This is a genomic window from Streptomyces sp. NPDC052012, assembly GCF_040689265.1.
In the GTDB taxonomy this organism is placed as follows: Bacteria; Actinomycetota; Actinomycetes; order Streptomycetales; family Streptomycetaceae; genus Streptomyces.
Map to the genome: position 1 here is coordinate 169223 of NZ_JBFAXA010000004.1, position 113636 is coordinate 282858.

Here is a 113636-nt window from a genome sequence, read left to right on the forward strand (position 1 = left end):
GGAGGCTTTCGCTCGATCGGGACTGCGCTATTGCGGACTTCCAACCGCAGGAGCCGTCGTCCGTCCGGTTGCACACTTGTCATTGGCCCACGGTCCGATCACCACGCCGCACGTGCAAGACGTTGCATCCGCTTGCATCCACAGCCGCGTGCAATTTCTTGCAACCCTGTCCAGCTCAGCCGTTTCCGCAGTCCCATGACCCTCGTGGCCGGAGGACGCCGGTCACGTATCGGATCGTGAAGGGGCCTGCGGAATGACTGCGGTGGGCATTGTCGCCAACCCTGCCTCCGGCCGGGACATTCGTCGGCTTGTATCCGGCGCATCGGTTTTCCCGGTAGCTGAGAAGGCCAACTTGGTGCAGCGCATGCTCACGGCGCTGGGCGCGGTCGGCGTCGAGACGGTGCTCGTGTCCGTCGATCTCGGAGGGATCTCGGCGGCCGTGTTGAGGGCCGTGCGGAACCGGTCGGCGAAGAAGACGCCTTGGCCGCACGTCCAGTTCGTCGATGACGACGCCATCACCGAAAGCGCCCAGGACACGGCCAACGCGGTCCGCCGCATGGTCGAGGCCGGGGCGAAGGTCATCATCTGTCTCGGTGGCGACGGAACCGCACGCGTTGCCACGGCGGCGTTGCTCGCCGGCCCCGGGAACGACGTGCCGTTGTTGTCACTGTCCACCGGTACCAACAACGCGTTCCCGCAGCTGCGTGAGGCCACAGTCGCAGGCCTGGCGGCCGGGCTGGTGGCCACCGGCGCCGTCGACCACGGCATCGCCACCACCCGGGCTCACGTACTCGAGGTACGCACCGGGGAGCGGACCGAGCTTGGGCTGGTCGACGTCGCGGTGTCCACGGCGCCGTATGTCGGCTCCCGCGCACTTTGGCACCCCGACGCCCTCACCGAGCTGTACTGCTCCTTCGCCGAGCCGGACGCAACAGGCCTGTCGTCCATCGCGGGCCTGCTCTGCCCCAGCCCGCGCGACAAGCCCGAGGGCGTCGCGGTGCGTCTGTGCCCGGCGGAGCAGGCACCCACCGTGGTTAACGCGCCGATCGCCCCGGGCTTGGTACTTCCCGTCGGGGTGGCCGACTGGCGGCCATTGCGCACCGGCGAGCAGGTCGAGATCAGCACCGCCCGCGGGGTGGTGGCCTTCGACGGCGAGCGCGAACTGGAACTGGCAGGCACGACGGGCGCCACGGTTCGGCTCCGGGAGGACGGGCCGCTCTGCGTCGACGTCACCGCCGTGATGAGCCAGGCGGCACGAGCCGGCCTGTTCCGCAGCGATCGCACCGCGGTCTGAGGACGACCAGACCGACAAAGAACCTTGAAGAAAGGACCGTCAACGATGACACCCACTCAACCGGCCCAGGCCACGTCGGGGCTCGACGAGAAGGCACTGCTGGAGGCGTATCGCACGATGCGCACCATCCGGGAGTTCGAGGAGCGGCTGCACACCGAGTTCGCCACCGGCGAGATACCGGGATTCGTGCACCTGTACGCAGGTGAGGAGGCCTCGGCCACCGGAGTGTGTGCCCACCTTGACGAGCGCGACACCATTGCCAGTACGCACCGCGGCCACGGCCACTGCATCGCCAAGGGCGTGGACGTCAAGGAGATGATGGCCGAGATCTACGGCCGCGTCACCGGGTGCTGCCGCGGCAAGGGCGGCTCGATGCACATCGCCGACCTGTCGAAGGGCATGCTCGGCGCCAACGGCATCGTCGGTGGCGGGCCGCCCCTGATCTGCGGCACCGCTCTGGCCGCCAAGCAGCAGGGGACCGGTGGCGTCGGGGTGGCCTTCTTCGGCGATGGGGCCAGCAACCAAGGGACCACCTTGGAAGCGCTCAACCTCGCGTCGGTGTGGAACCTGCCCGCGGTCTTCGTTGCGGAGAACAACGGTTACGCCGAGGCCACAGCGGCCAACTGGTCGGTGGCCTGCGACAACATCGCCGACCGCGCCGCCGGCTTCGGCATGCCGGGCGTGATCGTGGACGGCTTCGACTTCTTCGCGGTGTACGAGGCCGCGGGCGAGGCGATCGAGCGGGCTCGCGAAGGCGGAGGCCCCACCCTGATCGAGGTCAAGTTCACCCGCTACTACGGCCACTTCGAGGGTGATCAGCAGACCTACCGCGCCGGTGAGGTGGCAAGGGCTCGCGAGGAACTGGATTGCCTCAAGCGGTTCCGTGAGCGGGTCACCACGTCCGGCCAGCTCGACGCGGCCGCGCTGGACGGGATCGACGGGGAGGTGGCGGGCCTCATCGAGGCCTCGGTGGCGGAGGCGCAGCAGGCCCCTACGCCGACCGCGGAGGACCTCAACACCGACGTCTACGTCACCTACTGACCTCGAACACTTCCAGGAGCACGGTCATGGCACGCACGATCAGTTATCGCGAGGCAATCAACGAGGCGCTCAGGCAGGAGATGGAGCGCGACCCGTCCGTCATCGTCATGGGTGAGGACAACGCGGGCGGCGCGGGCAGTCCCGGTGAGGAGGACGCATGGGGTGGTGTCCTCGGCGTGACCAAGGGGCTTTACCACCGATTCCCGGGAAGAGTGCTGGACACGCCGATCTCGGAATCGGCGTTCGTCGGTGCCGCGGTCGGCGCCGCGACACGTGGCCTGCGCCCGGTGGCCGAGCTGATGTTCATCGACTTCATGGGCGTCTGTTTCGACCAGATCTTCAACCAGGCCGCCAAGTTCCGCTACATGTTCGGCGGCAAGGCGGTGACGCCGGTGGTGGTGCGCACCATGTACGGAGCCGGCCTCAACGCCGCCGCACAGCATTCCCAGTGCCTGTACCCGCTCTTCACCCACATCCCGGGCCTCAAGGTCGTCCTGCCCTCCAGCCCGTATGAGGCGAAGGGCCTGCTCATCCAGGCCATCCGCGACAACGACCCGGTCATCTTCTGCGAGCACAAGGCGCTCTACGACATGACCGGTGAGGTCCCCGAGGACAGCTACACCATCCCGTTCGGCGAGGCCAACGTGGTCCGCGACGGCGACGACGTCACCATCGTCGCCCTCGGTCGCATGGTCTCGGTGGCCGAAGAGGCGGCGGCCGAGCTGGCGCGGCAGGGCGTCCAGGCGGAGGTCATCGACCCGCGCACCACCAGTCCCCTGGACAGCGACACGATCCTGGAAAGCGTCGAGAACACCGGCCGGCTCGTCGTGGTCGACGAATCCACCCCCCGCTGCAGCATGGCCACCGACATCTCGGCCCTGGTAACGCAGGAGGCGTTCGGCGCGCTGCGGGCGCCGATCGAAATGGTCACCGCCCCGCACACGCCGGTGCCCTTCGCGCAGACCCTGGAGCAGCTCTACATCCCGGACGCGCAGAAGGTGGCCAACGCCGTCAAGAAGACCATGGACTGGAAGAAGTGACTGACCCTGTGAGCACCGAAGACGCCATCACGAAGGTCACCATGCCCAAGTGGGGCCTGTCGATGAAGAGCGGCAAGATCACCAGCTGGTTCGTGGCCGAGGGCGACGAGGTGGCCGAGGGCGACGAACTGGCTGACATCGACACCGACAAGATCGCCGGGGCACTCGAGTCGTCGGCGCCGGGTGTCATGCGGCGGATCATCGCCGAGCTGAACGAGGACGTCCCCGTCGGTGGCACGATCGCGCTGATCGCTCCGGCCGACGTGCCGGAAGAACTGATCGACGAGGCCGCCCGCGCTGCACGCGAGGACCTGGACTCCGGCGCGGTCGACGAGGTCGCCGGACCTGCCCTCGGGACCGTGCAGGTGGACGGTCGTACGATCTCCTACGCGACCCTCGGCACCGCAGAGGAGACCGTGCTGCTCGTACACGGCTACGGCGGCGACAAGAACTCCTGGCTCTTCGTTCAGGAACCCCTGTCGGCCCGCGCCACCGTTCACGCGATCGACCTGCCCGGCCACGGCGACTCCACCAAGGATGTCGGCGACGGTTCCCTCGACACCCTCGCCGGCGCGCTGCTCGGCTTCCTCGAACAGCAGGGCGTCCAACACGTCCACCTGGTCGGGCACTCACTCGGAGGCGCCGTTGTCACCGCTGCCGCCGCCCGCGAACCCGGCAAGATCGCGTCGCTGACCCTCGTCGCACCTGCCGGCTATGGTGACGCCATCAACGCCGACTACCTGCGCGGATTCGCCTCCGCCTCGTCACGGCGGGAGCTCAAGCCGCACCTGATCCACCTGTTCGCCAACCCTGAACAAGTCACTCGCCAGCTCGCCGACGACCTGATGAAGTTCAAGCGGCTCGACGGCGTACAGCAAGCGCTCGACAGCCTGCTCGGCACGCTTCTCGATGGCGACCGCCCGGGAATCGACGCCGCCGGCCTGCTCCAGAAATTTGCGGGCCCGGTAAGAGTGGTGTGGGGCCGCGCGGACCAGGTACTGCCGGCCGCCAACGCAGCTGCACTGGAAGGCCGAGCCCAGGTCACCTATGTCGACAATGCAGGGCACATGGTCCACATGGAACAGCCCTCTGCCGTGGTCGACGCCGTGACCGGGGCCCTGGACGGCTGAGGACACGAGTCATCGTCTGCCGGAGGACAGAGAACAGGACCTCCGGCAGACCACTGAACCACTCTCGGTCATCCGCAAAAGGGAGCCCAAACGTGACCCACCGCCAAGCGACCACGACCTGGACCGGCGATCTGTCCTCCGGGTCTGGCGAGACAACCCTGGACAGCTCGAAGTTGACCACCTTCGAAGTCTCATGGCCGACTCGGGCCGAGGATCGGGCCGGCCAGACCAGCCCCGAGGAACTGATCGCGGCGGCACATTCGTCGTGCTACTGCATGCAGTTGTCCGCGCTGCTCGGCGACGCGGGTACGCCGCCGGAAACAATTCGCACCACCGCTCGGGTGTCCTTCGGCCCGAGGACGGGCGGAGGATTCGAGATCAGCGGCATCCTCCTTACGGTACGCGCGAGGGTGCCGGGCGCACGTTCTGGTGACTTCCGCAAGATTGCTGATGTGGCCAAGGCGTCATGCCCTGTTTCGGCCGCGTTCACTGGCGCCGTCATCACGCTCGACGCAGCCCTCGAGTAAGCGGGGCTTGGCTCACATCGGGGGACTCGGCCAGCTCGAATGGGGCCGCGCGCGATCACTTCTCACGCGCAGGCCTGGTGCAGTGCGAACCGGTCGCGCCAGCGGGACCGTGCTGACCCGAATGAGAGCTGTGGACGATGGGCTACCAACTGTGCCCGCGCGCCCTGAGCCGGCTCCATCTGCAACCCCACTGAGACAGCAATGAATTCTCGGAAAAGAGAAGAGAACAATGAGCATTGAAGGCAAGGTTGCTGTGGTGACCGGCGCCGGCCGGGGTATCGGCCGCGCGATCGCGTTGCGCCTCGCAGCGGACGGGGCGGACATCGCCGTCAACGACGTCCGCGCCGAAAGCGCCCAGGCTGTGGCAGAGGAGATCAAAGCACTCGGGCACAGAGCCGTCGCACTGCCAGCCGACGTCGGCGACCAGGACGCCGCCGTCCAGCTGGTCAAGAACACGGTCGATGCGCTGGGGCGACTGGACGTGATGGTGTCCAACGCGGGCATCGCACAGGTCAAGCCGCTCGCAGAGGTAACGCCCGACGAGCTCTGGGCATTGTTCCGGGTCAACGTCTTCGGCGTCATCTACTGCCTGCAGGCCGCCGCGGCCCACATGCGTGCCCAAGGCGAGGGCGGGAAGATCATCAACGCGGCATCGATCGCGGGACACTCCGGGTTCGACCTCCTCGGCGCGTATTCCGCCACCAAGTTCAGCGTGGTCGGCCTGACTCAGGCCGCTGCGAAGGAACTCGCCCCGCACGGCATCACCGTCAACTCGTACTGCCCTGGCATCGTCGGCACGGACATGTGGGATCTGATCGACGAGAGGCTCGGCGGCCACTTGAACCTGGACAAGGGGCAGGCGCTCCAGCAATACGCCGCCAGGATCCCGCTCGGCCGAGTGCAGACACCCGAGGACGTTGCCGCATTCGTGTCCTACCTGGCTGGCCCTGACTCCGATTACATGACCGGACAGTCCGTCCTGATCGATGGGGGGCTCCTGATGCGCTGAAACGCGCATCCCGTTCCCCTCAGCCGCTGTCGCCACGACCCTGGCCTGCGGTTGCGCACTCCCGAGCCGTGAACTCCGACGCATCATCGAGCGAATGCATGGGCTGCCGCCTCGGCGACTGCAGACACTCGTAAGTCTCACAAGCAGGACATTGCTTCACCCGCCCTTGCCGCCGCGTAGGCGCGTGCGGTCGGCACTCGGTCGCCGCACTTCGCCGTGCACGAGCGGCGGGCACCGCGCGAGCGCAGGAACCAGCGCGAACCGTTCTCGGAAGGGCGCGTGGGCGCAGTCACCGGGCCGGCAGGCCATCACCGTCCGCCGGTTCAGGCATTGAAGGCGCTCCGCACCTTTGTCCCGAACTAGATGACATCGCCCAACGGCAGAGGAGCTGGCCGACGTCGCCGTCCCGGCTTTCGCTGACTTTGCCGCGGTGGACTTCGACGAAATCGTGCTCACCGGAGATGAGCCCATCAGTCCGTGCCAGGACATGCGCAGAGCCGCGCTCGGCGCCATCCGGCCGGGCTCCCACCTCTACCCGCAGGGGTCCCGCATTCAGTTCGATCGGGCCACACCTCAGCAGCTCTGCCTGACGAGCGGACACTCGGTGCTCGAAGCGTCACTGGAGACCGCCAACGGGTGGAAGGCTCAGGACCCGGCACGCACGGAGAGGATCCGCGAAGCCGGAATCCACTCCCTCATCGTCGTTCCCCTACAGGCACGAGGCGTCGTGCTTGGCGTCGTGAGTTTCTATCGCTCCGAACTTCCCGGCCCCTTCGAAGAGGACGACGTTTCACTTGCGGAAGAACTCGCAAGCCGAGCCGCGGTATGTATCGACAACGCCCGTCGCTACACCCGCGAACACTCAACCGCCCTGGCGTTGCAACGCAGTCTGCTCCCGCACGCCCTCCCCGAACAGAACGCAGTCGAGGTGGCCTGCCGGTACCTAGCCGCCCAGTCGGCCGTAGGCGGAGACTGGTTCGACGTCATCCCGTTGTCGGGAGCGCGAGTCGCCCTGGTCGTCGGTGACGTGGTCGGCCACGGCCTCCAGGCATCGGCCACCATGGGGCGGCTGCGTACAGCTGTCCGTAACTTCTCCGAGCTGGCTTCCCGTGGAGGACGTTCTGGCTCGGCTGGATGATCTGGTGGTCCGCCTCGACCTGGACCCGGAGACCGAGGCGGCTGACATCGCGGAGATCGTCGGCGCGAGCTGCCTGTATGTGGTCTACGACCCCACGTCGCGGAATTGCACCCTCTCACGCGCGGGCCACCCACCCCCGGCGGTCGTCTTCCCTGACGGTACTGTTGACTACCTGGCCGCGGTTCATGAACGCAGCGGTGAGCGGCGAACAGTTGATCATGCAGCGCCACGCGCGACGTCAGAGAGCTGTGCCATCGCGCGCGCCGTGATGTCCTCGACCGTTCCTGTGGCGTGGACCGTCAGGAGGATGTCCGAGTAGTGGGTCATGAGAGGCGCCGTCTGCCTTAGGTATACGTTCTGGCGGTGCCGGATGACGTCCTCGGTGTCGTCCGGCCGGCCGCGTTTCAGCAGCCGTGCCACCACGACCTCCTCAGGCGCCGTGAACTCCAGCATTGCGTCCAGAGTGGTGTCGACGGCTGCCAGCATGGTGGTGAGTTCTCGGGCCTGGGGCACGGTGCGGGGGAAGCCGTCGAGCAGGAATCCGTTCCGGGCATCCGGGCGCGCGAGCCGTTCCCGGACCATGCCACTGGTGACGTGGTCGGGCACGAGTTCGCCGGTGTTGAGGTACCGCTGGGCGTCCATCCCGAGCGGCGTGCGGCGCGTCACGTGGTCTCGGAACAGGTCGCCCGTGGATATGTGAGGAACGCCGAGCCTTTCGCAGAGTATGGCCGCCTGGGTGCCCTTGCCTGCTCCCGGAGGACCGATGAGGACGAGTCGCATCAGTGGCTGTGTTCCCTTCAGTCGAATCAAGCCGTCGTACGGAGGTCGTCGTACGGAAGGTCTCGTATGGAAGCCGCCGTGCGGCCGCCGTGTGCGTTCCGGTGTCCTGAACGTTGTCAGGCGGCCCGTTGCGGACAGGGGCATTCCTCGTTCAGCACCAGTACGGGTCCGTGCGCCGGGTTCGTCCGTCGTGTCAGCAGGTCGCCCAGCAGGTCGACGAGCATCGCCTGATAGTCGGCCGGGGTCAGCGACAGGCTCGGCACGACGGTGTGGACATCGACCCGGGGCGCCAGTTCGGCGGCGAGCCATTCGGTCAGTCCGGTGAGGCCGGACAGGGCCGCGTCCTGTGGCCCGCCGAGTCCTGCCTCGGGCACGACCACGTGGACCACCGAACCGCCGTGCGCGGCCATCCAGCGCCAGTAGGCGCGCTGCGCGCTGGCCAGCGGCAGCACGAGTGCCCTGTCGAGCACGCCGCGCAGCGCCAAGGGGTCCAGTTCTATCAGCGGCCCTCGGTGGGGACGGGCCCCGATCACACTCACCACGTGGTCGAGTCGGCCGAAACGGTCGATGACCGCGTCGACCGCCCGGCCGGGCTCTGCCAGGTCGTACCGACCCCACGGCACAGAGAGATCCGGGAGCTCCGGGGGTTCCGCGAGACGGGCGAGCTCGCCCTCGGGGGCCGCCAGCGCCACTCTGGCACCGTGCGACCGCAGACTCCGCGCCATCGCCGCTGCGAGTTGTCCCTCCCCGGTGAGGAGCACGACCCGGCCCGGCAGCAGGCTTTCGCGTCCCATCCCGGTGTCCCCTTTCCCTGGCTTACTTTTCTGATTCGGTCACCCGGTCTGGCGGGATCCGGCGCCGAATCCGGCGTTGATCTGTTCCATCACGGAGGCGTCGGCGAGTGTGGTGACGTCTCCGACCTCCCGGTTCTCGGCGACGTCGCGCAGCAGCCGCCGCATGATCTTTCCGGAACGGGTCTTGGGCAGCTCGGCGACGACCAGTATCTGGCGGGGCTTGGCGATGGGGCCGATCTCCTGGGCCACGTGTTCGCGCAGTACCGTGACGACGCCGTCCGGGTCCGGTCCGGCCTCGGCGCGCAGGATGACGAAGGCGACGATCGCCTGGCCGGTCGTCGCGTCCGACGCGCCGACCACGGCGGCCTCGGCCACTGTCGGGTGCGAGACGAGGGCCGACTCTACCTCGGCGGTGGAGATCCGGTGCCCGGAGACGTTCATGACGTCGTCGACCCGGCCCAGGAGCCAGATGTCGCCGTCGTCGTCGTAGCGGGCGCCGTCGCCCGCGAAGTAGTAGCCGCGGTCCGCGAAACGGGCCCAGTACGTCTCCCGGTATTGTTCCTTGTCGCCCCAGACCCCGCGCAACATCGACGGCCACGGCTGGTCGAGCACCAGGAAGCCGCTTGCGCCCTTGCCGACCTCCTCGCCCCGATCGTCGACCACCTTGACGGAGATTCCGGGCAGCGGCCTTTGGGCGGAGCCGGGTTTGCCGGGCGATCCGTCGGGCAGCGGGGCGATCATGATTGCGCCGGTCTCGGTCTGCCACCAAGTGTCGATGACGGGCACCCGATTGCCCCCGATGTGTTCCCGGTACCAGCGCCAGGCTTCCGGATTGATCGGTTCGCCGACGCTGCCGAGCACCCGGACCGAGGACAGGTCGTAGCGTGCGGGGATGTGCTCACCCCACTTCATGAAGGTGCGGATGAGCGTGGGGGCGGTGTAGTAGACGGAGACGCCGTACCTTTCGATGATCTCGAAGTGCCTGCCTTCGTGGGGGGTGTTGGGCGTGCCCTCGTACATCACCGACGTGGTGCGGTTGGCGAGCGGCCCGTAGACGATGTACGTGTGTCCGGTGATCCAGCCGATGTCGGCCGTGCACCAGTAGACGTCCGTGTCGGGGTCGAGGCCGAAGACCGTGCGGTGGGTGTACGCGGCCTGGGTGAGGTAGCCGCCGGAGGTGTGCAGGATGCCCTTGGGCCTGCCCGTCGTGCCCGAGGTGTAGAGGATGAACAGCGGGTGCTCGGCGTCGAAGAACTCGGGGGTGTGCTCGGCGCTCTGCCGGTGCACCAGCTCGTGCCACCACAGGTCGCGGCCCTCGGTCCACGGCACGTCGGTGCCGGTGCGGCGGACCACCAGGACGTGCTCGACACCCGGGGTGTGCGCGGTCGCCTCGTCGGTGTGCGCCTTCATCGGCTCGGCCCTGCCGCGCCGGTACTGTCCGTCCGAGGTGATCAGCAGCCTGGCCCCCGCGTCCTCGATCCGCGACTGCAGGGCGGCCGGGGAGAAGCCCCCGAACACCACACTGTGTGGCAGCCCGAGCCGGGCGCAGGCCAGCATGGCGAACACGGCCTCGGGGATCATCGGCAGCTGGATGGCGACCCGGTCGCCGGCTCTCAGGCCCAGGGAGAGCAGGGCGTTGGCCGTCTTGCAGACCTCGCGCCTGAGGTCGGCGTAGGTGATGGTGCGGGTGTCGCCGGGTTCGCCCTCCCAGTGGAAGGCGACCTGGTCGCCGTGGCCTGCCTCGACGTGCCGGTCGACGCAGTTGAAGGCCACGTTCAGCCGTCCGCCGGTGAACCAGCGGGCGAACGGTGCGTCCGACCAGTCCAGTACCTGGCTCCACTTGGTCTCCCAGTGCAGCCTCTGGGCCTGTTCCTCCCAGAACGCCTCGCGGTCGGGCTGAGCGTCGTGGTCAGAGCGCGGGGGCATTCGGGATCCTCCCTGTGGGCGTGGGTGTGGGTGTGGGTGTGGGTGACTCAGCCGAACCTGGGGCTGTCACCGGGTGGACACGGTGCCCATGAAGGGTTGGCGCGAGGTTGGCGGGCGGGAGTTCGACGAGGCGCAGGGCGAGACGGGGGGTGAGCGGTGCGGTGGTCCTGCGGCGTACGGCGCCCTGACAGATGCCCCAGCCGTAGACGAGGTCGTCCAGACGTCCGGCGCGTCAGCACCGAACTGCCCCCGGGCATTCGCGCCCGCCTCGACGCGCGCCGTTTCGACGTCGACGTCGCCAACGTCGTGGGCAACGCACTGCGGCACGGCGACGCGCGTGACCGTACGCCTGCGCGGCGAGGCACGCGACGGCGGCGTACCCGTGCTGATCACTGAGGTCCTCGACAGCGGGCCCGGCTTCGACCCCGAGGTGCTGCCGCACATCCGGGGAACCTGCTGGGCAAAGGCGCTGTCTTCACCGTCGAGATACCCCTTCACGGGGAGGGGACAGACGGATGAGACGTGCCCGGCTGTGCCGATGAGCCGGTGCGGCCGTCGGTCAGGCGGCTGCCGCCCCGGCGCTCGGCGGCTGCGGCATCTCGGAGACCGACGTCGTCGAGGCAGGCGGGCCCGCCACCGTCGAGGCGTTCCTGGTACGCGGCGAGGACGTGCTGCTCGAGAAGACGATCGGCGCGCTGCTCAACGGCCCGACGACGGCGCACAGGTCCGCGGGCCGCACCACCTCACTGCCCCCGATCGCCGCGGCGCGAAGGCGACGGCCCACCGCACGGCTGACGGCTCGCCACCCCGCGGGTCCCGGTGGCATTGCGAGGCCTCGACAAGACCGCACTGCGCCAGTTGGTCTGCACGGTCGCCTACAGCGCCGACCCCGACGGTCGGGTCACGATCCGCATGACCCGGCAGGACGGCGCATCGGCCTCGGCGACATGCGGCCTCGACCCGAGCTCCGACGCCCCGCCCGGAGGGTTCCAAACGTCTTCCCTTCGAACCGGGGACATCATGGTGTCATGGGCGTAATCTGAGCCGACTTCAACGGCGGTACGTGGTTGAAAAGGGAGCGGCGATGGTGGACGCGAGTGCACTGAACCGGGCGGGCCTCGTGCTTCCCGTCGTCGCGGCGCGGTGGGCGCTGTGGATGTTCGTTCTCGCCAACGTGGTCGTCGTCGAGACCCTGTTCCTCGCCGACGGCACCGGCAAGAACGGAACGCTCACCGTGGCCAAGTTCTTCGGACTGCACGCTGCCCTGCTGCTGTTGTTCCAGCTGCTGCTGGTGGCCCGGGTGCCGTGGCTGGACCGTCGTATCGGCATGGACCGGCTGACCGTGTGGCACCGCTGGGTCGGCTTCACCCTGCTGTGGACCGTCCTGACCCACGCCGTGCTGGTCGTGCTCGGCTATGCGAGGCTCGACGACGCGTCGATGACGAAGACGTTCCTCGCGCTGGCCGGGGTGACCGCCTCACTGCTGGGCGTGCTGGCCGCCGCGGCCCTGGTGGTGGTCGCCGTCGTGTCCACCCGGTTCCTGCGCAGGCGGCTGCGGTACGAGACCTGGCACGGCCTCCATCTGCTGGTGTACCTGGCACTGGGGCTGGCGTTCGTCCACCAACTGCTGGAGACGACGACGTTCAAGTCGTCGGGGTTCGCGGAACTCTACTGGTGGACGCTGTGGCTGCTCGCCTTCGGCGGGCTCGTCGTCGGGCGGATCGTGATGCCGGTGTGGCGCAACGCCTACCACCGCTTCCAAGTCGCGGCCGTCGTACCGGAGTCGGACGACGTGGTGTCGGTCCACGTCACCGGCCGCCACCTCGACCGGCTCCCCGCCCGGGCGGGCCAGTTCTTCATCTGGCGGTTCCCCGGCCACCACCACTGGTGGCTCGCGAACCCGTTCTCGCTGTCGGCGGCACCGGGCGGCCAGTCGTTGCGCCTGACCGCCAAGGCGGTGGGGGACACCAGCGCTGGTCTGCGGCACGTGCCGGTCGGGACGCGCGTGTTCATGGAGGGCCCCTACGGCGCCTTCACCTCACTGCATCGCACGCGGCCCGGCGCACTCCTGATCGCCGGCGGGGTGGGGATCACACCCGTCCGCGCCCTGCTGGAAGAGGAATCGGCCGGCGACGTCGTCGTGCTCTACCGGGTGCGCACCGAGAACGACGCCGTGCTGGTGGACGAGGTACGGGAATTGGTCGCGGCCCGCGGCGGGCGGCTGCACCTGCTCACCGGCCGGACGGGGGAGGGGGCCCAGCCGTTCGAGCCGGACGGCCTCCGCGCCCTCGTACCCGACATCACCGAACGAGACGTGTACGTCTGCGGCCCGCCCGCCATGACCTCGGCCGTGCTCAAGAGCCTGCGCGTCCTCAACGTCCCCGGCCGGCAGGTGCACGCCGAGAAGTTCAGCCTGGCCTGAGCGGGTCGGAGGCACGCATCGCCGCACGGGCGCCGGACTCACTCCCGCGGTATGCGCAGGGCGTTCGTCCAGAGGCGGTTGACGGTCTCGACCAGCTGGTCGAAGGGCACCGATTCGCCCAGAGCGAAGGTTGCGTAGGCCAGGCGGCTGACCATCGCGCTCAGGGCCCGCGCGGTGATGTCCGGGTCGAGCTCCGGGTCGGCGAGCCCGGACTGCTGGAGGCGGGTGATGGCCGCGGCGCTGCGGTCGATGAACACGCGCGACCGCTCCAGCCGAAGCCGCAGGAACCGCGGGTCGACAGCGGCGGCCTGCTCCATGGCGGCCATCAGGGCGGCATTGCGGCGATAGGACTCCAGGTAGGCGCGGTTGGCGTCCTCCACCCCACGCCACAGGTCCTTGCGGTCGCCGTCACCGTCGCTGTCGCCGCCGTCGCTGACGCCCGCGTGCAGCATCTCGTCCTGCAGTCGCGCGAGGACGGCGGCGAAGACTTCCTCCTTGGACGCGAAGTGCGTGTAGAAGCTGCCGGTCGCCACTCCGGCTTCGGCCGCGATGTCGACGATGCGGGCGTCCAGATACCCGTCCCGCTCGAAGATCCGCCGCGCCGCGGCGACCAGGGCGTCACGGGTGCGTGTGCCGCGCCGGGTGCGCGCCCCGGTCGGCCGGGGGCGGGCGGGCTGTGGGGTTCCAGGGTCGGCAGAGGGCATGCACATATCCTAGGGCACCATTGAATCCGAATCCGGATTCAAGTACGTTCCGACCATGGACAACACGACCACCGGCGCTGCCACCGCCTGGAACCTGCTCGTCCGCCGCGACGACCTGACCAACGCCGAGCTGACCGACGTCCCCGTCCCGCAGGTGCGGGACGGGGAGGCGCTGCTGCGCGTCGACCGGGTCGGCCTGACCGCCAACAACGTCACCTACGCCGCGCTCGGCGACTCGTTCCGCTACTGGGAGTTCTTCCCCGCGCCCCGCGCCGGCTGGGGCATCGTCCCGCTCTGGGGCTTCGCCGACGTCGTCGAGTCCAAGGTCGACGGCATCGAGACCGGCAGCCGCTACTACGGCTACTACCCGTCCGCGAGCCACCTCCTGGTCCGCCCCGACCGGGTGGACGCACGCGGCTTCCGCGAGGCCAGTGCGCACCGGGTGCCGCTGCCCCGCCCCTACAACGCCTACGCCCTCACCACCGGCGACCTCGCCTACCAGGCCGACCGCGAGGACCTGCACGTCCTGTACCGCCCGCTGTTCTGGACCTCGTTCATGCTCGCCGACTGGCTCGTCGACAACGCCTGGCTGGGTGCGAAGACCGTCGTGCTGTCGTCCGCGTCGAGCAAGACCGCCTACGGCGCCGCCCACCTGCTCAAGGGGCAGGGATGCGAGGTGGTCGGCATGACCTCCGCGCGCAACCTGGCCTTCACCGAGGGCCTCGGCTGCTACGACCGGGTGATGACCTACGACGACGTCTCCCGGCTCCCGCACACCGGGACGCTGTACGCCGACTTCGCGGGCGACGAGCAACTGTCCGCCCGGCTGGCCGCCCACCTCGGTGACTGTCTGGTGCACCAGGTGGTCGTGGGCATCACCAACCAGGAACCCGCGCCCGCCGGCACCCTGGCGGAGACCGGGCCGGACATGTTCTTCGCGCCCGACCAGATGCGCAAGCGCATCGGCGACTGGGGGAGGGAAGGGCTGGACCGGCGTTTCGCCGCGGCGTGGAAGGAGTTCCTGCCCGTGGCCGAGGGATGGGTCGACATCGTGCACAGCCAGGGGCCGCAGAGCCTCGAACGGGTCTGGCGCGAGGTCCAGTCGGGCCGGACCTCACCGCGCACCGGCCACATCATCACCCCGTGACCACGTCCCCGCGATCCCGCGGGACCCGCCAAGAAAGGTGCCTCATGCCGGTCATCCACCTCGTACGGCACGGTCAGGCGTCGTTCGGTTCGGCGACGTACGACGTGCTCTCGGAAGCCGGACGGGAGCAGGCGGCCGTCGCCGGAACCGAGCTGGCGCGCCGCGGGCCGCGCGACCCGCTCGTCGTCTGCGGCACCCTGGACCGCCAGTACGACACGGCCGAGCTGCTGATGAAGGCGGCCGGACTCGGCGGCACCCCCGCGCGGGACCCGCGCTGGAACGAGTACGACCACATCGCCCTCCTGGACCGCTACGGCCCGCCGGAGTCCGGGACCCTCGCGGATGGCCGCGGCGTGCAGCGGGCGCTGGACCGGGCGCTCGAGGCGTGGATGGACGACCCGGAGGACGACGGCTGGACCGTCTTCTCCGAGGGGGCTTCGGCGGCCCTGCGGGAACTCGTCGCCTCCCTCGGTCCCGGCCGTGACGCGATCGTGGTCACGTCCGGCGGGGTGCTGGCCGCGCTGTGCGGAAGGCTTCTCGGCACGTCGGTGGCGGGCACGGTCGGCCTCAACCGGGTCGCGGTCAACGCCGCGATCACCACGCTCGTGGCGGGCGCCTCCGGCATCAGCCTGCTGACCTTCAACGACCACGCCCACTTCACCGGGGAGCACCGGGAGCTGCTCACCTACCGCTGACCGGCGGCAGCCACCCGTGGGGGTGTGACGGACATCACCGCCCACGACATACCTACCGGTCGGTACCCTCACCGTGGACCGTGAACGACAGGAGCCCCGATGTCTGCGACCAACCGCCAGATCCGACTGGCAGCCCGCCCCGTCGGCGAAGTGAGACCCGAGGACTGGGAGCACCGTTCCGTACCCGTCGAGGAGCCGGGCCCGGGCCGGTTCGCGGGCCGGACGCGTGTCATCTCCCTGGACCCCGCCATGCGTGGCTGGCTGGACGACCGCCCCTCCTACCTGCCGCCGGTCGGCATCGGTGAGGTGATGCGTGCCGGATCGGTCGTCGAGGTCACCGCCTCCAACCACCCCGACTACCAGCCGGGCGACCACGTGGTCGGCACCTTCGGCGTCCAGGAGTACGTGGTCTCCGACGGCAAGGGCGCGATGAAGGTCGACACCTCCCTCGCCCCGCCCTCCACCTACCTCGGCGCGCTGGGCATGCCCGGTATGACCGCCTACTTCGGCCTCCTCGACGTCGGCGCGCTCAAGGACGGCGAGACCGTCGTGGTGTCGGGCGCGGCCGGTGCGGTCGGCACCATGGTGGGGCAGATAGCCAAGGCCAAGGGCTGCCGGGTCGTCGGCATCGCCGGAGGACCGGAGAAGTGCGCCCTGCTCACCGGTGAGCTGGGCTTCGACGCGGCGATCGACTACCGCGCCGAGGACGTGAAGAAGGCGCTGCGCCGCGAGGCCCCCGACGGCATCGACGTCTACTTCGACAACGTCGGAGGGGACATCCTCGACGCCGCCCTGACCCGGCTGGCGATGCACGCACGCGTGGTGGTCTGCGGCGCGATCAGCCAGTACAACAACGCCACCCCGGTCAAGGGCCCTTCCAACTACCTCACGCTGCTGGTGCGCCGGGCCCGCATGGAGGGCTTCGTCGTCTTCGACTACGCCAAGCAGTACGCCCAGGCCGCGCAGGAGATCTCCGCCTGGATCCGGGACGGACGCATCAAGGTCAAGGAGCACGTGGTGCGAGGAACCGTGGACGACTTCCCCGACACGCTGCAGATGCTCTTCCGCGGCGAGAACGTCGGCAAGCTCGTGCTGGAACTGGCATGACCGCCCCCGGAGCCCTCGACGCAGGGCGCACGGACGGCGGCGCGCTCGCGGGCCGGGTGGCGATCGTCACCGGCGGTGCGAGCGGACTGGGCCGGGCCATGGCCGTCGCGCTGGCGGAGGCCGGGGCGCGCGTGGTCGTCGCGGACCTCGACGCGCGGGCCGGCCGCGAGGTGGCCGACCTGGTCGGCGGCGCCTTCCGCGCCTGTGACGTCTCCGACCTGGAGGCCAACCGGGCACTGGTGGCCTTCGCGCAGGAGACCTACGGCGGCGTCGACATCGCGCTGCTCAACGCGGGCGTGGCGACCGGCTGCGGCGTCGGGGACGACTTCGACCCGGCGCGCTACCGCCGGGCGATGGGCGCCAACCTGGACGGTGTCGTCTACGGCACCCACGCGGTACTGCCGGCGTTGCGGGCCCGCGGCGGAGGGTCGATCGTGGCGACCGCGTCCCTCGCGGGACTCGCCGCGGTTCCGCTCGACCCTCTGTACGCGGCCAACAAGCACGCGGTCGTGGGACTTGCCCGCTCGCTGGGCCCGGCCCTCGCACCGGACAACGTGCGCTTCAACGCGGTCTGCCCGGGATTCGCCGAGTCCCGGATCATCGACCCGCTGCGCGACATGCTCTCCGAGCAGGGCCTGCCCGTCATCCCGGCCGAGACCGTGGCCGACACCGTGCTGCGGATCCTCACCGGAGACGGAGCGGGGGAGTGCTGGTTCATCCAGCCGCATCGCGAACCGGAACCGTTCCGCTTCCGCAGCGTCCCCGGCCCGGGGCAGCCTGCCGGCGTCTGAGACGGCTCTCGTCGAATGCCGTCCGGTGCGGACCACATGGTCGTCACCCTCCGCGGCGCTACCTGACGAACGTGCCCGGGGGAGGGGTCCGGCCTGTGATCAGATACCGGTCGATGGCATCCCGCGCGGCGCCGGGATAAAAGTGCGACTGGGCGAGGTCGCGCGGTGGCTCCGGGTGTCCCTCCCACCGGCGCCTCGCGGGGTCCGCCGATCGGATGACACGGGCGTCAGCCGACCGGACCTCCGGGACCGGCCGGTCCGCCGAGGGGGTGAGGCAGGCCCGGGGAGCAGGATGGATGTGCCCGGACTGCCCCTTCAGGGGGGCGCCGACCGCCACCAGGAGAGCCGCCATGACCCCGCACAACCGCGCCCCGCACGACCACGTCGCCGCCGCGCAGGCACACGTCGCCGACGGCACAGCCGCGCTGGAACACGCCGAGCGCCGTGGGTTCGCGGAGATCGCGGGACTGCTGGGGGCCGTGCGATGAGGCATCCCACGGTCCCGGGCCGTACGGCGAGGGGACGGGCCACGCGCGGCGCCGTCATGGGGCTCGCCTGCGCCGCCCTGCTCGCCGGCTGCGGCCCCGCCTCCGAGGCACCGGACGGGACGGCGGCGCGGGGGAGCACCCCGTCCGCGTCGGCGCCCGCGCGTACCGCCCCGGAGCCGAGCGGCCGGACCCCCGAAGGCACGCTGCTGGTCGCCGACTTCGGCGCCGACACCGTCACGTTCGTCGACCCGGCCAGGGGCCCGTTCGACTCGGTGAGGGTCGGCGAGGCGCCCTACGGTCTCGTCGTCGGCGAGGACGGCCGCGCCTGGGTCGCCACCGCCGAGGGCGTCGCCGTCGTCGACACGGACCGCCGCGAGCGTCTGGACCTGATCCCGTACGCGACCGGGAACCTCGGCCCCGTCACCGGCGGCGAGTACCGCGGCGGCGGCATGGGCATCGCCCTCGCTCCCGACGGACGGCATGTCTACGTAGGCGTCAACGTGCCGGCCGGCGACGGAACCCTGGAGACCATCGACACCAGGACCCTGAAGGTCACCGACACGACCGCGGTGGGCCGGCGCCCGTTCGACGTGGACGTCTCACGGGACGGCCGTGAGATCTACGCGACCGGCCACGACTCGTTCGACGTCACCGTCGTCGACGCGCGCACGCACGCGTCCCGCCGCATCGAGGTCGCCCCGTACGGCACCGAGGGCGGGCTCGGCTCCTGGCTGAAGCCCCACTATGCGGCCGTACGCCCCTCGGACGGCCGGCTGCTGCTCCCCTTCGAGGGCGAGCGGCTCGTCGTGCTCGACCCGGAGAGCGGACGCTCGGCCGTCGAGCGCATGACGGCCGACACCCATCAGCACGGCGTCACCGTCACCCCAGGCGGCACCCTGCTGGCGGTCGGCACGGGGCCGATCGACCCCTCCCGGGACCAGGGCCCGTCGCTGACCGTCCGCACGAAGGACGGCACGGAGAAGGTGATCCCGCTGGAGTCACCGCACGAGGACGTCGCCGTCTCCGCTGACGAGGACACCGCCTACGTCACCGGCGGCTTCACCCGGGACGGCTACTGGAACGGCATCAGCGTCGTCGACCTCGGCACCGGTGACACCCGCCGGCTCGTCGCCGGAGAACGGCCGCTGGGCATCGCCGTGCTCTGAGCCGGGTGGACGACGCAGGGCCGCTCCGGCGGGCGCTCAGCTCACAAGGAGGCGTCGCGGTGCGTCGCGACCCCGTCGAGGACGGTGAGCAGCACCGGGACGTCCGGCAGTTCGGTGGCCGGGGTGGTGAGCGGGTCGGCCGCGAGGACCGTCAGATCGGCCCGGTGACCGACGGCGATCCGGCCGGCGTCGCGCTCCTCGCTCGCGGCGTACGCGGCGTTGACGGTCATGCCCTGCAGCGCCTCCGGAGCCGTCAGCGCCTGCTCGGGGCCGTGCGGGTCCTGCGTGAGGTCGCGGGTCGGCCGGCGGTGGCGGGCACCGGCCATGACGCCCAGCGGCGGGTACGGGGCGATCGGCCAGTCGGAGCCGAGGACCACGACGGCACCGGAGTCGTGCAGATCGCGGCACCGCCAGGCGCGCGAGGCACGCGGCTCGCCCAGGCGGCGCGACCAGTTGTCGGTGTGGTCGGCCCGGGTGAAGTCGCAGCAGTGGGTGGGCTGCATGGACGCCACGACACCGAGTTGGGCGAACCGGCGCACGGTGTCGTCGGGCACCGTCTCGATGTGCTCGACCCGGTGGCGCACCCCGCGTCCGCCGTCGGCCTGGGCCTTCTCGACGGCGTCGAGGACATGGCGTACGGCGGCGTCGCCGATCGCGTGGGTGGCCGTCGGCACACCGGCCCGGTGCAGCACGCCGACGATACGGGTGTACTCCTCGGGGTCCGGCCAGAAGGCGTGCCGGGACTCCCCGTGGCAGTCCGGGTGCTCCAGCCACGCGGTTCCGTTGTCGACGGTGCCGTCCATGAAGATCTTGACACCGGCGGTCCGCCAGAACCGCCCGCCCTCGCCCTGCTGGTCGATGAGCGCGCGGACGCCGTCCGCGTCGGTGCCCGGCTGGCACCAGGGGGCCACCCGCAGCCGCAGCGGGAGCCGCCCGGCCGCGTCCAGTTCGGAGAAGAGCGCGAGGCTGTCGCCGTTGGCGTCCATGACGTGGCCGCCGGTGAGACCGGTGGCGGCCATGGCCTCCAGCACGGCGGCGAGCCGTTCGCGGCGCTCATCGCGGGTGGGCTGCGGGGCCACGCGCTCCACCAGCTCGCAGGCGGCGTCCTCCAGGAGCAGACCGGTGGGCTTGCCCCCGGCGTCGCACACCACCTCGGCGGTGGCCTGGGCGAAGGAGCGCGGCCCGGCCACACCGGCGAGGTCCAGAGCGCGCCGGCTGGCCAGCGCCGAGTGCGCGTCGAAGAGCCACAGAAACGCGGGCACGCCGTCGAGCACGGTGTCGAAGGGCGCCGTGCCGACGGGGTGGTCGCCGAAGACGTTGGGGTCCAGCCCCCAGCCGCGCAGCCATGCGCCGGGGGCGAGGTCACGCACAGCGTCGGCCAGGGCGGCGCGCACCTGCTCCAGGTCGGTGCACTCCGACAGGTCCAGGCCGTGGGTCAGATCGGCGCCGCCGACCGGATGGATGTGTCCGTCGACCAGTCCCGGCGTGACGACGGCGCCGTTGAGGTCGATCACCGTGGTCGCCGTGCCGGCGAGTGCGCGGATCTCCCGGTCGTCGCCCAGGGCGGTGATCCGCCCGCCGGCCGCGGCCAGCGCGGTGTGCGGCAGGAACGCACCGGAGGCCGGGTCGAGCAGACGGGCCGAGAGCAGGATGAGGGAGGTGCGCACGTAAGGCTCCTTGGATGCGGTCGATCTGGTCGATGCGGGCGGCGGTCACGGCCGGCGGTCAGTGCGGTCCGGGCCTTGGGCGTACGGCGTGGGCATGCAGCTCCCGGGGACCTGCGCACGAAACAACGATTTCCGCACCCCATACCCCTGACTGTGTGCGAATTCAGTTGCACGAAACGCTTGACGCCATGAAATCAATGCTATTGAGTGTGCGACCAATGAGCAAGCAGATGGGTCGCACAGCTACCGGAGAGGCCCCCATGGCGTCCACGATTCCCGAACCGCAGCCCGGCACCCGCCCCACCCCTCGGCCCCCGTCGGAAGGGGCGGGCCGCGTCGAGGCCCACGGCATCGACCACATCACCGACGCGGAACGCCACGGCCACCCACGGCAGTTGTTCGCGGTCTGGGCGGCCTGCGGCGTCAACTACCTGAGCCTCGTGGTCGGCGGCGCCCTCGTCCTGATGGGGCTGGCTCTGTGGCAGGCCCTCGCGGTGATCGTGATCGGCAACCTCTTCTGGCTGCTCACCGGGCTGCTGTCCGTCTCCGGGCCCGCCGCGGGTGCACCGAGCGAAGTGATCACACGGGCCATGTACGGAGTCCGCGGCAACCGGGTCAACAACGCGGTCGTCGGCTGGCTGATCTCCGTCTGCTACTTCGCCCTCAACCTGGCCGCCGCCGCGGCCTCGGCCTTCGCCCTCGTCGAGAAAGCCGGCATCACGGCCGGCACCGCCGTCAAGGTCGTCGTCGTCATGGTGATCGCCGTCCTCACCCTGGCCATAGGCGTCTACGGCCACGCCATGATCATGAAGCTGTACCTCCCGATCACCCTGACGCTCACCGCCGCGTTCGCCGTCGTCGCCGTGTGCGTGCTCGGCCACGCCGACTTCGCCTACGCTCCCGCCGAGCGGCTCACCGGCCTCGACCTGTGGGCGGTCCTGCTGGCGGGGGTCACCCTCATCGGCTCCGGGCCGCTGTCGTACACCACCAGCGCGGACTTCTCCCGCTACCTGCCCCGCACGACGTCCGCGAAGGCCGTCATCGGCTGGACCGCGCTCGGCGGATTCGTGCCCGGCGTCCTCGTCTGCTCCCTCGGCGCCCTCGCCGCGACCGCAGTCGACATGACGGACCCGCAGACCGGGCTCGCCACCATCCTGCCCGGTTGGTTCGAACCGCTCTTCCTGCTCGCCCTGGTCCTCGGCACGATCGCCATCAACGCGCTCACCGCCTACAGCGCGGGCCTCGCCCTCCAGGCCGTCGGCATCCGCATCCGCCGCTCCCTCAGCGTGATAGCCGACGGCACCGCGGCCGTCGCCCTCACCCTCTACGGGCTGCTCGTCTCCGACTTCCTCGACACCGTCAGCAACGTCCTCCAGCTCACCGTCGTCCTCCTCGGTCCCGCCATGAGCATCTACGCGACGGACATCCTGCTGCGCCGCAACCGCTACGACGGGCCTGCCCTGATGGACGAGAGTCCCGGCGGCCCCTTCTGGTACAGCGCGGGCGTCAACCCGGCCGGTGCCCTGGCGCTCGCGGGAGGCGTCACCGCAGCCGCCCTGTGCGTCAACACCCTCTACACCGGGCCGATCGCCCACGCCCTCGCCGGCATCGACCTCGCCCTCCCCGTCGGTCTGGTCGTCGCCGCGGCGCTCTACGCGCTGCTGACACGACTCGGGCCGGGGCAGCCGGTCTGAGCGCCGAGGGTGGTGAGGCGGTGCGCGGCAGCGGATCCGTGTCAGTGATCGTCCCAGTGGCCGGCGTGCGCGGCGTGCCGGTGGCCGTCGTGGATATAGTCGACATGGTCGCCGTGGGGTACCGCGACGTGACCGCAGCCGGCCTGGTGCTGGTGGTCGTGCCCCTCGTGCGTGACGTGTCCGCCGGGCTCGCACTCGTCGGTGTGGCCGTCGTGCTCGCGGTGCAAGTGTCCGTCGTGCACGAAGTCCACGTGCTCGGCGTGGGGCACGGCGACGTGGCCGCAGCCGGAGCCGTGCGTGTGCGGGTGATCGGTGTGGGTGGTGTGGGCGACGCTCACCATCGCGCCTCCTTTCCTCGTCCCCCGCGCACACCAGTGTCCTCCCGGACTCTCGCGCCCGCACTCCGCCCCGCGTGCCGCCTGCGCCGTCTCGTGCACGACCAGGAGGGCAGGGGCGTCCGCTCCACCCGTGACGAGCGCGAGACCGCGGTGCCGCGGCCCGGCGGATCGATCGTGGGTCCCTCGACAGGGCGGCGCCGGCTCTCGCCGCCCTCCACGACCGCCAGGACCAGCGCGATGACGACGAGCAGCGCACCGAGGGTCACCAGGATCAGCCGCACCCGCTCCCAGCGAGTGGGCGGCCGGGGAGCCGCTCGCTCCTGGGAGCAGTCCCGCAGCGCACGGCACCACGGGCACTCGTCGTCGCCGTCCAGCCTCCTGCCGGTCAGCCGGGCGAGAACCATCAGGACCGGGACACCGTCCCACACCGCCATACCGGACCCAACGACTCCGCCTCCGGCACGCAACGCATATATGCATCTTCGTTATGCGCCCGTACCCACCCTCGCGCTCCTGTGCGCGCCCCTCCCGGTCGTCACGCCGTCGGGACCCTGGTCAGACGAACGTCCGCAGCCGGACCGTGGTGCCCTTCGCCCCGGTCCGCACCTGGACCGTGTCGCAGAGCATCCCGACACCCCACAGGCCGAAACCGGATTCCGCCGCGGACTCCGGCGGGTTCCAGCTGATGTACTCCTCCGGCTGCCAGTTGCCGGCGTCCGTGATCTCGCAGATCAGGCCGTTGTCCGGCCAGGTGCTCAGCGTCACCGGGGCCTCGCCGTGCCGGATGGCGTTGGTGGCCACCTCGGTGACCGCCACGAGCAGGTTGTGCAACGCGTCGGTCGTCACCCCGCAGCGCCGGGCCTGGTCGGCCACGAACGCGCGGACGGCGTGCAGGTCGGTGGGGAGGATCTGCATGGTCGCGGCGGACTGCGGGGAGGCGGACAGGGGCCGCCGGTCGAGTTCGGCGACGAAGTCCTCGGGCTCCCGGTACGCGGGGTTGTCCACCAGGGACGCCCCCTCCAGAAGCCTCGGGTGGGTCTGGCGCACGAGCTCGATCGTCTCCGGCGACAGCTTCTCGGTGTCGTAGCAGCACAGGCTGCGGAACGGCACGTCGGCGAAGCTCTTGTTGAAGACCGAGTCGTAGCGCACCCACTCGAGCGCGTCCGGGTACCGCCCCCATTCGTCCGAGGCCACCACCCATGCCGGAGTGGTGCCCAGCGTCCGGGCGACGGCGGTCAGCGCGGCCATGGCCCGCACCGGATTGGTGTAGAGGTCGGCGGGATCGAGGAACTGCACGGCGTGCGCGTCCGGGCCGAGCGCGTCGCGCAGCAGCCCGGCCTCGCGCTCCGGCGTCACCACGAACGTCGGCGAACCGGCCTCGATCCCGGTCCGCAGATGGGGCAGGGCACCCGCCGCCAACTCGCCCTCGCCCCGGTAGAGGTAGGCCTGGTGGTGGACCGTCGGCCGCTCGTCTCCCGCGGTGTTCGCCATGCGGCCGCCGAGCCCTTCGTCGACTGTCATGCCGTCCCCTCCGTTCCGCGGACGAGCCCGGGCAGGCGTTCCCAGCCCAGGGTCTCGATGACGTTGGCCACCTCGGGCGACAGCCGGTCCATAACGAGCCTGCGACCCGTTCCGAAGCCCGAGAGCAGGCTCAGCGCACCGAGGTCGATGAACCTCAGCCCCGCCAGGTCGAGCCTGATCTCGGCGGTGTCGGCCGGCAGGGCCCGCAGCGCCTCGGAGATGTCGCCGTGCCGCGCCGCGTCCAGTTCCCCCTCCAGACGCAGTCCGGGGGGATCGTCGGTCCGGGTGATGCGCAGTATGCGATCGTCGCGTGGTGCCATGACATCCATGTCGCCTGCCCAGTCCTGGGATGACCGATCCTTGGGGAGCCGCGCCCGACCGTAGGGGAGACGGAAGCCTTCCGGGAAGCTCCCGGCCAGAACGGGCGCGTCCCGTGCGTGCTTCCCGGGCGGGCGGCGACTCCCTCACACTCTGTCGCCGGGCGGTATAGCGGCGGTAGACCGGGTCAGACCGGAGGCGGCCCGGGGGCTTCGGGGCCGATCCGCAGGCTCAGGAACGCCGGAAAGTACGCACTCCACGCGTGCCCGCGCCAACTCACGTACCGCGTGGGGTCGTTCTCCAGGGAAGCGGCGAGTTCCAGACGCCGGTGCGCCTCGGCGTTCAAGCCGCGCATGAAGAAGACCCGGGCGATCTCGTGCAGCGCGAAGCCCTGCAGGCTCCTCGCCCCGATCCTCTCGGCGATGCGGTGGCTCTCCTCGAAGCAGTCGACGGCGTCGTCGACCCGGTCCAGACCCCGGTACACACGTCCGAGGTTCCCCAGGCCGATCACCAGCGCCTGCTGGTCGCCGGCCTCGCGCGCCAGGTCGAGGTGCGAGGTCTGCAGGGACATGGCCTCCTCGTACAGTTCCAGGTCCGCCAGCGCGTCCGCGAGGTAGTACAGGGAGCGCCGCTCGCCCGTACGGTCACCGATCTCGCGCCAGATGGTGAGCGCCGCCTCCATGCACTGCCGCACCCCTTCGAACCGGCGGTGGAGCCAGTACACGGCGGCGAGATTGTGCAGCGTCCAGGCCTCGCTCGTGCGGTCGCGCAGGCTCCGCGCGGTCCGGACGGCCAGCTCCCCCAGCGTCCACAACTCCCGGGCGCGTGCCTGCGGATACAGGTACCACTGCAGCAGCCCCGCCAGGCGCACGCCGAGACGCGCCAGGGCGTCGGACGTCGTCGCGGCGCGGGTGACCGTGGCGATGAGGTTGGCGCGTTCGGTGTCGAGCCAGGCCACCGCGTGCCCGCGGTCCTTGATGGGCACCGCCGGGAGAGCGGGCGTGGGGCCGGTGCCGGTGGGCGCCCGCTCCTGCGCCCGGCGGGCGAAGTACGGCGGGACCTCCAGATGTGCCACAGCCTGTCCGGTGGTGGCGAGGTAGAAGCGCAGGACGCGCTCCAGGGCGCGTTCGCGGGCGGCCTCGGGCTCCTCGGCGCGCACCTCGCGGGCGAACAGACGCAGAAGGTCGTGCATCTGGTAGCGGCCCGGGGCGGGACTGTTCAGCATGTGTGCGTCCACCAGGCGCTCGAAGGCGTCCTCGGCGCGGGCGGTGGACACCCCGAGCAGCGCGGCGGCGGCCGGGAGGCCGAGGCTCGGGCCCGGCACCACGCCCAGCAGCCGGAAGGCGTGCGCGGCGGCCTGGTCCGTGGGATGGTCGCTGCCGGCGATGGCCTGGTAGCTCGCATCGAAGCCCGCCCGCACCGACACGTCCCCCACCTGGATCTCGTCGAGGCGGCTCTGGGCGTCGGTGAGGCGCTCGACCAGGGCGCTCAACGGCCAGCTGGGGCGGGCGGCGAGCCTGGCCCCGACGATCCTCAGCGCCAGCGGCAGACCGCCGCACATCTTGATGATCGTGTCCGCCGCGTCGGTCTCCGCGGCGACCCGTTCGCGCCCGACGATCCGCTCGAGCAGGGCCATGGCCTGGTCGTGGAACAGCACGCCGAGGTGGAGGTGGGTGGCGCCCTCCAGCGTGGTGAGCATCTCGCGGCTGGTGACCAGCACGGCGCAGCCGGCCCCGGCCGGGAGCAGCGGCCGTACCTGGTCCGCGCCGGCCGCGTTGTCGAGCACCATGAGGATGCGGCGGTCGGCGACCAGGGAGCGGAACGCGGCGGCGGCCTCCTCGATGTTGCTCGGCACGGCCACGTTCGGCACACCCAGGGTGCTGAGGAACCGGCCCAGTACCTCCCCCGGCTCCAGCGGAGTCAGCCCCGCCGTGGCGCCGTGCAGATCGACGTAGAACTGCCCGTCCGGGAAACGGCCGGCGAGCCGGTGCGCCACGTGGATGGCGAGCGCGGACTTGCCCACGCCGCCGGTCCCGTCGATCGCGGCGATCGCCGCCTGTCCCTCGCCGGTCCGGCCGAGCACCTCCTCCAGGACGGAGCACTCGCTCGTGCGGCCGATGAAAGCGGTGCCGGTGTGCGGGAGTTGTCTCGGCACACGGCCGCCCGACGCGCTCGCCGCCCGGCCTGAGGCGCCGCCGCCCGCCTGCGCCGGTCCGGCGGCGGAATCGGACGCGGAGCCGGGAGCGCCGGAGGGAGAGCCGGCGGTACCGGAGACGGGACCCGGGGTGCCGAGGGAAGAGCCAGGAGTGCCGGACGAGGGCTCAGGAGTGCCGGAGACGGAGCCCGGGACGAGGAGCAACGCCGGGTCGGCGTTGAGGATCTGCTGGTGCAGCCGCTGGACCGGAGGGCCCGGCTCGATGCCCAGCTCCTCGGCCAGACGGTGGCGCAGGTCCCGGTAGGTGGCCAGAGCGTCCGCCTGCCGTCCCGACCGGTACAGCGCCACCATCAACTGCCCCTGCAGACCCTCCCGGAGCGGATGCTCGCCCGCCAGGGCCTCGAGCTCGTCGAGAACCGCCTCGTGCCGGCCGAGCCGTAACCGGGCCTCGACGAACAGTTCCCGGGCCTGGGTCCAACTCGCCGTCAGACGCAGGGCCTCCGCCTCCACGGCGGGCGACGGAGGCACGTCGGCGAACGGGGCGTCACGCCACAGGGCGAGCGCCTCACCCAGCCGGGCGGCCGCGGCCCCGGGCGCGTCCCGGTCGAGCTCGCGCCCGCCCTGCCGGACGAGGTCGACGAAACGGTGCGCGTCGACCTCGCCCGGAGCCACGACGAGGCGGTACCCATGGGCCCGGTATCCGTGCACATGGGTGACCAGCAGATCGCCCGACTCGTCGCCCAGCACGCGCCGCACACGCGAGACATAGCCCTGCAGCAGCTTGTGCACGCTCTGCGGGGGGCGGGTGCCCCAGAGTTCCCCGACCAGCCGGTCCGTGGAGACCACCTGGCCCGCGTCACACAGCAGCACGGCCAGCAGCATCCGCCACTTGGCGGGGGCGATGGGGACCTCGGCGCCGTCCCGCCAGAGGCCAAGTGGCCCGAGCACTCGGTACTTCATGTCCCGTTCCGTAAGCGATCACCCTCACCCGGCCTCCGTGGCGGATTCAGGATTCTCGGGGCCGACGCACCGCGAGGGCAAGGCCGTGGACGCATCCGCGTGGGCGGTCAAGGGCGGCGCACGGCGCGCGGCGCATGCGTCGCCGTCCCGACCAGCGTGAGGAAGGCCCGCCAGGGTGTGGGACGGAACCCGAGTTCCGCGCCCGCGGGGTCCTTGCTGTCGCGCACCCGTACGGTGTGCGGAGTGTGTGCCACCTCGACGCAGTTGCCGCCGTTGCCCATGCTGTGGCTGCTCCTGCGCCAGGACGGATCAGTCGGCTGCACGGCCCAGCTCCTCCTTCAGGTCGCGGATCAGGACCTGTGAGTCGTCCAGGGAGAGCGCCTTGGACTGGATCAGGTTGAAGGCCAGCTTGTGCTGCTGGACCTGTCCGGCGTCGATGGTCGTCTGCCCGCCGATGAACGTTTCTCCATAGAGCACGTCCGGCCCCTCCCGGAACCCCATGATGCGGAACGGGGTCATCCCGCCGGGGTGTTCGCGGACATGGAAGGGGATCACCTGCAGATGGATCCTGGGCAGGGCCGCGAGGTCCAGGAGATGCGCCAGTTGCTCGCTCATCACACGGCTTCCGCCGACACAGCGGCGCAGGACGCCTTCGTCGAGCGTCACCATGACCTGGGGTGGCTCGCGCCGGGTGAGAATGCGCTGGCGGTCGATGCGGGCGGCCACGAACTGCTCGATCTCCAGTTCGGGAGCAACCGGGTGGGCGGCGGTGCAGATGGCCCGCGCATAGGCCTGCGTCTGCAGCAGTCCGGGGATGGCCACGGACTCGAACTCCTGGATGAAGCCGGCTTGCCGCTCCAGCTCGATGACGTGCCAGAACCAGTCCGGGTAGGCCGGCCGGACCAGCGAGGGCCAGAGCGCGACCAGCGCACCGTCGGTACCCAGGAGCCGGTCCGCACGCCGGGCGAAGTCGTACGAGGGCATGTGCCGGGCGTTCTCGATGAGTTCGACCGTCCCCTCGGGGCAGGCCGTGCCCGCGGCGAGCTCCGCCCGGGTGTATCCCGCGATCAGCCGGTACCGGCTCACCTCCCGGCCGAACCGGGCCAGCAGCGACCCGATGCTCTCCTCGACGGCCGGCGGCGCCTGACCGCCGCTCTCCTCCCCGCGCGGCCGGCCGGCGTGGACCAGCCAGGCGACGGTTCCCTCCGGGTTGGGCGCGGCCCACGCGAGCGGAGTGAGGGGCCCCTGCGGCGCCCCCTCCTCCGTCGACGCGGGGATGCGGCTGAGCAGACCCCAGGCGTACGCGTCCGGTCCGACGGCCGCGGACAGCGCGGCCTCGATGCAGGCGCGTGCGCCGGCCTCGCTGGTACTGGTGCCGCACGGGCCCTGCTGGTGACGGCCGTCGGAGAGATGATGGATGTCCCAGCGGTAGACGCTGCCTTGCCGCGGGCCAGGTGTCTCCTGACCCCTGCCGTTCATGACACCGGTCACTGTTCCTCCTCGAGGTCGCCTGTGGGGACGGCGACCCGCTCACCCTGCCCGGGCCGGGAAGAGCAGCGGTATACCGGCGGTAAGTGCGGTGGGTGCGGGCTCGTCAGCCCTGCCGAAAGGTGTTCAGCCCCTCTCCGGTGGTGCGTCGCGGCAGTCGAGCGCCAGCGTGCACCACGTGGTCTTTCCCTGGTGGTCGTGTCGCGACCCCCAGGCCGTGGCGAGGGCCTGGACCAACTGCATGCCGCGCCCCTGCTCGTCGTCGGGTTCCGGTCGGCGCACCCGCGGACGGGCCCGCGAACCGTCGGTGACCTCCAGGAGGAGCCGGTCCCCGACATGCACGAGATCGACCGTGACGGACACCTCGCTCCCGTACCGGATGGCGTTGGAGACCAGTTCGCTGACCAGGAGCACGGCGTCGTCGACCACAGAGGAAGGACAGCCCCAGGACGACAGCGCAGCGGCCACCTCCCTGCGCGCCCGGCCCGCCTCCGCCGGCGCCGCGGCCAGGTGCCGGTGCAGATGCCGGCCCAGGGCGAGATTGCAGTCCATGCAGACCAGGCCACCGGGCGGCGCCGTGACGGTGTCGGCGATGGTGGACGTCCATGGCCGGACCGTGCCACGGACCCGCCGACTGCGTGGATCGATGTCGTTTCCTTGCATGGATGGCCCTCTCCGTCGAGGTGCCGCTCACCGGCAGCTGGTTTCGGCCACCCTGCAGCACTCGAGGAGAGCGGTGGTATACCGGCAGTAGGCGACCGGCCCCGCCCGGTTGCGTGCGCGCCGCGGCACCGAGGGCGGCCCGCGCGGAAGCGTACGCCTCACCCTCGCCCCTCCGGCCGCGGTCGGTAACCGGACCTGCGATGACGGGCCCAACGCGGGGACCCGTAAGGTGCCTTCATGTCTGCCCGCCTGAATTCGACGAGAACCCGCGCCGCCCTGCACACCTCGGCGCGCGTGTCCGGGGAACTGCTGCTCGTCGCCGTGATGTCCGCAGCCGTCCTCTGGCTCGTGGGCCGGATGTGGTCCGTGGTCTGGCCGCTCATCGTCGCTCTGCTCCTCACCACGCTGACCTGGCCCCTGACTCGCCTCCTGCGTCGGCGCGGCCTGCCTCCGGCTCTGGCCGCGTCACTGGTGACCGTGCTGTTCCTGCTGGTGGCCGCCGGCACCGTGGCGCTGATCGCCGTGCCGGTGGCGTCCCAGTCCGGAGAACTGGCCGACGGAGTCGTCGCAGGCATCGACAGGCTGCGCGAGTGGGCCGCCGGGCCGCCGCTGAACATCGGCGAGGACCGGATCGCCGGCGCCCTCGACTCCGCGGCGGCCCGCGTCCAGGACAGCGCCGGGAGCATCGTGACCACCGCCGTCACCGGCGTGAGCACCGTCTTCAACGGCGTGGTCACCGCCGTTCTCGCGCTGTTCCTGATGTTCTTCTTCCTCAAGGACGGTCCGCGCTTCCTGCCCTGGTTGGAACGCCAGCTGCCCGGCCGGCTCGCCACCGACGTCCCCGTCGTCGCCGCGCGCTGCTGGAACACCCTGGGCGCGTTCGTACGGTCCCAGGCGCTGGTGGGCCTGCTCGACGCCGTCTTCATCGGCCTGGGCCTGTGGATCCTGGGCGTACCGCTCGTGCTGCCGCTCGCGGTACTGACCTTCGTGTCCGCGTTCGTGCCGATCGTGGGTGCCCTGTTCGCCGGCCTCGTCGCGGTGCTCATCGCGCTGGTGTCGAACGGCCTCACCGACGCGCTGCTCGTGCTCGCCGTCATCGTCGTGGTGCAGCAACTGGAGGGCAATGTGTTCCAGCCCATGATCCAGAGCCGCGGGCTCGGCCTGCACGCCGCGGTGGTGCTGCTGGCGGTGACCCTGGGCGGCAGCCTGGCCGGCATCGTGGGCAGCCTCCTCGCCGTACCGGTCGCCGCGCTGATCGCCGTGGTGTGGAACTACCTGCGCGAGCAGCTCGGCGACCCGCCGCAGGAACCGGACGAGGACGGGACGCAGCCGCAGGCCGCGGTGCCGTCGTAGCGGACAGGGGGCGGCCGAGCGCACTTCGCCGCCCCCGAGCCGGGCGGCGGCGCCACCACGTTCGGGCGGTCAGGGCCTGTTTGCCGCGTGCCGACGGCGGAGGAGACGGACCGCGACCTGATACACGGCGGTGAACACCACGACGGGGACGAAGCCGATCGCCTGGAACACCCACGGCATGTCGTCACCGTCCCAGTGCGACCGGGTTTCCAGGACGAACCCGGAAACCAGCAGCGCGAGAAACGAGCCCGTGGTCAGGAACACGGCCCAGACGAGCGCGGATTCCCGCGCCTCGGCTCGGCGCCGGGCCGCCTCGACGACGGCTGGATCCGGGGGCGTCCACTCCCCGCCACGCGAACGTGTCCATACGTCTTTGACGGCCCGTACGTCCTCGGCTCGCGCCCCCACACCCCCGGGCAGAGCGAACAGCCGGCCCTCTCGGTCGAGCAGCATCGTTCTGGACGACGCCGCGCCGCTCTCGCTCTCGCTCTCGATGCTCAACACGTCGGACCACACTGTCCTGCGGGTGCGGAACAACTGCCGTACCGCGATGTGGTCCCCGTACACGATGGTCGCCGCCCGCCAGAACCGGAGGACGGCGAGATACACCGTGCCCAGCAGGAGCATCGTCCCCGCCTTGAAAGTCGGGGTCAGGTCCTCCTCCGGCACGATCGAGAGTGCCAACGGGATGCCCGGTAGACCGAGAAACAGAGTGACGAACACCAACTGGGCCGTCCCGAGCCGGTACTTGCGGATCGCTTGCCCGTCGGTCCCCGGCTCCACCTGCGCCTCCCGTCGGAGATCGGCGTGCGACGCCCCACCGTATCGCGGCGCTCCGGCTCTCGGAATCGGTGGAGTACGGAGCCGCCGTACATTCCGCTGACCGCGATGTGACGCCGTCAAGCGGTCGGAGCGGGGCGGCGGGAGCGGATCAGCGCCCGGCGGCCGAGAACCACGGCGACCAGCCCCAACGGGACGGCCGCGACGGCACCGACGAGCCCGTTGCCCGTGCCGGGACCACCGCTGGAGGTGGCCAGATGCAACACCGCGAGGGCCGTGCCGGCCAGGCCCCCCGCGACGGCCGACATACCGGCGCCGCGCGCGCTGCCGGTGCCGACGCGGCCGATCCGGCCGGCGGCGCGGGCCAGAGCCAGCCAGCCGATCGCCACGGCGACCAGCCCCACGCCGAGGGCGAGGTTCGCCCCGGTCCGCCCGTCGCCGATGACTCCGCCCTCGGCAGCCGCCACCAGGACGTCAGATGCGTTCATGTCTCCGACCCTTCTCGTGAGGGGGCCATCCCCGTCCTCGTGCGGGGAAGTCCCAAGGATTCGCTGTGCCTTGAGCATGTCCGCGCCCCCCACCGCCGGTCGTCCCGCAGACGCGGACACTTCACACTGCCGCCCCGGCAGCAGACGTGTGCTGCGGACGCCGCAGGCGCCCCGCGACTACCGCGGACGCGGTAGCCGATCACTCCTCCACAAGCGTGACGTGGCCACGGCATCACCCGGCTAGGGTGCGCGCATGGATGAAGGACGGTTCGGCGTCCCGCCCGCTGTCCGGGACTGGGCCCTCGCCCTCGGCGTGGCGGCGCTGCTGGTGGCCACGGGGCTGACGGGGGAGTACACCGGCCCGGCCTCCGGCGTACTCGGCTACGCGCTGCTGGCGGCCGGCGGCCTCGCGCTGGCCGCGCGGCGCCGGGCTCCGCAGGCCGTGCTGGCCGTCACGGGGCTGTGCGCGGTGGGTTACCAGCTCGCCGGATTCGACGTGCTCGCCGTCTCGTACCTGGTCGCGGTCTACGGCGCGGTGCGCGCCGGGCACCGCGCCCTCACGGCAGTCGCGTCCGTGAGCATGCTGGCCGTCCTGCACCTCACGGCTCTGCTCTTCCACCACGGCCCCGTGGGCGAGGCGTTGGCACAGGCCCGGCACGTCCTCGAGATCGCCTGGCTGATCGCCGCGTTCGCCGCGGGGGAGGCGCTGCGGCAGGCCGAGCGGCGGGCGGAGGAAGCCGAGCGGACCCGGGAGGAGACCGCGCGGCGCCGCGCGGACGAGGAGCGGCTGCACATCGCGCGGGAGCTGCACGATTCCCTCACCCACCAGATCTCGATCATCAAGGTGCAGGCGGAGGTGGCCGTCCATGTGGCCCGCAGACGGGGTGAACAGGTCCCCGAGGCACTGCTGGCCATCCAGGAGGCCGGACGCGAGGCGACCCGCGAACTGCGTGCCACCCTGGAGGCGCTGCGCGACGACCACACCACCCCGCCCCGCGGCCTCGACCACATCCCGGAACTCGTGGAGCGGGCCGGCCGGGCCGGTCTGGAGGCGACGCTGACGATCGAGGGGCGGCGGCCCGATGTGCCGGCCGCGGTGGCCCGGACCGCCTACCGGATCGTTCAGGAGGCGCTGACCAACATCGCCCGGCACGCCGGCGCCGCGACGGCCTCGGTCCGCATCGACTACCGGCCCGACTCACTGGCCATCCAGGTCGATGACGACGGCAAGGCCGCACCGGACACGGTGCCCACGCCGGGCCTGGGCCTGCTCGGCATGCGGGAACGCGTCACCGCCCTCGGCGGCCGGCTGAGCGCGCAGCCACGCAGCACACACGGCTTCACCGTCCGGGCCGAACTCCCCGTGGAGCGAACGTCATGATCCGTGTCCTGCTGGTCGACGACCAGCCGCTCATTCGCAGTGGATTCCGCGCACTCCTCGACCTCGAGGACGACATCGAGGTGGTGGCCGAGGCCGCCGACGGTGCGCAGGGCCTGGAGCTCACCCGGCAGCACCTGCCCGACATCGTGCTGATCGACATCCAGATGCCCGTCGTCGACGGCATCGAGGCCACCCGGCGCATCGCCGCGGACCCGGCCCTGGCCCCGGTGCGCGTCGTCATCCTCACCAACTACGGCATGGACGAGTACGTCCTGGAGGCGCTGCGCGCCGGCGCCGCCGGCTTCCTCGTCAAGGACATCGTGCCGGACGACCTCGTGCACGGCGTACGCGTGGCCGCCCGCGGTGACGCGCTGCTCGCGCCGTCCATCACCCGCAAGCTGATCAGCCGGTACGTCACCCAGCCGCTCCCCGCCGTGGCAGACACCGTGCTGGACGAGCTGACCAGCCGCGAACGCGAGGCCGTCACCCTGGTCGCACAGGGTCTGTCCAACGACCAGATCGCCGACCTCATGGTGATCAGTCCCCTCACGGCGAAGACCCACATCAACCGGGCCATGTCCAAACTCCACGCCCGCGACCGCGCCCAACTCGTGGTCCTCGCCTACGAATCCGGCCTGGTGACTCCGCGCAACACCTGAGACGCAGGGGCAGCCGACGGCGACTGACCGTTTGACCTTGACACGGTGACAAGGTCTTCACTGCGTGGCATGGAGGTGGTCCCGATGACCATGACGAGACAGGGCACGGATGCGACACGAGCACTCCAGGGGCTGGAGGACGGCCGTGCGTCCGTGCGACTGCGGGCCGCCCTGGCGGCGGGTTCGGCGCCCGTTGCGGGCTTCGTCGACACGCTCGTCGAGCGGTGCGCGGTCGAGCCCGAGTTCTTCGTCCGCGACATGCTGAGCTGGGCCCTCACCCGCCACCCGGTGTCCCTGACACTCCCCGCGCTGCTGCGCGAACTCCGTTCGGAGCGTGCGCAGGCGCGCAGCCAGGCGCTGCACACGCTGTCCAAGATCGGGGACCGGCAGGCGTGGCCGGCGATCACACGGTCCCTGCTGTGCGACGCCGACGACGAGGTGGCGAGGAGCGCCTGGCGGGCCGCGGTCGTGCTCGTGCCGGAGGGCGAGGAGGCCGCCCTGGCCACGGTGCTGGCGACACAGCTCGGGCGGGGCGAGCGGGAGACCCAGCTGAGTCTCAGTCAGGCGCTGGTTGCGCTGGGTGAGGTGATGGTGCCGGCCGTGCAGGCCGCGACGACGGCCCTCGACCCCCGCGTGCGTGCGCACGCGCTCGCCACACAGCGGCTGTGGCGCGACCCGGACGCCGGATTCCAGCCGGCGATCGAGGAGGCCAAGCGCGTCGTGGCCCTCGCCGGGGCTCCCGAGGCGGACGATGGCAACCGTGCTGATCGGTGAGGTGGCGAGACGGTCCGGGGTCAGTGCCCGCATGCTCCGGCACTACGAGTCCCTCGGGTTGGTGCGGCCCTCGGGCCGGACGGGCTCCGGCTACCGGGAGTACTCCACGGAGGACATCCGGCGGATCTTCCACATCGAGAGCCTGCGCTCGCTGGGGCTGTCGCTGCGTGACATCGGGCGCGCGCTCGACGACCCCGGCTTCACGCCCTCGGCGCTCGTCGGCGACCTCATCCGTCAGACGCTCGACCGCATCGCGGCCGAGACCGAACTGCTCACGCGGCTGCGGCGGATCGACGCCGCGGAACCCGCCGGCTGGGAGGACGTCCTGAGGGTCGTCGCGCTCCTCCAGGCACTGGGTTCGCAGAGCGCGGACGCCCGCCAGCGGGCGGCCCTGTCCTCGGTCGGCAGCCACCCGGTGCCGGTGGAGGCCCTGGTCGAGGCGGTACTGGAGGAGACGGACCCGAACGTCGCCGGCGCCCTGCGATGGGCGCTGGCGCAGTCGGGCGACGGCGCTACGGGTCTGCTGGCGAAGGGTCTCGGGTCACCGGTGGCCGCGGTGCGGCAACGGGCCGTTCAGTCCCTCGCCGTGATGCCCGGCGGTGAGGCGACCGCACATCTACGGGACGCTCTCACGGACCCCGACCTCGGGGTCCGCGGGCGTGCCGCTCTGGCGCTCGGGACACGAGGAGTGGCCGAGGCGGTCCCGACGCTCATCGAGATGATCGTGACGGGAAGGAACGACACCGATGCCGCCGACGCACTGAGCGAGCTGGCGGTCGACACCGCCACGGCCGACCGGATCGCCACCGGGCTCGTCGCCCGTCTCGCGGACGACACCACGGAAGCCCCCGCACGCGGGCGGCTGACCCAGGCGCTGGCGGGCATCCCGGGACCGACGGCGGCACGCGCGCTCGAAGAGCTGTCACACGACGACGACCGTGCGGTCGCGCTGACTGCCGCCTACCTTCTCCGGCTCCGCGACGTGCGGTGACGGATGGTTTCCGAATGAGCTGTCCGGGCGGTGGCTGCACTGGCCCTCGCCGGAGTCGCTACGCCGGCGGGATGCGATAGACGGAGACGTGAGAACGGGACTCGGCGGTGAACTCGGCGCCGGACCAGTCCGCATGCCTGGATTCCAGCTCGAAGCCGGCCAGCTGGGCCATGAGGTCGAGTTCGGCCGGCCAGATGTAGCGATGAGGGCTGCGGAACAACCGCGCCTGCTGGGTGTCGTCGAAGCGGAAGTGGTGCGACACGACGTGCTGGCGCAGGACGTCGTACGTGTCCAGACCGATGTAGCCGGGTTCGGACTGCCAGACGGTCGCCGTCTGGCCCGGTGGGAGTTTGCGCAGCTCGGGTACCCACAGCTCGATCACGAACCGTCCACCGGGCGTGAGGTGGCGGGCGGCGTTGCGGAAGCACTGGACCTGCTCCTCCTGCGTGAGCAGGTTGGAGATCGTGTTGAAGACGAGGTAGACGAGGGAGTACTCGCCGGGGGCGGTGGTGGTCGCCATGTCACCCACGATCACCGGGATCGTCGCCTCGTCAGCCTTGGTGCGCAGCTGTTGCACCATCGGGAGCGACAGCTCGATCCCGGTGACAGGGACTCCTCGCGCGGCGAGCGGGACGGCCACCCGGCCGGTCCCGACGGCGAACTCGAGAGCCGCTCCGTCCCCTGCGAGCTGGGCGAGACGGTCCACGGTCGGCCCCAGGACCTCGGGGGCGAACATGCCCGTGCCGGGCGTGTCGTAGCGCTGGGCGGCGTCGGAATCCCAGATCTCCTCCTGCTGCATTCCGGCAACGTTCGCCGCTGACCGGGGAGATGTCCAACGAATTACTGTGCGCGGCTTGATGACTCGCGGTTGGTCTCGCCGCCGTGAGCGACCGGATCCAGCAGATGGTGACCCGCCTGCCCGACATGAAGAACGTGGCCGCGGTGTGGGACACGGCCGAGCGCGAACTCGCCGAAGGCGACGTCGCGTTCGTGGCCGGCCTCGGCATCGCCCTGGCCGACCGCTACGGTTCGTCCGCCGCCCGGATGTGGCAGGACCGCAGTGTCTTCGACCATCTCCTGCGCCTGCTGACCATGACGTCAGGTCAGGAACACGTCGAGCAGGCGGTGCGGCTCGTGTCGGCCGCCACGCCCGGCGACCGCGGTCCGGCCCGGTACGCGGCGTCCCTGCTGGCAGACGGCCAGTCCCCTCAGGACCTGACCGTCGCCTTCGCGGGCGGCAGCTCGGTCTCCGGACCCCGGAGGAGCTGCGGATCTGCCTCCGCCACGAACTGGTCCTCAGGGGGACCGCCTTGGAGGAGACACCGGTCATCGAGTCGTGGGCGAGGTCACCGCACTGGCGCCACCACCCGTTCGCCCGGCTGCCGTTGGAGCTCACCTCGATCGAGAAGGCGCCGCCCCCGCCCAGTTACTCGGTGAGCGGGAGCAGCTTCGAGATGCCGTACGGACCCCACGACCACGACGCCCGCGTCGCGCCGGCCGCCAGCACATCGCACCTTCCCTCCGCGACGGATACGACGACACAAACCTTCAGCAGGGCCGTGCCACCGCCGTCGAACTGACCGAGGAGGAGAACCGCCGCCGGCTCGACGCCACCAACCCCCAGTGGCCCATCATGCACGCGGTCCTGCACGGCATCACCCGCGACCAGTTCATGGCCCGTCACCGTGCCGACCACCTCAACGTCGCCTACGTCCCCGACGCGGAGACCGCCGGCAAGGCGCTGCGCGCCAACGCCGCGCTCTTCGCCGAGCTGGGTCTGGAGGTGCACCTCTGCGGCGAGGTGCAGCTGTAGTCACGGCGGCACGTGACGCCGCACCGGCACACCGCCCCGCCCCGCCCGCACCTTCACCGTGTCCCGCCCCGCCGCGACCGGGCGGGACACCCCTCGCACCGGATTCCGCCGAGGAGGCATCGGTCGCCGGCACCAACAGGACGTATGTGTTCGACTTCGACACCACGCGCGGCGACGGCGGGCGCGTCGTCGGCAGCGGCGGCTCGCAGACCTTCACGTCGATCGCCGAACTGGAGGCGTATCACCGCCAGCGACGCGGTGGACACGTCGGTGGGCCCGGGTGCCGCCCAGCACCCGGGCCCCGGGCTCTCCGTGTGCGCGGACTCGCCATGGGTGCGCGGCTTTCGTCACGTATGCGCACATAAGGAGGGCTTGTCATGGCACACGCTACGGTCGACGACGTGCTGGGCGCCCTGGAGAACGTGGACTTCCCCGCGGACAAGACCCGGCTGCTGGACGCAGCCCGGTCCGCCGGCGCCTCCGGTGACGTGACCGCCGCGCTGCGCGGGATCCCGCCGGAGACCTACACCAACCGTGAGGACATCGCCCGCTCGGTGCGGACCGACCCCGACTCCGACCTCGGACACAGCCCGGCGCAGCGCGCCGAGCAGGCCCGCCAGGGCGGCAGGCCGGGACAGTCCCAGTATCTCCGGGAGGTCCCCAAGCCGCCGGTGGAGGAGGAACTGGACCGCTGAAGAGGACGGAGCCAAGTGACCGGATCGACGCCGGACGTGGCCGTGCTCGTGGGACTGCAGGCGTCCGGCAAGTCGACGTTCTACGAGCAGACCCTGCTCGGACGCTATGAGCTGGTCAGCAAGGACCTGTTCCCGCGTTCCGCCCGCCGTCGGCAGGAGCGGCAGATGCGTCTGGTGGAGGATGCGCTGGCCGCGGGGAGGTCGGTGGCGGTCGACAACACCAATCCGTCCCCGGCGGAGTGGACGCCCTTGATCACCGCCGCGCACGCGCATCGTGCGACGGTGACCGCCTACTGGTTCCCGCCGGACCTGCGGGGCTCGCTGGTGCGCAATGCCGTGCGTCCGGGGCGCGCCCGTGTCCCCGACGTCGGTGTCCACGCCACGGCGAAGCGGCTGCGCCGCCCCTCACGGGCGGACGGGTTCGACGCCGTCGTGGAGGTGTCGTTCGACGACCGGGGCGGCTTCCGGGTGCGGCCCGCGCCGGAGTAGCCCCCGGATCGGCACACGCGCCGAGGGCCCCGGGGGCGCGCAGCCGTCGGTGTCCCCGACGTGCTCGCCGAGACGGCGGTTGCGGACAGCAGGCCGTGGGCACTCGCCGAGCCTGAGCGGAGCCGCGGTGACGCCGCGTGGCACAGGAAGAGAGGGTCGTCGATGCGAGTGCGTGAATCCGTGGTGGTGATCACCGGTGCGTCCAGTGGCATCGGACGGGCCACGGCCGTGGCCTTCGCCCGCAAGGGCTGCTCGGTCGTCCTGGCGGCGCGGCGGGAGGAGGCACTCGAGGCCGTCCGGCAGGAGTGCGAGCGGCACCGGGGCGCCCGAGCGCACGCCGTGCCGACCGACGTCACCGACGCGGGGGCGGTCGACGATCTGGCCCGACGTGCCGTTCAGCGCTTCGGCCGGATCGACGTCTGGGTCAACAACGCGGCGGTGACCGTGTTCAGCCCGTTCCTGGAGGTCCCCCTGGAGGACTTCCGCAAGGTCCTGGACGTCGACGTCATGGGCTACGTCCACGGCGCCCGCGCGGCCCTACGCGTGATGCGCGAGCAGGGCGAGGGCACGCTGATCAACGTCTCGTCCATCGTCGGGGTGGTGGCTCAGCCGTACACCCACGCCTACGGCATGTCCAAGCACGCGGTCCGGGCCCTGAGCGCCAGTCTGCGCCAGGAACTGCGGCTGGAGAAGGCGAAACGCATCAACGTGTGCACGGTGCTGCCGGCCACGATCGACACCCCGCTGTTCGAGCACGCGGCCAACTACACGGGACGCAAGGTGGTGGCGATGCCCCCGGTCCACAGCCCCGAACGCGTCGCCCGGACCGTCGTGGATCTGGTGCGCGTACCCCGGCGCGAGGTCGTGGTGGGGCCGACGGGCCGGTACCTGGTGCTCCAGTCCCGGATCGCACCGGGACTGGTGGAGCGCATGATGGCCCGCCAGGCGGACCGTACACACCTGTCCCGCAAGGAGGCCGCCCCGGCCGGCCACGGCAACCTCCATGTGCCCGCGCCCGGAGCGGGCGCGGCCCACGGCGGCTGGGGCGGACGCCGCCGGACCGCGATGCGACGGCTGGCCACCGCCACCCTGCTCGCGGCCGCCGCAGCAGGTCTGGCCCGCCGGGCCCGTACCTCGTGACCGCGTGGCATCCCGTCGGCCCGTGCCCTGGGCCGCACGCCGGCACCCCTGCCGGTCCCACGACCGGCAGGGGTGCCGGCAGCAGGCGGCGGGACGATCCGCCCCGAGGAGGAGAGCGCCATGTCGCAGATCACGGGCAGCCCCGCTGACGGCGGGATCGACATCCATTTCATCGGAAACGCCACCGTCCTGCTGTCCTACGGGCCGCTCAGCGTCCTCACGGACCCGAACTTCCTGCACCGCGGGCAGTACGCCTACCTCGGCTACGGGCTGGTGAGCCGGCGCCTGACCGAGCCGGCCGTGGACGTGGAGGAGCTTCCCCGCCTCGACGGGGTCGTCCTGTCGCATCTGCACGGCGACCACTGGGACCGCCGGGCCCGCCGGCACCTGGACCGCGGGGTGCCGATTCTGACCACACGCCACGCGGCCCGCCGGCTCCGGGTGGTGCACGGCTTCCGCCGCACCGCCGGACTGCGCACCTGGCAGGCGCTCACGCTCCAGCGGGGCGGGGCGCGGCTGACCGTCACGGCACTGCCGGGCCGGCACGCCGGTCACGCGGTGCTGCGCGGCCTGCTGCCACCGGTGATGGGAAGCCTGCTGGAGTTCGGCCCCGTCGGGCGACCGCCCGCAGTGCGGCTGTACATCTCGGGCGACACTCTGGTGTACGACGGTCTCGACGAGATCACCGAGCGCTTCCCGGCCGCCGATCTCGCGGTCCTCCATCTCGGTGGCACGCGGCTGCCCGGCGGATTCCTGGTCACCATGGACGGTGCCCAGGGAGCGGAACTCGCCCGGCGCCTCGGTCCCCGGCTGCTGCTGCCGGTGCACTACGGCGACTACACCGTGATGCGGTCGCCGCTGGACGCGTTCCTCGCCGAGGCCGACAGGCTGGGGCTCGGCGACCGTGTCGTCCACTGCGGCCACGGTCAGCGGGCCCACCTTACCAGCGAGGCCGGAGCGGTCCCGACGGTCTACGGATGATCACGCGACCGCCAGGTGCCGACCGCTCGTCCGTGCGGTGCCTGCACCGGCGACCGGTGCGTCGAGGCCCCCGGGGTGATGCGGCCTCGGCCTCCGGTCTCCGCATCCGACAGCTCCCCGGAGCCGTTCGGGCGCAGACGGAGGTGCGCATGCCGCCGCTTCTCGAAACGGGGCCCCGGAGCGGGGTCTGCGGCTTCGGTCGCGGGCAGGGGGGCGCTCTGTTCACGTGGCAGGCGGCGCCGGACGCCCGGCCCGGTGAGCTCACGCCGCCCGGCCCAGCTCGCCCGCCGCCCGGGCGGCCTCTTCCCAGGCGAGGCTGACAGCGCGGTGTGCCGCGGCCGTGCCGTCGGCGACGTCGGCCGGCAGGTACACGGGCGTGCCGACGTGGACGTGCAGCCGTGGGCGCCGGAGCGGGGCGGTCACAGCGCCGGCGAGCTGCTTCACGGCCGATCCCGAGGACAGGCGTCTGGCGCCCGCGTGCCCCACCGGTACGACGGGTGCGGCGGTCAGCTGCGCGAGGCGGGCGAGTCCGGTGCGGAACGGCCCGGGTGCTCCGGCGGCGGCGTCCGTGCGCCGGGGGAGGCCGCCCTCCCCGTAGATCAGCACGTGGCGCCCGGAGGCGAGCGCTTCCGCCGCGGCATCCAGGGCCTGGGCTGCCCGGGCCGTACCCCGGTGGACCGGGATGTGCCCCTCCTGTTCCAGTGCCCTGCCGAGCACGGGCGTCCGCCAGAGCCCAGCAGTGGCCATGACGACCGGCTCGACCTCCAAGGTCCGGAGAGCAGCCACCACCAGCGGGGGGTCGGCGAGCGAGTCGTGGTTCGCGGCGAAGATGCAGCCGGCGGGGAAGGGCAGGTCGGCGTCACAGGTGACGGTCAGCCGTCCGCAGACGGAAACGACGGCGGCGGCAGCACGGCTCAGCAGCAACGGACAGCCCTTTCGACGAGGACGAAACCCTCGCGGTCACCCTCGCTGCTCCGACTCCCCGGTCGCCTGAGCGGTCGTACTCATCCGGAGCGGTGCGCTTACTCAACCCTTCCTCGCTCTTGTCCCCGCGCCGGCCGTGGCCTCCCATTCCGCTTTGTCCTGTGAGTGGAAAAAGAAGGCGCGGATCGTGCTGAAGTTCTTCCCCGTCAGGAAAATCGCTGCTACGTTCCTCACCGAAAGCCTGACGACGCGGCCACGGAGACAGGCGCCTGGGTTCCCGAGCCGCAGGCGAGGGGAGGGGAGAGGGCTCGTGAGACGCATGACCGCTCGACCGGAGAACGCGCATCAGGCGCGGCTGCTTCGCCTGCTGCGTGACAGCGGCCCCAACTCCCGTGCCCAGCTGGGCGACCAGGTGGACCTGTCCCGCTCGAAACTGGCCGTCGAGGTGGACCGGCTGACGGAGACCGGCCTGGTCGTCGCGGACGGACTCGCACCCTCACGGGGCGGCCGGCGCTCGCACAACGTCCGGCTCGCGCCGACGCTGCGTTTCCTCGGTGTCGACATCGGTGCCACCTCGGTCGATGTCGCCGTCACCAATGCGGAGTTGGAGGTCCTGGGACATCTGAACCATCCGATGGACGTCCGGGAGGGACCGGTCGCCGTCTTCGAGCAGGTGCTGTCGATGGCCGCCAAGCTCAGGGCGTCCGGCGTCGCCGAGGGCTTCGACGGCGCCGGGATCGGAGTTCCGGGACCGGTCCGCTTCCCGGAGGGCGTGCCGGTCGCGCCTCCGATCATGCCCGGCTGGGACGGCTTCCCCGTGCGGGAGGCACTCAGTCAGGAACTGGGCTGTCCGGTCATGGTCGACAACGACGTGAACCTGATGGCGGTGGGGGAGCAGCACGCGGGCGTGGCCCGCTCCGTCGCCGACTTCCTGTGCATCAAGATCGGCACCGGCATCGGCTGCGGCATCGTGGTCGGCGGTGAGGTCTACCGGGGGACCACGGGCAGCGCGGGCGACATCGGGCACATCCAGGCCGTGCCCGACGGCCGCCCCTGCGCCTGCGGCAACCGGGGCTGCCTGGAAGCCCACTTCAGCGGTGCCGCGCTGGCCCGCGACGCGGAGGAGGCCGCGCGTGCGGGCCGGTCGGTGGATCTCGCCGTCAGGCTGGAAACGGCCGGGCGTCTGACGGCCGCCGACGTGTCGGCCGCCGCGGCGACGGGCGACGTGGTGGCCCTGGAGCTCATCCGGGAGGGCGGCCGGCGCCTGGGCCAGGTCATCGCCGGACTCGTGAGCTTCTTCAATCCGGGGCTGGTGGTGATCGGCGGGGGAGTGACCGGGCTCGGGCACACGCTACTGGCCAGTGTCCGGACCCAGGTGTACCGGCAGTCGTTGCCGCTGGCCACGGGCAACCTGCCCATCGTGCTGGGGGAGTTGGGACCGGCCGCCGGAGCCATCGGCGCGGCCCGCCTCATCAGCGACCACGTGTTCTCACCGGCCTGACCCCGCAGGGCGCGAGCTCCGGCCCCTCACGACACGCCACCGCACCCTCACCACGCACCACCCCGAACGCCCCGGCGCACACGACGCCAGGGGCTCCCCCAGAGCTGCCCAGACTCACCCGAACCACCCTGTCCAGCCCTGCCCGCCACGGCCCGCACCCGCCGAGGGGATTCCTCATGGCACCAGAACCACCCCTGCTCACCATGTCCGGTATCACCAAGTCGTTCCCGGGCGTCCGCGCCCTGGACGGTGTGGACCTCGAGGTCCAGGCCGGGGAAGTGCATTGCCTGCTCGGCCAGAACGGCGCCGGCAAATCCACGCTGATCAAAGTGCTCGCCGGAGCCCACCAGCCCGACGGTGGCGAGATCACCTGGCGCGGTGAGCCCGTGACCCTGGGGTCGCCGATCGCCGCCATGCGCCTGGGCATCGCCACCATCTACCAGGAACTCGACCTGATCGAGGGGCTGTCCGTCGCGGAGAACGTCTTCCTCGGGCACGAACCCACGGCGGCCGGATTCGTCGTGCGCGGCTCCGCCGCCCGGACGGCCACCGCGGAGTTGCTTCAGCGCCTCGGGCACTCGGAGATCGATCCGGCGCGGCTCGTCGGCGAACTGTCCGCCGCACAGCAGCAGATCGTCTCCATGGCCCGCGCGCTCTCCCACGAGGTGCGGTTGATCGTGATGGACGAGCCGTCCGCCGCGCTCGACCCCGACGAGGTCGAAAACCTCTTCCGGATCGTGAGCGACCTGACGGACGACGGGGTCGCCGTCGTCTACATCTCCCACCGCCTCGAGGAGATCCGGCGCATCGGCGACCGGGTCACGGTCCTGAAGGACGGCCGGGCCGTCGCCGGCGGTCTGCCCGCGGAGTCGACCCCGACCCACGAGATCGTGGCCCTGATGACCGGGCGGAACGTCGAGTACGTCTTCCCCGAGCGCCCCCGGGCGGGATTCGCCGCCGGCAGGCAACCGGTGCTGACCGTCGAAGGGCTGACCCGGCAAGGGGAGTTCGCGCCCGTCGACCTCGAGCTGCGGCCCGGTGAGATCGTCGGCCTGGCGGGGCTCGTCGGGTCCGGACGCAGCGAGATCCTGGAGACGATCTACGGGGCGCGCAGGGCCGACGGCGGCCGGGTCCTCGTCGACGGCATCCCGCTGCCGCCCGGCAGTGTCCGCGCCGCCGTCCGCGCCGGCATCGGACTCGCGCCCGAGGAACGCAAGGCGCAGGGCCTGCTGATGCTGGAGTCCGTCAGCAGCAACGTCACCATCTCCACCCTGCCCCGGTTCGCCCGCGCCGGCTGGCTCGACCGGCGCGCCGAGCGGGCCGCGGCTCACCAGGCGGTTCGGGAACTGTCGTTGCGGCCCGACAACCCCGATGCCGCGATCAGGACGCTGTCCGGCGGCAACCAGCAGAAGGCGGTGCTCGCGCGCTGGCTGCTGCGCGGCTGCAAGGTGCTGCTCCTGGACGAGCCGACCCGGGGCGTCGACATCGGCGCCCGCGCCGAGCTCTACGCGGTGATGCGCCGGCTGGCCGACGAGGGCCTGGCCGTCCTTCTCGTGTCCAGCGAGGTGCCCGAGGTCCTCGGGCTCGCCGACCGGGTGCTGGTGCTCCGCGAAGGCAGCGTCGTGCACACCGCGGACGCCCGTGAGCTCGACGAGCACCGCGTACTCGATCTTGTGATGGAAGGGAGCCCGACATGACGCAGCCGGCCACCGCGGCGCACGACGAAGTGCCGCTGTCCGACGCCGAACCCCCGGCGGACAAAGAAGGTCCGCGCCGAGCCCTCGCCCTGCGGTGGGACGTGCGCAGCCTGTCGTTGCTCGGCGTCCTCGCCGTACTCGTCGCCGTCGGCGGCATCACCGCACCCGACGAGTTCCTGGCGACGAGCAACCTGCAGCTCATCCTCACCCAGGCATCCGTGATCGGTGTCGTCACCGTCGGCATGACCTTCGTCATCACCTCCGGCGGCATCGACCTGTCGGTCGGTGCGATCGTGGCGCTCGCCTCCGTATGGGCGACGACCGTGGCCACACAGGAGTTCGGCTTCGCCGGCATCCTCTTCACCGCCGTCGCCGTCGGCGTCGGCTGCGGCCTCGTCAACGGCGTGCTGATCGCCTACGGCAGGATGGTGCCGTTCATCGCGACCCTGGCCATGCTCGCCTCCGCCCGGGGCCTGGCGCTCCAGATCACCGACGGCAGCACCCAGATCGTCACCGTCGAGTCGGTGCTCGACCTCGGTGTCCGTGACGCCTACATCCTCGGCATCCCGCCCCTGGTGCTGGTGTTCGCCGCGGTCACCGTGATCGGCTGGCTGGTGCTCAACCGCACCACCTTCGGCCGCCGCACCGTCGCCATCGGCGGCAACGCCGAAGCGGCTCGCCTCGCGGGCATCGACGTCCGCCGCCAGCGCCTGTACCTGTACCTGCTGTCCGGCCTGTGCTGCGGCATCGCCGCGTTCATGCTGATCGTGCTGTCCGGCTCCGGCCAGAACACCAACGGCAATCTCTACGAACTCGACGCCATCGCCGCCGCGATCATCGGCGGGACCCTGCTCACCGGGGGCCGCGGCACCATCGTCGGCTCGGTCCTCGGCGTCCTGGTCTTCACCACGATCACCAACATCTTCGCCCTGAACAACCTCGAGACCGCGGTCCAGCAGATCGCGAAGGGCGCCATCATCGTCGCCGCCGTCCTGGTCCAGCGCCGCTCACCGCACGGCGGCACCTGAGGCCGTCGACGTCACCGCCGCACGTCGGTACCCGTGAAGGCCGTCGATCCCACCGCCGGACAGCGGGACCGACACCGCCGTCCGGCACCCGTTCCTCTCCCACTCACCGCCCAGTCGAAGGGTCCCTCCGCCATGGCAAGAACCCCCGCCACCAGCCGCAGATCGCTGCTGTTCGGCACCGCGGCCGTCTCCGCCGGCGCGCTGCTGACGGCCTGCACCAGCAACGAGCCCAGCGGCCAGGAACAGGCGGCGAACAACGCCCCGGTCGCTGACGACAAGCCCGGCAAACAGGTCACCATCGGCTTCGCCGGACCGCAGGCCGACCACGGCTGGCTCAACGCCATCAACGACAACGCCAAGAAGCGCGCGGAGAAGTACTCCGACGTCACGCTGGAGATCACCGAGGGCTCCAACGACACCGCCCAGCAGATCGGCCAGATCGAGACCCTGATCAACAAGAAGGTCGACGTGCTGGTGATCCTGCCGGCCGACGGCAAGGCGCTCACCCAGGTCGGTCTGAAGGCGATGCGGGCCGGGATCCCCGTGGTCAACCTCGACCGGATCTTCAACACCCCGCAGGCGTACCGCTGCTGGATCGGCGGCGACAACTACGGCATGGGCCTGAACGCCGGTCACTACATCGGCGAACAGCTCAAGGACAAGCCGAACGCCAAGGTCGTCGAACTCGCCGGGCTGGACAACCTGGAACTCACCCAGCAGCGCACCCAGGGCTTCGACGACGCCCTGAAGAACTACCCGAACATCAAGAAGGTGGCCCGCCAGGCCGCCGACTTCACCGTCGAGTCGGGCCAGGCCAAGATGGCCCAACTCCTCCAGGCACAGCGTGACTTCGACGCACTGTGGAACCACGACGACGACCAGGGCGTGGGGGCCCTCAGGGCCATCGAGCAGGCCGGCCGTGACGACTTCCTGATGGTCGGCGGCGCGGGCGCCAAGTCCGCCATGGACGCCATCAAGGGCGGCAACAGCGTGCTCAAGGCCACCGTCCTGTACCCGCCGACGATGGCCGCCTCCGCGATCGACCTCGCCCGCGCCCTCGGTCAGGGCAAGGGCGTCAGCGGCATGGCCGAGATGGAGATCCCGACCTCCCTGACCCTCTACTCGGCCGTCGTCACCGAGGACAACGTCGACCAGTACCTGCCGACCGGCTTCGTCTGACCGGTCCGGGCCCCGCGTCCCACGACGACAGCGATGAGTCACTGACACTCCGACGAGGAGGAATCCGTATGGAACAGAGGGACAACCGGACGGTGCCGCCGGCACTCGGTGTGGGCATGGTCGGCTACGCCTTCATGGGCGCCGCCCACTCACAAGGATGGCGCACCGTCGGACACGCGTTCGACCTGCCGCTGCGGCCCGTGCCGGCCGTGATCGCCGGACGGGACGCCCACGCCGTGCGCGCCGCCGCCGGCAAGTACGGCTGGGCCGCGGCGGAGACCGACTGGCGCGCCCTCCTGGCCCGCGACGACGTGCACCTGGTCGACATCTGCACCCCGGGCGACACCCATGCGGAGATCGCGATAGCGGCACTGGAGGCGGGCAAGCACGTATTGTGCGAGAAGCCCCTCGCCAATTCGGTCGCCGAGGCGGAGGCCATGGTGAGGGCCGCCGAAGCCGCTCGCGAACGCGGGCAGGTGGCGATGGTGGGCTTCAACTACCGGCGTGTGCCCGCCCTCACCCACGCACGTCGGCTCATCGCCGCCGGCAGGCTAGGCACGCTGCGCCATGTGCGCGTGACGTACCTTCAGGATTGGCTGGTCGACCCCGACTTCCCGCTGACCTGGCGATTGCAGCGGGAGCACGCGGGATCGGGCGCGCTCGGCGACCTCGGCGCGCACATCGTCGACCTCGCGCAGTACCTGGCCGGTGAGCTGCTGGTCGGGGTCTCCGCCCAGATGGAGACCTTCGTCGACGAACGCCCCTGCCTCGACGGTCCCTCCGCCGGACTGTCCGCTGCCGGCGGCACCCGGCGCGGGCCGGTCACGGTCGACGACGCCGCCGTCTTCACCGGCCGGCTCGCCTCGGGGGCGCTCGCCACGTTCGAGGCGACCCGGATGGCCTCGGGGCGCAAGAACGCCCTGCGGCTGGAGGTCAACGGCGAGCACGGTTCCCTCGCCTTCGACCTGGAGCGGCTCAACGAGCTGTCGTACTACGACGGTACGGAACCGGGCACGCACGCCGGATTCCGCCGCATCCTGGTCACCGAACCCGATCACCCCTATCTGGAGGCGTGGTGGCCGCCGGGCCACGGTCTCGGCTACGAGCACACCTTCGTGCACCAGGCCCGTGACCTGGTCGAGGCCATCGCGTCGGGTACGGATCCGATGCCGTCGTTCGCCGACGGGCTGCAGGTGCAGCGCGTGCTGGCGGCGGTGGAGGAGAGCGCCGAGAAGAACTCCGTCTACACACCGATCCCCGCCTGAGGACAACCGATCCCGAACTGTCGCGCAGCCTCGCCCTGTTCACCGGTCCGTAGGCCCCGGAGGCACTGCGAGGCACTGCGCGGCCTGAAGGCGTACCACCACGGGGACCGGCACCAGCGCCGGTCCCCGGTCCCGGCCTGCCCGGACACCGTCTTTGTCCTGGGCAGGGAAAAAGTTCAACTTCATTGGTGCACAAGGTCTTTCCGTCACGGACGAACCGGGCTACGGTCCCTTTTCGTGCACAGGCGCCACACAGTGGTTCGGGACTGACGGCGCTCTCCGCTGCACGGCACGCCACTGGTTCGACCGGCTCAGGGAGGACATCCGTGCACAGCGCAGGTCCAGGAGCCCCAGGGATCCCGCCCTCCTCACCGGTGCCCCCGCCGCCGTGACCCCCGCGCCGCCGGCGCAACCGCCCTCCTCGGCCGGGGCGCAGTCGGCGCCCCTGTTCCGGCGGTGGGCGGGGAGGCGCCGAACCCCCGCCCACCGTCCTCCAACGACAGCCGAGTGATGCCGCGCCCGCCACGGGCCTCTCGCGTGCCCGACGTGTCGGCTCGCCGCCGTTCCCCCTGACCGTTCAGCTCTTCCTGGCAGTCACCGCCGCCCCCACGAGCGTGACGAAGGTCCGCTCGTCCTGTGCCCCACCCCCCGCGCGCAGTATCCGGCCGCGTCGCGGCCACCGATGTGAAGTCCTTGCTGCTGTGGCTCGCCGGCCTCCGCCGAGACGGCGGTCGCAGGCGCCCGCAGCTCTGTGACGACGAAGACGACGAAAGGAAGAACCACTGTGACCGCGTTCGACGACGAAGCAGTCGCCGGCGACGCACTGCGCCGCACGCTCGGTGTCAGCCGCCGCCGTTTCCTCAGCACGTGCACCGCCGCCGCAGCCGGGGCGATCGCCGTCCCGGTGTTCGGTGCCGGGCCCGCGCTGGCGCAGGGTGAGGCGGAAGCCGCCCGTGAGGACAGAGGCCGTTCCGCTCTGGTCCCGCCGCACAAGCGCGGCATCATCCTGTACACCGTCCGCGACGCCATCGGCCGTGACCCGCTCTCGAGCGACCTGCCCTCCGGCTTCCGCGAGGTCTTCAAGCAGCTGTCGCGCTTCGGGTACCGGCAGGTCGAGTTCGCCGGCTACGGCCAGCACGCCAACGCGCCCGGCGGGGCGAACCTGGAGTCGGTGCAGGGCGCGAAGCTCCTGCGCTCCTGGCTCGACGAGTACGGCCTGCGGGCTCAGGGCAACCACGGTTTCATCCCGCCGTCCTGGCCGCTGACCACGGCGGACCTGGACACCTTCAAGAAGCACCTGGAGATCGCCAACATCCTCGGCATGGCCCACATGGGCACCGGCGGTGACCCCACCGGCAGCTCCTACCGGGCCGACTGGGACGTCGCCGCCGACAAGTGGAACACCCTCGGGGAGATCGCCCGCCGGGAGGGCATCAAGCTGTACACCCACAACCACGACGCGGCCTACGGCTTCCTGCTGGACGGCGGCCCGCTGGACGACCAGGGGCGGCCCACCCGCAGCTCCGGCATCCGCAAGCTGGAGTACTTCCTGAAGGTCACCGACCCGAAGGCGGTGTGGCTGGAGATGGACATCTTCTGGGCGCACGTGGCCCAGTACAAGTTCCACACCTACACCGCCCACGACGGCAGCCAGCGGGAGAACGTCTTCGACCCGGCCGCCCTCGTCGCCCGCCACAACAAGCGCTACCCGCTGTTCCACGCCAAGGACGGCACCGTCAACACCTCCAACGGCATGGGCTACGACATGGTCCCGTTCGGCACCGGCGACATCGACTACCGCACCTTCTTCACCCGTGTGGGAGCGAAGAACTACCACAACCCGATGGTGGAGCAGGACAACGCACCCAGCTCCACCGTCCCCGGGCAGTCCCTCGAATTCGCCCGGATCGGCTACGACAACCTGGCGGCGCTGCGCGCCCGGCGCTGACGGAACGTCATAGGCCCGGCCCGCCCGGCGCTTTGGCGCGGGGCGGGGCCGGTTTCTCAGGCGTGCCCGGAAAGGCCACGAGCGCCCTGGCGCCCGCGGCAGTCTTTCCCCGAAAAAGTTGAAACTTTGTCCTTGACGAGTCGAAAGTGGGCGCTCTAGCGTCCAACTGACTCACTTCGCACGGGTTTTCACCCACTTCACTCTGCAGCGACCAGCTGGTGGGGCCGGGGGCCAAGCCCCCTCTCTTCATGCAGCCGCCAAGCAGACCAGAGGAGTTCTGAGTGCGCAACAGACGGATCGTCACCTTTGTGGGGGCGACAGCGCTGGCCGGGGCCATCGGGCTTCTGCCGCTGTCCCCGGCCCAAGCAGCGAAATCAGAGCCGGCCCCGCCGGCCGCGTCGGACTTCCAGAAGGTCACCCTCAACGACCGCCCGGGCGAGCCCATGGCCCTCGCCGTCCTGCCCGACCGCCGCGTACTGCACACCGCACGCACCGGCGAGGTCCGGATCCACGACCCCAGGAGCGGCGTCAACTTCCTCGCCGCCGACATGAAGAAGAGCCCCGCCGGCCTCTACCAGCACGACGAGGAGGGCGTGCAGGGCATCGCCGTCGATCCCGACTTCCGCAAGAACAACTGGGTCTACCTCTACTACTCGCCCCGCCTGGACACCCCGATGGACGACCCGGCCACCCCGGGCGTCAACGAAGGCGACGCACCGGAGTTCGGCACGCCCGAGGACTTCGCCAAGTACAAGGGCGTCACCCGGCTCTCCCGGTTCAAACTCGAGGGCAACAAGCTCGACTTCGGCAGCGAGCAGAAGATCCTCGACGTCCCGGCCGACCGCGGCATCTGCTGCCACGTCGGCGGCAAGATCGACTTCGATCACAAGGGCAACCTGTTCCTGTCCACCGGGGACGACTCCAACCCGTTCGCCTCCGACGGCTACGCCCCCCTCGACGACCGCGCCGACCGAAACCCGGCCTACGACGCGCGGCGCACCTCGGGCAACAGCAACGACCTGCGCGGCAAGGTCCTGCGCATCAAGGTCAAGCGCGACGGCAGCTACGCGGTACCGGACGGCAACCTCTTCGCCCCGGGCACCCCGAAGACCCGCCCCGAGATCTACGCCATGGGTCTGCGCAACCCGTTCCGCTTCTCGGTGGACGACAGGACCGGCGAGCTCTACGTCGCCGACTACTCGCCCGACGCCGACAAGCCGAACCCCGACCGGGGCCCCGCCGGCCACGGCCGCTGGATGGTCATCGACCGCCCCGCCAACTACGGCTGGCCGTTCTGCGTGACCCAGGACATGCCGTACCAGGACTACGACTTCGCCACCCAGAAGTCGAGCGGCGCGTTCGACTGCGCCAAGCCGGTCAACGACTCCCGGCACAACACCGGCCTGAGCAAGCTGCCTCCGGTCACCGACGCGGAGATCGTCTACGGCTACGGCGCCTCCGAGGAGTTCCCGGAGCTCGGCACGGGCGGCATCGGCCCCATGGGCGGCCCGGCGTACCGCTACGACAAGCGCAACAAGGCCGAGAACCGCTGGCCCGCGTACTTCGACGGCAAGCCGCTCTTCTACGAGTGGACCCGCGACCAGATGAAGGCCATCACCCTCGGCAAGCGGAACGAGGTCCGGAAGATCGAGGACGCGATCCCCTCGATCACCACCGACGGCCCGATCGACGCCGAGTTCGGCCCGGACGGCGCGCTGTACGTCCTCGAGTACGGCACCGGCTACTTCGCGGAGCTGCCCGAGGCCCAGCTCTCCCGCATCGACTTCACCCGCGGCAACCGCACCCCGGAGCCCAAGGCAGCCGCGGATGTGACCAACGGGACCAGCCCGCTGACGGTCCAGTTCTCCAGCGCCGGCACGAAGGACGCCGACGGTGACGCCCTCAGCTACGCCTGGGACTTCGACGCGGACGGCACCGTGGACTCCCGGGAGGCGAACCCGAAGCACACGTTCACCGAGAACGCCGTCTTCGACGCCACGCTGAAGGTCACCGACAGCACCGGCCGCTCGGCCTCCGCGTCGGTTCCGGTGGTGGTCGGCAACAAGGCGCCGGTCGTCTCGCTCACGACCGACCCCGCCCCGCACGGCGGCACGCCGTTCCACTGGGGTGACACGGTCACCTGGGAGGTCACCGTCACCGACGACCAGCCGGTGGACTGCTCCAAGGTCACCGTCTCGTTCATCCTCGGTCACGACACCCACGGGCACCCGCTGTCCTCGAGCAGCGGATGCTCCGGGTCGTTCAAGACCTTCGTGGACGGCGGTCACGCCGGCGCCGACAACCTGAAGGCGGTCTTCAACGCCACCTACCGGGACACTCCCCCCGAGGGACTGCCGTCCCTCTCGGGCAGCGCCGAGGTCGCACTGACGCCGGCCGACTGACCGACTGACCGTCGGGCGGACACGAGGCGGGGCGCCATCCGAAGGGATGGCGCCCCGTACGCGCGTCAGCCCTGCGGCTCCTGCGGCTTCGCGTCGATCTCGCGCAGATTCTCGTCCCTGTACTCGACGCGCGTCTCCGTGCGGTGACTGCGGGCGATGTAGTCGCGCACGACCACTTCGACGGCGTCCTGCGGGGACCCCACCCCGGCCAGGACCATCACCTCCACGACCAGCTCGGCATCGAGGCTGATGTTGATCTTGGCCACGGCTCGCCCCTTCGTCACGTTGTTCCCGGACTCTAACCGCTCCGCTCAGACGTCCGCGGCGGGGTTGCCGCAACTCAGGTAGTGCACGGCGGTCTGTTCGGCGTGCGGGGCGAGCAGGCCCTGCAACTGCTCCGCGGCGGTCTTGAGCAGGTCGCCGTCGCGGACGGCGTGGAGGGTCTCCAGGACGAAGGCGACGTGGGTGGAGTCCTCGGTGACGCGGGTGCGGTGGGCGTCGCGGTGGTTCCAGTGGCGGGTCAGCACACCGGTGTCGTCGGCGTAGATGATCTCGCCTGGCTTGGGGTTCTCCACGGTGCCGGGCTCGCCGAGAGGGGTGAACTCCTCGCTGCCGTCGGCGAGACGAATGGTGACCTCGCCGGCGACGTGACCGAGATCGAAGGCGCCGGCGGGCAGACCGTGCCGGACGGAGACGGAGTTGTAGGAGTCCACGGCCGGGTTGATCCGCGGCAGGGTGCCCTTCTTGGTCATGCGGCGGCCGAGGGCGTCGACGCTCGGACGGATGCGGCGGGGATTGGTGCCGAAGGAGCGGTAGGCGGTGTGCCACGCCTCGATGCGAGGGTCGGTCTCGTCGGCGGGCTGCCAGGTGCCGTCGGCGAGCTGCTGCTCCAGGTCCTCGAGAGCGGCGGTGGTGTCGGGCCAGGGTTCGTGGCCGCGCAGGCCGCCGGTGGTGACCAGGGCGATGAGGGTGTCGGGGAAGGCGTCTGCGACGGCGGTGCTGATGCGGAACACGGTCATGCGTGCGGGAGATCCTGTCTCGTGCGGGTGCCGGGAGGGAACGTTCAGGGCGTCCAGGGGCCGATGCGGGCCAGACGGCGCCGTTGTTGCCGCGCGGTGGGCACGTCCAGCCCCTGCCCACGCTCGGTGAGCCGATCGGCGACGGCTGTGCGGTGCTCGACGGACTTGTGGTCGTCGTACTTGAACTTGGCGCGGACGTCGATCACGTCGAGCTCCAGTCCGCGGATGCCGGAGAGCATGCGTCCGTAGGGCGGCCGGCCGGCATCGATGGGGGCGTGGTCGCCGCCGGGCTGGAAGTGAGCCATCTGACGGCGCAGCAGCTCTGCCTTGGCCTCGGGGTCGTCGATGATGCGGGCGCGGCAGGTGAACTGGACGGCCGCGTAGTAGCTGGTGGGCACGCCGTCGGAGGGCGGGATGCCGGGCTTGGCCCGCCAGGGGCCGGGCACGAAGGCGTAGTCGCCGATGACGGTGAAGGTGACGTCGGCATCGTGCTCGATCGCCGTCCACACCGGATTGGGGCGAGCGAGGTGGATCAGCAGCCGGCCGCCGTGGGTGGTGAAGTGGGTGGGGACGACGAGAGGCGCCTGGCCGGGCAGGCCGTTGACGCTGAGCTGGCCGAAGTCGTGGCCGTCGGCGATCCAGGCCTGCCATTCGGCGTCGTCCAGGGCGGCGTCCCAGGGGTGGATGAACATGCGGGGGCTCCCTGCGTGCATGGGCGCGGAGAATCAAACGCTACTCACTCGATTCCCCAGCAGAACGACTCGACCGTACAATGAAACGACCGCCCTGTGTCAATCAAACGACCGGACGGTCCATTCCAGTGCTCCACGCAAGGACGGTGATCAGGTGCCCGAGGCAGAGGCGGCCCTGCGTACGCTCGCGCACAACGTCAGATCCGCCCGCACCCGTGCGGGCCTGTCCCTGGACGAGCTGGGCCGGCGCGCCAAGGTCAGCAAAGGCGCCCTGGTCGCCCTGGAGAAAGCCCAGGGCAACCCGAACTTCGCCACCCTCGTCCGACTCGCCGACACCCTCGGCATCTCGGTGTCCGCCCTGATGGAAGGACCCCCCGAAGGCCGTGTGCGGGTGGTGTCCGCCGACAGCGTCATGCCGCTGTGGGCCGGGGAGCAGGGCAGCGAGGCCCGGCTGATGCTGACCACCTCGGGACCCGCTCCCGTCGAGGTCTGGCGCTGGAAACTGGAACCGGGCGAGGAATACCCCAGTCACCCGCACCAGGCCGGCGTCGTGGAGACCGTCAGCGTCACCGCCGGCCGCATGACACTGATCGTCGACGGCACCGAACACCCCGTCGAAGCGGGACAGACCGCCGCCTTCGACGGCGACACCGCCCACACCTACCGCGGTTCCGGCACCGAGACCTGCCACCTGATCATGACCGTGCACATCCCGCCCGGCCCCGGCGCCACCGCCTGAACCGCGCGCATCAGTATCTTCAGGCGGAGAGCGGCGCGGTCAGTGAGCCGAGCATCCACTCTCTGTCCAGCCGTCAGCACCCGCGCCGAGGAGAACACCGTGCTACTGGCCAGGAAGACAGCGATCGTGCATGGCGGTTCCGGAGCGGTGGGGACGGCTGTCGCTCGCGCCTTCGCGCGTGAGGGCGCCGCGGTCCACCTCACCGGCCGCACCGTGCCGCGCCTCGAAGACGTCGCGCGGCGCATCCGGGACGAAGGCGGCATCGCCCACGTCGCACAGCTGGACGCGACGGACCGGGACGCCGTCGACCGCCACGCCGATGCCGTTGCGGCCGCCGGCAACGGCATCGACATCTGCTTCAACGCCACGTCCAACGACGACATCCAGGGGACCCCGCTTCTCGACATGGCCGTCGCCGACGCGCTCCGCCCGGTCATGAAGGCGGTGACGACCACCCTCGTCACAGCCACCGCGGCAGCCCGGCACATGGTCCGCCGCGGAAGCGGCGTCTTCCTTGTCATGGCCGGCGGCCGCGAGACCATCCCCGATCTGGGCGGATCACACATCGCCTGGTCCGCCCTCACAGGCGTGTGCCGGCAACTCGCGGCGGAACTCGGTCCGCAGGGTGTCCGCGTCACCTGGCTCCTCTCACCCGGCTCTCCCGCACCCGGTGAGGGGAACCGGGCCGACGAGGGCGCGCTCCTGACCGAGCGCCCGGCCTACGACGACGTCGCCAATGCCGCCGTCTTCGCGGCCTCCGGCTGGGCCCGCACGATGACAGCCACCGAACTCAACCTCACCGGTGGCCTGGTACCGGACTGAGTGCACAGGTTCTCGCAGGCCGGGGCACAGCGATCATCGCCGGCCCCCCGCGGGCGCTACCGTGGCGCGATCCGAACACCGTGGTGCGAGGCGGGGAGCAACAGGCACAGTGAGTCAGGAGAGCCAGGAGAAGCTGCGGGGACTGGCCGACGGAATATGGTTGGCAGTCCGCGCCCTCGTCCACCTCGTGCTGGGCGGCGTCGCCCTGATCGCCATTGTCACGGTCGGCTCGGTCCTCGGTCCGCTGCTTGCCCTCGACCTCTATACCCCGCCGGTGGCGGCCTGGTGGACGGTCTTCACGGCGGTGGTCGTCCAGGGCGTGCCGTTCCTGATGCTCGGCACTCTGGTGTCGGCGGCGATCGGCGCCTTCGTGCCCGAGCGGGTCTTCACCCGTCTCCTGCCCCGCAATGAGGCGCTCGCTGTGCCCGTCGCCGGCGCGGCCGGCGTCGTGCTGCCGGGGTGCGAGTGCGCGTCCGTGCCGGTGGCGGACAGCCTGATGCGGCGCGGGGTCGCCCCGGCCGCCGCCCTCGCCTTCCTGCTCTCCGCGCCCGCGATCAACCCGGTGGTCCTGGTCGCGACCTCCATAGCCTTCCCCGGCACCCCGGCGATGGTCCTGGCCCGCCTCCTCGCCTCCCTGGCCACCGCCGTCGTCATGGGCTGGCTGTGGGTCCGGTTCGGTCGCGAGGAGTGGCTGCCACAACGGAGCCGTACGGCGTCCAAGTCGCCGCCGGGCGGCGGGCGCTGGGGCGACTTCCGGGCCGGGTTGCAGCACGACTTCCTGCACGCCGGAGGATTCCTGGTGGTCGGCGCGGCGGCCGCGGCGACCTTCAACATCGCCGTACCGACATCAGTGCTGGACGTGTTCACCGGTTCGGCCTGGCTGTCGGTGCTGCTGCTCGCCGTTCTCGCGGTGGTGCTGTGCGTGTGCAGTGAGGCGGACGCGTTCGTCGCCGCATCGCTGACCGGGTTCCCGCCGACGGCGCGGCTGGCGTTCATGGTGGTGGGACCGATGGTGGACCTGAAGCTGATCGCGTTGCAGGCGGGGACGTTCGGGCGGGCCTTCGCGGTCAGGTTCTCGGCGATGACGTGGGTCGTCGCCGTGGTGAGCAGCGTGCTGGTGGGGTGGTGGTCGCTGTGAGGCGGTACGGTCCGGCGCTGGTCCTGGTCCTCTGCGCGGCGGCGGTGCTGCGGATCTCGTTGTTCACCGAGCTGTACCTGCGGTACGTACAGCCGGGGCTGCGGCCGTATCTGATCGCGTCGGGTGTGCTGCTGCTGGTGCTGGGGGTCGCGAGTGCGATCGCCGCCGGCAGGTCGGTCCCCGAAGAAGCCCGGCACGAGCACGAGTATGACGAACACGCACAGGGTGACGACGGGCACGACCACAGCCGCAGCCCTCGCGTGGCCTGGCTGCTCGCGGTCCCCGCGACGACTTTGCTGCTCTTCCCACCGCCCGCCCTCGGCTCGTACAGCGCCGAGCGGGAGGCGGGCAGGTACGCCGCTCAGGGCATCGGTAGCTTCCCCGCCCTGCCCAAGGGCGACCCGGTCGACCTCACGCTCGGCGAGTTCACCTCCCGCGCCCTCTACGACAGTGGCCGGACGATGAAGGGCCGCACGATCCGGATGACCGGGTTCGTCACCAAGGACGACGACGGCACCTGGTATCTGACCCGGCTGCTCATCTCCTGCTGCGCCGCCGACGCACGACCGGACAGGATCGAGGTCCGCCAGGCCGACGCTCCAGCCGTCGACAGCTGGGTGTCCGTCACCGGCACGTGGGTCCCGGAGGGCAGGCTCGGCTCCGAGGAGGCGTGGCCACCCGTACTCGCGGCCACCGATGTCAGGCAGGTCGAGCAGCCCGAGAATCCCTACGAGAAGCGGTGATGCTCGCGGCCGCTTCGCCTGATCCGAACCCGGGCAGTTCAAAGGCCTGCTCGAACACTTCGGACGTTGTCACACCCGTACGCATCAACCGGCGACGGGAGATCACGGGGTGGGGAGAGGCGCGGGTCGGCCGGTGCGGAGTGAGACGTAGGCGGCGCTGACGATGCGCAGGGTTCGCAGTCCCGCGTGGCCGTCGGGGTGGGCGCGTTGCCCGGTGCGGGCGGCGGTGAGGAAGCTGTCGAGCATGGCGGCGTCGAGGTCGATGGCGCCGGGTTCCCAGCGGTGTGTGGCGCGCGGTGTGTCGTAGCCGGTGAGGAGCGGCGGGAAGGCGTCGAACTCGACGAGGGCGCGCTCGCCGACGCAGGTGAGGGTGAGGCCGCCCCACGTGGGATGGGTGGCGGGGTGGCTCCAGCTGCAGTCGATGGTGGCGACGAGGCCGCGCGGGTAGGTCAGAGTGAGCAGGCCGGCGGTCTCCACCTCTCCCTCTGCCTGGTGGCTGTCGGCAACGGCATAGACGCACGTGGGCTCTTCACCGTCGAGGAGGACGTCGACGAGGTCTGCGATGTGCACGGTGTGGTCGATGATCGCGCCGCCTCCGGAGAGGACGCGGTCCGCGAACCAAGGGCGTTCCAGGGCCGGCGGCGCGGAGTTGTTGACCCCGTGGACGCTCAGCAGGGGGCCGGTGGTGCCGTCGGAGACAGCCTGCCGGAGGGCTGCGAAGGCGGGGTGGAAGCGCACGGGGTAGGCGGTCATGAGGCTCACGCCCGCCCGTTCGCAGGCGTCGATCATGGCGCGTGCGTCGTCCTCCGCGGTGGCGAGGGGTTTCTCGCAGAGGATGTGAGCGCCGGCCGCGGCGGCTTGCTCGACGAGAGCACGGTGGCGGGCGTTCTCACTGGTGACGATGACGGCCTGCGGGCGCTCGGCGAGGGCCGCCTCGTAGTCCGCCCGGTAGGTGACGCCGAGTTCGTCGGCCAGTGTCTTGCCGCGGGTGGGGTCGCCCGGATCGGCCTCCGGGTCGGTCACGACGAGTTCGATGTCGTCGCGGTCGCGCAGCAACCGCAGGTAGGTGGCGGCGTGGACGTGGGCGCAGGAGAGAAGGGCTACCTTCACCGGGCGTCTCCTTCCGGGAGCGTGCGCGGAGCCGGGGCATGGACGGTGACGGCCTGGCCGGTGGCCGCGGACTGGCGGGCGGCCGCGGCGATCTCGACCGCCGCCACCCCGTCCTCGGCGGTCACGCGGGGGGCCGGGCCGCCTCGGAAGGCGCAGGCGAACTCGCGGATCTGGGCCGCGAAGGGGTCCTCGCCGAAGTCGCCGGTGGGCACTCCGCCGGCTTCGGCGCCGGGTGCGCCGGTCACCCGCAGGGACGGGTGAGCGAGCGAGTCGTGGGTCAGCGTGCCCTTGGGGCCGGCGATGTGGAAGGTGTAGCGGAAGGGGGTGGCCGGCGGGCCCCAGACGCCCAGGACCTGGGAGATCACGCCTGATGCGTGGGTGAGGGTGGCACTTCCGGTGGCCACGGGCCCGTCGGGGGCGGCGGGATTGCCGCGCTGGGTGGCGTGGATGCTGACGATGTCGCCGAAGAGCCACCGGGCGATGTCCATGTCGTGGAGCATCTGGTCGGTGACGATGCCTCCGGACAGGGCAGGGTCGGCGAACCAGGGGCTCCATACGGGGTAGCGGCCGGTGCGGGTGAAGCGGGCGACGGTCACGTGTCCGAGCGCCCCGGAGGTGACGGCGTCCCGGAGGCGGACGTAGGCGGGGAAGAACCGCACGACGTGCGCGGGGTAGAGCCGACGGCCCGCCGCGCGGGCGGCACCGGCCATCTCCCGCGCGTCCTGCGGGGTGAGGGCGAGGGGCTTCTCGCACAGGACGTCGGCTCCGGCCTCGAACGCGGCCAGCGCGATGTCGTGGTGGGTGGTGGTGGGGGTGCAGATGTCGACGACCGCCGCCCAGTCCAGGGCCTCTTCGAGGGAGGCCGCCTCGGTGAGGCCGAACTCCTCGGCGAGCAGGGCGGCCCGGCCGTCGGTGGAGTAGACGCGGATGCGCGCCCCGAGGGCGATCCAGGCCGGGACGTGGGTGCGGGCGATGAACCCGGCACCGATCACGGCCACATCGAGTCCGGTCATCAGACCTCCTTCGTGCATACCTCGGCCTTCAGGCCGGGGAGGAAGCGAAGCTCCTGCGGAGCAGGGCAGGGAAAGGCGAATCGCCTCGAGGGCGATTCGGTGCCTGCGGCCACCGGCCGACACCCGTCCCTCACATGGGAGTTGATAGGGTGTGGGGTGTGACGCCGCAGGTCAAGCGGGCTTTCAAGTACCGCTTTTACCCCACGGACGAGCAGGCAGCGGAGCTGTCGCGCACGTTCGGCTGCGTCCGCCTCGTGTACAACAAGGCGCTGGAGGAGCGCACTCGGGCCTGGTACGGCGAGCAGCGCCGCGTCTCCTACGTGCAGTCGTCGGCCGCGCTGACCCAGTGGAAGAAGACCGAGGAACTCGCCTTCCTGCGCGAGGTGTCCTCCGTTCCGCTGCAGCAGGCGCTGCGCCACCTTCAGACAGCGTTCGTCAGCTTCTTCGCCAAGCGCGCGCAGTACCCGCGCTTCAAGTCCCGCAAGAAGTCGAAGGCGTCGGCCGAGTACACCCGCAGCGCCTTCACGTGGCGCGACGGACGGCTCACCCTCGCGAAGATGGCCGAGCCCTTGGACATCCGCTGGTCGCGCCCACTTCCCGAAGGAGCGCAGCCCACGACGGTCACCGTGTCCCGCGACGCGGCCGGCCGGTGGTTCGTGTCCCTGCTGTGCGAGGACACCATCACCCCTGCGCCCGCCACCACGGCGGCCGTCGGCATCGACGCGGGAATCACCACCCTGGTGACGCTGTCCACCGGGGAGAAGATCGCCAACCCAAGGCACGAGGGGCGTGACCGCGCCCGCCTGGCCCGCGCGCAGCGGGAGCTGTCGCGGAAGGCGAAGGGCTCGGCGAACCGGGAGAAAGCCCGGTGCGGCGTCGCCAAGATCCATGCGCGGATCGCCGACCGGCGCCGGGACTTCCTGCACAAGCTGACCACTCGACTCGTCCGTGAGAACCAAACGGTCGTCATCGAGGATCTCACCGTCCGCAACCTGCTGAAGAACGGCCGCCTCGCGCGCGCCATCTCCGACGCATCGTGGACGGAACTGCGCTCCATGCTGGAGTACAAGTGCGCCTGGTACGGGCGTGAACTTGTCGTGGTCGACCGCTGGTTTCCCAGCTCGAAGCTGTGCGGGGCCTGCGGCACGGTCGCGGCGAAGATGCCGCTGAACGTCCGCGAGTGGACGTGCGACGCCTGCGGTGCGGTGCATGACCGCGACGTGAACGCGGCGCGCAACCTTCTGGCCGCCGGGCTGGCGGCGTCTGCCTGTGGAGACGGTGTAAGACCTCAACGGGAGTCCTCCCGGACGGGGCGGTCGTCGGTGAAGCAGGAAGCCCAGCGGGCGACCGCTGGAATCCCCCGCCTCTAGGCGGGGGAGGAAGTCAAGCTTGCTGCTCCTCGTCGTTGCGTCGTTCTGCCGTGTCGCGTGCCCCGAGGGCACGGCGGATGCCGCGCACGCGGGCGGGGGTGAGATCGGGGACGGTCCAGCGTGCTCCGGCATCGGTGAGGTCGGCCGCGGCGGCCGTGGTGGTGACGCCGACGATGTCCCGTACCCCGGCGGCGACCAGCGCACGGACGCCGGAGGGCGAGTCCTCGAAGGCCAGGCAGTGCGCGGGCCGGGCGCGCAGCGCCGCGCAGGCCCTGAGATAGCCCTCGGGAGACGGTTTGCCCGTGGTGATGTCCTCGGAGGTGATGACCACGTCCACCAGGTGGCGGACGCCCAGGACCTTGTCGAGGAGATGCCGGGCCCACAGCGCGCCGGCGCTGGTGATGACGGCCACCGGGTACTTCACGCGCAGGCGCTCGATGAGCGTGGCGGCGCCGGGCACGACGTCGACGCTGGCTGCGTGCTCCAGGGTGAAGGCGGTCATGGTGGCCAGGACGGCTGAGGTGTCGGTACCCGTCCAGGGCCCGGGAACGGCGGCGATGACGTCGTCGGGCCGGCGTCCCATGTAGTGCTGCTCGTAGTCGGCGTCGGTCACCGTGATGCCCCAGGCGTCGAAGAACGCCTGCCAGGCGAGGCGGTGCACCCCCTCACTGAGGACGAGGGTTCCGTCCAGGTCGAGCAGGACCGCCTCGCACCCGCCCGGGGAGAGGGAACCGTGGGCGCCCCCGTGCCGCGGCCGGCCGCGGCGGGCGGCCGTCACGGCCCGGCCCAGCTGGAGATCACGGCCTCCGCCGGCACCGGCCGTGGGGCATGCACCGCGGGCCTCACAGCAGCTCCTTGATGTCCTCGGCCAGGGAGTCGGCCTCCGGCCCCACGACGACCTGTACGACACCGGCGGATACGACCACTCCCAGAGCCCCCGCCTTCTTGAGAGCGCCGACGTCGACGGTGCTCGCGTCGTGCACCTCGGTGCGGAGCCTGGTGATGCAGGCCTCGATGTCGGCGATGTTCCCGGCGCCGCCGAGCCCTTCGACGATCAATCGTGCTGTGGACATGCGCGCCCCTCGATGGTGAGCGTGGTGAACGGCGCTCCACGGGGCGCCGAGATCCCGGTTACTGGTTATGACCAGTACGGACCAGAAGATAGCGCCCTATGGGTCCACTGGCAAGCAAGGCATGGGCATGACAATCGACGCGTCCCTGTGACGGGCCGAGTGGCGGAACGCGAACGAGGGCCGCGGCGGATCAGCGGTCGGACAGGGTCATGTGCAGCTGGTAGCGGTCGGCGCGGAACCATGAGTACGCGTGCTCGACGGGCTGCTCGCCGCTGTAGGCGATGCGGTCGAAGGTCATGACGGGAGTGCCCTTGCGGATGCCCAGCAGTGCGGCCGTCTCCGTGGAGGCCGCACCGGCTCCGACGGTCTGCTCGGCGCGGTCGACGGGGTGTCCGAAGCGGGAGGCGAGGGTGTCGTAGACCGATGCCGTGAAGTCGATCGAGTCCAGCTCGGGCAGGAGTTCCGCGTCGTACCAGGCGTCCTCGAAGCTGATGGGCGTTCCGTCGGCGAGCCGAAGGCGGCGGACGTGCCAGGCGTTCTGCTCCTCGGTCATCCGCAAGGCCGCGGCGGCGGCCGGTGTGGGCGGCTCCTTGTCGACGGAGAGGACCACGGTGCCCGGCTCCAGGCCGAGCCGGCGCATGTCCTCGTGGAAGGAGCTCAGGCCGAGTTCCGAGCGGTGCGTGCGTTCGGCGACGAACGTGCCGCGCCCGTGCACCCGCACGGCCAGACCCTCCGCGACGAGCTGGCTCAGGGCTTCGCGCACCGTCACCCGGCTGACCCCGTGGTCGATGCACAACTGCCGCTCGCTGGGCAGCGCGTCGCCGGGGGAGAGCTGGTTGGTGCACATGTCGACGAGGATGGCGTGCAGCTGCGCGTGCTTGGGCAGCACGCCCTTGCTGCCGATCTGTTGTGCAGTCACTGCGCCCCACCTTCGTCCCCGGGCGCTCGTCACGCCGTCGGCTGGTTACTACCAGTATGCACGAGCCCGGGTACCCCTGGTGTGGCCGTGGTGCACCGTGCGCTCGTCGTACTGGGTCACGCGGGATGCCGAGCGGGACTGGACTTCTGCCGCCCCGGAGCATTGACACGCTCTGAGGGCGACGCCATTCTGAGGACAACTGGTCATGACCAGATCTGACCAGTGAGATTCGGCTGGTCCGGCAGCTCCGTGCCGCCGCGTCCCCGCGCGCCTTTCCGCGCCCACCGCCCTCCGCTCACCTTCGAGGTACGTCATGAGCACCGTCACGTCCACATCCACAGGCCGCCGTCCGGGCCTGGCCGGTCTGCAGAAACTCGGCCGCAGCCTGATGCTGCCGATCGCCACGCTGCCCGCCGCGGGCCTGCTGCTCCGGCTGGGGCAGGACGACGTCCTGGGCCGGTTCTCCGCCCTGCAGGACACCGCCCACGTGATCTCCGCCGCCGGCGGAGCGCTGTTCACACACCTGCCGCTGATCTTCGCCGTCGGCATCGCCATCGGGTTCGCCAAGAAGGCGGACGGCTCCACAGCCCTGGCCGCGGTGGTCGGGTACCTCGTCCTGGACGGCGTCTTCACCGCGATGTCCCCGGTCGTCCTGGAAGGAGAGAAGGACCTCGCGGGCGAGCAGGCCGTCGTCAACTTCGGGGTGCTCGGCGGCATCGTCATCGGTCTGCTCGCCGCGATGCTCTGGCAGCGCTTCTACCGCACGACCCTGCCGCCCTACCTCGGCTTCTTCAGCGGCCGCCGGCTCGTGCCCATCCTGACCGCCTTCACCGCGCTGGTGGCGGGCGTCCTGATGAGCCTGGTGTATCCCCTGTTCAACAGCGGCCTCACCGCGGTCGGCGAGGCCGTCGACGAGAACAGCATCGTCGGCGGCGGCATCTACGGAACCGCGAACAAGCTGCTCATCCCGCTCGGCCTGCACCACATCCTCAACTCCGTCGTGTGGTTCATCATCGGCGACTACCAGGGTGCCCACGGGGACCTGAACCGGTTCTTCGCCGGTGACCCCGAGGCGGGCATCTTCATGACCGGGTTCTTCCCGATCATGATGTTCGCCCTTCCCGCCGCGGCCCTGGCCATCTGGCGCGAGGCCCGCCCGGAACACCGCAAGGCCGTCGGCGGGATCATGCTCTCCGCCGCGCTCACCAGCTTCCTCACCGGCATCACGGAACCGATCGAGTTCGCCTTCCTCTTCGTCGCCTGGCCCCTGTACCTCGCCCACGCCGTCCTCACGGGAACCTCTCTCGCCCTGGTCAACGCCCTCGACATCCACCACGGGTTCACCTTCTCCTCCGGTCTCATCGACTACGTCCTGAACTGGGGCAAGGCCACCAACCCGCTGCTGCTGATCCCCATCGGCCTGGCCTACGCCGCCCTCTACTACGTGCTGTTCCGCTTCGTCATCCGCCGCTGGAACCTGCGCACCCCCGGCCGTGAGGACGACCCGCAGCACGACCCGGAAGCCGAACAGGACCAGCGGCCCCAGCCCGCGGCCTGACCCGGCATCAGCTCCACGTCCCCCCACGGTCCCGTCCCGTCGAAAGGAAACCGTTCATGGCGCAGCGCGTCGTCTCCATCGGCTCTCGCAGCGGCCTGCACGCCAGGCCCGCCGCCACCTTCGTCCAGGCCGCCTCCCAGGCGTCCGTGCCGGTCACGATCGCCGTCGAGGGCAAGCCCCCGGTGGCCGCCGGCAGCTTGCTGGGGGTCATGACGCTCGGCGCCCGCCACGGCGACCGGGTCACCCTGACGGCGGAGGGCGAACACGCCGAAGCGGTCCTGGACACGCTGGCCGACCTGCTGAGCAAGGAGCTCGACGCGTGAGCCCTGTCGCCGCCCCGGAGACGACCGACGCGTCCTACGAGGCCGCCCGCGACCGGGAGGGGTTGTGAGATGGAGGTGGTGATCCGCCCCGACGCGGACGACGCCGCCCGCACCGCAGCGGGCATCGTGCACCGTGCGCTGGCCGAGGGCGCCGGAACGCTGGGACTGGCCACGGGTCCCTCGCTCCTCGGGGTCTACCGGGACCTGGTTCGCCGCCACCGTGAGGAGGGTCTGAGCTTCACCGGCGTCGACGCCTTCTTGCTCGACGACTACGTCGGAATTCCGGCCGGTCACCCGCAGTCCTGCGCACAGGTGATACGACGCGAGCTGACCGACCACATCGACCTCGACCCCGCCAGACTCCACCGGCCCCGCGGTACGGCGTCCGATCCCGCCGCGGAGGCACGCCGCTTCGAGCAGCACCTGACCGAGACCGGCCCCGTCGGCGTGCAGCTGCTCGGCATCGGAGGCAACGGCCACATCGGCTTCAACGAGCCGGGTTCCTCCCTGGCCTCACGGACCCGGCTCAAGACCCTCACCGACGACACCCGCCGGGACAACGCCCGCTTCTTCCGCGGCATCGACGCCGTTCCCCGCCACGTCATCACCCAAGGGCTCGCCACGATCGGTGAGGCGTCCCACCTGGTGCTGATCGCCACCGGCCCGCACAAGGCCGGCGCGGTGGCCGCCGCCGTCGAAGGCCCCGTCACCGCCGCCTGCCCGGCGTCGGTCCTCCAACTGCACCGTCATGTCACCGTCGTGGTGGACGAACTGGCCGCATCACGACTGGAACTGCACGCCTACTACCGCTGCGTCGCCCGGCACAAGCCCGTCGGCCAGCGGTACTGACGACACGGACAGACGGGGGAGTCGCCCAGTACGCCGGCGGCCCCGGCACCCCGGAGCACGGGGTGAGGGCTGCCGGCCCGGCCGGCCGGGCCGGCAGCGACGATCAGGCCCCGGCATCGCACCTCGCAACCGGACGGAAGGAGCAGGCCACGATGTGGCTCGCAAGGCGACGCCGGCGACCGCCGCGCCGACTGTGCCCGGCACTGGACGACGGCCCCCTCGCCCGCACCCTGACCCACCTACGGGCCCAGATCGCGGCCCAGGGCGACAACCTGGCCGAGGCCAACGACCGTGGCGCCCTCACGTACCCGATCGAGCAGGCGCTGCGGGACGCCGGCCAGGACTGGGACCGTCGTATGCACCGCCTGCTCGTGTTCGGCGCCCTGCCCGAAGCTCCCGTGCTGGCCCGCCAGTGGCGACGACGGGACCACACCCACGCCGACGCCCTGCTGTTGCAGGCATTCGCCGACATCCACCGGGCCCGCGCCACCGGAGCGGCCCTCGACATCCACGACACGGTGGGCCTGTGCCGGCGTGCGGCGGAGCTCCTGCCGTCGGACCCTTCCCCCTGGGTCGCCCTGCTCAGCTGCCACAGGCTGCAGCGGGCGCCGGGGAGAGCCGTGCAGCCGGTGTGGGACGCCGTCAAGGCACGCGATCCCTGGAACCGGGAAGCACACTGGCAGATGCTGCACTACGTCTCTCCGGAGGAATGCGGCTCCAACGCTCTGACCGTGCAGTTCCTCGACTCGGTCACCGTCGCCGCTCCCGTGGGGAGCCCCGTGACGGCCCTCGGCCTCACCTCCTCCCTCGCCCGGTATCACCGGGTCGTGGCGGCAGGCGGGATCCCGGCGCTGACGGCTCACCGGCACTGGAGCCAGCCACAGGAACTCGCGCTCGTCGACCAGGCGCTCGGCACATGGCTCGAGCCCGGCTTCCTGACGCATGCGGCAGCACGTGCCGACCTCGGCCTTCTCGCCTACGTCCTGATGAAAGCCACGCGCCCGGGCGACGCCCGGCCGGTCTTCGAGGCGATCTCGGACGTCGCCGCCAGCTGGCCGTGGGAACTCGACGGCGACCCGCTGGAGCAGATCCAGGAGGCGCACCGGCGGGCCTACCGGACAAGAAGTCGTTGACAAACCGGCCCCAGAGGGCAAGAGTGGTCATATCTGGTTATTACCAGTTATGTCTCCCTCTCCTCTCTGACAGCGAGCACAACCCCTCGGCGGGTGCGCGGAAGACGCGAGGTTTGCCATGTCTGCTCAGGTACTCCCCGAACCGGCCGGACCGATGCGTCTGCTCGCGGCAGATCTCAGCGCTGTGACCACGGAACCCGAGCCCCGTCACGACGCCTGCGTCGCACTGGTGAGCGCCGGCGCCGAGGACGTGAGCCGGATACGCCGTGTCGCGCACGACTTCCTCGTGGGTCTGCGAGTGCGGCCGACGACCCGCGAGGACGTCCTCCTCGTCGTCTCCGAACTCGTCACCAACGCCGTCACCCATGCCCTCCCACCGGCCGCCCTCCGGCTCCGCCGTACGGCCCGCAGCACGCTTCGCATCGAAGTGACGGACGGTGGACCCCGGCCCTGCCGGCCGCCGCGGCTCGACCCGACGGACGAGCACGGCCGCGGCATGCAGATCGTCGCCGCCCTCGCCGCTCATCACGGCACGATCACCGACGAACAGGGCGCCACGCGATGGGCCGAACTGCGCCTTTGAGCACGCACGCGCCGACTGCCGCACCGGCGGCGGCCGGTCACCGCCCGGTTCGCTCCTCCAGCGCGTCCAGCACCTTGTCCAGCGTGATCGGCAGATCCCGTACGCGTACCCCGCAGGCGTGCCACACCGCGTTCGACACCGCGGCGGCCGTGCCGACGATGCCGATCTCCCCGATGCCCTTCGACCCCATGGCGTTGACGTGGGGGTCGTCCTCGGGGAGCCAGTGCGCCTCGATCTCGTCGACGTCCGCGTTGGCCGTGATGTGGTACTCGGCGAAGTCGTGGTTCACGACATGGCCCGTGCGGGGGTCGAGCACGCTGCTCTCGTGCAGCGCCATGGACAGCCCCATGGTCATCCCCCCGATGAACTGCGAGCGCGCCGTGCGCGGATTGATGATCCGCCCCGCGGCGAACACGCCGAGCAGACGCGGCACCCGCACCTCGCCGGTGTCCATGTGCACTCGCGCCTCGGCGAACTGCGCGCCGAAGGCATGCATCGCGTAACGCTCGTCGGCCGGCCCGACCGAACCGGACGCCTCGGCCCCGTCCTCCGGCTCCGCCCCGTACTTGTCGCGGAAGGCACGCGCGGCCTCGACCACGGCCGAACCCCACGTCGTCATGCCCGAGGAACCCCCGGCCACCGATGCCATCGGATAGTCGGTGTCGCCGATCCGCACGTCCACCCGGGACACCGGTACGCCCAGCGCGTCCGCGGCGATCTGCGGCAGCGTCGTCCACGTCCCCGTCCCGAGGTCGGCCGCGCCGATCTCGGCGACGTACCGGTCCCCTTCGCAACGGATGGTCGCCGTCGACCTCGGCATCCGGCTCACCGGATAGGTGGAGGACGCTACGCCCGTGCCGACCAGCCAGTCGCCGAGCCGGCGCACGCCGGGCCGCGGGTCGCGCTCGGCCCAGCCGAACCGCGCCGCGCCCTCCCGCAGACAGCCGACGAGATTGCGGCTGGAGAACGGCTTGCCCGAGCCGGGTTCGACGTCGGGCTCGTTGCGGATCCGCAGCTCCACCGGGTCCATGCCGAGGCGCTCGGCCAGCTCGTCCATCGCGACCTCCGGCCCGAACATGCCGGGGCACTCGCCCGGGGCGCGCATCCACGACGGCACCGGGACGTCCAGGGCGGCGAGCCGGTGCGTGGTCCGGCGGTTGGGCGAGGCGTACATCATGCGGGCGGGCACGCCGGACTGCTCGGCGAACTCCTTGATCCGTGACGTCTGTTCGACCACGTCGACCGCGAGTGCGGTCAGTGTGCCGTCGCGGTCGGCGCCGAGCCGGCATCGCTGGATCGTCGGGGTGCGGTACCCGACGAGGCAGAACATCTGCTGACGGGTCAGGGCCAGCCGTACCGGCCGGCCGGGCACCGCACGCGCTGCCAGCGCGGCGAGCACCACGTTGACGTGCGGCTGCCCCTTCGACCCGAACCCTCCACCGACGTAGGGGCAGACGACCCGGACCCGCTCCTCGTCGAGGCCGAACACCGACGCCACCGTGGCACGCGTCGGATGGACCCCCTGCGTGGACTCCCACAGCGTGAGGAAGCCGCCGTCCGCCGGGTCCCACAGGGCGACCGTGGCGTGCGGCTCCATCGGGTTGTTGTGGTACATCGCGGTGGTGTACGTCTGCTCGACGGTCACCTCCGCGGCGGCCATGGCGGCGTCCACGTCACCCTCGGCGGTGTCGGTGGGAAAGTCCGGGTTCACCGCCTCCGGCGCGTACAGGTCGTCGCGGTCGGCCCGCAGAACGGTGTCGTGCGGCGCCTGCTCGTAGGTCACCCGGACGAGAGCGGCGGCGTGCCGTGCCACCTCGGAGGTGTCCGCGACGACCGCGGCGACGACCTGGCCCCGGAAGGCGACCTCCTCGTCCTGCAGGACCGCCAGCTCCCTGTCCTCGGTGGAGGCCAGGCGCTCCGTGGTGCCGGGGGTGAGCACCGCGACCACGCCGTCCAGTGCCTCGGCGGCGGTGGTGTCCAGCTCCGTGACGCGACCGCGGGCGATCGTGGCCTGGACGGGATGCAGGTAGGCGCAGTTGTCCAACGGGGTCTCGTAGGCGTAGGTGGCGGTGCCGAGGACCTTCGCGGGCCCGTCCCTGCGGGGCAGGTCGCGGCCGACGGCGTCCGGTTCGCTCAGGAAGGTCAACGGGCGTCCTCTCGGGCCAGGTCACGCAGGGTCGCGGTGAGGGTGCGGCGCAGCAGGGGGATCTTGAACGCGTTGCCGCCGTCCAGCCCCTCGGCCGGCCGGGCGTCGGCGAGCTCCGCGTCCGCGGCGGCACGGTAGCTCCCCTCCGACGCCGCCGATCCCCGCAGGACCTCCTCGGACCGGTGGGCGCGCCACGGCGCATGAGCCACACCGCCGAACGCCACGCGCGCATCCACGATCACACCGTCCTCGACCTCGAGGGCCGCGGCCACGCTCACCAGGGCGAACGCGTACGAGGCACGGTCGCGCACCTTGCGGTAGGCCGACCGGCGAGCCAGCGGCAGCGCCGGCAGGTCGATCGCGGTGATCAGCTCACCGTGCTCGAGCACCGTGTCGCGCTCGGGGGCGTCACCCGGCAGCCGGTGCAGGCCGGTGAAGGGGATCGTGCGCTCACCGTCCGGGCCGAGCACCCGCACCTCGGCGTCGAGCGCGGCCAATGCCACGGCCATGTCGGACGGGTGGACCGCGATGCAGTGCTCGGACGCGCCGAGGATCGCGTGGTTGCGGGTCCAGCCCCCTATGGCGGAGCAGCCCGAGCCGGGCGTCCGCTTGTTGCACGGGGTGGTGATGTCCTGGAAGTAGACGCATCGGGTCCGTTGCAACGGGTTCCCGCCGGTGGTGGCCATGTTGCGCAGCTGCCCCGACGCGCCCGACAGCAGTGCCTGGGACAGCACGGGAAACGACTCCCGCACCCGGGGGTCCGCGGCGAGTTCGCTGTTGCTGACGCCCGCGCCGATCCTGAGGGCGCCGCCGCCGAGCTCCTCGACCTCGGCCGGCAGCAGACCGGCCACCCCGACGACCATCTCGGGTTCGGCCACGCCCAGCTTGAGGTGGTCCACCAGATTCGTCCCACCGCCGAGGAACACGGCGGTCGGATCACCGGCCACGCTGCGCACGGCGGCCGGCAGATCCGCGGGGCTCCGGTACGTGAACGGCTTCACCCGGCCACCTCCGCACCGGGCTCCCGCCGGCCGCCGGCCGCGGCTGCGGCCTGCTGAACGGCGGTCACGATATTGACGTAGGCCGCGCAGCGGCACAGGTTGCCGCTCATCCGCTCGGCCACCTCGGCACGGTCGAGCCGCGGCGCTGCCGTGCCGCCGGTGACGGCGCTGGGCCAGCCCCGCGCGAGCTCGTCGAGCATCCCGACCGCGGAGACGACCTGCCCCGGTGTGCAGTAGCCGCACTGGAGCGCGTCACAGTCGACGAAGGCCTGCTGCACCGGATGCAGGCCGCCGTCGGTGTGCTGCCCGTCGCCGTGCGGCCTGTCGGCCGGGGCGGCCTCGGCGGCGAGCCCCTCGGCGGTGACGACCTGAGCACCGTCCTGGGTGACGGCCAGGACGAGGCAGCTCAGCACGCGCTGCCCGCCGGACAACACCGTGCACGCGCCGCACTGCCCGTGGTCGCAGCCCTTCTTGGGGCTCGTCACCCCCAGCCGTTCGCGCAGGGCGTCGAGCAACGTCGTACGGGTGTCGACGGTCAGCCGCCGCGGGACCCCGTCGACCCGCACAGTGATCTCGGTCTCCATGCCGCGAGGGGTTCCCTGCACCGCCTCCGGTCACACGGCGCGAACGCCGACTCACGCGGCTGGCGGCAGGACGAGGTCCCGTACCCGACGCTCGTGGAAGGTCTCCCGACGCTCTTGAAAAAGGTGCGGGACCGCTGTCGATCCTGCCGCGTCCCGTTCGACGTCATGATGAGCGGCGCCTCGCCCCACGACGACGCGCCGGAACCTGAGGAGGACACGATGGACCAACTGCTGAGAGTCATGAACTTCTGCCTCTCGAGTGACGGAATCGGTGCCGGTGAGCACCAGAGCCTCGAGCGGCCGTTCGGCCATGACCATCCGGAGAGACTGTTCGCCTGGGCCGGAGCCACGGCGAGCTGGCCCATGCGCACGGAACCCGGGGGAAGCCGGGGCCTGGACGACTACTTCACGCGAGACTTCGCACGCAACATCGGCGCCGAGATCATGGGTCGCAACAAGTTCGGGCCCCAGCGCGGCCCCTGGCAGGACCACGACTGGCGCGGCTGGTGGGGTGAGGAGCCCCCGTTCCACACGCCGGTGTTCGTGATGACACACCACGAGCGTCCGTCGTTCACGCTCTCCGACACCACGTTCCACTTCGTCGACGGTGACCCGGCCACCGTCCTGCAGAAGGCGCGGGAGGCGGCGCAGGGCAAGGACGTCCGACTCGGCGGAGGGGTCACCACCGTCCGGCAGTTCCTCGACGCCGACCTGGTCGACACCCTGCACGTGGCGGTCTCGCCGGTGACGCTCGGGGCCGGACTGCGGCTGTGGAAGTCCCCCGACGAGCTGCTCGACCGGTTCCACCTGGAGGTCGTGCCCAGCCCGAGCGGCGTGACGCACCACCTGTTCTGGCGAAGGTGACGCGCGGGCCCGGCCTCGGGCCTCGGTTCTGCTGGTGGCCCTTCTTGTCGGGCTCGGCGAGATCCTCGTCGGTGAGCGAGAGTCCCGCGCCGGCGAGGTTCTCGCGCAGTGCTCCACCGACGAGGTGCCCGGGATGAGCAGGACGGTCGGCGACCGCCGCAGCAGCCATGCCGGGGCGACCGACATCGGCGAGGTCGTCGGTCAGCTCGTCGCCCGCGCCCTCGCGGCACCGATCCGCACGGCCACACAGCATGAGCCACCGAAGTCGCTCTCTTGTGGTTACTCATGACCTGTAGGAGAGTGTCGACTGACCTGGAAGAACGCACTTTTCGGTGACAGGGGGACCTCATGGGGACCAAGCATCTGCTCAAGGGGCTGCCCGAGGACGCCGACCTCAGGCGCGCGGACTCCCTGGCGCGGGAGATCTTCTCGGACGTCGCCAACAAGTGGGCGTTCCTGATCATCGAGGCGCTCGGCGAGGGCACCCTGCGCTTCAGTGAACTGCGGGGCGAGGTCGAAGGCATCAGCCACAAGATGCTCGCCCAGAACCTGCGCATGCTGGAACGCAACGGCCTGGTCGACCGGAAGGTGCACCCCACCGTGCCGCCGCGGGTCGAGTACACCCTCACCGAACCGGGCCGGGCCCTGCGCGCCACGGTCGACGCCATGTGCGGCTGGACCCACCAGTACCTGGGTCACATCGAGGACGCGCGCCGCCGCTTCGACTCCTGACCCGCCTGGGCCACTGCGGCGGACGAGGCGCAGCCACAGCCTGCGAGCGGCGCCGGTACGCATGACGCCGCGGCCGCGGGAGGCACTAGGGGAGACCTACGGCGACGCCGGCCCCGCCGGTGACCCGACGGAGGCCGGCGTTCCCGGTCCGCCTATTCGACCTCGACCCAGTCGAGGCTGCGTTCCACGGCCTTCTTCCAGCCCGCGTAGCCCCGTTCCCGCTCCTCCTCGCTCCACTGCGGCTCCCACCGCTTCGACTCGTGCCAGTGCGACCGGAGCTCGTCGGTGTCCTCCCAGAAGCCGGTGGCGAGCCCCGCGGCGTAGGCGGCACCGAGGGCGGTCGTCTCGGCCACGACCGGACGGCTCACCGGTACGCCCAGGACGTCGGCCTGGATCTGCATGCACAGATCGTTGGCGGTGACGCCGCCGTCGACCCGCAGCACGTCGAGTGCGACGCCCGAGTCCTGCGCCATCGCCTCGGCCACGTCGCGGCTCTGGTAGCAGATGGCTTCCAGCGTCGCCCTCGCCAGGTGCGCGTTGGTGTGGTAGCGGGCAAGGCCGACGATGGCGCCCCGCGCGTCGGAGCGCCAGTACGGAGCGAACAGGCCGGAGAAGGCAGGGACGAAGTAGATGCCGCCGCTGTCCTCGGCCTGCCTGGCCAGGCCCTCCACCTCGGAGGACGAGGTGATGATGTGCATCTGGTCGCGGAGCCACTGGACGGCGGAGCCGGTGACGGCGATCGACCCCTCCAGCGCGTACACTGCCGGAGCGTCCCCGAACTGGTAGGCCAGCGTGGTCAGCAGGCCGCTGCGGGACCGGACGATCTCCGTGCCCGTGTTGAGGACCAGGAAGTTCCCGGTGCCGTAGGTGTTCTTGGCTTCGCCCGGGCGGAAGCAGACCTGGCCGACCGTGGCCGCCTGCTGGTCCCCCAGAACACCGGTGATGGGTACGGCGGTGCGCAGCGGACGCGTGGTGCGGGTGGTTCCGTACGCCTCCGGGTGCGAGGACGGTCTGATGGCCGGGAGCATGGCGCGCGGGATGCCGAAGACGTCGAGCAGTTCGTCGTCCCAGTCCAGGGTCTCGAGGTTCATCAGCATGGTGCGGCTGGCGTTGGTGACATCCGTGGCGTGGATGCCGCCGTTCGGACCGCCGGTGAGGTTCCACAGGACCCAGGCGTCGGTGTTGCCGAAGACGGCCCGGCCGCTCTCGGCGGCCTGCCGGACCCCGTCGACGTTGTCCAGGATCCACTTGATCTTGCCGCCGGAGAAGTAGGTCGCGGGCGGCAGCCCCGTCTTGCGCCGGATGAGGTCCCCGTGTTCCCGCTCCAGCGCCGCGGCGATGGAGTCGGTGCGGGTGTCCTGCCAGACGATCGCGTTGTAGTGCGGCTGACCGGTGGTGGGATCCCAGATGACCGTGGTCTCGCGCTGGTTGGTGATCCCGATGGCGGCCAGGTCCCCGGCGGTGAGGTCGCCCTGCCGGATGGCGTTCTGCATCGTGGAGTTCGTTCGTTCCCAGATCTCCACGGGGTCGTGCTCGACCCAGCCGGAGCGCGGGAGGATCTGCTCGTGTTCGAGTTGGTGGCGTGCGACCTCGTTGCCGTCGTGGTCGAAGATCATGAAGCGGGTGCTGGTGGTTCCTTGGTCCACCGCACCGACGAACTCGGGCATGGCTGGCCTCTCACTCGTCCGGTGATTTGTCCGGTGCGGGCACCCGGCCGGGCTCCGGCTCGGCGACGGGCAGGAAGCGGCCGATCAGCAGCCGGTAGAGCAGGGCACCGACGAGACCACCGATCAGGGGGCCGGCGATCGGCACCCAGAAGTACAGATCGCCGTTCTGATCACGCCAAGCGCCTCCGTAGCCGGTCAGGAACGCCGCCAGCCGGGGTCCGAGGTCACGGGCAGGGTTGATCGCGTAGCCGGCGTTGGTTCCCCAGGCCATGCCGATGGCGACGACGATCAGGCCGATGATGAAGGGGGCGAGATTCGCGCCCGGTGGTGTGTTCAGCAGGTCGGTGACCGCGAAGATCAGCAGCACCAGCAGGGCAGTGCCGATGATCTGGTCGCGGAAGGCGCCGAACTGGCTGATCGGGAGTCCGCCGTTGCCCGGCAGGGTGGAGAAGACGATCTCCGTCTTGTCGGTGTGGCCGGGGTCGGCCTTGGCCAGCACCTCGGTGTAGTTCCAGCGCACCAGCAGGGCGGCCACGAAGGCGCCTGCCGTCTGGGCCACGATGTACGGCAGGACCTTGCGCCAGGGGAAGCCCTTGAAGGCCGCCAGCGCGAGGGTCACCGCGGGGTTGATGTGAGCGCCACTGATCCGCGCCGCCACGTAGACGGCCAGCACGACGCCCAGCCCCCAGGCCCAGGCGATGCTGTCGTGGTCACCCAGCGCTCCGTCGGTCAGCGCACCACCCGCGACGACCTGCGCGACGACACCGCACCCGAAGAGAATGAGGATCATGGTGCCTGCGAACTCGGCCGAGAGTTCACCTATGAGACGCGACCTGGATGTTGGTTCCGCCATGCTGCACCTCCAGCCCGGATGAATCGGGCAAATGAGACAGTGCCCCGGCCATGTTCTCCTGGTCGGGCGCGCACGGCATCTCAGGCGCTGCTGCCGGGGGAATCCGTCGGTGCGGGGACCGCCGGCGCGGGGGCGGATCGGCGCAGGGCCGGAACGGCCGGTCAGCCGTCGACGGCGTCCTCGCCGCGGCCCTCGGCGAACTCCCACCAGGCGAGGGGGAGCCAGTCCCCGTCGACGAATCCGTCGACGGCCGCCCCGCGGCCGCTGATCGACACGGCGGTTCCCGCCGGGTAGGTGGTGCCCGACAGCCCGGGCACGGGGACGAGCAGGGTCCCGAGACGTCGTGTCACTGTTCGCGTTCTCTCTGTGGGCTTTTCCGGTGGCTTCGTCTGCGGCTCGTACAGTCCGCTCATACGCGACGACGGTAGCCAATTTGTCCCATGCCGGACAACGTGCTGACTATGAAATAGAGCACGAATGCACGAATGCACGGAAGGCGCGGCAGCGGCCGTGCCGAGCGGAGGTGCGTCAGCATGAAGGCCGTCGTCTACAAGGGACCGTTCGAGGTAGCGGTCGAGCAAGTGGAGAAGCCCGGGCTCCAACACCCGAACGACGTGATCGTCCGTGTCACGTCCACAGCGATCTGCGGTTCCGACCTGCACATGTACGAGGGCCGCACTGCCGCCGAGCCGGGCATCGTCTTCGGCCACGAGAACCTCGGGATCATCGAGGAGACCGGGGACGGCGTGTCGTCCCTCAAGCCGGGCGACCGGGTGGTCATGCCCTTCAATGTCGCCTGCGGATTCTGCAAGAACTGCACGGCCGGTTTCACCGGATTCTGCGTGACCGTGAACCCCGGATTCGCCGGCGGTGCGTACGGCTACGTCGCGATGGGGCCGTACAGCGGAGGGCAGGCCGAATACGTACGGGTGCCGTACGCGGACTTCAACTGTCTGAAGCTCCCGGAGGGCGACGCCCACGAGAGCGACTTCGTCCTGCTCGCCGACATCTTCCCGACCGGCTACCACGGCAACGAACTGGCCGACGTCCGGCCGGGCGAGAGCGTCGCGGTGTACGGCGGCGGGCCGGTCGGCCTGATGGCCGCCTACTCCGCCCTGCTGCGCGGCGCCAAGAAGGTGTTCGTCGTCGACAGGGTGGCCGAGCGGCTGCAGAAGGCCGAGGAGATCGGCGCGATCCCGATCAACTTCGCCGAGGGCAGTCCGGTGGAGCAGATCAAGGACCAGACGGAGGGAGAAGGCACCGACAAGGGCATCGACGCGGTGGGCTACCAGGCCCAGGCACACGGCGCGGAGCGCGAGGAGCCGGCGACGGTCCTGAACTCGCTCGTCGAGACGGTCCGGCCGACCGGAGCGCTCGGCATCCCGGGCCTGTACGTCCCGTCCGACCCCGGCGGACCTGACGAGCAGGCCAAACAGGGCATGCTGCTGGTGGCGATCGGCAGGCTCTTCGAGAAGGGACTGCGCCTGGGCACCGGCCAGTGCAACGTCAAGCGCTACAACCGGCAGCTCCGCGACATGATCATCGAGGGGCGCGCGCGACCGAGCTTCGTCGTCTCGCACGAACTGTCGCTCGACGAGGCACCGTCGGCGTACGAGAAGTTCGACAAGCGCGTCGAGGGCTACACCAAGGTCGTCCTCCACCCGGGCCGGTGACCTGAGCCGGGGCGCCGGCGGGACGATGCCGGTGCCAGGGTTCGCCGTGGTGACCGGCTTCTGATCGACCGCGGGCATCGTCAGTGCCGTCGCTCTGCTTCGCTGGAGCGCCCCGCCCCACAGGGCGACGGTGCTGAACCGACGTGCCCGCTTCAGGTCCCCGCGCCGGACGGGGGACCGGCTCGGCCCCCGCTGCCCCGCTCAGCTCTCCCCGGGCAGCGGGTGGTCCTTGGCGAAGCGGCGGAGCTCCGTGGTGAGACCGGCCGCATTGTCGAACGGGACCAGGGTGCGGGCATCGGGTATCTCCACGTAGCGCGCGTCCGGCAGCAGCTCGGCGAGGCGCCGCCCGGTGGCGGGCGGCATCATGCGGTCCTCGGCGCCCCAGGCGACCAGCGCGGGACGGTTGAAGGAAGGCAGGTTCTGGGCGGCCTTCACATAGCAGTCCGGGTCCGCGCTGCGGCAGAACTTGGCGAAGTCACGCCGGATGGCGCGGCTGCTGAGCAGCGGGCCGTACCAGCGGGCGATCAGCTCTTTCGGGAGCCGTTTCTTCGCCATCCCGCCGAGTGAGGTCTGCATGCGGGCCAGGAACGGGAAGCGGAACGACTGCAGGAGGAGGAAGAGGCCGCCGGGGATCCTGCCGGCCCGGTGGAGGGTTCTGCCCTGGACGCCCGGTGGGTAGTTGTCCAGGGCCTCGCAGGAGGTGAGGACGAGCCGGGCGATGCGTTCGTCCCGTACGCCGACGAGGAGTTGGGCCGTTCCCGTGTCGTTCTGGACGAGGGTGACATCACGCAGGTCCAGGCGGTCCATGAACTCGGCCAGAAGCGCCGCGATGCCGTGCGCGGACAGGTCCGCGTCCGGCCGCATCGGACGCCGGTGGCTGCCGAGCGGCAGGACGGGGACCAGTACGCGGAAGTCGGGCCGGAGGCCGGAGACGACCTCGGACCAGACCGACCCGTCGAAGCCGAGGCCGTGGGCCAGGACCACGACGGGGCCGTCGCCGCCCGTGTCCTCGTAGTCGATCGTCCCTGCGCTCAGCTCGATCTCGGGCATGGCATTGCCTCCGGCTCGGTCACACAGCCACTAGATAGATCGTTCTAGTGAGAGGATAGACGCACACCTCGGACACCGACAACGCCCCGCCCCTCGGAGGCCGACGCCATGAGCGACAGCAAGCCCGTCAGCGCACGCGACACCAGGCAGCGCATCGTCACCGCCGGCATCGAGCTGTTCCGGCGCCGGGGCTATACGGGGACGGGCATGAAGCAGATCGCCGAGGCCGCCCGGGCGCCGTTCGGGTCGATCTACCACTTCTTCCCGGGCGGCAAGGCGCAGCTGGGCGAGGAGGTGATCCGCACCTCGGGAGCCGTCTACCTCGGGCTTGTCGCCGCGAACCTGGATCCGCACGAGGACCGGGTCGCCGCCACCGGTGACTTCTTCACCGCCGCAGCGGCCACCCTGAGCGAACTCGACTTCGCCGACCCCTGCCCGATCGCCACGGTCGCGCTGGAGGTGGCCAGCACCGACGAGCAGCTGCGGATCGCCACCTCGGAGGTCTTCGACAGCTGGATCGACGGCCTCGCCGCCTACTACGCGGCAGGCGGCATCCCCCAGCCGGCCGCGCGGGAGACGGCGAGCTCGGTGATCGCACTGCTGGAGGGTGCCTTCATGCTCGGCCGTGCCGCACGCAGCACTGCTCCGGTGCTCGCGGCGGGCCGAGCGGCCACAGCGATCGTCCGCGCGGTGCTGCCCGGCGAGTGACGCTCCCCGCGGGAGGTGGCGGTCAGCCGGCGGCCGGGGCGGTGCGGCCGCCGGCCGGACGGATGCGCGGCCGCAGGCGCTCGCCCTGCGGTCCGAAAATGATCAGGTACTCGACCGGACCGCCGGGGCCGGCGTTCGCCACGCCGTGCGGGGTGCGGGTGTCGAACTCGGCGACCTCCCCGGGGGTCAGGACGACGTCCTCGTCGCCGAGCGCGAGCCACAGCCGCCCGTACAGGACGCACAGCCACTCGTAGTCGTCGTGGGAGACCTGGCGCGGCCGCGCGGGCGGGTCCTCGAGGGCGGGCAGGACGTGCTTGTGGGCGTGCAGGCCGCCGACGTACCGGGTCAACGGCAGTACCACCTTGTCGTCGCCGAAGCTCAGCGGCGCCGCAGCGCGCGGCTCGGCCGGGGCGGCGGGTGCCGTGCCGGCCAGCTCGTCCAGGGAGAGGCCGTACTCCTTCGACAGATGCAGCAGCACCTCCAGGGTGGGCTTGCGCCGGCCGGTCTCGATCCGGGACAGCGTGCTGGTCGAGATGCCGGTCGCGCGGCTGACACCGGCGAGCGTCGCGCCGTGGTGCTCGCGCGCGGCCCGCAACAGGGGCCCCATCGCGGCCAGTGTGCCGTCCACGTCATCGACTGCCACCGGTCCCGCTCCTTCTCGCCGTGCCCCGCCACCACCCTGTCCTGCGAGTTTGCCAGAAGGGCAAGGCTGATCGCGTCGTGCGGGTGCCCCGCCGCATGATCGAGAGGTAGCCGCGTCCGCCGCGAACCGAGGAGAAGCCCATGCAGCCCGTGCCGACCGCCGAACTCCGCCACCGCATCGTCGGGACCCCGGCCGGGCGCCTGCACCTGGTCGAGCAGGGCACCGGCCCGCTGGTTCTGCTCGTGCACGGCTTCCCCGAATCCTGGTACTCCTGGCGCCGCCAGCTCCCGGCACTCGCCGCGGCCGGCCACCGCGCGGTGGCGATCGACGTGCGCGGTTACGGCCGCTCCTCCAAACCGGCGGCGACCGACGCCTACCGGATGCTCGACCTGGTGGAGGACAACGTCGCCGTCGTGCGCGCCCTCGGCGAGGAGAACGCGGTGGTCGTCGGCCACGACTGGGGCTCCGACATCGCCGCCGCCTCCGCCCTGCTCCACCCGGAGGTCTTCCGCGCCGTCGCCCTGCTGAGCGTCCCCTACGCGCCGCCCGGCGGCCCCCGCCCTACCGACGTCTTCGGCCGACTCGGCAGCCCGGAGGAGGAGTTCTACGTCTCCTGCTTCCAGGAACCCGGCCGCGCCGAGGCGGAGATCGAGCCCGACGTCCGGGGTTGGCTGGCGGGCTTCTACGCGGCCCTGTCCGCCGACACCATGCCTGCCCAGGACGAGCCCGAACCGCATTTCGTCGCCCGCGGCGGCGGCCGGCTGCGCGACCGCTTCCCCACGGGGGTCCTCCCGGCCTGGCTGAGCGAGGACGACCTCGATGTCTACGCCGGGGAGTTCGAGCGCACAGGGTTCACCGGCGCACTCAACCGCTACCGCAACATGGACCGCGACTGGGAAGACCTCGCCCCGCACCGCGGCGCCTCGATCAAGCAGCCGTCCCTGTTCATCGGCGGCGCCCTGGATGCCTCCACCACCTGGATGTCCGACGCCATCGACGCCTACCCCACCACCCTCCCCGGCCTGTCGGCCTCCCACCTCTTGGACGACTGCGGCCACTGGATCCAGCAGGAGCGCCCCGACGAGGTCAACCGCCTCCTGACCGACTGGCTCGCCACGCTTCAGGACTGAAACAGGCGGGGTATGGCCGCAGAGACGGGGGTCGGTGAGGAGCTCGGCCCAGCCGGGGGCGGCGGGCCGCCGTCGGACGCCGCCCGACTGCTCCGCCCTGTCGAATCAGGGGGAGCCGTCCGGCCTCCTGCGGCGTGCCCGCGGTCACCGGGACAGGGCAGCGGTCACCATCACTTGGCCCACACGTCCGGCCGCGCCGTACAGGAGCCTCCATGCCCGACAGTGCCCCCGCGCCCCGCCCAGTCGCACAGGCGCTCCCGCTGGGCATCGGCGTCCGCCGATGGCTTTTCCGCCCGCCGCGGCGCCACGGCGAGGCCGACACCAGTCGCAGCGTCAGCTTCCTGGAACTCTTCTACGACCTCGTCTACGTCGTACTGGTCGGCCAGGCGGCCCACACCCTCGCGGAGGACCTCTCCTGGCGGAGCACGGCAACCTTCGCAGTGGTCTTCGGGCTGATCTGGATCGCCTGGCTGAACGGCACGCTCTTCTACGAACTGCACGGCCGCGAGGACGGCCACACCCGTTCGCTGATCTTCGTTCAGATGCTGCTGCTGTCCCTCATGGCGGTCTACGTCGGCCACGCCGACGGCGCGGACGGCCGCACCCTGGCGGCACTCTACGCACTACTGCTGGCTCTGCTGACCTACCAGTGGTACTCCGTGTACCGGCAGGACCTGCCGGAGCTGCGCAGGACGCCCCGGCGCTATCTGATCGTCATGGTCGCGGGCATCGTCCTGATCGCGGCTTCCGTACCCCTGTCCGCCGACGTCCGTCTCGCCGTCTGGGCGGTGTTCGTCGTCGCGTGGTGCGGCGTGGAGTGCGTCATTCTCATCTTCTGGCGCAGAAGGCCGAGCTATGAGGTCGTGACCGACACCATGGTCGAGCGCTTCGGACTGTTCATCATCATCGTCCTCGGCGAAGTCGTCCTCGGTGTCGTGATCGGCCTGACCGAGACCGAACGCAGCGCACTCGTCACGACCACGGGCCTGCTCGGGCTCGCCATCGGCTTCGGCTTCTGGTGGAACTACGCCGACCTGGTGTCGCGACGGCTGCCCCGCGAGGTCGGCCATTCACTGGCGACGTGGATCTTCGTCCACTTGCCGTTGTCCATGGCCGTGGCGGCAGCCGGTGCGGGCATGGTCGGCCTTGTGGAGCACGCCACTGATCACCGGGCACCGGTGGCCGTGAGTTGGCTGATGAGCGGGGCCGTTGCCGTCATGCTGATCACCACGGTAGTGCTGCTGCCGACGCTGGCGGACTACGACCGCTCCCCGTCCGCCTACAAGCCGGTGCAAGGCGTGCTTGTCATGGCAGCCGTCGTCGCCCTCCTCGCCGGCTGGGCCCGCCCCGCGCCCTGGCTGCTGGCTCTCGTCCTGTTGCTGCTCCTCTTTGTGACGTGGGCTTTCGCATTCGTTCGATGGCTGAGACAGGGCTCTCTGATCAACGAGAGGTGACCGAGTGGCACCTGGTCACAGCAGTGGTGAGCAGGGGGCCGGCACGGCTTGCGCGGTCAGCGTCGCGTGCGGCGCTTTCCGCTCGCCCTCCGGAAGCAGGTCCGGTGCTCCGCGGGAGACGCGGCCCAGGAGCAGGCTAGGCTGCGGTTCTTCGGCGGATGGGGGGCGTGGTATGTGGCGACGGGGGACAGGGGTCGTCGTGCTCGGTGCGGTCTTGACGGTCCTGGCCGGCTGCGGTTCCAAGAGCGCTGAGACCGCTGCGACAGCCGGGGCCGGCGAGGTGACGACAGGCGCGGCGACGGTCGCCGACTGGACGCTTGCTGCTCCTATCCGTATCGACGGCGTCCGTACCACCGACGGCGGACGGTCTTTGGCGGTCGACGCCGAAGTGCCCGACGGCGCACGCGACTGTGTGCGCAGCCTGCGCGGCGAGCTCGACACCGTCGAGCACGGCACCGTTCACGTGAAGGTGACGTACGAGACGCGTTCCCTCGACCAGGACTCCGGCTGCACGGGGACACAGCGGGTCACAGCGACGGTCAAGCTGGGCGAGTCCCTCGGCTCCCGCAGGGTCATGGTGAACAGCATGGACGTGTACACCCCCGTCGGTGCCACGAAGCCACCCGCTCTGCGGCAGTGCGGAGAGAACGGCTGCGACCCCACGCCCCCGCGTTGCACCTCGTCCTCCTACCAGCAGGCAGTCAACGACACGGACATCTCCAAGCACACGAGCTGGGAGGAACGCGGCTGCGACGACACATGGCTGGTGCTGGACCTGTCGACCCGGATGGGGCCGGTGTGCGGTGACGCCGGCGACGGATGCTCCTCCTCCGGTGTCTCCCAGCGCTGGTTCTACCGCGCCGAAGCCTCGGGCTGGCGGCCGGTCGCCACGAACGGCGATGCGGGCTGCGCGGGCATTCACAAGGTCCTGCCGGACTTGCCCGAGCGCCTCTGCGTGGCACTGCCGCGGCTCGACCGCGGCTGACCCCCTGAGCCTGCGGCTGCTGAGCTACCGGAACAGGTCGACTCACGGCACCCTCGACGCCCCCTGAGCTCCAGCGGCAACCGCCGCGGAGGAGGGGCTGGACGCCCGTCCGGGCCGCCAGGCGGGCGAAGCGACCCGGACGACGATGCGCTCGGGCCCCTTCATCAGACCCATCACGGCCCGGGCAGTGCACCAGAGGTCACGTCCGTGCCGTGCCGGTCAGGATGCGCACGTCCAGGTCCGTCACCGACGCCTCCTCCAGCGCGGCGGTGAAGCGGCCGCGGACGCGTTCCACGGCGTCGGGCGTCAGGCCGTTCAGCAGGCCTCGGGTGGCGCTGCCCACGGCCAGGTCCCAGGCGGTCGTGGGGGTGAGCGGGACGGCGAGTGCCCGGCGGACGACGCGGGGATCGCTCAGCCCGAGGTCCTTGAGCCAGGCGGCGAGCGCGTCGGCGGTGTCGATCCGGGCCAGTTGGTCCGATGGCGGCGCCGCGGGCACGTGCCGTTCGGTCTCGACGGCGCCCTTGAACGCCTGGACCCACCCGCTGAGCGCCCCCTTCTCCCACACGGTCACCGTCAGCCGCCCGCCCGGTCGCAGCAGACGCACGAGCTTGGCGGTGTCACGGTCCATGTCGGGGAAGAAGAAGACGCCCAGCGCGCACTGCACCAGGTCGTAGCCGCCCTGGGGTCCTGTCCAGGTCGTCACGTCGTGGTGGTGGAACCCCAGATTGGCCAGGCCCTCCTGCCGGGCACGCCGTTCGCCGAGCGCGAGGAGCGCACCGGAGAGGTCCACCGCGTCGACGAGTCCGCCGGGGCCTACCGCGCGGGCCGCGGGGAGCGCCGATGCTCCGGCCCCGCAGCAGGCGTCGAGCACCCGTTCGCCGACGGCCGGAGCCGACATCTCCACCGTGGCCCGCCCGATCGGGTCCCACAGCCGGGGCGACCAGCGGTGGAACTCCTCAGCTCCGGCACTGAACACCTGCCCGATCGCTGCCTGCTGCTCCGTCATCGGACCTCCCGGATGTCAGAAGGGGGTTCTCGTGCCGTCAACGTACTTCCGGTCCACTCCTCCGGGCACCCTCAGGCGGTGGATCTGCAGAGGGCGAACGGTCGCACGAGCAGTCGCGGCCCCAGGCTCGTGCGGCACGGAGCGGATCCGGATCTGATCGGAGCGCTTGCGGTCTGGGCGCAGGAACGGGCCGATGTGGCGCATCGTCTGTTACGTGGACGAGGAAAGCGCCGTAGACGTGCCCTCAGGCAAGCGGTCCTCACGCCGCCGGGTGGGGTGCGGTGAGGTATCGCTGCACTGTGGGTGCCAGCCATGCCACGGCTTCCTCGGTGTCCAGCGCCACGGCGGGAGGCAGGCGCAGGACGTAGCGGGTGAGCGCCAGGCCGAGGAGCTGGGACGAGACCAGTGCGGCTCGTGCCGGGGCCTGCTCGGGGTCGGGGCACACGCGCAGGGCGAGCGGCAGCAGTTGGTCGGTGAAGATGCCCCGCATGCGTTCGGCGCCGGCCTGGTTGGTCACGCCGACCCGGAGGAGGGCCGTGAGCACCTCGTTCTCCTCCCACATGTCCAGGAAGTGCGTCACGAGCGCCCGGCCTGCCTCGTCGCGGGGCAGTGTTGCCGGGTCGGGGAGTTCGAGGTCGATGGCGACGGCCGCGGCGAACAGGCCCTCCTTGTTGCCGTAGTAGCGCATCACCATCGACGGGTCGATGTTCGCGTGCCTGGCGATGGCGCGGATGGTGGCGCGTTCGTAGCCGTCGGCCGCGAAGCGCTCACGGGCCGCGTCGAGGATCGCCAGGCGTGTGGCGTCGGAGCGGCGGGCGGGGGCGGGAGGCGTGCTCGGGGTCATGCCGACGATCGTATGCCCACACCCGTAGGCCAACAACTGTTGACATCTGCCGCCTTCCATACCTACGCTTGCCAACATGCGTTGACCAACGCTCGTTGGCCAACAGACGTGGGTGTCTAGGAGGTCACCATGCACGACACCGCCACCAGCACGGACAACGGCAACGGCACGGGCTCCACGCACCCCGTGATCGTCGTCGGCTCCGGCCCCACCGGCCTGCTCCTGGCCGGCGACCTCGCCGCCGCCGGCGTCCCCGTCACCCTCCTGGAGAGGCGCCCGCACAAGATCAGCAACCTCTCCCGGGCTTTCGGAGTGCACGCCCGCACCCTGGAGCAGCTCGACGCCCGCGGCCTCGCCGACGACCTGCTCGCCACCGGCAGCACCATCACCCGACTACGGCTCTTCCGCCGGCTCTCCCTCGACCTGAGCACGCTGCCGTCCCGCTTCCCGTTCCTTCTCATCACCCCGCAGTACGAGGTCGAGCGGCTGCTGGAGCGGCGGGCGCGCGAGCTCGGTGTCGAGTTCCTCTTCGAGAACGAGGTGGTGGGGCTCCGGCAGGACGACAGCGGCGTCGATGTGGACGTGCGCGGCCCGGACGGGGCGGTCGTCACCCACCGGGCCGCCTACGTCGTCGGCGCCGACGGCCACCGCAGTGCCGTACGCCAGGCGGTCGCTCAGCCCTTCCCCGGCGTGTCCGTCATCAAGTCCCTGCTTCTGGCGGACGTCCGGCTCGCCGAGCGGCCCGAGAGCGTGCTCACCGTCAACGGCGCGGGCGACGCCTTCGCGATGATCGCATCCTTCGGCGACGGCTGGTACCGCGTCATGGGCTGGAACCGCCGCCACGAGGTCCCCGACGACGCCCCGCTCGACCTCGACGAGGTCAGGGAGGTCACCCGTCGTGCCCTGGGCACCGACTACGGCATGCACGACGCCCGCTGGCTCTCCCGCTTCCACAGTGACGAACGCCAGGTACCCGAGTACCGGGTCGGGCGGGTCTTCCTCGCCGGGGACGCCGCGCACGTGCACTCACCGGCCGGCGGCCAGGGCATGAACACCGGCCTCCAGGACGCGGCCAACCTCAGCTGGAAGCTCGCCGCGGTCGTCAAGGGCCTGGCGCCCGACAGCCTCCTGGACACCTACCAGAGCGAACGTCACCCGGTCGGCAAGGCGGTACTGCGCAGCAGCGGCGGCCTCGTCCGCCTGGCGCGGGCGCAGAACCCGGCCCTGCGCGCCGTACGCGCCCTCGTCTCCGCCGTCGTCAACGCCGCCCGGCCCGTCCAGGCGAAGGCGTTGGCCCAGGTCACGGGCATCGGCTACCGGTACCCCGCCCCGCGCGGCTCCCACCGCCTGGCCGGCACCCGCGTCCCGGACGTGGCGCTGGACAGCGGGCGCCGCCTGTACGAGGCGCTGCGCGGCGGCCGGTTCGTGCTGATCACTCCGCGGTCCGGGCAGGTGCCGTACGACGGCCGGGGTGACCGCGAGGACCTGCCGGTCGTGGAGCACTGGGCGAGCGACCGCCGCACGACCGTGCTGGTGCGGCCCGACGGTTACGTGGCGTGGGCGGCGGATGACGCGGACGCCGCGGCGATCGAGAGGGCTCTCACGCTTCGGTACTCCTGAGAAGCGACAGCCGCAGCCCCTCACGGACGCGACAGTTGGTGGGCTGCCACGGCAGACGGGTTCACGGTCTCCGCGACCCCCTGTCGACAGAACCTACGTGCCCGGGTGCCGCCCTGGACCGGACCGCCTGCATCATCCCGATCCCGGGGACGCCGCGGCCTCGTCCTCGGGATCGCTGCTTGTCACCGAACTGGCGGCACGCTCCGGGGATTTCGTGCCCGGCGCCCGGAGCGGCGATGCTCACTGCACGGCTGCGGCAGGTCGAGTCGGCCGCTTGTGCCGCCACCGCCGTCAGCGCAGTGACTGCACGGCGTAGAGAGCACCGAGGGCGGTCGCCAGGACGCCGAGCACGAGACGCAGTGCCGTTTCGGGCAGCCGAGGTTGCAGGTGTGCCCCGAGGTAGCCGCCGATCAGTCCCCCGAGACCGCAGGCGAGGCCGAGGTACCAGTGAGGGGCGACATCACCGGAGCCGGTGAGGGACAGCAGCGCGAACGCCGCGGCCCCGGTCACGGAGGTGGTGAACGTGGAGGCGAGGGCTGCTGGCGCCACGCGGGCGACGGGCATGCCCCGGCCGACCAGAAGGGGGCCGAGGACGGATCCGCCGCCGATCCCGTAGATCCCGCCGACGATGCCGACGACGAGGGCCAGTCCGGTGATGGTCCGGGGCGAGGGTTCCGCAGCGGGGGCCGGCCGGGCCGGCCCGAGGGTGCGCCCGATGAGCCACAGGCCCAGTGGCATCAGCAAAGCGGCGATCAGAAGGCGGAAGACGGTGGCCCCCGGGACGGCGAAGACCCGTATCACGGCGCCGATGACCACCCCGGGCAGAGTGCCGGTCACGAGGCGCCGCGTCAGCCGGCCGTACAGCAGGCCCTCGCGGTGGTGGCGCAGGAGGGCGCCGGGCCCGGCCACCACGTTGAACAGGAGATTGGTGGGCGTGACAGCCGGGCTGGGCACCCCGAGGACGCTCAACTGCACGGGCAGCAGGAACACCGCACCCGACACCCCCACCGGCGCGGTCACCACCGCTATGAGCAGGCCGACCGCCAGCCCGGCCAGCCCGGTTGACCATGTCACGGCAGGCCTCCGATTCGAATGTCCGGCCAGTAGCGCCGCCGTGGTCCCGCTGCCGACCCACCGGGCTGCCGGGCACCCCGGAATCGGTCTCCCCGAATGTCCCCGCCTCCCGATCAGGCGGGCAGGACGAACGGAGGGTGGGCGCCGTTGAGGAAGTACTCCCCGATATCGCGGAGCCGGTGTGAGACAGGCTCGTACAAGGTGTGGGTCCTGGCGTTGCGCCAGAACCGGTCGAAGCCCAGCCGCGCGGAGGTGGAGCGGGCGCCGATGATGTCGAGGGAGCGGGTGGTGGACTCCTGCGCTGCCCTGGCCGCGGCGGTCTCGGCCATCGCCACGAGGGCGGAGATGTCCGCACACTCGTCGTAGGTGAGGTCGTCGCCGCGCTCGAGGCCGCCGCGCACGGCTTCCAGTGCTTGATCGGTGAGTGCCGACGCGGAGCGGGTCAGGACGGTGAGCTCTCCGTAGGCGGTCTGCACCTGCGGGTCGTGCGGGGTACCGGCCGGCCAGGCGGGGCGCCAGGGTGCCTGGCCCGTCCTGCTGTACTCACGGACCTCGGCGAGCACTCCCTCGGCCATGCCGAGAAGGAGCTGGGCGGAGAAGAGACGCCCGACGGGAGATGCAAGGGTGGCCCGCGGTGACAGCAGATCCTCGTCCGCGGACAGGGAGCCGAGCACGTCGTCGGCACCCATCGGTACGTCGTCGAACTCCACGCTGCCGCCGGCCGCGAGCCGCTGGCCGAAGGTGTCGGTATCGCCGTCGATCATCACACCGGGACGGGCGGGATCCACCACGACGGCGAGCGGTTCACCCGTGTCCTCCCGTACGGCGCGTACGGCGAGACGATCGGCGACCAGGACCCCGGTGGTGTAGCTCTGCCGACCGTCGAGCACCAGTCCCTCGGAGGTCCTGGCCAGCATGAGGGGCGGCTCCTGACGCGCGAGACCGCCGCCCCAGCACCACTGTTCGGCTACGGACCGCTCCTCTGTCTGCGCGGCGAGAGCGGGCCCGGCGAAGAACCGGGCGCTCCACGACAGGAAGTAGTGACAGCCCAGCAGTTGACCGATCGCGCCGTCTGCCGCGGCGATCTCGCGGACGACGGCGTAGGCCGTGCGCCAGTCCGCGCCGGCGCCCTGGGGCTCGGCCGGCGTCACGAGCGTCAGCAGTCCCGCCTCGCGCAGCCGGGACACCTCGTCGATCGGGGCCTTGCCCGCCTGCTCCCTGGCCACGGTGTCCGTGGCCAGGTCGTCCGCCACCTCGCGGGCCACGCGCAGCCAGTGCGCATGGCCGGGCCCGGTTCGGTCGGACGGCGAGGCGGGGTGGGACGGCGCGGAGGCAAGGGCCATGGAAATGGTCTCCTCAAGGTCGGCCGCAGAGCGCGGCGTTGGAGCTCTCCTGCTGGTCGGGCACGTACTTGTAGCCCACGCGCCGAACGGTGACGATGCGGTGCCGGTGAGCTTCGCCCAGCTTGCGGCGCAGGCGGGCGATGTGGACATCCACGGTGCGGCCGTCGCCGATGTGGTCGTAGCCCCAGACGGCAGTCACCAGCCGATCACGCGTCTGCACCTGGTGGGGATGCTGAACGAGATGCGCCAGCAGCTCGAACTCCAGGTAGGTGAGGTCGAGTTGGCGTCCGTCGACCTCGGCGACATGTCGCGCCGGATCGATGCGGACGACGTCGTCCGCCGTCCCCCGGACAGGGGCCGAGCCTGCGGGGGCGACCGGTCGGATCTCGGGCCGTGGCCTGTCCTTGGCGAAGAACTCGGTGGGATCGGTGCCCTCGGGGACGAGTACGAGGTAGCCGACGAGCGGCGCGGAAGTGTGTCCCGGGGTGCCTGTCTGAGCGGTATCGCCCACCAGGCGAAGACGGGGTGTGCCGGAGAGGAGCGGATCGTGTGGGGTGGCCTGGGCCGGAAGTACCGTGGTCATGGCGGTTGTCCCTCAGAAGGGTGTCGGGCCGTCAGGCGCGGTGGGTGAATGCGCCTGATCGCCGGTGAAGGGGGGAGCGGAGTGACACGGGCGAAGGTGCGAGTCGCATGCCTTACGCGCGGCAGCAGGCGGCACTGACGACGTGACCAAAGTCGACATACCGACGACGAACGAGTCGTTGCTGCTTACGGGACATGTTCATCATCCTGCGCACCCCCGGCGGACCCGGTCAAGACTTTCCTAGTAATTCCATAGGAAAAGTAGGGAAGATCTCACACTCTGAGAGGTCGGCCGTCCAGCGGAGACGTGACCGTCTCAGCCCCGGAGGCGCTCAGAGCACGCAGGAGCGCCCGGGCGACCGCGTCGTTCTGGCGGAAGGCCGGCGCGTCGGTGCGGGGGCGGGCGAATGCGGCGACGGCCCGGCTGTTGGTGGGGGCACCGAGGGCGATGCGGCGGGGGTGGGGGCTGTCGAGGGACGGGTCGAGGACGTGGCCGTGCGCGGGGGAGACGGCGAGCAGGCCGGAGCGGTGGGTGTGGGTGGGGTCGGCGATGACTTCCTCGGTGAGGGCACCGGCCCGGTGCAGCTCCCGCAGGAGCGGATCCTCGGTGCGGTCGAGACAGGGACCTGGCAGATAGGCCTGGATGAGGGCGGTGGCGTGGAGGGTGTGCCCGGGGACGGTGGGACTGGTCGCGGTGAAGGTGCCGGTGCTCTCGTCGGTGTCGATCCGGATGCCGGCGCCCACGAAGTGGACGATCCCGGCCCGGGAGAGGGCGAGCAGCTGGCGCAGGCGGAAGCCGGGCGGGCCGGAGGCCAGGAAGCTGAAGAAGCCGTGCCACCAACCGTCGACTCCCTCGGCGACAGACCGAGCGGTCAGCCGTCCCGCGGTGACCAGGCGGGGCAACTGGCCGTAGACGGAGAGCAGAGCGAGGAACGCCCCGAGGTCGGCACTGAACTGTGGGTCCTCGCGGCGGGCGACGTCCCGGGCGATGTGGTCGCGCAGGTGGTCCTGGAAGGCCTCCGGCGTGGGGAAGGCCAGGCCGTCCAGCGGGCGGTCCAGGACCTCGAAGTCCAGGCGGTCCGCCGGGTCGGGCACGGCCCTGGCGACGAGGGCCGCCGTCTCGGCGTCGTACCAGCCCTGGCGGTCGTAGGCGGCCACGAAGTCCGCCCAGGGGAGGGCCGTGCGCTCGGGGTGGGCGTGGAAGAGCTCGTGGTAGTGGCCGAAGCCGATCTCCTTGGCCATCAGCGGCCACACGTCGCGCCGCAGGTCCAGTGGGCGGCCCTCGGCGAGCAGCGCGTCGACCGCGTCGGGGCCGAAGTGGCGCGGCAGTGGAGGCCGGGGGCCCTGGAGACGGTAGCGGGTCTTGGAGTGGTACGGCACTCCGCGCCGCGATCCGACGTGCAGGACGGGCTCGCGGCCGGAAGGAAGGTAGGTGAGGGTGCCGTCGGACTCGGTGCGGTAACTGCCGCCGCGGCCCTCGGTGAGCAGGGTCATCAGGTCGATGAAGGCCAGCCCGAAGCCGCGCAGGATGACGTGCTCTCCGGGCCGCAGCCCGGCCAGGTCGGCGTCGGCGGAGAACTCGGGCGGGAGGTGGAAGCGGCCGTGCCGGCGGGCGAAGGCGGCGTGGTCACGGCACTCGTCGGCGGGAGCGGAGCCGAGGTGTCCCTGTGCGAGGACGACCAGGTCGGCGGTGAGCGGGGTGGCGCGGTCGGCGAGGTGCACCTGCTGCGGGCCGTCCGGGGGACCGGTGACGGCGGTCGCGGTGGTGGGGTGCCACTCGACCGTGGCGGTGGGCGGCAGTTGGGCCAGCGCCCTGCGGAACACCCAGTCCAGGTAGGCGCTCTGCGCACGGCGGGTGGGGAAGTCGGACCCGTCGAGCGTGCGCAGTTCGGTGAGCACGTCCGGGTCGGTGGGTTCTGCGTACGGGGCGTGGCGCGGCCCCTGGCCGGAGAACTGGGCGGCCCACTCGGCAAGGGAAGGGCCCGGCTGTACCGGGCCGTCGATCGTGGAGGACTCGTCGGTGAACATGGTGACGTCCTCGGCCATGGAGTTCATCCGCAGCAGCGCCGACTGCTCGTGGCGCCATATGCGTCCTGGGCCGGGCGGATGCGGGTCCACCAGGTGGATGCGCAACTCCCGTGCTTCCCCCCACAGTTCGGGTGCGTTGGCGGCGATGCGCTCCAGCAGGCCCGTGGCGCGCGGCCCCGCGCCGACGACGACCAGAACGGCCGGCGAAGGGGTGCTGCTCACCGGTCACCGCCGATCGCCGGGCGGGCGTCGGCGGCCGTGGCCGCGCCCAGCCGGAGGCGTACGGCGGTCACGTGGCCGCGCAGCCGTTGCAGCGGGGTCGGCGGCAGAGCGCGGGAGTTGCCGCGCGCGTAGTACCGCTCGACGTAGAACTGGCCCGCGCTCAGCACCGTGGTGACCGCGATGTACCACAGGGTGGCGACCATCAGCAGCGGGATGACCTGGTAGGTCTGGTTGTAGATCAGCTGCACCGAGTACAGCAGGTCGTGCACGGCCAGCACGCTGACGATGCTGGTGCCCTTCAGGGTGCCGATCAGCATGTTCCCGGCCGTGGGCACGATGGAGCGCATCGCCTGGGGGACGACGATCCGGCGCAGGGTGCGGCGTCTGCTCAGCCCCAGTGCCTGGGCGGCCTCGGTCTGCCCGGAGTCCACGGAGAGAATGCCGCCGCGCACCACCTCCGCGGCGTAGGCGGTCTCGTGCAAGGTCAGGCCGATGACGGCGGTCAGGGTGGGGCCGAGGAGGTTGACCGTCTTGACGGTGAGGAACTGCGGGCCGAACGGGATGCCGAGGCCCAGCGTCGGATACAGGGCGCCGATGTTGAACCAGAACAGCAGCTGCACCAGCAGCGGTGTGGACCGGAAGATCCAGACATAGCCCCAACTCAGCGTGCGCAGCACCGGGTTGGCGGAGAGCCGCATCACCGCGAGCAGGGTGCCGAGCAGGAATCCGAGCACCATCACCACAGCCGTCAGCCACAGGGACAGCAGCAGTCCGTCGAGCACGGCGGCGGTGGTGAAGTACCGGCCCACCACGCTCCATTGGAAGGCGTCGTTGCGGACGACGGAGTTGAGCACCATCGCGAACAGCAGCAGCGCGACCGCAGCGGTCAGCCACCGGCCGACGTGCCGGCGCGGCACGATCCGCGGCACGTCGGGACCAGGCGCGCTCGCCTGGTTCGGGGGTTTCGTCGCAGGGGCCGGCGTGACTTCGGAAGACGTGACCATCTCGAGGCTCTCCGGGGGAGGGGATCGCAGGCGTGGGTGACCACCCGGTGGCACTCGCAGGGAGCGCAACGGCACAGGCGCTGCGTGCATACGGTGCGGCCGGGGCTCGGCGTCGTCACATTCGCCACGTCCCTCAACGCGGCCGGGAAGGCTGCCGGGCAAGGGCGGCCGATCCGCTGTCGATCGTATGTGCCCAGGGCATCTATGTGTCAACAGCGCCCAGCGCAGCGCCAAGTCCCGGGAGGTCCGGCATCCGGGCGCTGCTTGACGAGCGCCACGATGTACTGCTCAATTAGTCGCATGACTGCCCAGCAGCGCTTGGTCTCGCGCGATCACATCGACTTCGGTCGGGTGTGGTCCGCCGCGTGTTGCGCCTGACTCGGCAGCGGGCCGTCTGACCGGCCCTTCCCTCCCTCGGTGACCCCGTCGCGGGCCGACTTCTCTCCCCACGCGCGCTGCCGCAGCTCTGCTTCTCCCGACGCTCGACGTCGTCACGACTGCACCGATCCGTCTGCCTGACGGTCTGTTCACTCATGCCTGCACGCAAGCGATTCCGCCATGCCTGCGTGCCGCCGCAATCCCTGAAAGGCCATGTCCATGCCTGTGGAGTTCCTCGGCATCGCCGCCACCAACGACGGATCCGAAACCACGCCCCGCTCCGGCATCGCGTTCGACAAGGAGTACACGCTCAGGCTCGCCCGGGCACACGAGGACCACGGCTGGGACCGGGTGCTGTTCGCCTACGGCTCTGGGTCCCCGGACCCCGCACCTGCCGCCGCGTACATCGCGAGCAGGCTGGAGCGCCTGCAGATCCTGCTCGCCCACCGGCCCAACGTCTCCTGCCCCACCTTCGCCGCCAAGACCTTCGCCACCCTCGACCAGATCAGCGAGGGCCGGCTGACCGTGCACTTCATCACGGGCGGCAACGACCACGAGCAGGGCCGCGAGGGCGACACCCTCACCAAGGACGAGCGGTACGCCCGCACCCACGAGTACATCCGGATCGTCAAGAAGATCTGGACCACCCACGAGCCCTTCGACCACGAGGGCGAGCACTACCGCTTCCACGACTTCGTCAGCGACGTCTTCCCCGTCCAACAGCCCCGACCGAACGTCTCGTTCGGCGGATCGTCCCCTGCCGCGTACGCCGCGGGCGGCGCCGAGGCCGACATCTACTGCCTGTGGGGCGAGCCGCTGGCGAAGACCGCCGAGCAGATCGAGAACGTGAAGGCCGCCGCGAAGGCCGCGGGCCGCACCGACGTGCCCCGCATCCAGGTCGCCTTCCGCCCGATCATCGCCCCGACCGAGGAAGTGGCCTGGGAGAAGGCCCACCGCACGGTCGGCGCGATCAAGGCGCGCAAGGAGAGGGGCGAGGCGATCACCAAACGCCACAACGGGCACGCGCAGCCGCAGGCTGCACCACCTCAGAACGTCGGCTCGCAACGGCTGCTCGCCATCGCCGAGGCGGGGGAGCGCTACGACCGCGCCCTGTGGACCCCGACCGCCGCCGCGACCGGCGGCGCGGGCAACTCCAATGCCCTGGTCGGCAGCCCGGAGACGGTCGCCCAGGCGCTGCTCGACTACTACGACCTCGGCGTCGACATCCTCTCCGCCCGCGGCTACGACCTGCTGGGTGACGCCATCGACTTCGGCCGGTACGTGATCCCGATCGTCCGCGAGGAGGTCGCCAAGCGCGACGCCGAACGGGCGGCACGCGGGACGCAGTCCCTTGCGGCGGTGGGCGAATGACCTCCGTAGCCCAACCATCGTCACCGGCAGTGGATGTGACGGCACTTCATGTCCCTGTCTCCGACCCGCGCGTGAGACCCCTGCTGCGCGAACTCGGCCACGAGTACTCCACGCGCTACGGCAAGGACGCCCACGCCGAGATCTCCCGCTACCCCGACGAGGAGTTCACCGAACCGTACGGCGGCCTGCTGCTCCTGCTGCTGGAGCGCGGCGAGCCCGTCGCGGGCGGCGCCTTCCGACGGTACGACGCGACCACCGCCGAACTGAAGCGGATCTGGACCCACTCCGCCCACCGGCGGCGTGGCCTCGCCCGACGGGTCATCGCCGAGCTGGAACGCGAGGCGGGCACACGCGGCTACCGGCGGATCTACCTGACCACCGGGCCACGCCAGCCCGAGGCCCGCGGCCTGTACCTGGCCACCGGCTACACACCGCTGTTCGACACCGAGGCCGACCCGGAAACCATCGGCCCGCTGCCCTTCGAGAAGCATCTGCCGGCCGAAGCACGCACAGCACGCACAGCACGCACGGGAAAGGCAGCCGACCTGTGAACCCTCGCCCGATCAGAACCCGCCTGCGCATCGCCGTGACCATCGCGCTGCTGCCCGTACTGTCGCTGACCGCGTGTGGCTCCGGCGACACCTCCGGCACCACACCGGCGGGTGCTCAGGCGTTCCCCGCGCCGACCGACGACCCGGTCGCCGCCGTACGCAAGGTGGACTCCGCCGCCGCCCTGCTGCCCGCCGGCGTCCGCGAAGCGGGCACGCTGCGGGTCGGCAGCTCGGTCGGATTCCCGCCCGGGGCGTACTACCCGAACGGGCAGGACAAGCCGCCCGCGGGCCAGGACATCGATATCGCCGACGCGGTGGCCAAGGTCCTCGGTGTGAGGTTGGAGCGGCAGGATGCCTCCTTCGAGACGATCCTGCCCGCCCTGGGCAGCGGCAAGTACGACTTCGGGACCGGCAACTTCGGCGTCACCACCGAACGCCTGAAGACCATCGACTTCGTCACCTACATCAACGACGGCCAGGGCTTCGCGGTGAAGACGGGCAACACCGCCCTCGGCAAGAAGGTCACCGACCTCACCCAGCTGTGCGGACTGACCATCGGCACCGGCGCCGGCACCACCTTCGAGGCCACCCTCACCGCGCAGAAGGGCGTGTGCGCGAAGGCGGGCAGGAAGCCGTACGACGTGAAGGTCTACTCGGAGAACGCGGCGACCCTCACCGCACTCCAGCAGGGCCGTATCGACGTAGTCATGTCGACCATCAACGGCCTGCGCTACCAGGCAGCCCAGCCCGCTTCCCAGACCACCTTCCTCGGCGAGTTCCACCGTCTCGACGTCGGTTTCGCCTTCAAGAAGGGCTCCCCCCTCACCAAGGCCTTCCAGGCCGCCGTCAACGAGCTGATCAAGGACGGCACGTACGCCCGGATCCTCAACAAGTGGGGCACCTCCGCCTCCGCGATCGACACGTCGCGGATCAACCCGCCCGAGCACACCTGAGAGTTGAGCAGGAACGTTCACGATGTCCACGCTGCCATCCACCACCGACACCGCGCCGCCCGGCGCGGCCACCCCGGGCACCGACCCCGGGACCCCGCCCGACCAGGACGATCCGGCCTCCCTCAAGGTCGTCCCCGCCCGCCACTACGCCCGCTGGGTGGCGGCCGTCGCCGTGATCGTGCTGGTTGCCCAGTTCGTGCACGGGCTGGCCACCAACCCGGTCTGGGAGTGGGGTGTCTTCAGCGACTACGTGCTGTCCGAGACGATCGTGCAGGCGGTGTGGGTGACCCTCCAGCTCACCGCGTACGCCACCGTGCTGGGCTTCCTCCTGGGCACCGTGCTGGCCTTCATGCGGCTGTCGCGCAGTCCGGTGCTGCAGACCGTCGCCTGGACCTACATCTGGATCTTCCGGTCCATCCCGATGATCGTCCAGCTGGTGTTCTGGTTCAACCTGAGCGCGCTGTACGAGCAGTTGGGCTTCGGCATCCCCTTCGGCCCGGTGTTCTGGTCCGTCGACAGCAACAGCATCATCGGCACCATGGGCGCGGCGATCATCGGGCTGACGCTGCACCAGGCCGCCTATGCCGCCGAGATCGTGCGCGGTGGTGTCATCGCCGTCGACCACGGGCAGCTGGAGGCGGCCGCCGCGCTGGGCATTCCCCGGCTGCGGCAGATCCGCCGGATCGTGCTGCCGCAGGCCATGCGCGCCATCCTGCCCACGGCCGGCAACGAGATCATCGGCCTGCTCAAGGGCACCTCGGTGGTCTACGTGATGTCCATCGGCGAGCTCTTCTACCAGGTGCAGGTGATCTACGGCCGCAACGGCCGGGTGATCCCGCTGCTGCTGGTCGCCACCGCCTGGTACGTGGTGCTGACCTCCCTGCTGTCGGTCGCGCAGTACTACGTGGAGCGCCGCTACGCCCGGGGCACCAACCGCACCCCGCCGCCCACCCCCCTCCAGCGCGCCCGCCGCTTCGTCCGCACCCTGCACGCGGCCGCCGCCCAGCGCAACCAGCCCGTCATCCCCCTGAAGCCCTTGGGAGACAGCCGATGAGCGACGTGACAGTGGCCGTCAAGGACGCGACGCCGACGGTCGGCGACGTGATGGTGGACGTCCACGGCGTCCACAAGAGCTTCGGCCCTCTGGAGGTGCTGCGCGGCGTCGACCTGAAGGTCCGGGCCGGCGAAGTCACCGTGATCCTAGGCCCGTCCGGCTCAGGGAAGTCCACGCTGCTGCGCACCATCAACCACCTGGAGAAAGTCAACAGTGGCTGGATCAGCATCGACGGCGAACTCATCGGCTACCGCCGCTCCGGGAGCAAGCTGCACGAGCTGAAGGAGAAGGACGTACTGAAGCAGCGCACCCACATCGGGTTCGTCTTCCAGAGCTTCAACCTCTTCCCGCACCTGACCGTGCTGGACAACCTGATCGAGGCCCCCGTCTCCGCCCTGCGCCGCCCGCGCAAGGCAGCGGAGGAGACCGCCCGCCGGCTCCTCGACCGGGTCGGCCTCGCCGACAAGGCCGACGCCTACCCCCGGCAGCTCTCCGGCGGCCAGCAGCAGCGCGTTGCCATCGCCCGCGCGCTCGCCCTCGAACCGAAGGTGCTGCTCTTCGACGAGCCCACCTCGGCGCTCGACCCCGAACTGGTCGGCGAAGTCCTCGATGTCATCAAGGACCTGGCCCGCACCGGAACCACCATGATCGTCGTGACCCACGAGATCGGCTTCGCCCGCGAGGTCGCCGACACCGTGGTGTTCATGGACGGCGGTGTCGTCGTGGAGCAGGGGCCGCCCGCGGCCGTCCTGGACGACCCGCAGCACGAGCGCACCCGCGCCTTCCTCTCCAAGGTCCTCTGACCGACCCTCACCCCTTTCCGCAGCAAGGAGCACGACCATGTCCACCTCGATCACCCACCGCCGCACCGCCGCAGCCGCGCTCGGACTCGCCACCGCCCTCGTCCTCGCCGCGTGCAGCAACCCCGACGACGGCGGCACGACCGAGGTCGCGGCCACGTCGGGTGGCAAGACGAAGATCAACATCAGTCCCGACCAGAACCGCGTCACCACCGACAAGGTCGACTCCATCGCCGCCGAGGTCCCCGAGAAGATCCGCAAGAGAGGCACCCTGGAGATCGTCGACTCCTCCGGCTCCGCCGCGCCGCTGACCTTCTTCGCCACCGACAACAAGACCGTCATCGGCGTCGAGCCCGACATCGCCTCCCTGGTCGCCGACGTGCTCGGCCTGAAGCTGCACATCAACACCGTCTCCTGGGAGAACATCTTCGTCGGCCTGGACAGCGCCAAGTACGACGTCGGCTTCAGCAACATCACCGTCACCGAGGAGCGCAAGGAGAAGTACGACTTCGCCACCTACCGCGAGGACAACCTGGGCTTCGAGGCGAAGAAGGGCAGCGGCCTGAAGATCACCGGGCCCGAGGACGTGGCGGGCAGGACGGTCGCCGTGGGCAGCGGCACCAACCAGGAGAAGCTGCTCATCGAGTGGAGCAAGGAGAACGAGAAGGCCGGACGCAAGCCGGTGAACATCAAGTACTACCAGAACGACAGCGACACCTACCTAGCTCTCCAGTCCGGCCGCATCGACCTCTACCTCGGCCCCAACCCGACCGCCGCCTACCACGCCGCCACCACCGGCAAGACCGAGGTCGTCGGCACCTACTCCGGCGCCGGTGCCACCCTCCAGGGCCTCATCGCCGCCACCACCAAGAAGGACAGCGGCCTGGTCAAGCCGCTCGCCGACGCCCTCAACCACGTCATCGACAACGGCACCTACGCGAAGGTACTCGAGCGCTGGGGCCTGCCCGACGAGGCCGTGACCAGGTCCGAGATCAACCCGCCCGGCCTGCCCAGGACCAACAAGTAGCCGGCCCGGGGTGCGCAGGCCGAGCGGGGCACCCCGGGCTTCGTCACCGTCGGCGGCTCTCCCGCCCCACCGCCCGACGACAGCCCCGGCCGGCTCGACCCGGTGGCCGTTCTCGCCCGCGCCGCCCCCTGACCACCAAGATCGGCCTGGTCCGAGACACGGAGCCGGACCGATGACGCACACCACGACACCCACCGCAACGACTGATCCCCGCAGGCGAGTTCACCTCGCCGCTCACTGCCCGGCGTCGACAACACCACCGGTCATCCGCACGTCCGCGAAGGAGTACGCGTGAAACCGTTCAGAACCCGTCATCCCGTCCGTCCCGTCCTGGTGGCGCTGGGCTCGGCCGTCCTGCTGGCCGCCTCCGTCACTGTCCCGTCCGCCGCGGCTGCCGTGGTGGAGGAACAGCCGCGTTCGTCCGTGGCGCTCGACTGGTACGACACGACAGCGGCCACCGTCGCGGCGGGCGGTGCCCCGACGCAGATCACGAACAGCCGTACCTGGGCCGTCAGTTGGCTCGCGGCGGCCCGAGCCACCCGCGTGATACCGCCCGGCGTCGACCGGGGCGACTTCCAGGACGCGGCCCTGGCGTCCGCCGTACACGACGCTCTGGTGGCGCTGGTCCCCTCCCGCACTCAGGAACTGGACGCCGCTCTGCGCACGACGCTGGATGCCGTGCCCGACGGGGCGGCCGAGTCGAAGGGTGTGGCGGCCGGTGCCCGCCAGGCGCGGCTCGTGCTCGCCGCCCGCGAGGGTGACGGCCTCGACCCGGCCTCGGTCAACGCGCCCTTCACCGTCCCACCGGCGGTTCCTGGAGTGTGGCAGCCGACCCCGCCCGCCCATGCCCCGGCCGCGCAGTACGGCAACCGGCTCGCCCGGCCCTTCCTGCTGGACAGCCCCGACCAGTACCGGCTGCCCGCACCGCCCGCCCTGGACTCCGCGCGTTACCGCGCCGATCTGGCCGAAGTCCGTGCCTACGGGGCCGTGGACAGCACCGTACGCACTCAGAAGCAGACCGAGACCGCCACCTTCTGGCTCGGTTCCTCACTGACGCTGTACACCGAGCCACTGCGGGTGGCCCTCGCCCGGTCACCGCATTCCAGCGCCGGACGGGCCAGGCTGGTGGCCCTGTTCCACGTCGCCCTGGTGGACACGCAGATCGCCACCTCCGACAGCAAGTACGCCCATCTGCGGTGGCGCCCGGTCACGGCCATCCGTACCGGCTCGATCGACCCCGACCCCGCATGGACGCCGCTGCACACCACGCCGGCCCATCCCGACTACCCCAGCGGCCACAACACGTACTCGGGCGCCGCGGAAGCGGTCCTCTCGGCGCTCGTCGGGCCGCGCACGGCGCCCTTCCGGCTGACCAGCCCCACCGCCCCCGGAGTGACCCGCACGTACACGACCTGGAGCCGACTGTCCCAGGAGAACGTGGACGCCCGCGTGTACTCCGGCATCCACACGCGCTCGGCCGACGAGGCCGGTCTCGCCCTCGGCGAGCGGGTGGCGACGCACGCCCTGCGCAACGCCGCGCGCCTGTTCCACACGCTGTGAGCGGAACCGGCACCAGGTGCGGCCGTCCACGGAGTGTCCCCTGCCGTCACCCGGCGCGGCGTCGCAGCGGTCGGCTGTTGCGAGCACCGCACTCGGCCTGAGCCCGGGCGTGGCCTGCGCGCTCTGTTGTTCCTGACCCGTTCCTTCACCGCTGTTGCCTCCTCCCGTCGGGGGGGCCGGCGTTCTCGTCACGGACCTCCAGGAAGGCACCCACTCGTGTCCTCGACAACTCCCCCCTCCCTGCACCTTGCTGTTGCCCTGGACGGCACGGGCTGGCATCCCGCCTCCTGGCGCGAGTCGGTGGCCCGCCCGCGCGACCTGTTCACCGCCGGATACTGGGCCGATCTGGTCGCCGAGGCCGAGCGCGGTCTGCTCGACTTCGTGACCATCGAGGACGGCCTGGGCCCGCAGTCCTCCCACTTCCTGGACCCGGACGAGCGCACCGACCAGGTCCGCGGCCGCCTCGACGCCGTCCTCATCGCCTCCCGCGTCGCCCCGCTGACCCGGCACATAGGCCTCGTCCCGACCGTGGTGGCCACCCACACGGAGCCGTTCCACATCTCCAAGGCCATCGCCACCCTCGACTACGTCAGCACCGGCCGCGCCGGCCTGCGCGTGCAGATCACCGCCCGCCCGAACGAGGCCGCCCACTTCGGCCGCCGCACCATCCCGCGCGTCGAGGCCTACGACCACCCGGACACCCGGGAGCTGGTGGCCGACCTCTTCGACGAGGCCGCCGATCACGTGGAGGTCGTGCGCCGCCTCTGGGACAGCTGGGAGGACGACGCCGAGATCCGGGACGCCGCCACCGGCCGCTTCATCGACCGAGACAAGCTGCACTACATCGACTTCGAGGGCCGGTTCTTCAGCGTCAGGGGGCCCTCCATCACACCGCGCCCGCCGCAGGGCCAGCCGCTGGTCACCGCTCTCGCCCACCAGACCGTTCCCTACCGGCTGGTGGCCCGCGTGGCCGATGTCGGCTACGTCACCCCGCACGACGCCGAGCAGGCTCGCGCCATCGTCGCCGAGGTCCGCGCCGAGCAGGAGACGGCCGGGCGAGCAGGCGAACCCCTGCATGTCTTCGGAGACTTGGTGGTCTTCCTGGACGACGACCGGGCTGCCGCGGAGGACCGGCGCGCGCGCCTCGACGCCCTCGCGGGGGAGCCGTACACCAGCGACGCCCGGATCTTCGCCGGTACCCCCGCCCAACTCGCAGACGTGCTCCAGGAGTTGTACGGTGCGGGGCTGACCGGCTTCCGGCTGCGTCCCGCCGTCGCCGGCCACGACCTCCCGGCGATCACCCGGGGGCTGGTCCCCGAACTGCAGCGCCGGGGCGTCTTCCGCCGCGCTTACGAGGCCGACACCCTGCGCGGCCTGCTGGGCCTGGCCCGCCCCGCCAACCGCTATGCCGCAGCTGCCACCGCCTGAGCCGAGGGACGACCACGACCATGAGCAAGCCGCTGAAGCAGATCCATCTGGCCGCCCACTTCCCCGGCGTCAACAACACCACCGTGTGGAGCGACCCGAGCGCCGGCAGCCATATCGAGTTCAGCTCCTTCGCGCACTTCGCGCAGACCGCCGAACGCGCCAAGTTCGACTTCCTGTTCCTCGCCGAGGGACTCAGGCTCCGCGAACAGGGCGGGAAGATCTACGACCTGGACGTCGTCGGCCGCCCCGACACCTTCACCGTCCTGGCCGCACTTGCCGCCGTCACCGAGCACCTCGGCCTGACCGGCACCATCAACTCCACCTTCAACGAGCCCTACGAGGTGGCCCGCCAGTTCGCGAGCCTCGATCACCTCTCCGGCGGGCGCTCCGCCTGGAACGTCGTCACCTCCTGGGACGCCTTCACCGGCGAGAACTTCCGCCGCGGCGGCTTCCTGCCGCAGGAGGAGCGCTACTCCCGGGCCAAGGAGTTCCTGGCCACGGCGAACGAACTCTTCGACTCCTGGCACGGCGACGAGATCCTCGCCGACCAGGTAACCGGCACCTTCCTGCGGGACGCCAAGGCCGGCGCCTTCGTCCACACCGGACAGCACTTCGACATCCACGGGCAGTTCAACGTGCCGCGCTCCCCGCAGGGCCGCCCGGTGATCTTCCAGGCGGGCGACTCCGACGAGGGCCGCGAGTTCGCCGCCTCCACCGCCGACGCGATCTTCAGCCGGCACGCCACCCTCGAAGCGGGCCAGGCCTTCTACACCGACGTCAAGAAGCGCCTCGCCAAGTACGGCCGCCGCCACGACGAGCTGCTGATCCTGCCCGCCGCCACCTTCACCCTCGCCGACACCGACGCCGAGGCGGAGGAGCTGGCCAAGCTGGTGCGCCGCCAGCAGGTCAGCGGCGCCACCGCCCTCAAGCACCTGGAGTTCGTCTGGAACCGGGACCTGTCCTCCTACGACCCGGACGGGCCGCTCCCCGACATCGACCCGGACGTCAGCGGCGACCACATCTCCAAGGGCCGCGCCCAGGTCCGCATGTACCGCGACCCGCTGGCCACCGCCCGCGAGTGGCGCGAGCTCGCCGCCGCGCACAACTGGTCCATCCGCGACCTGGTCATCGAGACGGGCAACCGGCAGAACTTCATCGGTTCGGCGGCCACCATCGCCCGCACCATCAACGAGTTCGTGCAGGCCGACGCAAGTGACGGCTTCATCCTCGTCCCGCACATCACCCCGACCGGCCTCGACGAATTCGCCGACAAGGTCGTCCCGCTCCTGCAGGAACAGGGCGTGTTCCGCACCGAGTACGAGGGCCCGACCCTGCGCGACCACCTCGGCCTTGCGCACCCGGACGACGTCCGTGACGAGCGGGTGGTGGCATCGTGAAGTTCCTCGCCATCACCCTGATCGTGCACCGGCCGGATCCGATCACCGGCGTCCAGAAGCCGACCCATGACCGCTTCCGCGAGGTCCTCGACAACGCCCTGCTCGCCGAGGAACTCGGCTTCGACGGATTCGGTGTGGGGGAGCGGCACGAGCGGCCGTTCATCTCCTCCTCGCCGACCGTCGTCCTCAGCCACGTCGCGGCACTGACCCGACGCATCCGGCTGTTCACCGCCGTCACCACGCTCAGCCTCCTGGACCCGGTGCGCGCCTACGAGGACTACGCCACCCTCGACCACCTCTCCGAGGGACGACTGGAGCTGATCATCGGCAAGGGCAACGGCACCGCCCAGCGCGAGCTGTTCCACGTCACACCCGAGGACCAGTGGGACCGCAACGCCGAGAGCTACGAGGTGTTCCGGCAGATCTGGCGGCAGGACAAGGTGACCGCGGCGACCCGCTTCCGCCCGCCGCTGAAGGACGCCGAGGTGTGGCCGAGGCCCTACCAGCGGCCCATCCGGGTCTGGCACGGCAGCGCCACCAGCCAGGAGTCGGTGGACCTGGCCGCGCGCTACGGCGACCCGCTGTTCTCGGCGAACGTCACCCACCCCATCGAGCCGTACGCCGAGTTGATCAGGTACTACCGCGAGCGCTGGGCGTTCCACGGCCACGACCCGGCGAAGATCGCGGTCGGTGCCGGCACCGCCGGGCTCCTCGTGACCCGCACCTCCCAGGAGGCGATCGAGGTGTACCGGCCGATCTTCGAGTCGACGCTGGCGTTCCAGAAGCAGTTCGGCCTGCCGGTGGTCTTCGAGACCCTGGAGGACTTCGTCGAGCGCAGCTCCGCCCTGATCGGCAGCCCGCAGCAGATCATCGACAAGGTGCACCGCTACCACGAGCAGTTCGGGCACACGGTGCTCCATCTGCACGCGGATGCGAATGGGTTGACGGACGGCCGGCACCGCGCCTCGCTCCAACTCTTCCAGTCCGATGTCGCCCCGGTACTGCGCCGCGACATCCCGGACCCGCCCTTCGCCTGGGGACCGGTCCTGCCCGTCACCGAGGAGGAGCCCGCCCGTGCCTGACATCCCCCTCGGCGTCCTCGACCTGGTGCCGATACCCTCCGGCTCGACGGCTGCCGACGCCCTGCGCAACTCCATCGACCTGGCACAGCACGCCGAGCGCTTCGGATACGCCCGCTACTGGTTCGCCGAGCACCACCTCAACCCGGGCGTCGCGGGCACGTCACCGGCGGTCGTCCTCGCGCTGACCGCCTCCGCCACCTCCACGATCCGGCTCGGCTCCGGCGCCGTACAGCTCGGCCACCGCACCGCGCTCAGCACGGTCGAGGAGTTCGGCCTGATCGACGCCCTGCATCCCGGCCGCTTCGACCTCGGCCTGGGCCGCTCGGGCGGCCGTCCGCCGGGACAGCCGACCGCAGCCCCTGCCACCGTCACCCCCGTCGTGGACGGCCGGGCCCCGAACGGCCTGCTGATCCCGCCCCGCTTCTCCTTCGAACGCCTCCTCGGCTCACCCCGCATCGCCCTGCAGCGCAAACTGCTCCTGCTTCCCGGCGCCGAGTCGCAGGACTACGCCGAGCAGATCGACGACATCCTCGCCCTGCTCGCAGGCACCTATCAGTCCCCGGAGGGCGTCGAGGCGCACGCCGTGCCGGGCGAGGGCGCCGACGTCGAGGTGTGGATCCTGGGCAGCAGCGGCGGCCAGAGCGCCGAGGTCGCGGGCGCGCGGGGGCTGCGGTTCGCCGCGAACTACCACGTCAGCCCCGCCACCGTGCTGGAGGCCGTGGACGGCTACCGGGCCTTCTTCCAGCCCTCCGACGTCCTCGACAAGCCGTACGTCAGCGTCTCGGCCGACGTGGTCGTGGCGGAGGACGAGGAGACGGCCCGCGAGCTCGCCACCGGCTACGGCGCGTGGGTGCGCAGCATCCGTACCGCCGAGGGCGCCATCGAGTACCCGACGCCGGAGCAGGCCCGGGCCCTCGAGTGGACTGACGAGGGCAGGGAGCTGGTGCGGGACCGCGTGGACACGCAGTTCGTCGGCTCACCCGGACAGGTGGCCGACCGCCTGGTGCAGCTCCAAGAGGCCACCGGAGCCGACGAGTTGCTCATCACGACGATCACCCACGACCACGCCGACCGGGTGAGGTCGTACGAACTGCTGGCGCAGGAGTGGAACCGGAGGTGAGCGGGAGACCCGGCGTGCGGGAGACCGCCGCCGGGCCTCCCGCGCGCAGCTCGGCGAACTCGCGGGAGCCGCGCAGCTCCTCGGCTCGACCTCGCCCAGCGGCAGGGCGGCGTCCCGGGTCACCGCCGGCGGGTTCGCCGGCTCCGCGATCACGGCCAGGCCCTGCCGCAGATGCTCCTCGGCCAGGGCGTACCCGACGACGTAGCCCACCGGACCGGCCGGGTGCCGGACCAGACCGGAGCGGACCGCCGATCACGACGAGCACGGGGTCATCCTGCCGCCCCGCGACCGGGCGACGGTTCACTGTTCGTACGAGCACGTCAGATCCGCTCGTGGGGGATCTTCTCACCGGCCTCGATCGCGACCGGGAGCCGGTTCTCGGCGGGCGGCAGTGGGCAGGTCGCGAAGTCGGTGTAGGCGCAGGGCAGGTTGGTGGCGCGGTTGAAGTCCAGCACCACGGTGCCGTCGGGCCCCGGTGCGTCGATGTGCAGGGCACGGTTGGCCGGATACGTGGTCACGCCCGATGTCGCGTCGGTGAACAGCACCATGAGGCTGCCCGGTGTGTGCCCGTTGAACGCGGTCAGCCCCAGTGTGCGGCCTTCGATGCGGAAGCGGATCCGGCCGGGGGCGTCGTAGACGTGCTGAAGCCCCTCGACGGCGGCGCCCACGGTGGTCGGCCGCGGCTCGGGGAACGGGGTGTACGTGCCGGTGACCGCCCAGCGTGGGTCCGGCGCGTACGCGGGTGTCCCGGTGAACGCGGTGCGCAGCGGATGTTCCGGGTGCCGGGGGCGGATCAGGTCGTGGCCGCCGCGCTTGGCGATCTCGATCACCGCATCCCCCCAGACGGCGTTGACGCCGCCGCGTTCCGGGATGACTCCGAAGGTGTGCCGTCCGCGCACCACGGTGCCGTCGACGACCAGTTCCTCCCCTTCGCCGAGCACGACGGTGATGCCGTCGTCGCCCGTGGACCAGATGCCGGGCGCGTCGGGGAAGCGCTGGGGGTCGGTGGCCGGCCAGTGCAGGCCGGTGACGGCGAGGAATCCGTGCTCATGGGCGAGGGCGGAATCCTTGCGCCGGTGCCACGCCTCCCATTCCGCGGTGAAGGTGCCGATGTCGGTGGAGGAATCCTGGACGGTCATGTGTACTCCTGTGGAATACGGCCCCTGATGGCCAGAGGGAGAGACAGCAGCCGCTCGCGGGCGGAGGGAGCCCGGTGGGCCGTCGCAGCGGTCAGCGCGACACAGTGGGAAAAGGCTGGTCCGGCGCCGGAGGACGGAGTCAACTCACGGCGGAACAACCCGTGGTGGTGACACGCACGTAGTCGACGTGGCGGCGGGTCACGAGCACGGTCATGGAGCCAGGTAACCACACAGGGGCATGCGCGCACCAGCGCGGCCGCTCGCTTCAGGAAGGGGCGCGGTACGCACGGGCGTTGCGCACGAACAGCTCGTGCAGATCGCGGACGGCCCGCGGGACGGAACCGGAGTGCCGGCGCTGCAGAACCAGCAGCACGTCGGTCGCGTCCCCGGCGAGCGGCCGTACGGTGATCGTGCCCCGCCGTTCCAGTGGATCGCCGAGGACACTGAAATCCGGCAGCACTGTGGCTCCCAGTCCCTCGGCGACCATCAGCTTGCCCATCTCGGCGCCGTCGGTGGAGTACGAGAAGGACGGCGTGCGGCCGCCCAGCAGACGGTGGACGAAGCGGTGCATGACGTAGCCGGACCGCATCACGACCAGTGGCTCGGCCAGGAGGCTGTCCGCGTCCACCGCCTCCAGGGCCGCCAGCGGACTGTCCGGGCGCACGCACACCACCGGCCGGCCCCGCAGCAGTTCGGTGGTCTCGAAGCCGGGCGGCATGTCGTCGCCTCCGAGGTAGTTGACCAGCCCGACGTCGAACGCGCCCTCCAGCAGCCCGCGATGGATCTCGGCCTGCTGCGCGCCGACCAACTCGACCTGGGTGAGCGGGTGCGAGGCCCGGAACTCCCGCACGGTCGGGATGACCAGCGGGACGGTGGCCGTGTTGACGGTGCCGAGCCGGATCATGCGGCTGATGCGGTGCTGGTCGCCGGCCGCACCGCGCAGCCGGTCGACCGCGTCCAACACGGTCATGATGTGCGGCAGCAGCTCCCGGCCCTCGTCGCTGATCTTCGCCCCGGACCGCTTTCGCTCCAGCAGGTCCACGCCGAGTTCGCGCTCCAGGTTGCGCACGGTCTCGCTGAGCGCGGGCTGGGACAGGTGCAGTTCTTCCGCCGCGCGCCGCAGCGACCCCAACCGCGTGACGGCAGCGATGTATTCGAGCTGTTCGATACGCACGGCAGGGAGACTGCCGTTCACCGCGAGCCGCGTTCAAGGGAATCCCTGTCACAACCTCGTGAATACCGACTCTCAGCATGTGGAATCACATCCGGCATTCTTGACCGGCCGGGCCCCCACTGCTTTGATCGAAGGCATGAAGCGACAGGACCTCACGCGGCGACGCCACGTCGACCTCGCGCGTGTCTCCAGCTCCTGCTGTCGCTGTCGGGTCTAGCGCGCCCGAGGGTAACCCTCGAACCCGCGCCGACACCCCCTTCCTGAATTCCACTTCCGGTCGTTTCCCTGGTGATTTCGGCCGTCCCGGAAACGTCGTCCCCGCACGTCTGAATCCGGATCCCTGAACACGTTTCCCTGTCGCGCACGCGCCTTTTTCGTGTGCGCAGTCATGCCAGGAGTTCCCCATGCCCGTACCGCCCGGACCCGACCCCGTCCGCTTCGCCTACTGGGTGCCGAACGTCAGCGGCGGCCTGGTCACCAGCACCATCGAGCAGCGCACCGACTGGAGCTACGACTACAACCGCGAACTGGCCGTACTGGCCGAGAACAACGGCTTCGACTATGCCCTGAGCCAGGTCCGCTACATGGCCAGCTACGGCGCCGAGTACCAGCACGAGTCCACCAGCTTCAGCCTCGCCCTGCTGCTCGCCACCCAGCGCCTGAAGGTCATCGCCGCCGTCCACCCCGGCCTGTGGCACCCGGGCGTCCTCGCCAAGCTCGGCGCCACCGCCGACCACCTGTCGAACGGCCGCTTCGCCGTCAACGTCGTCAGCGGCTGGTTCAAGGGCGAGTTCACCGCCCTCGGCGAGCCCTGGCTGGAGCACGACGAGCGCTACCGCCGCTCCGAGGAGTTCATCCGCGCCCTGCGCCGGGTCTGGACCGAGGACCATGCCGAACTCGCCGGTGACTTCTACCGGTTGCGCGACTTCTCCCTCAAGCCCAAGCCGCTCAACACCCCCGAGCGCCCCCACCCGGAGATCTTCCAGGGCGGCAACTCCACCGCCGCCCGCGCCATGGCGGGCCGCGTCTCCGACTGGTACTTCTCCAACGGCAAGGACTTCGACGGCGTCACCGAGCAGATCACCGACGTGCGCGCCTCCGCCGCCCAAGCGGGCCGTACGCCGCCGAGGTTCGGCCTCAACGGCTTCCTCATCGCCCGCGACACCGAGGCCGAGGCCCGCGACACCCTCCGCGAGATCGTCGCCAAGGCCGACACCCGGGCCGTGCACGGCTTCCGCGACGCCGTCCAGCAGGCCGGGCAGTCCACCGCCGACGGCAAGGGCATGTGGCAGGACTCCGCCTTCGAGGACCTCGTCCAGTACAACGACGGTTTCCGTACGGGCCTGATCGGCACCCCAGAGCAGATCGCCGAGCGGATCGTCGCCTACAAGCGGCTCGGCGTCGACCTCTTCCTCCTCGGCTTCCTGCACTACCTGGAGGAGGTCGAGTACTTCGGCAAGCGGGTTCTGCCCCTGGTCCGTGAACTGGAGGCGCAGGAAACCGAGTCCGAGCCCGTCACCGCCCACGCCTGACCGCCACCGGCACACACCCGCAGCCCACCCGGCACTCCTGAAAGGTCCTCGCATGGCCACCGTCCTGTCCGTCTCCGGAAGCCCCTCCGCGACCTCCCGCACCGCCCGGCTGCTGCGCCACCTCGACGACCGGCTCAGGGGCCAGGGGCACGAGGTGATCCCGTTCGACGTCCGTACGCTCCCGCCGGCCGCCCTGCTGCACGCCGACTTCGCCCACCCGGCGATCGTCGAGGCCACCGCCCAGTTCGAGCGCGCGGACGGGATCGTGATCGGCACCCCCGTCTACAAGGCCGCCTACTCCGGCCTGCTGAAGTCCCTGCTGGACCTCCTCCCGCAGTACGCACTCGCGGGCAAGACCGTCCTCCCGCTGGCCACCGGCGGCACCACCGCCCACGTCCTGGCCATCGACTACGCCCTGCGCCCCGTGCTCAACTCCATGGGCCCCGCCCACATCACGCCCGGCTGGTTCACCCTCGACAAGGACATCACCGTGGCCGACGACGGCACCCTGACCGTCGCGCCGGGCCCCGCCGAGGCCCTGGCCCAGGTCACCGACCAGTTCTCGCTCGCTCTCGGTGGCCACCCGACCCTGCTGGCGGCCGCCGGATGAGCGCCGCGACGGTGCTCGCCGGCGACGCCGAGGCCCTCGCGGTCGCCGCCGAACTGGCCGCCGACTTCCGCAAGGACGCCGCCGAGCGGGACGCGCACCGCCGGCTCCCGCACGCCGAGCTGGCGCGGCTGTCCGCGTCCGGACTGCTCGGGGTGACGGTGCCCGCCGAGTTCGGCGGTGCGGACGTCCGTACGGACACACTCGCGCAGATCTTCCGGCTGCTGGCCTCCGCCGACGCCAGCCTCGCCCAGATCCCGCAGAGCCACTTCGTGTATGTCCATGTTCTCCGCCGGCAGGGGACACAGGCGCAGAAGGAGTTCTTCTTCGGCGAGGTGCTGGCCGGCAAGCGGTTCGGCAACGCCCAGTCCGAGGCGGGCACCAGTCATGTGCAGGACATCCGTACGCGGCTCGCGCGGCGCCCCGACGGGTCGTACGTCCTCGACGGTGTCAAGCACTACTCCACCGGCGCCCTGTTCGCCGACTGGATCCCCGTCCTCGCCCGCGCCGACGACGACAACCTGCACGTGGCCTACGTGCCCCGCGACGCGCCCGGCCTCACGGTCGTGGACGACTGGGACGGCATGGGTCAGCGCACCACCGCCAGCGGAACCGTCCGCCTGGAGTCGGTGCCCGTCCCGGCCGACCGCGTCGTGCCGCACCACCTCACCTTCCGAGGCCCCCAACTCCATGGAGCCGTAGCCCAGTTGCTGCACACCGCCATCGATGCCGGGCTCGCAGCAGGGGCACTGGGCGAGGCCGTGGAGTTCGTCCGCACCAAGAGCCGCCCCTGGTTCGAGAGCGTCGACGAAGGCCACCCGACCGCCGCCGAGGATCCCCTGCTGATCCAGCGGTTCGGTGAACTGGCGATCCGCGTCCGGGCCGCCGACGCGCTGCTCGCCACCGCGGCCAGGTCCGTGGACGCGGCCCGCGCCCACCTGACCGACGACTCCGCCGCGGACGCGTCGATCGCGGTAGCTGCCGCCAAGGTGACGGCGGCGGAGGCGGCCCTGGAGGTCGGCAGTGCCCTCTTCGAGGTGGCCGGCACACGATCCGCGCTCGACTCCCTGGGCCTGCACCGCCATTGGCGTGATGCCCGCACCCACACCCTGCATGACCCGGCCCGCTGGAAGGTCCAGCACATCGGCCGCTACGTGCTGAACGGCACCCAGCCACCGCGGCACGGCCTGCTGTAACGCTTGATCCCGATCGGAGACCCCGCGTGTCCCTCACCTTCCACTGGTTCCTGCCCACCAACGGCGACAGCCGCCACGTCGTCGGCGGCGGCCACGGCACCCCCGCCACGGAGTCCGGCCGCGACCGACCGCCGACGGTCGCGTACCTGAGCCAGATCGCCCGCGCCGCCGAGGACCTCGGCTTCGCCGGCGCGCTCACTCCCACCGGCGCCTGGTGCGAGGACGCATGGCTGACCACCGCCATGGTCAGCCAGAACACCGAGCGCCTGAAGTTCCTCGTCGCCTTCCGCCCAGGGTTCGTCTCGCCGACGCTGGCCGCGCAGATGGCCTCCACCTTCCAGCGGCAGACCGGCGGACGGCTGCTGCTCAACGTGGTCACGGGCGGCGAGAGCCACGAGCAGAGGGCTTACGGCGACTTCCTCGACAAGGATGCACGCTATCGCCGGACCGGCGAGTTCCTGGAGATCGTCCGGGGGTTGTGGCAGGGGAAGAACGTCGACCTGGAGGGTGAGCACCTCCGGGTCGAGGAGGCGAAGCTGGCCCGGCTGCCCGCCCCGGTGCCGGAGGTGTACTTCGGTGGGTCCTCGCCCATCGCCGGGGAGGTCGCGGCGAAGCACGTCGACGTGTATCTCACATGGGGCGAACCGCCGGCCGCGGTCGCCGAGAAGATCGCCTGGATCCGAGGGCTGGCGGCCAAGGAGGGCCGCACCCTGCGCTTCGGGATCCGGCTGCACGTCATCACCCGCGACACCACCGAGCAGGCCTGGGCGGAGGCGAACCGTCTCCTGGAGGGCTTCGACCCGGAGACCGTGCGGACGGTTCAGGCCGGGCTCGCCCGCAGCGAGTCCGAGGGGCAGCAGCGGATGCTCGCCCTGCACGGTGGCGGCCGCGACCGTCTGGAGATCCACCCCAACCTGTGGGCCGGCATCGGCCTGGTCCGCGGCGGCGCGGGTACCGCACTGGTCGGCAGCCATGAAGAGGTCGCCGAGCGCATCAACGAGTACCACTCCCTCGGCATCGACGAGTTCGTGCTCTCCGGCTACCCGCACCTGGAGGAGGCGTACTGGTTCGGCGAGGGTGTCCTGCCACGGCTTCGGGCGCGCGGGCTGTGGAGCCATCCGTTCCGCGGTGCGACGGCCGCACCGCCCGTCGCTCAGATCCCCTTCGCGGACGCCGGCGGCCGGCGATGACCCACGTGAGGCCCACGTCGCTGCCCGCGCTCCGGAGCTGTCGTCTCCGTCGCAGCGGTTCGCTCACAGTGCCCGGGCCGCACAGGCTGCCCTGACGTCCGCTTCCGGGTCCGTCGTCACCGTGGCCAGGGCCGCCGGGGCATCCTCGGCGGCAGGGTGCCTGGTCAGGGAGACCGCGAGCAGCCCGGTGTCACCGAGGCGCACGGCACGCAGGACGCCGAGTGCGGCGGCGCGGACGCCGGCGTCGGGGTCGGCGAGCGCTCCGTGCTGACGGAGACGGTGCCGCCGG

108 protein-coding genes and 5 pseudogenes (1 of these 113 cut by a window edge) are annotated in these 113636 nt (G+C 71.0%); 68 read left to right on the forward strand and 45 right to left on the reverse strand.

The features are described from left to right. Positions 1 to 83, reverse strand: the start of a protein-coding gene (gene lipA, locus AB0412_RS10400; protein WP_366402110.1) for a lipoyl synthase. It extends 856 nt beyond the left edge of the window; the window shows 83 of its 939 coding nt (coding positions 1-83); its start codon is at positions 81 to 83; its stop codon lies off the left edge, out of view. 170 nt (positions 84 to 253) lie between these two features. Between lipA and AB0412_RS10405 the strand changes: the two genes are divergently transcribed. From AB0412_RS10405 to AB0412_RS10435, 7 genes and pseudogenes are all read left to right on the forward strand, one after another. Then, complete coding sequence (locus AB0412_RS10405) at positions 254 to 1294, forward strand: NAD(+)/NADH kinase (protein WP_366402111.1); 1041 nt, start codon at positions 254 to 256, stop codon at positions 1292 to 1294. A gap of 45 nt (positions 1295 to 1339) precedes the next feature. Then, complete coding sequence (locus AB0412_RS10410; protein WP_366402112.1) at positions 1340 to 2335, forward strand: thiamine pyrophosphate-dependent dehydrogenase E1 component subunit alpha; 996 nt, start codon at positions 1340 to 1342, stop codon at positions 2333 to 2335. Positions 2336 to 2361: 26 nt separating this feature from the next. After that, positions 2362 to 3375: an alpha-ketoacid dehydrogenase subunit beta gene (locus tag AB0412_RS10415; protein WP_366402113.1), complete on the forward strand. Its 1014-nt coding sequence runs from the start codon at positions 2362 to 2364 to the stop codon at positions 3373 to 3375. Between the two features lie 8 nt (positions 3376 to 3383). Further along, positions 3384 to 4505, forward strand: a complete 1122-nt coding sequence (locus tag AB0412_RS10420) for an acetoin dehydrogenase dihydrolipoyllysine-residue acetyltransferase subunit (protein ID WP_366402114.1) — start codon at positions 3384 to 3386, stop codon at positions 4503 to 4505. 92 nt (positions 4506 to 4597) lie between these two features. Beyond that, positions 4598 to 5032 carry an OsmC family peroxiredoxin gene (locus AB0412_RS10425; RefSeq protein WP_366402115.1) on the forward strand — a complete coding sequence of 145 codons (435 nt, stop codon included), beginning with the start codon at positions 4598 to 4600 and terminating at the stop codon, positions 5030 to 5032. 229 nt (positions 5033 to 5261) lie between these two features. After that, positions 5262 to 6041 (forward strand): acetoin reductase, encoded by a 780-nt coding sequence (locus tag AB0412_RS10430; RefSeq protein WP_366402116.1) that lies wholly within the window; start codon positions 5262 to 5264, stop codon positions 6039 to 6041. Positions 6042 to 6417: 376 nt separating this feature from the next. Beyond that, positions 6418 to 7351, forward strand: a pseudogene (locus tag AB0412_RS10435) (GAF domain-containing SpoIIE family protein phosphatase); the annotation flags it as partial. 44 nt (positions 7352 to 7395) lie between these two features. Here the strand turns inward: AB0412_RS10435 and AB0412_RS10440 are convergent. The 3 genes from AB0412_RS10440 to acs all read right to left on the reverse strand — a co-directional run bounded on the left by AB0412_RS10440 (position 7396) and on the right by acs (position 10679). Continuing rightward, positions 7396 to 7959 carry an adenylate kinase gene (locus AB0412_RS10440; RefSeq protein ID WP_366402117.1) on the reverse strand — a complete coding sequence of 188 codons (564 nt, stop codon included), beginning with the start codon at positions 7957 to 7959 and terminating at the stop codon, positions 7396 to 7398. A 116-nt stretch (positions 7960 to 8075) separates the two neighbouring features. Continuing rightward, entirely contained in the window at positions 8076 to 8753 is a 678-nt protein-coding gene (locus AB0412_RS10445; protein ID WP_366402118.1) for an SDR family oxidoreductase, read from the reverse strand. Between the two features lie 39 nt (positions 8754 to 8792). Further along, on the reverse strand, positions 8793 to 10679 hold the full coding sequence (gene acs / locus AB0412_RS10450; protein ID WP_366402119.1) for an acetate--CoA ligase: 1887 nt from the start codon (positions 10677 to 10679) through the stop codon (positions 8793 to 8795). A gap of 1084 nt (positions 10680 to 11763) precedes the next feature. Here acs and AB0412_RS10455 point away from each other — a divergent pair. After that, positions 11764 to 13101 (forward strand): ferredoxin reductase family protein, encoded by a 1338-nt coding sequence (locus tag AB0412_RS10455; RefSeq protein ID WP_366402120.1) that lies wholly within the window; start codon positions 11764 to 11766, stop codon positions 13099 to 13101. Between the two features lie 38 nt (positions 13102 to 13139). Here AB0412_RS10455 and AB0412_RS10460 read toward each other — a convergent pair whose 3' ends face one another. Beyond that, positions 13140 to 13805: a helix-turn-helix domain-containing protein gene (locus AB0412_RS10460; RefSeq protein WP_366402121.1), complete on the reverse strand. Its 666-nt coding sequence runs from the start codon at positions 13803 to 13805 to the stop codon at positions 13140 to 13142. A 55-nt stretch (positions 13806 to 13860) separates the two neighbouring features. Here AB0412_RS10460 and AB0412_RS10465 point away from each other — a divergent pair, with 55 nt between their 5' ends. The 6 genes from AB0412_RS10465 to AB0412_RS10490 all read left to right on the forward strand — a co-directional run bounded on the left by AB0412_RS10465 (position 13861) and on the right by AB0412_RS10490 (position 19199). Further along, a complete protein-coding gene (locus AB0412_RS10465) occupies positions 13861 to 14952 on the forward strand; it encodes a DUF2855 family protein (RefSeq protein ID WP_366402122.1) in 1092 nt (363 codons plus the stop codon). Positions 14953 to 14996: 44 nt separating this feature from the next. After that, positions 14997 to 15647: a histidine phosphatase family protein gene (locus AB0412_RS10470; protein ID WP_366402123.1), complete on the forward strand. Its 651-nt coding sequence runs from the start codon at positions 14997 to 14999 to the stop codon at positions 15645 to 15647. A gap of 99 nt (positions 15648 to 15746) precedes the next feature. Continuing rightward, positions 15747 to 16754, forward strand: a complete 1008-nt coding sequence (locus tag AB0412_RS10475; RefSeq protein ID WP_366402124.1) for an NADP-dependent oxidoreductase — start codon at positions 15747 to 15749, stop codon at positions 16752 to 16754. Next, complete coding sequence (locus AB0412_RS10480) at positions 16751 to 17545, forward strand: SDR family NAD(P)-dependent oxidoreductase (protein ID WP_366402125.1); 795 nt, start codon at positions 16751 to 16753, stop codon at positions 17543 to 17545. Before AB0412_RS10475 ends, AB0412_RS10480 begins: the two co-directional genes overlap by 4 nt. A gap of 350 nt (positions 17546 to 17895) precedes the next feature. Continuing rightward, positions 17896 to 18033: a hypothetical protein gene (locus AB0412_RS10485; protein WP_366402126.1), complete on the forward strand. Its 138-nt coding sequence runs from the start codon at positions 17896 to 17898 to the stop codon at positions 18031 to 18033. Further along, a complete protein-coding gene (locus AB0412_RS10490; protein WP_366402127.1) occupies positions 18030 to 19199 on the forward strand; it encodes a hypothetical protein in 1170 nt (389 codons plus the stop codon). Before AB0412_RS10485 ends, AB0412_RS10490 begins: the two co-directional genes overlap by 4 nt. Before the next feature lie 41 nt (positions 19200 to 19240). Here the strand turns inward: AB0412_RS10490 and AB0412_RS10495 are convergent, their stop codons facing one another. Further along, positions 19241 to 20866, reverse strand: coding sequence for an amidohydrolase (locus tag AB0412_RS10495; protein WP_366402128.1), 1626 nt, complete (start codon positions 20864 to 20866; stop codon positions 19241 to 19243). Positions 20867 to 21126: 260 nt separating this feature from the next. Between AB0412_RS10495 and AB0412_RS10500 the strand changes: the two genes are divergently transcribed. After that, positions 21127 to 22560, forward strand: a complete 1434-nt coding sequence (locus AB0412_RS10500) for a cytosine permease (RefSeq protein WP_366402129.1) — start codon at positions 21127 to 21129, stop codon at positions 22558 to 22560. A gap of 41 nt (positions 22561 to 22601) precedes the next feature. Here AB0412_RS10500 and AB0412_RS10505 read toward each other — a convergent pair whose 3' ends face one another. The 8 genes from AB0412_RS10505 to AB0412_RS10540 all read right to left on the reverse strand — a co-directional run bounded on the left by AB0412_RS10505 (position 22602) and on the right by AB0412_RS10540 (position 30003). Then, entirely contained in the window at positions 22602 to 22901 is a 300-nt protein-coding gene (locus tag AB0412_RS10505; RefSeq protein ID WP_366402130.1) for a hypothetical protein, read from the reverse strand. Further along, the gene (locus AB0412_RS10510) at positions 22895 to 23332 is read right to left on the reverse strand and encodes a hypothetical protein (protein WP_366402131.1); all 438 of its coding nucleotides are present in this window, start codon (positions 23330 to 23332) and stop codon (positions 22895 to 22897) included. Before AB0412_RS10510 ends, AB0412_RS10505 begins: the two co-directional genes overlap by 7 nt. A 121-nt stretch (positions 23333 to 23453) precedes the next feature. After that, positions 23454 to 24419: a sensor histidine kinase gene (locus tag AB0412_RS10515; RefSeq protein ID WP_366402132.1), complete on the reverse strand. Its 966-nt coding sequence runs from the start codon at positions 24417 to 24419 to the stop codon at positions 23454 to 23456. Next, a complete protein-coding gene (locus AB0412_RS10520) occupies positions 24416 to 24739 on the reverse strand; it encodes an STAS domain-containing protein (RefSeq protein ID WP_366402133.1) in 324 nt (107 codons plus the stop codon). Before AB0412_RS10520 ends, AB0412_RS10515 begins: the two co-directional genes overlap by 4 nt. Positions 24740 to 24924: 185 nt before the next feature. Further along, entirely contained in the window at positions 24925 to 27852 is a 2928-nt protein-coding gene (locus AB0412_RS10525; RefSeq protein WP_366402134.1) for a BTAD domain-containing putative transcriptional regulator, read from the reverse strand. A gap of 107 nt (positions 27853 to 27959) precedes the next feature. Further along, complete coding sequence (locus AB0412_RS10530) at positions 27960 to 28175, reverse strand: DUF397 domain-containing protein (protein ID WP_366402135.1); 216 nt, start codon at positions 28173 to 28175, stop codon at positions 27960 to 27962. Beyond that, positions 28162 to 29343: a helix-turn-helix transcriptional regulator gene (locus AB0412_RS10535; RefSeq protein ID WP_366402136.1), complete on the reverse strand. Its 1182-nt coding sequence runs from the start codon at positions 29341 to 29343 to the stop codon at positions 28162 to 28164. Before AB0412_RS10535 ends, AB0412_RS10530 begins: the two co-directional genes overlap by 14 nt. Before the next feature lie 123 nt (positions 29344 to 29466). Further along, positions 29467 to 30003, reverse strand: a complete 537-nt coding sequence (locus tag AB0412_RS10540) for an ATP-binding protein (RefSeq protein WP_366402137.1) — start codon at positions 30001 to 30003, stop codon at positions 29467 to 29469. Positions 30004 to 30240: 237 nt separating this feature from the next. On the opposite strand from AB0412_RS10540, the gene AB0412_RS10545 reads away from it, so the two are divergent. Further along, positions 30241 to 31356: an AI-2E family transporter gene (locus tag AB0412_RS10545; RefSeq protein WP_366402138.1), complete on the forward strand. Its 1116-nt coding sequence runs from the start codon at positions 30241 to 30243 to the stop codon at positions 31354 to 31356. Positions 31357 to 31425: 69 nt separating this feature from the next. Here the strand turns inward: AB0412_RS10545 and AB0412_RS10550 are convergent, their stop codons facing one another. Both AB0412_RS10550 and AB0412_RS10555 read right to left on the reverse strand, forming a co-directional pair. After that, complete coding sequence (locus AB0412_RS10550; RefSeq protein ID WP_366402139.1) at positions 31426 to 32139, reverse strand: hypothetical protein; 714 nt, start codon at positions 32137 to 32139, stop codon at positions 31426 to 31428. Between the two features lie 116 nt (positions 32140 to 32255). After that, positions 32256 to 32624 carry a DUF6223 family protein gene (locus tag AB0412_RS10555; protein ID WP_366402140.1) on the reverse strand — a complete coding sequence of 123 codons (369 nt, stop codon included), beginning with the start codon at positions 32622 to 32624 and terminating at the stop codon, positions 32256 to 32258. A gap of 253 nt (positions 32625 to 32877) precedes the next feature. Between AB0412_RS10555 and AB0412_RS10560 the strand changes: the two genes are divergently transcribed. The 4 genes from AB0412_RS10560 (at position 32878) to AB0412_RS10575 (ending at position 36429) form a co-directional block, all read left to right on the forward strand. Then, positions 32878 to 34005 (forward strand): sensor histidine kinase, encoded by a 1128-nt coding sequence (locus AB0412_RS10560; protein WP_366402141.1) that lies wholly within the window; start codon positions 32878 to 32880, stop codon positions 34003 to 34005. After that, positions 34002 to 34664 (forward strand): response regulator transcription factor, encoded by a 663-nt coding sequence (locus AB0412_RS10565; RefSeq protein WP_366402142.1) that lies wholly within the window; start codon positions 34002 to 34004, stop codon positions 34662 to 34664. Before AB0412_RS10560 ends, AB0412_RS10565 begins: the two co-directional genes overlap by 4 nt. Positions 34665 to 34748: 84 nt before the next feature. Beyond that, positions 34749 to 35438 carry a HEAT repeat domain-containing protein gene (locus AB0412_RS10570; protein ID WP_366402143.1) on the forward strand — a complete coding sequence of 230 codons (690 nt, stop codon included), beginning with the start codon at positions 34749 to 34751 and terminating at the stop codon, positions 35436 to 35438. Then, positions 35425 to 36429, forward strand: coding sequence for a MerR family transcriptional regulator (locus AB0412_RS10575; RefSeq protein ID WP_366402327.1), 1005 nt, complete (start codon positions 35425 to 35427; stop codon positions 36427 to 36429). Before AB0412_RS10570 ends, AB0412_RS10575 begins: the two co-directional genes overlap by 14 nt. 58 nt (positions 36430 to 36487) lie before the next feature. Here the strand turns inward: AB0412_RS10575 and AB0412_RS10580 are convergent, their stop codons facing one another. Further along, the gene (locus AB0412_RS10580) at positions 36488 to 37228 is read right to left on the reverse strand and encodes a class I SAM-dependent methyltransferase (protein WP_366402144.1); all 741 of its coding nucleotides are present in this window, start codon (positions 37226 to 37228) and stop codon (positions 36488 to 36490) included. Between the two features lie 125 nt (positions 37229 to 37353). Here AB0412_RS10580 and AB0412_RS10585 point away from each other — a divergent pair. The 7 genes and pseudogenes from AB0412_RS10585 to AB0412_RS10615 form a co-directional block, all read left to right on the forward strand. Next, positions 37354 to 37659, forward strand: a pseudogene (locus AB0412_RS10585) (DUF6183 family protein); the annotation flags it as partial. 80 nt (positions 37660 to 37739) lie between these two features. Continuing rightward, positions 37740 to 38009, forward strand: a complete 270-nt coding sequence (locus AB0412_RS10590; protein WP_366402145.1) for a DUF6183 family protein — start codon at positions 37740 to 37742, stop codon at positions 38007 to 38009. A gap of 53 nt (positions 38010 to 38062) precedes the next feature. Then, on the forward strand, positions 38063 to 38242 hold the full coding sequence (locus tag AB0412_RS10595; RefSeq protein ID WP_366402146.1) for a hypothetical protein: 180 nt from the start codon (positions 38063 to 38065) through the stop codon (positions 38240 to 38242). 377 nt (positions 38243 to 38619) lie between these two features. Further along, positions 38620 to 38937, forward strand: coding sequence for a DUF2795 domain-containing protein (locus tag AB0412_RS10600; protein ID WP_366402147.1), 318 nt, complete (start codon positions 38620 to 38622; stop codon positions 38935 to 38937). A gap of 15 nt (positions 38938 to 38952) precedes the next feature. Then, positions 38953 to 39426 (forward strand): AAA family ATPase, encoded by a 474-nt coding sequence (locus AB0412_RS10605; RefSeq protein WP_366402148.1) that lies wholly within the window; start codon positions 38953 to 38955, stop codon positions 39424 to 39426. A 162-nt stretch (positions 39427 to 39588) separates the two neighbouring features. After that, on the forward strand, positions 39589 to 40566 hold the full coding sequence (locus AB0412_RS10610; RefSeq protein ID WP_366402149.1) for an SDR family oxidoreductase: 978 nt from the start codon (positions 39589 to 39591) through the stop codon (positions 40564 to 40566). Between the two features lie 120 nt (positions 40567 to 40686). After that, positions 40687 to 41547, forward strand: a complete 861-nt coding sequence (locus AB0412_RS10615; RefSeq protein WP_366402150.1) for an MBL fold metallo-hydrolase — start codon at positions 40687 to 40689, stop codon at positions 41545 to 41547. Positions 41548 to 41808: 261 nt separating this feature from the next. On the opposite strand, the gene AB0412_RS10620 is transcribed toward AB0412_RS10615, so the two are convergent. Next, a complete protein-coding gene (locus tag AB0412_RS10620; protein ID WP_366402328.1) occupies positions 41809 to 42468 on the reverse strand; it encodes a lysophospholipid acyltransferase family protein in 660 nt (219 codons plus the stop codon). Positions 42469 to 42790: 322 nt separating this feature from the next. On the opposite strand from AB0412_RS10620, the gene AB0412_RS10625 reads away from it, so the two are divergent. The 8 genes and pseudogenes from AB0412_RS10625 (at position 42791) to AB0412_RS10660 (ending at position 53491) form a co-directional block, all read left to right on the forward strand. Next, entirely contained in the window at positions 42791 to 43972 is a 1182-nt protein-coding gene (locus AB0412_RS10625; RefSeq protein ID WP_366402151.1) for an ROK family transcriptional regulator, read from the forward strand. A gap of 176 nt (positions 43973 to 44148) precedes the next feature. Further along, positions 44149 to 45669 (forward strand): sugar ABC transporter ATP-binding protein, encoded by a 1521-nt coding sequence (locus AB0412_RS10630; RefSeq protein ID WP_366402152.1) that lies wholly within the window; start codon positions 44149 to 44151, stop codon positions 45667 to 45669. Further along, entirely contained in the window at positions 45666 to 46697 is a 1032-nt protein-coding gene (locus AB0412_RS10635; protein WP_366402153.1) for an ABC transporter permease, read from the forward strand. The genes AB0412_RS10630 and AB0412_RS10635 overlap by 4 nt, the downstream gene beginning before the upstream one ends. A gap of 132 nt (positions 46698 to 46829) precedes the next feature. Next, positions 46830 to 47876 (forward strand): substrate-binding domain-containing protein, encoded by a 1047-nt coding sequence (locus tag AB0412_RS10640; protein ID WP_366402154.1) that lies wholly within the window; start codon positions 46830 to 46832, stop codon positions 47874 to 47876. A 68-nt stretch (positions 47877 to 47944) separates the two neighbouring features. Beyond that, complete coding sequence (locus AB0412_RS10645) at positions 47945 to 49141, forward strand: Gfo/Idh/MocA family oxidoreductase (protein WP_366402155.1); 1197 nt, start codon at positions 47945 to 47947, stop codon at positions 49139 to 49141. A 550-nt stretch (positions 49142 to 49691) separates the two neighbouring features. Next, positions 49692 to 49858, forward strand: a pseudogene (locus AB0412_RS10650) (alkaline phosphatase family protein); the annotation flags it as partial. Positions 49859 to 49925: 67 nt separating this feature from the next. Further along, complete coding sequence (locus AB0412_RS10655) at positions 49926 to 51089, forward strand: sugar phosphate isomerase/epimerase family protein (RefSeq protein WP_366402156.1); 1164 nt, start codon at positions 49926 to 49928, stop codon at positions 51087 to 51089. Between the two features lie 281 nt (positions 51090 to 51370). Then, the gene (locus AB0412_RS10660; protein ID WP_366402157.1) at positions 51371 to 53491 is read left to right on the forward strand and encodes a PQQ-dependent sugar dehydrogenase; all 2121 of its coding nucleotides are present in this window, start codon (positions 51371 to 51373) and stop codon (positions 53489 to 53491) included. Positions 53492 to 53556: 65 nt separating this feature from the next. Here the strand turns inward: AB0412_RS10660 and AB0412_RS10665 are convergent, their stop codons facing one another. From AB0412_RS10665 to AB0412_RS10675, 3 genes are read right to left on the reverse strand one after another with little or no spacing between them, the layout of a single operon-like run. Then, entirely contained in the window at positions 53557 to 53757 is a 201-nt protein-coding gene (locus AB0412_RS10665) for a type II toxin-antitoxin system VapB family antitoxin (protein WP_366402158.1), read from the reverse strand. A 45-nt stretch (positions 53758 to 53802) separates the two neighbouring features. Beyond that, the gene (locus AB0412_RS10670) at positions 53803 to 54510 is read right to left on the reverse strand and encodes a phenylalanine--tRNA ligase beta subunit-related protein (protein WP_366402159.1); all 708 of its coding nucleotides are present in this window, start codon (positions 54508 to 54510) and stop codon (positions 53803 to 53805) included. A 44-nt stretch (positions 54511 to 54554) separates the two neighbouring features. Further along, complete coding sequence (locus AB0412_RS10675; RefSeq protein ID WP_366402160.1) at positions 54555 to 55202, reverse strand: FMN-binding negative transcriptional regulator; 648 nt, start codon at positions 55200 to 55202, stop codon at positions 54555 to 54557. Positions 55203 to 55356: 154 nt separating this feature from the next. Between AB0412_RS10675 and AB0412_RS10680 the strand changes: the two genes are divergently transcribed. The 4 genes from AB0412_RS10680 to AB0412_RS10695 all read left to right on the forward strand — a co-directional run bounded on the left by AB0412_RS10680 (position 55357) and on the right by AB0412_RS10695 (position 58644). After that, positions 55357 to 55941: an XRE family transcriptional regulator gene (locus AB0412_RS10680; RefSeq protein ID WP_366402161.1), complete on the forward strand. Its 585-nt coding sequence runs from the start codon at positions 55357 to 55359 to the stop codon at positions 55939 to 55941. A gap of 99 nt (positions 55942 to 56040) precedes the next feature. Next, complete coding sequence (locus AB0412_RS10685; protein ID WP_366402162.1) at positions 56041 to 56763, forward strand: SDR family oxidoreductase; 723 nt, start codon at positions 56041 to 56043, stop codon at positions 56761 to 56763. Positions 56764 to 56872: 109 nt separating this feature from the next. Then, positions 56873 to 57901 (forward strand): permease, encoded by a 1029-nt coding sequence (locus AB0412_RS10690; protein WP_366402163.1) that lies wholly within the window; start codon positions 56873 to 56875, stop codon positions 57899 to 57901. Continuing rightward, a complete protein-coding gene (locus AB0412_RS10695) occupies positions 57898 to 58644 on the forward strand; it encodes a TIGR03943 family protein (protein WP_366402164.1) in 747 nt (248 codons plus the stop codon). The genes AB0412_RS10690 and AB0412_RS10695 overlap by 4 nt, the downstream gene beginning before the upstream one ends. 102 nt (positions 58645 to 58746) lie before the next feature. Here the strand turns inward: AB0412_RS10695 and AB0412_RS10700 are convergent, their stop codons facing one another. Continuing rightward, the gene (locus AB0412_RS10700; protein ID WP_366402165.1) at positions 58747 to 59754 is read right to left on the reverse strand and encodes a Gfo/Idh/MocA family oxidoreductase; all 1008 of its coding nucleotides are present in this window, start codon (positions 59752 to 59754) and stop codon (positions 58747 to 58749) included. Beyond that, a complete protein-coding gene (locus AB0412_RS10705) occupies positions 59751 to 60767 on the reverse strand; it encodes a Gfo/Idh/MocA family oxidoreductase (protein WP_366402166.1) in 1017 nt (338 codons plus the stop codon). The genes AB0412_RS10700 and AB0412_RS10705 overlap by 4 nt, the downstream gene beginning before the upstream one ends. Positions 60768 to 60925: 158 nt before the next feature. Between AB0412_RS10705 and AB0412_RS10710 the strand changes: the two genes are divergently transcribed. After that, on the forward strand, positions 60926 to 62137 hold the full coding sequence (locus AB0412_RS10710; protein WP_366402167.1) for an RNA-guided endonuclease TnpB family protein: 1212 nt from the start codon (positions 60926 to 60928) through the stop codon (positions 62135 to 62137). Between the two features lie 13 nt (positions 62138 to 62150). Here AB0412_RS10710 and AB0412_RS10715 read toward each other — a convergent pair whose 3' ends face one another. From AB0412_RS10715 to AB0412_RS10725, 3 genes are all read right to left on the reverse strand, one after another. Continuing rightward, positions 62151 to 62915, reverse strand: a complete 765-nt coding sequence (locus tag AB0412_RS10715; protein ID WP_366402168.1) for an HAD family phosphatase — start codon at positions 62913 to 62915, stop codon at positions 62151 to 62153. Positions 62916 to 62979: 64 nt separating this feature from the next. Then, positions 62980 to 63210 (reverse strand): glucose PTS transporter subunit EIIB, encoded by a 231-nt coding sequence (locus tag AB0412_RS10720; RefSeq protein WP_366402169.1) that lies wholly within the window; start codon positions 63208 to 63210, stop codon positions 62980 to 62982. Positions 63211 to 63400: 190 nt separating this feature from the next. Further along, complete coding sequence (locus tag AB0412_RS10725) at positions 63401 to 64129, reverse strand: GntR family transcriptional regulator (protein ID WP_366402170.1); 729 nt, start codon at positions 64127 to 64129, stop codon at positions 63401 to 63403. A gap of 313 nt (positions 64130 to 64442) precedes the next feature. On the opposite strand from AB0412_RS10725, the gene AB0412_RS10730 reads away from it, so the two are divergent. The 5 genes from AB0412_RS10730 (at position 64443) to AB0412_RS10750 (ending at position 68575) form a co-directional block, all read left to right on the forward strand. Further along, positions 64443 to 65687, forward strand: coding sequence for a PTS transporter subunit EIIC (locus AB0412_RS10730; protein ID WP_366402171.1), 1245 nt, complete (start codon positions 64443 to 64445; stop codon positions 65685 to 65687). Between the two features lie 56 nt (positions 65688 to 65743). Then, positions 65744 to 66010 carry an HPr family phosphocarrier protein gene (locus AB0412_RS10735; protein WP_366402172.1) on the forward strand — a complete coding sequence of 89 codons (267 nt, stop codon included), beginning with the start codon at positions 65744 to 65746 and terminating at the stop codon, positions 66008 to 66010. Between the two features lie 69 nt (positions 66011 to 66079). After that, positions 66080 to 66859, forward strand: coding sequence for a glucosamine-6-phosphate deaminase (locus AB0412_RS10740; protein WP_366402174.1), 780 nt, complete (start codon positions 66080 to 66082; stop codon positions 66857 to 66859). Between the two features lie 152 nt (positions 66860 to 67011). Then, the gene (locus tag AB0412_RS10745) at positions 67012 to 67992 is read left to right on the forward strand and encodes a hypothetical protein (RefSeq protein WP_366402175.1); all 981 of its coding nucleotides are present in this window, start codon (positions 67012 to 67014) and stop codon (positions 67990 to 67992) included. A 118-nt stretch (positions 67993 to 68110) separates the two neighbouring features. Continuing rightward, positions 68111 to 68575, forward strand: coding sequence for an ATP-binding protein (locus AB0412_RS10750; RefSeq protein ID WP_366402176.1), 465 nt, complete (start codon positions 68111 to 68113; stop codon positions 68573 to 68575). Positions 68576 to 68612: 37 nt separating this feature from the next. Here the strand turns inward: AB0412_RS10750 and AB0412_RS10755 are convergent, their stop codons facing one another. From AB0412_RS10755 to AB0412_RS10765, 3 genes are read right to left on the reverse strand one after another with little or no spacing between them, the layout of a single operon-like run. Continuing rightward, positions 68613 to 70721, reverse strand: coding sequence for a xanthine dehydrogenase family protein molybdopterin-binding subunit (locus tag AB0412_RS10755; protein WP_366402177.1), 2109 nt, complete (start codon positions 70719 to 70721; stop codon positions 68613 to 68615). Next, a complete protein-coding gene (locus AB0412_RS10760) occupies positions 70718 to 71722 on the reverse strand; it encodes a xanthine dehydrogenase family protein subunit M (RefSeq protein WP_366402178.1) in 1005 nt (334 codons plus the stop codon). Before AB0412_RS10760 ends, AB0412_RS10755 begins: the two co-directional genes overlap by 4 nt. Further along, the gene (locus AB0412_RS10765; RefSeq protein ID WP_366402179.1) at positions 71719 to 72306 is read right to left on the reverse strand and encodes a 2Fe-2S iron-sulfur cluster-binding protein; all 588 of its coding nucleotides are present in this window, start codon (positions 72304 to 72306) and stop codon (positions 71719 to 71721) included. The genes AB0412_RS10760 and AB0412_RS10765 overlap by 4 nt, the downstream gene beginning before the upstream one ends. 219 nt (positions 72307 to 72525) lie before the next feature. On the opposite strand from AB0412_RS10765, the gene AB0412_RS10770 reads away from it, so the two are divergent. Next, a complete protein-coding gene (locus tag AB0412_RS10770) occupies positions 72526 to 73170 on the forward strand; it encodes a dihydrofolate reductase family protein (protein WP_366402180.1) in 645 nt (214 codons plus the stop codon). 37 nt (positions 73171 to 73207) lie between these two features. Here AB0412_RS10770 and AB0412_RS10775 read toward each other — a convergent pair. Then, positions 73208 to 73359 (reverse strand): annotated as a pseudogene (locus tag AB0412_RS10775) (aldo/keto reductase); the annotation flags it as partial. A 159-nt stretch (positions 73360 to 73518) separates the two neighbouring features. On the opposite strand from AB0412_RS10775, the gene AB0412_RS10780 reads away from it, so the two are divergent. Continuing rightward, positions 73519 to 73902, forward strand: coding sequence for a helix-turn-helix domain-containing protein (locus AB0412_RS10780; RefSeq protein WP_366402181.1), 384 nt, complete (start codon positions 73519 to 73521; stop codon positions 73900 to 73902). A 152-nt stretch (positions 73903 to 74054) separates the two neighbouring features. On the opposite strand, the gene glpK is transcribed toward AB0412_RS10780, so the two are convergent. From glpK to AB0412_RS10795, 3 genes are all read right to left on the reverse strand, one after another. Beyond that, entirely contained in the window at positions 74055 to 75569 is a 1515-nt protein-coding gene (glpK, locus tag AB0412_RS10785; protein ID WP_366402182.1) for a glycerol kinase GlpK, read from the reverse strand. 10 nt (positions 75570 to 75579) lie between these two features. Beyond that, complete coding sequence (locus tag AB0412_RS10790) at positions 75580 to 76422, reverse strand: MIP/aquaporin family protein (protein WP_366402183.1); 843 nt, start codon at positions 76420 to 76422, stop codon at positions 75580 to 75582. A gap of 161 nt (positions 76423 to 76583) precedes the next feature. Beyond that, complete coding sequence (locus AB0412_RS10795) at positions 76584 to 76772, reverse strand: hypothetical protein (RefSeq protein WP_366402184.1); 189 nt, start codon at positions 76770 to 76772, stop codon at positions 76584 to 76586. Positions 76773 to 76955: 183 nt separating this feature from the next. Here AB0412_RS10795 and AB0412_RS10800 point away from each other — a divergent pair, with 183 nt between their 5' ends. Next, the gene (locus tag AB0412_RS10800) at positions 76956 to 78095 is read left to right on the forward strand and encodes a glutathione-independent formaldehyde dehydrogenase (RefSeq protein WP_366402186.1); all 1140 of its coding nucleotides are present in this window, start codon (positions 76956 to 76958) and stop codon (positions 78093 to 78095) included. 201 nt (positions 78096 to 78296) lie between these two features. Here the strand turns inward: AB0412_RS10800 and AB0412_RS10805 are convergent, their stop codons facing one another. Then, entirely contained in the window at positions 78297 to 79145 is an 849-nt protein-coding gene (locus tag AB0412_RS10805) for an alpha/beta hydrolase (RefSeq protein ID WP_366402187.1), read from the reverse strand. 108 nt (positions 79146 to 79253) lie between these two features. Here AB0412_RS10805 and AB0412_RS10810 point away from each other — a divergent pair, with 108 nt between their 5' ends. Beyond that, entirely contained in the window at positions 79254 to 79853 is a 600-nt protein-coding gene (locus tag AB0412_RS10810) for a TetR/AcrR family transcriptional regulator (RefSeq protein WP_366402188.1), read from the forward strand. Positions 79854 to 79875: 22 nt separating this feature from the next. On the opposite strand, the gene AB0412_RS10815 is transcribed toward AB0412_RS10810, so the two are convergent. Next, positions 79876 to 80496, reverse strand: a complete 621-nt coding sequence (locus tag AB0412_RS10815; protein ID WP_366402190.1) for a helix-turn-helix domain-containing protein — start codon at positions 80494 to 80496, stop codon at positions 79876 to 79878. 140 nt (positions 80497 to 80636) lie between these two features. On the opposite strand from AB0412_RS10815, the gene AB0412_RS10820 reads away from it, so the two are divergent. From AB0412_RS10820 to AB0412_RS10830, 3 genes are all read left to right on the forward strand, one after another. After that, positions 80637 to 81626 (forward strand): alpha/beta hydrolase, encoded by a 990-nt coding sequence (locus AB0412_RS10820; RefSeq protein ID WP_366402191.1) that lies wholly within the window; start codon positions 80637 to 80639, stop codon positions 81624 to 81626. Positions 81627 to 81838: 212 nt separating this feature from the next. Beyond that, positions 81839 to 83080, forward strand: coding sequence for a low temperature requirement protein A (locus tag AB0412_RS10825; RefSeq protein WP_366402192.1), 1242 nt, complete (start codon positions 81839 to 81841; stop codon positions 83078 to 83080). Positions 83081 to 83279: 199 nt separating this feature from the next. Continuing rightward, complete coding sequence (locus AB0412_RS10830; RefSeq protein ID WP_366402193.1) at positions 83280 to 84065, forward strand: hypothetical protein; 786 nt, start codon at positions 83280 to 83282, stop codon at positions 84063 to 84065. Positions 84066 to 84264: 199 nt separating this feature from the next. Here AB0412_RS10830 and AB0412_RS10835 read toward each other — a convergent pair whose 3' ends face one another. Together AB0412_RS10835 and AB0412_RS10840 are read right to left on the reverse strand one after the other, a co-directional pair. Beyond that, a complete protein-coding gene (locus tag AB0412_RS10835; RefSeq protein ID WP_366402194.1) occupies positions 84265 to 85071 on the reverse strand; it encodes a class I SAM-dependent methyltransferase in 807 nt (268 codons plus the stop codon). A 259-nt stretch (positions 85072 to 85330) separates the two neighbouring features. After that, a complete protein-coding gene (locus AB0412_RS10840; protein WP_366402195.1) occupies positions 85331 to 85915 on the reverse strand; it encodes a TetR family transcriptional regulator in 585 nt (194 codons plus the stop codon). Positions 85916 to 86044: 129 nt separating this feature from the next. Between AB0412_RS10840 and AB0412_RS10845 the strand changes: the two genes are divergently transcribed. After that, positions 86045 to 87535: an FAD-dependent monooxygenase gene (locus AB0412_RS10845; RefSeq protein ID WP_366402196.1), complete on the forward strand. Its 1491-nt coding sequence runs from the start codon at positions 86045 to 86047 to the stop codon at positions 87533 to 87535. A gap of 291 nt (positions 87536 to 87826) precedes the next feature. Here AB0412_RS10845 and AB0412_RS10850 read toward each other — a convergent pair whose 3' ends face one another. From AB0412_RS10850 to AB0412_RS10870, 5 genes are all read right to left on the reverse strand, one after another. Then, positions 87827 to 88609 carry a sulfite exporter TauE/SafE family protein gene (locus AB0412_RS10850; protein ID WP_366402197.1) on the reverse strand — a complete coding sequence of 261 codons (783 nt, stop codon included), beginning with the start codon at positions 88607 to 88609 and terminating at the stop codon, positions 87827 to 87829. A gap of 113 nt (positions 88610 to 88722) precedes the next feature. Beyond that, positions 88723 to 89952 (reverse strand): acyl-CoA dehydrogenase family protein, encoded by a 1230-nt coding sequence (locus AB0412_RS10855; protein ID WP_366402198.1) that lies wholly within the window; start codon positions 89950 to 89952, stop codon positions 88723 to 88725. Positions 89953 to 89965: 13 nt separating this feature from the next. Next, positions 89966 to 90535 carry a winged helix-turn-helix domain-containing protein gene (locus AB0412_RS10860; RefSeq protein WP_366402199.1) on the reverse strand — a complete coding sequence of 190 codons (570 nt, stop codon included), beginning with the start codon at positions 90533 to 90535 and terminating at the stop codon, positions 89966 to 89968. A gap of 272 nt (positions 90536 to 90807) precedes the next feature. Then, the gene (locus AB0412_RS10865) at positions 90808 to 92784 is read right to left on the reverse strand and encodes an FAD/NAD(P)-binding protein (RefSeq protein WP_366402200.1); all 1977 of its coding nucleotides are present in this window, start codon (positions 92782 to 92784) and stop codon (positions 90808 to 90810) included. After that, positions 92781 to 93788: an amino acid ABC transporter permease gene (locus AB0412_RS10870; protein ID WP_366402201.1), complete on the reverse strand. Its 1008-nt coding sequence runs from the start codon at positions 93786 to 93788 to the stop codon at positions 92781 to 92783. Before AB0412_RS10870 ends, AB0412_RS10865 begins: the two co-directional genes overlap by 4 nt. Before the next feature lie 597 nt (positions 93789 to 94385). On the opposite strand from AB0412_RS10870, the gene AB0412_RS10875 reads away from it, so the two are divergent. From AB0412_RS10875 to AB0412_RS10925, 11 genes are all read left to right on the forward strand, one after another. Next, complete coding sequence (locus AB0412_RS10875) at positions 94386 to 95537, forward strand: LLM class flavin-dependent oxidoreductase (RefSeq protein ID WP_366402329.1); 1152 nt, start codon at positions 94386 to 94388, stop codon at positions 95535 to 95537. Continuing rightward, on the forward strand, positions 95534 to 96088 hold the full coding sequence (locus tag AB0412_RS10880) for a GNAT family N-acetyltransferase (RefSeq protein WP_366402202.1): 555 nt from the start codon (positions 95534 to 95536) through the stop codon (positions 96086 to 96088). The genes AB0412_RS10875 and AB0412_RS10880 overlap by 4 nt, the downstream gene beginning before the upstream one ends. After that, positions 96085 to 97041, forward strand: coding sequence for an ABC transporter substrate-binding protein (locus AB0412_RS10885; RefSeq protein WP_366402203.1), 957 nt, complete (start codon positions 96085 to 96087; stop codon positions 97039 to 97041). The genes AB0412_RS10880 and AB0412_RS10885 overlap by 4 nt, the downstream gene beginning before the upstream one ends. Before the next feature lie 31 nt (positions 97042 to 97072). Then, positions 97073 to 98095 carry an amino acid ABC transporter permease gene (locus AB0412_RS10890; RefSeq protein WP_366402330.1) on the forward strand — a complete coding sequence of 341 codons (1023 nt, stop codon included), beginning with the start codon at positions 97073 to 97075 and terminating at the stop codon, positions 98093 to 98095. Then, positions 98092 to 98898: an amino acid ABC transporter ATP-binding protein gene (locus AB0412_RS10895; RefSeq protein ID WP_366402204.1), complete on the forward strand. Its 807-nt coding sequence runs from the start codon at positions 98092 to 98094 to the stop codon at positions 98896 to 98898. Before AB0412_RS10890 ends, AB0412_RS10895 begins: the two co-directional genes overlap by 4 nt. Positions 98899 to 98935: 37 nt before the next feature. Then, entirely contained in the window at positions 98936 to 99922 is a 987-nt protein-coding gene (locus tag AB0412_RS10900; RefSeq protein WP_366402205.1) for an ABC transporter substrate-binding protein, read from the forward strand. Between the two features lie 291 nt (positions 99923 to 100213). Further along, on the forward strand, positions 100214 to 101482 hold the full coding sequence (locus AB0412_RS10905) for a vanadium-dependent haloperoxidase (RefSeq protein ID WP_366402206.1): 1269 nt from the start codon (positions 100214 to 100216) through the stop codon (positions 101480 to 101482). A 216-nt stretch (positions 101483 to 101698) separates the two neighbouring features. Beyond that, positions 101699 to 102910, forward strand: coding sequence for an LLM class flavin-dependent oxidoreductase (locus tag AB0412_RS10910; RefSeq protein WP_366402207.1), 1212 nt, complete (start codon positions 101699 to 101701; stop codon positions 102908 to 102910). 20 nt (positions 102911 to 102930) lie between these two features. After that, positions 102931 to 104307, forward strand: a complete 1377-nt coding sequence (locus AB0412_RS10915) for an NtaA/DmoA family FMN-dependent monooxygenase (RefSeq protein WP_366402208.1) — start codon at positions 102931 to 102933, stop codon at positions 104305 to 104307. After that, a complete protein-coding gene (locus tag AB0412_RS10920; RefSeq protein WP_366402209.1) occupies positions 104304 to 105389 on the forward strand; it encodes an LLM class flavin-dependent oxidoreductase in 1086 nt (361 codons plus the stop codon). Before AB0412_RS10915 ends, AB0412_RS10920 begins: the two co-directional genes overlap by 4 nt. After that, on the forward strand, positions 105382 to 106509 hold the full coding sequence (locus AB0412_RS10925) for an LLM class flavin-dependent oxidoreductase (protein ID WP_366402210.1): 1128 nt from the start codon (positions 105382 to 105384) through the stop codon (positions 106507 to 106509). The genes AB0412_RS10920 and AB0412_RS10925 overlap by 8 nt, the downstream gene beginning before the upstream one ends. A gap of 108 nt (positions 106510 to 106617) precedes the next feature. Here the strand turns inward: AB0412_RS10925 and AB0412_RS10930 are convergent. From AB0412_RS10930 to AB0412_RS10940, 3 genes and pseudogenes are all read right to left on the reverse strand, one after another. Continuing rightward, positions 106618 to 106761: pseudogene (locus tag AB0412_RS10930) on the reverse strand (adenylyl-sulfate kinase); the annotation flags it as partial. A 68-nt stretch (positions 106762 to 106829) separates the two neighbouring features. Beyond that, the gene (locus tag AB0412_RS10935) at positions 106830 to 107648 is read right to left on the reverse strand and encodes a DUF1684 domain-containing protein (RefSeq protein WP_366402211.1); all 819 of its coding nucleotides are present in this window, start codon (positions 107646 to 107648) and stop codon (positions 106830 to 106832) included. Between the two features lie 265 nt (positions 107649 to 107913). Beyond that, positions 107914 to 108822, reverse strand: coding sequence for a LysR family transcriptional regulator (locus tag AB0412_RS10940; protein ID WP_366402212.1), 909 nt, complete (start codon positions 108820 to 108822; stop codon positions 107914 to 107916). Between the two features lie 404 nt (positions 108823 to 109226). On the opposite strand from AB0412_RS10940, the gene sfnG reads away from it, so the two are divergent. Genes sfnG through AB0412_RS10960 form a run of 4 tightly spaced genes read left to right on the forward strand, consistent with a single transcriptional unit; the run spans position 109227 to position 113347 of the window. After that, entirely contained in the window at positions 109227 to 110354 is a 1128-nt protein-coding gene (sfnG, locus tag AB0412_RS10945) for a dimethylsulfone monooxygenase SfnG (protein ID WP_366402213.1), read from the forward strand. A gap of 52 nt (positions 110355 to 110406) precedes the next feature. Beyond that, positions 110407 to 110964 (forward strand): NADPH-dependent FMN reductase, encoded by a 558-nt coding sequence (ssuE, locus tag AB0412_RS10950; protein WP_366402214.1) that lies wholly within the window; start codon positions 110407 to 110409, stop codon positions 110962 to 110964. Then, positions 110961 to 112157 (forward strand): SfnB family sulfur acquisition oxidoreductase, encoded by a 1197-nt coding sequence (locus AB0412_RS10955; RefSeq protein ID WP_366402215.1) that lies wholly within the window; start codon positions 110961 to 110963, stop codon positions 112155 to 112157. The genes ssuE and AB0412_RS10955 overlap by 4 nt, the downstream gene beginning before the upstream one ends. 26 nt (positions 112158 to 112183) lie before the next feature. Beyond that, positions 112184 to 113347, forward strand: coding sequence for an LLM class flavin-dependent oxidoreductase (locus AB0412_RS10960; RefSeq protein ID WP_366402216.1), 1164 nt, complete (start codon positions 112184 to 112186; stop codon positions 113345 to 113347). Positions 113348 to 113636 lie beyond the last annotated feature (289 nt).

Coding starts and splice junctions, on each gene's coding strand:
- AB0412_RS10720 (WP_366402169.1), bottom strand. CDS start 63,210: ATGTCCACAGCACGATTGATCGTCGAAGGGCTCGGCGGCGCCGGGAAC.
- AB0412_RS10635 (WP_366402153.1), top strand. CDS start 45,666: ATGACGCAGCCGGCCACCGCGGCGCACGACGAAGTGCCGCTGTCCGAC.
- AB0412_RS10465 (WP_366402122.1), top strand. CDS start 13,861: ATGGACAACACGACCACCGGCGCTGCCACCGCCTGGAACCTGCTCGTC.
- AB0412_RS10915 (WP_366402208.1), top strand. CDS start 102,931: ATGAGCAAGCCGCTGAAGCAGATCCATCTGGCCGCCCACTTCCCCGGC.
- AB0412_RS10640 (WP_366402154.1), top strand. CDS start 46,830: ATGGCAAGAACCCCCGCCACCAGCCGCAGATCGCTGCTGTTCGGCACC.
- AB0412_RS10800 (WP_366402186.1), top strand. CDS start 76,956: ATGAAGGCCGTCGTCTACAAGGGACCGTTCGAGGTAGCGGTCGAGCAA.
- acs (WP_366402119.1), bottom strand. CDS start 10,679: ATGCCCCCGCGCTCTGACCACGACGCTCAGCCCGACCGCGAGGCGTTC.
- AB0412_RS10765 (WP_366402179.1), bottom strand. CDS start 72,306: ATGGAGACCGAGATCACTGTGCGGGTCGACGGGGTCCCGCGGCGGCTG.
- AB0412_RS10810 (WP_366402188.1), top strand. CDS start 79,254: ATGAGCGACAGCAAGCCCGTCAGCGCACGCGACACCAGGCAGCGCATC.
- AB0412_RS10645 (WP_366402155.1), top strand. CDS start 47,945: ATGGAACAGAGGGACAACCGGACGGTGCCGCCGGCACTCGGTGTGGGC.
- AB0412_RS10600 (WP_366402147.1), top strand. CDS start 38,620: ATGGCACACGCTACGGTCGACGACGTGCTGGGCGCCCTGGAGAACGTG.
- AB0412_RS10610 (WP_366402149.1), top strand. CDS start 39,589: ATGCGAGTGCGTGAATCCGTGGTGGTGATCACCGGTGCGTCCAGTGGC.
- AB0412_RS10520 (WP_366402133.1), bottom strand. CDS start 24,739: ATGGCACCACGCGACGATCGCATACTGCGCATCACCCGGACCGACGAT.
- AB0412_RS10405 (WP_366402111.1), top strand. CDS start 254: ATGACTGCGGTGGGCATTGTCGCCAACCCTGCCTCCGGCCGGGACATT.
- AB0412_RS10455 (WP_366402120.1), top strand. CDS start 11,764: ATGGTGGACGCGAGTGCACTGAACCGGGCGGGCCTCGTGCTTCCCGTC.
- AB0412_RS10770 (WP_366402180.1), top strand. CDS start 72,526: ATGGACCAACTGCTGAGAGTCATGAACTTCTGCCTCTCGAGTGACGGA.
- AB0412_RS10835 (WP_366402194.1), bottom strand. CDS start 85,071: ATGACGGAGCAGCAGGCAGCGATCGGGCAGGTGTTCAGTGCCGGAGCT.
- AB0412_RS10595 (WP_366402146.1), top strand. CDS start 38,063: ATGCACGCGGTCCTGCACGGCATCACCCGCGACCAGTTCATGGCCCGT.
- AB0412_RS10415 (WP_366402113.1), top strand. CDS start 2,362: ATGGCACGCACGATCAGTTATCGCGAGGCAATCAACGAGGCGCTCAGG.
- AB0412_RS10615 (WP_366402150.1), top strand. CDS start 40,687: ATGTCGCAGATCACGGGCAGCCCCGCTGACGGCGGGATCGACATCCAT.
- AB0412_RS10440 (WP_366402117.1), bottom strand. CDS start 7,959: ATGCGACTCGTCCTCATCGGTCCTCCGGGAGCAGGCAAGGGCACCCAG.
- AB0412_RS10510 (WP_366402131.1), bottom strand. CDS start 23,332: ATGGCGGTGTGGGACGGTGTCCCGGTCCTGATGGTTCTCGCCCGGCTG.
- AB0412_RS10820 (WP_366402191.1), top strand. CDS start 80,637: ATGCAGCCCGTGCCGACCGCCGAACTCCGCCACCGCATCGTCGGGACC.
- AB0412_RS10555 (WP_366402140.1), bottom strand. CDS start 32,624: ATGAACGCATCTGACGTCCTGGTGGCGGCTGCCGAGGGCGGAGTCATC.
- AB0412_RS10735 (WP_366402172.1), top strand. CDS start 65,744: ATGGCGCAGCGCGTCGTCTCCATCGGCTCTCGCAGCGGCCTGCACGCC.
- AB0412_RS10880 (WP_366402202.1), top strand. CDS start 95,534: ATGACCTCCGTAGCCCAACCATCGTCACCGGCAGTGGATGTGACGGCA.
- AB0412_RS10745 (WP_366402175.1), top strand. CDS start 67,012: ATGTGGCTCGCAAGGCGACGCCGGCGACCGCCGCGCCGACTGTGCCCG.
- sfnG (WP_366402213.1), top strand. CDS start 109,227: ATGCCCGTACCGCCCGGACCCGACCCCGTCCGCTTCGCCTACTGGGTG.
- AB0412_RS10670 (WP_366402159.1), bottom strand. CDS start 54,510: ATGACCGTGTTCCGCATCAGCACCGCCGTCGCAGACGCCTTCCCCGAC.
- AB0412_RS10630 (WP_366402152.1), top strand. CDS start 44,149: ATGGCACCAGAACCACCCCTGCTCACCATGTCCGGTATCACCAAGTCG.
- AB0412_RS10505 (WP_366402130.1), bottom strand. CDS start 22,901: ATGGTGAGCGTCGCCCACACCACCCACACCGATCACCCGCACACGCAC.
- AB0412_RS10870 (WP_366402201.1), bottom strand. CDS start 93,788: ATGGTCACGTCTTCCGAAGTCACGCCGGCCCCTGCGACGAAACCCCCG.
- AB0412_RS10790 (WP_366402183.1), bottom strand. CDS start 76,422: ATGGCGGAACCAACATCCAGGTCGCGTCTCATAGGTGAACTCTCGGCC.
- AB0412_RS10560 (WP_366402141.1), top strand. CDS start 32,878: ATGGATGAAGGACGGTTCGGCGTCCCGCCCGCTGTCCGGGACTGGGCC.
- AB0412_RS10490 (WP_366402127.1), top strand. CDS start 18,030: ATGAGGCATCCCACGGTCCCGGGCCGTACGGCGAGGGGACGGGCCACG.
- AB0412_RS10410 (WP_366402112.1), top strand. CDS start 1,340: ATGACACCCACTCAACCGGCCCAGGCCACGTCGGGGCTCGACGAGAAG.
- AB0412_RS10675 (WP_366402160.1), bottom strand. CDS start 55,202: ATGTTCATCCACCCCTGGGACGCCGCCCTGGACGACGCCGAATGGCAG.
- AB0412_RS10840 (WP_366402195.1), bottom strand. CDS start 85,915: ATGACCCCGAGCACGCCTCCCGCCCCCGCCCGCCGCTCCGACGCCACA.
- glpK (WP_366402182.1), bottom strand. CDS start 75,569: ATGCCCGAGTTCGTCGGTGCGGTGGACCAAGGAACCACCAGCACCCGC.
- AB0412_RS10750 (WP_366402176.1), top strand. CDS start 68,111: ATGTCTGCTCAGGTACTCCCCGAACCGGCCGGACCGATGCGTCTGCTC.
- AB0412_RS10485 (WP_366402126.1), top strand. CDS start 17,896: ATGACCCCGCACAACCGCGCCCCGCACGACCACGTCGCCGCCGCGCAG.
- AB0412_RS10730 (WP_366402171.1), top strand. CDS start 64,443: ATGAGCACCGTCACGTCCACATCCACAGGCCGCCGTCCGGGCCTGGCC.
- AB0412_RS10430 (WP_366402116.1), top strand. CDS start 5,262: ATGAGCATTGAAGGCAAGGTTGCTGTGGTGACCGGCGCCGGCCGGGGT.
- AB0412_RS10740 (WP_366402174.1), top strand. CDS start 66,080: ATGGAGGTGGTGATCCGCCCCGACGCGGACGACGCCGCCCGCACCGCA.
- AB0412_RS10845 (WP_366402196.1), top strand. CDS start 86,045: ATGCACGACACCGCCACCAGCACGGACAACGGCAACGGCACGGGCTCC.
- AB0412_RS10565 (WP_366402142.1), top strand. CDS start 34,002: ATGATCCGTGTCCTGCTGGTCGACGACCAGCCGCTCATTCGCAGTGGA.
- AB0412_RS10860 (WP_366402199.1), bottom strand. CDS start 90,535: ATGACCACGGTACTTCCGGCCCAGGCCACCCCACACGATCCGCTCCTC.
- AB0412_RS10705 (WP_366402166.1), bottom strand. CDS start 60,767: ATGACCGGACTCGATGTGGCCGTGATCGGTGCCGGGTTCATCGCCCGC.
- AB0412_RS10900 (WP_366402205.1), top strand. CDS start 98,936: ATGTCCACCTCGATCACCCACCGCCGCACCGCCGCAGCCGCGCTCGGA.
- AB0412_RS10895 (WP_366402204.1), top strand. CDS start 98,092: ATGAGCGACGTGACAGTGGCCGTCAAGGACGCGACGCCGACGGTCGGC.
- AB0412_RS10515 (WP_366402132.1), bottom strand. CDS start 24,419: ATGACAGTCGACGAAGGGCTCGGCGGCCGCATGGCGAACACCGCGGGA.
- AB0412_RS10445 (WP_366402118.1), bottom strand. CDS start 8,753: ATGGGACGCGAAAGCCTGCTGCCGGGCCGGGTCGTGCTCCTCACCGGG.
- AB0412_RS10470 (WP_366402123.1), top strand. CDS start 14,997: ATGCCGGTCATCCACCTCGTACGGCACGGTCAGGCGTCGTTCGGTTCG.
- AB0412_RS10780 (WP_366402181.1), top strand. CDS start 73,519: ATGGGGACCAAGCATCTGCTCAAGGGGCTGCCCGAGGACGCCGACCTC.
- AB0412_RS10580 (WP_366402144.1), bottom strand. CDS start 37,228: ATGCAGCAGGAGGAGATCTGGGATTCCGACGCCGCCCAGCGCTACGAC.
- AB0412_RS10825 (WP_366402192.1), top strand. CDS start 81,839: ATGCCCGACAGTGCCCCCGCGCCCCGCCCAGTCGCACAGGCGCTCCCG.
- AB0412_RS10805 (WP_366402187.1), bottom strand. CDS start 79,145: ATGCCCGAGATCGAGCTGAGCGCAGGGACGATCGACTACGAGGACACG.
- AB0412_RS10540 (WP_366402137.1), bottom strand. CDS start 30,003: ATGCAAGGAAACGACATCGATCCACGCAGTCGGCGGGTCCGTGGCACG.
- ssuE (WP_366402214.1), top strand. CDS start 110,407: ATGGCCACCGTCCTGTCCGTCTCCGGAAGCCCCTCCGCGACCTCCCGC.
- AB0412_RS10625 (WP_366402151.1), top strand. CDS start 42,791: ATGACCGCTCGACCGGAGAACGCGCATCAGGCGCGGCTGCTTCGCCTG.
- AB0412_RS10855 (WP_366402198.1), bottom strand. CDS start 89,952: ATGGCCCTTGCCTCCGCGCCGTCCCACCCCGCCTCGCCGTCCGACCGA.
- AB0412_RS10935 (WP_366402211.1), bottom strand. CDS start 107,648: ATGACCGTCCAGGATTCCTCCACCGACATCGGCACCTTCACCGCGGAA.
- AB0412_RS10570 (WP_366402143.1), top strand. CDS start 34,749: ATGACCATGACGAGACAGGGCACGGATGCGACACGAGCACTCCAGGGG.
- AB0412_RS10875 (WP_366402329.1), top strand. CDS start 94,386: ATGCCTGTGGAGTTCCTCGGCATCGCCGCCACCAACGACGGATCCGAA.
- AB0412_RS10525 (WP_366402134.1), bottom strand. CDS start 27,852: ATGAAGTACCGAGTGCTCGGGCCACTTGGCCTCTGGCGGGACGGCGCC.
- AB0412_RS10480 (WP_366402125.1), top strand. CDS start 16,751: ATGACCGCCCCCGGAGCCCTCGACGCAGGGCGCACGGACGGCGGCGCG.
- AB0412_RS10475 (WP_366402124.1), top strand. CDS start 15,747: ATGTCTGCGACCAACCGCCAGATCCGACTGGCAGCCCGCCCCGTCGGC.
- AB0412_RS10500 (WP_366402129.1), top strand. CDS start 21,127: ATGGCGTCCACGATTCCCGAACCGCAGCCCGGCACCCGCCCCACCCCT.
- AB0412_RS10545 (WP_366402138.1), top strand. CDS start 30,241: ATGTCTGCCCGCCTGAATTCGACGAGAACCCGCGCCGCCCTGCACACC.
- AB0412_RS10955 (WP_366402215.1), top strand. CDS start 110,961: ATGAGCGCCGCGACGGTGCTCGCCGGCGACGCCGAGGCCCTCGCGGTC.
- AB0412_RS10460 (WP_366402121.1), bottom strand. CDS start 13,805: ATGCCCTCTGCCGACCCTGGAACCCCACAGCCCGCCCGCCCCCGGCCG.